The sequence below is a fragment of the Planococcus glaciei genome, from assembly GCF_900099655.1.
GTDB classification, from domain to species: domain Bacteria; phylum Bacillota; class Bacilli; order Bacillales_A; family Planococcaceae; genus Planococcus; species Planococcus glaciei.
Map to the genome: position 1 here is coordinate 173,015 of NZ_FNDC01000001.1, position 115,343 is coordinate 288,357.

General features: G+C 47.6%; 115 protein-coding genes and 1 riboswitch (1 of these 116 cut by a window edge). Of the genes, 37 read left to right on the top strand and 78 right to left on the bottom strand.

Translation table 11 applies throughout. The features are described from left to right. Positions 1-2: 2 nt before the first annotated feature. On the top strand, positions 3-212 hold the full coding sequence (locus BLQ32_RS00870) for a hypothetical protein (RefSeq protein ID WP_036804978.1): 210 nt from the start codon (positions 3-5) through the stop codon (positions 210-212). Between the two features lie 70 nt (positions 213-282). On the opposite strand, the gene BLQ32_RS00875 is transcribed toward BLQ32_RS00870, so the two are convergent. From BLQ32_RS00875 to ribE, 11 genes are all read right to left on the bottom strand, one after another. Further along, positions 283-462, bottom strand: a complete 180-nt coding sequence (locus tag BLQ32_RS00875) for a hypothetical protein (RefSeq protein WP_139150475.1) — start codon at positions 460-462, stop codon at positions 283-285. A 198-nt stretch (positions 463-660) separates the two neighbouring features. Further along, on the bottom strand, positions 661-1,848 hold the full coding sequence (locus tag BLQ32_RS00880) for a S1C family serine protease (RefSeq protein ID WP_074508735.1): 1,188 nt from the start codon (positions 1,846-1,848) through the stop codon (positions 661-663). A gap of 15 nt (positions 1,849-1,863) precedes the next feature. Continuing rightward, on the bottom strand, positions 1,864-2,727 hold the full coding sequence (locus tag BLQ32_RS00885; protein ID WP_175557049.1) for a peptidylprolyl isomerase: 864 nt from the start codon (positions 2,725-2,727) through the stop codon (positions 1,864-1,866). A 142-nt stretch (positions 2,728-2,869) separates the two neighbouring features. Next, positions 2,870-4,297 (bottom strand): sensor histidine kinase, encoded by a 1,428-nt coding sequence (locus BLQ32_RS00890; RefSeq protein ID WP_074508737.1) that lies wholly within the window; start codon positions 4,295-4,297, stop codon positions 2,870-2,872. After that, the gene (locus BLQ32_RS00895) at positions 4,278-4,958 is read right to left on the bottom strand and encodes a response regulator transcription factor (RefSeq protein WP_074508738.1); all 681 of its coding nucleotides are present in this window, start codon (positions 4,956-4,958) and stop codon (positions 4,278-4,280) included. Before BLQ32_RS00895 ends, BLQ32_RS00890 begins: the two co-directional genes overlap by 20 nt. 756 nt (positions 4,959-5,714) lie before the next feature. Continuing rightward, entirely contained in the window at positions 5,715-6,728 is a 1,014-nt protein-coding gene (locus BLQ32_RS00905; protein ID WP_036804990.1) for a GTPase, read from the bottom strand. Between the two features lie 64 nt (positions 6,729-6,792). After that, on the bottom strand, positions 6,793-8,613 hold the full coding sequence (locus tag BLQ32_RS00910; RefSeq protein WP_074508740.1) for an LTA synthase family protein: 1,821 nt from the start codon (positions 8,611-8,613) through the stop codon (positions 6,793-6,795). 91 nt (positions 8,614-8,704) lie between these two features. After that, positions 8,705-9,247: a histidine phosphatase family protein gene (locus BLQ32_RS00915; RefSeq protein ID WP_074508741.1), complete on the bottom strand. Its 543-nt coding sequence runs from the start codon at positions 9,245-9,247 to the stop codon at positions 8,705-8,707. 249 nt (positions 9,248-9,496) lie between these two features. After that, entirely contained in the window at positions 9,497-9,961 is a 465-nt protein-coding gene (gene ribH, locus BLQ32_RS00920; protein ID WP_074508742.1) for a 6,7-dimethyl-8-ribityllumazine synthase, read from the bottom strand. Positions 9,962-9,975: 14 nt separating this feature from the next. Beyond that, on the bottom strand, positions 9,976-11,169 hold the full coding sequence (locus tag BLQ32_RS00925) for a bifunctional 3,4-dihydroxy-2-butanone-4-phosphate synthase/GTP cyclohydrolase II (protein ID WP_074508743.1): 1,194 nt from the start codon (positions 11,167-11,169) through the stop codon (positions 9,976-9,978). A gap of 13 nt (positions 11,170-11,182) precedes the next feature. After that, positions 11,183-11,812, bottom strand: a complete 630-nt coding sequence (gene ribE / locus BLQ32_RS00930) for a riboflavin synthase (RefSeq protein ID WP_074508744.1) — start codon at positions 11,810-11,812, stop codon at positions 11,183-11,185. Positions 11,813-12,638: 826 nt separating this feature from the next. Between ribE and BLQ32_RS00935 the strand changes: the two genes are divergently transcribed. After that, positions 12,639-12,962 (top strand): CHY zinc finger protein, encoded by a 324-nt coding sequence (locus BLQ32_RS00935; RefSeq protein WP_036805009.1) that lies wholly within the window; start codon positions 12,639-12,641, stop codon positions 12,960-12,962. Positions 12,963-13,027: 65 nt separating this feature from the next. Here BLQ32_RS00935 and BLQ32_RS00940 read toward each other — a convergent pair whose 3' ends face one another. The 12 genes from BLQ32_RS00940 to msrA all read right to left on the bottom strand — a co-directional run bounded on the left by BLQ32_RS00940 (position 13,028) and on the right by msrA (position 21,110). After that, entirely contained in the window at positions 13,028-13,525 is a 498-nt protein-coding gene (locus BLQ32_RS00940; protein ID WP_074508745.1) for a GNAT family N-acetyltransferase, read from the bottom strand. 70 nt (positions 13,526-13,595) lie between these two features. Continuing rightward, positions 13,596-14,072, bottom strand: a complete 477-nt coding sequence (locus tag BLQ32_RS00945; RefSeq protein WP_074508746.1) for an NUDIX hydrolase — start codon at positions 14,070-14,072, stop codon at positions 13,596-13,598. A gap of 10 nt (positions 14,073-14,082) precedes the next feature. Next, positions 14,083-14,907, bottom strand: a complete 825-nt coding sequence (locus tag BLQ32_RS00950; RefSeq protein ID WP_036805018.1) for a metallophosphoesterase — start codon at positions 14,905-14,907, stop codon at positions 14,083-14,085. Positions 14,908-14,919: 12 nt separating this feature from the next. Beyond that, on the bottom strand, positions 14,920-15,624 hold the full coding sequence (locus BLQ32_RS00955; protein ID WP_036805020.1) for a CBS domain-containing protein: 705 nt from the start codon (positions 15,622-15,624) through the stop codon (positions 14,920-14,922). Further along, positions 15,617-16,021 (bottom strand): VOC family protein, encoded by a 405-nt coding sequence (locus BLQ32_RS00960; protein WP_036805023.1) that lies wholly within the window; start codon positions 16,019-16,021, stop codon positions 15,617-15,619. The genes BLQ32_RS00955 and BLQ32_RS00960 overlap by 8 nt, the downstream gene beginning before the upstream one ends. Positions 16,022-16,140: 119 nt before the next feature. After that, a complete protein-coding gene (locus BLQ32_RS00965) occupies positions 16,141-16,926 on the bottom strand; it encodes an ABC transporter permease (RefSeq protein WP_036805026.1) in 786 nt (261 codons plus the stop codon). Continuing rightward, on the bottom strand, positions 16,923-17,804 hold the full coding sequence (locus BLQ32_RS00970) for an ABC transporter ATP-binding protein (protein ID WP_074508747.1): 882 nt from the start codon (positions 17,802-17,804) through the stop codon (positions 16,923-16,925). Before BLQ32_RS00970 ends, BLQ32_RS00965 begins: the two co-directional genes overlap by 4 nt. Further along, positions 17,801-17,995, bottom strand: a complete 195-nt coding sequence (locus tag BLQ32_RS00975; protein ID WP_036805031.1) for a PLD nuclease N-terminal domain-containing protein — start codon at positions 17,993-17,995, stop codon at positions 17,801-17,803. Before BLQ32_RS00975 ends, BLQ32_RS00970 begins: the two co-directional genes overlap by 4 nt. Before the next feature lie 20 nt (positions 17,996-18,015). After that, on the bottom strand, positions 18,016-19,107 hold the full coding sequence (locus BLQ32_RS00980; RefSeq protein ID WP_074508748.1) for a DUF1648 domain-containing protein: 1,092 nt from the start codon (positions 19,105-19,107) through the stop codon (positions 18,016-18,018). After that, positions 19,104-19,493, bottom strand: a complete 390-nt coding sequence (locus tag BLQ32_RS00985) for a GntR family transcriptional regulator (RefSeq protein ID WP_053165096.1) — start codon at positions 19,491-19,493, stop codon at positions 19,104-19,106. The genes BLQ32_RS00980 and BLQ32_RS00985 overlap by 4 nt, the downstream gene beginning before the upstream one ends. 132 nt (positions 19,494-19,625) lie before the next feature. Continuing rightward, the gene (locus BLQ32_RS00990) at positions 19,626-20,321 is read right to left on the bottom strand and encodes an MgtC/SapB family protein (RefSeq protein WP_074508749.1); all 696 of its coding nucleotides are present in this window, start codon (positions 20,319-20,321) and stop codon (positions 19,626-19,628) included. A 111-nt stretch (positions 20,322-20,432) separates the two neighbouring features. Beyond that, positions 20,433-21,110 carry a peptide-methionine (S)-S-oxide reductase MsrA gene (msrA, locus tag BLQ32_RS00995; RefSeq protein ID WP_053165092.1) on the bottom strand — a complete coding sequence of 226 codons (678 nt, stop codon included), beginning with the start codon at positions 21,108-21,110 and terminating at the stop codon, positions 20,433-20,435. Positions 21,111-21,260: 150 nt separating this feature from the next. On the opposite strand from msrA, the gene BLQ32_RS01000 reads away from it, so the two are divergent. Then, complete coding sequence (locus BLQ32_RS01000; protein ID WP_074508750.1) at positions 21,261-21,842, top strand: protein-L-isoaspartate(D-aspartate) O-methyltransferase; 582 nt, start codon at positions 21,261-21,263, stop codon at positions 21,840-21,842. Between the two features lie 38 nt (positions 21,843-21,880). Here BLQ32_RS01000 and BLQ32_RS01005 read toward each other — a convergent pair whose 3' ends face one another. The 7 genes from BLQ32_RS01005 to BLQ32_RS01040 form a co-directional block, all read right to left on the bottom strand. Continuing rightward, positions 21,881-22,663 (bottom strand): cytochrome c oxidase assembly protein, encoded by a 783-nt coding sequence (locus BLQ32_RS01005; RefSeq protein ID WP_074508751.1) that lies wholly within the window; start codon positions 22,661-22,663, stop codon positions 21,881-21,883. Beyond that, complete coding sequence (locus tag BLQ32_RS01010) at positions 22,664-23,164, bottom strand: DUF2243 domain-containing protein (protein ID WP_083335235.1); 501 nt, start codon at positions 23,162-23,164, stop codon at positions 22,664-22,666. A gap of 221 nt (positions 23,165-23,385) precedes the next feature. After that, positions 23,386-24,072, bottom strand: a complete 687-nt coding sequence (locus BLQ32_RS01015; protein WP_074508752.1) for a Na-translocating system protein MpsC family protein — start codon at positions 24,070-24,072, stop codon at positions 23,386-23,388. A 238-nt stretch (positions 24,073-24,310) separates the two neighbouring features. Beyond that, complete coding sequence (locus BLQ32_RS01025; RefSeq protein ID WP_036805056.1) at positions 24,311-24,505, bottom strand: hypothetical protein; 195 nt, start codon at positions 24,503-24,505, stop codon at positions 24,311-24,313. Between the two features lie 270 nt (positions 24,506-24,775). Beyond that, a complete protein-coding gene (locus BLQ32_RS01030; protein ID WP_074508754.1) occupies positions 24,776-24,982 on the bottom strand; it encodes a heavy-metal-associated domain-containing protein in 207 nt (68 codons plus the stop codon). Positions 24,983-25,061: 79 nt separating this feature from the next. Further along, positions 25,062-27,170: a type IA DNA topoisomerase gene (locus BLQ32_RS01035; RefSeq protein WP_074508755.1), complete on the bottom strand. Its 2,109-nt coding sequence runs from the start codon at positions 27,168-27,170 to the stop codon at positions 25,062-25,064. A gap of 91 nt (positions 27,171-27,261) precedes the next feature. Next, a complete protein-coding gene (locus tag BLQ32_RS01040) occupies positions 27,262-27,942 on the bottom strand; it encodes a hypothetical protein (RefSeq protein ID WP_074508756.1) in 681 nt (226 codons plus the stop codon). A gap of 218 nt (positions 27,943-28,160) precedes the next feature. On the opposite strand from BLQ32_RS01040, the gene BLQ32_RS01045 reads away from it, so the two are divergent. Further along, complete coding sequence (locus tag BLQ32_RS01045; protein WP_074509089.1) at positions 28,161-28,847, top strand: oxidoreductase; 687 nt, start codon at positions 28,161-28,163, stop codon at positions 28,845-28,847. A 38-nt stretch (positions 28,848-28,885) separates the two neighbouring features. Here BLQ32_RS01045 and BLQ32_RS01050 read toward each other — a convergent pair whose 3' ends face one another. The 3 genes from BLQ32_RS01050 to BLQ32_RS01060 form a co-directional block, all read right to left on the bottom strand. Next, a complete protein-coding gene (locus BLQ32_RS01050) occupies positions 28,886-30,271 on the bottom strand; it encodes a M20/M25/M40 family metallo-hydrolase (protein WP_074509090.1) in 1,386 nt (461 codons plus the stop codon). Between the two features lie 403 nt (positions 30,272-30,674). After that, a complete protein-coding gene (locus BLQ32_RS01055) occupies positions 30,675-31,124 on the bottom strand; it encodes an OsmC family protein (RefSeq protein ID WP_074508757.1) in 450 nt (149 codons plus the stop codon). A 30-nt stretch (positions 31,125-31,154) separates the two neighbouring features. After that, positions 31,155-32,099 carry a carbohydrate kinase family protein gene (locus tag BLQ32_RS01060; RefSeq protein ID WP_074508758.1) on the bottom strand — a complete coding sequence of 315 codons (945 nt, stop codon included), beginning with the start codon at positions 32,097-32,099 and terminating at the stop codon, positions 31,155-31,157. A gap of 143 nt (positions 32,100-32,242) precedes the next feature. On the opposite strand from BLQ32_RS01060, the gene BLQ32_RS01065 reads away from it, so the two are divergent. Beyond that, positions 32,243-32,806 (top strand): GNAT family N-acetyltransferase, encoded by a 564-nt coding sequence (locus BLQ32_RS01065; RefSeq protein WP_036805073.1) that lies wholly within the window; start codon positions 32,243-32,245, stop codon positions 32,804-32,806. 59 nt (positions 32,807-32,865) lie between these two features. Here BLQ32_RS01065 and BLQ32_RS01070 read toward each other — a convergent pair whose 3' ends face one another. Next, entirely contained in the window at positions 32,866-33,666 is an 801-nt protein-coding gene (locus BLQ32_RS01070) for a carbon-nitrogen family hydrolase (protein WP_036805109.1), read from the bottom strand. Between the two features lie 87 nt (positions 33,667-33,753). Between BLQ32_RS01070 and BLQ32_RS01075 the strand changes: the two genes are divergently transcribed. Further along, a complete protein-coding gene (locus BLQ32_RS01075) occupies positions 33,754-34,917 on the top strand; it encodes a pyridoxal phosphate-dependent aminotransferase (protein ID WP_036805112.1) in 1,164 nt (387 codons plus the stop codon). 112 nt (positions 34,918-35,029) lie between these two features. Here BLQ32_RS01075 and BLQ32_RS01080 read toward each other — a convergent pair whose 3' ends face one another. Next, complete coding sequence (locus tag BLQ32_RS01080) at positions 35,030-37,405, bottom strand: purple acid phosphatase family protein (protein WP_074508759.1); 2,376 nt, start codon at positions 37,403-37,405, stop codon at positions 35,030-35,032. 293 nt (positions 37,406-37,698) lie between these two features. Then, on the bottom strand, positions 37,699-38,232 hold the full coding sequence (gene lepB / locus BLQ32_RS01085; protein ID WP_074508760.1) for a signal peptidase I: 534 nt from the start codon (positions 38,230-38,232) through the stop codon (positions 37,699-37,701). Between the two features lie 132 nt (positions 38,233-38,364). Between lepB and BLQ32_RS01090 the strand changes: the two genes are divergently transcribed. Genes BLQ32_RS01090 through BLQ32_RS01100 form a run of 3 tightly spaced genes read left to right on the top strand, consistent with a single transcriptional unit; the run spans position 38,365 to position 40,872 of the window. After that, positions 38,365-39,267, top strand: a complete 903-nt coding sequence (locus tag BLQ32_RS01090) for an acetamidase/formamidase family protein (RefSeq protein WP_053165074.1) — start codon at positions 38,365-38,367, stop codon at positions 39,265-39,267. 11 nt (positions 39,268-39,278) lie between these two features. Continuing rightward, positions 39,279-39,803: a GNAT family N-acetyltransferase gene (locus BLQ32_RS01095; protein WP_074508761.1), complete on the top strand. Its 525-nt coding sequence runs from the start codon at positions 39,279-39,281 to the stop codon at positions 39,801-39,803. A gap of 49 nt (positions 39,804-39,852) precedes the next feature. Next, complete coding sequence (locus BLQ32_RS01100) at positions 39,853-40,872, top strand: SEC-C metal-binding domain-containing protein (protein WP_053165072.1); 1,020 nt, start codon at positions 39,853-39,855, stop codon at positions 40,870-40,872. A 49-nt stretch (positions 40,873-40,921) separates the two neighbouring features. Here BLQ32_RS01100 and BLQ32_RS01105 read toward each other — a convergent pair whose 3' ends face one another. Together BLQ32_RS01105 and BLQ32_RS01110 are read right to left on the bottom strand one after the other, a co-directional pair. Further along, on the bottom strand, positions 40,922-41,125 hold the full coding sequence (locus tag BLQ32_RS01105; protein WP_074508762.1) for a hypothetical protein: 204 nt from the start codon (positions 41,123-41,125) through the stop codon (positions 40,922-40,924). Between the two features lie 195 nt (positions 41,126-41,320). After that, positions 41,321-41,803: an acyl-CoA thioesterase gene (locus tag BLQ32_RS01110; RefSeq protein WP_036805129.1), complete on the bottom strand. Its 483-nt coding sequence runs from the start codon at positions 41,801-41,803 to the stop codon at positions 41,321-41,323. 91 nt (positions 41,804-41,894) lie between these two features. On the opposite strand from BLQ32_RS01110, the gene BLQ32_RS01115 reads away from it, so the two are divergent. Continuing rightward, on the top strand, positions 41,895-42,698 hold the full coding sequence (locus BLQ32_RS01115) for an AAC(3) family N-acetyltransferase (RefSeq protein ID WP_074508763.1): 804 nt from the start codon (positions 41,895-41,897) through the stop codon (positions 42,696-42,698). Between the two features lie 36 nt (positions 42,699-42,734). On the opposite strand, the gene BLQ32_RS01120 is transcribed toward BLQ32_RS01115, so the two are convergent. From BLQ32_RS01120 to adh, 4 genes are all read right to left on the bottom strand, one after another. Then, positions 42,735-43,322, bottom strand: coding sequence for a Fic/DOC family protein (locus BLQ32_RS01120; RefSeq protein WP_074508764.1), 588 nt, complete (start codon positions 43,320-43,322; stop codon positions 42,735-42,737). After that, a complete protein-coding gene (locus tag BLQ32_RS01125; RefSeq protein ID WP_224074868.1) occupies positions 43,315-43,509 on the bottom strand; it encodes a hypothetical protein in 195 nt (64 codons plus the stop codon). Before BLQ32_RS01125 ends, BLQ32_RS01120 begins: the two co-directional genes overlap by 8 nt. A 613-nt stretch (positions 43,510-44,122) precedes the next feature. After that, positions 44,123-44,485 carry a DUF779 domain-containing protein gene (locus tag BLQ32_RS01130; protein ID WP_036805137.1) on the bottom strand — a complete coding sequence of 121 codons (363 nt, stop codon included), beginning with the start codon at positions 44,483-44,485 and terminating at the stop codon, positions 44,123-44,125. Positions 44,486-44,584: 99 nt separating this feature from the next. After that, positions 44,585-46,108 (bottom strand): aldehyde dehydrogenase, encoded by a 1,524-nt coding sequence (adh, locus tag BLQ32_RS01135; protein ID WP_074508765.1) that lies wholly within the window; start codon positions 46,106-46,108, stop codon positions 44,585-44,587. 228 nt (positions 46,109-46,336) lie between these two features. On the opposite strand from adh, the gene rluF reads away from it, so the two are divergent. Continuing rightward, positions 46,337-47,044, top strand: a complete 708-nt coding sequence (rluF, locus tag BLQ32_RS01140) for a 23S rRNA pseudouridine(2604) synthase RluF (protein ID WP_074508766.1) — start codon at positions 46,337-46,339, stop codon at positions 47,042-47,044. A gap of 11 nt (positions 47,045-47,055) precedes the next feature. Beyond that, positions 47,056-47,772: a DUF6904 family protein gene (locus tag BLQ32_RS01145; protein ID WP_074508767.1), complete on the top strand. Its 717-nt coding sequence runs from the start codon at positions 47,056-47,058 to the stop codon at positions 47,770-47,772. A 132-nt stretch (positions 47,773-47,904) separates the two neighbouring features. Here BLQ32_RS01145 and BLQ32_RS01150 read toward each other — a convergent pair whose 3' ends face one another. Then, positions 47,905-48,204, bottom strand: a complete 300-nt coding sequence (locus BLQ32_RS01150; protein WP_074508768.1) for a cupin domain-containing protein — start codon at positions 48,202-48,204, stop codon at positions 47,905-47,907. Between the two features lie 174 nt (positions 48,205-48,378). Between BLQ32_RS01150 and BLQ32_RS01155 the strand changes: the two genes are divergently transcribed. Continuing rightward, entirely contained in the window at positions 48,379-48,792 is a 414-nt protein-coding gene (locus BLQ32_RS01155) for a hypothetical protein (RefSeq protein ID WP_074508769.1), read from the top strand. A gap of 111 nt (positions 48,793-48,903) precedes the next feature. On the opposite strand, the gene BLQ32_RS01160 is transcribed toward BLQ32_RS01155, so the two are convergent. From BLQ32_RS01160 to BLQ32_RS01175, 4 genes are all read right to left on the bottom strand, one after another. After that, positions 48,904-49,626 (bottom strand): amino acid ABC transporter ATP-binding protein, encoded by a 723-nt coding sequence (locus BLQ32_RS01160; protein WP_036805155.1) that lies wholly within the window; start codon positions 49,624-49,626, stop codon positions 48,904-48,906. Positions 49,627-49,639: 13 nt separating this feature from the next. Then, on the bottom strand, positions 49,640-50,305 hold the full coding sequence (locus tag BLQ32_RS01165) for an amino acid ABC transporter permease (RefSeq protein WP_036805157.1): 666 nt from the start codon (positions 50,303-50,305) through the stop codon (positions 49,640-49,642). A gap of 20 nt (positions 50,306-50,325) precedes the next feature. Continuing rightward, entirely contained in the window at positions 50,326-51,162 is an 837-nt protein-coding gene (locus tag BLQ32_RS01170; protein ID WP_074508770.1) for a transporter substrate-binding domain-containing protein, read from the bottom strand. A 66-nt stretch (positions 51,163-51,228) separates the two neighbouring features. After that, the gene (locus BLQ32_RS01175; protein ID WP_074508771.1) at positions 51,229-52,071 is read right to left on the bottom strand and encodes a MurR/RpiR family transcriptional regulator; all 843 of its coding nucleotides are present in this window, start codon (positions 52,069-52,071) and stop codon (positions 51,229-51,231) included. Between the two features lie 474 nt (positions 52,072-52,545). Between BLQ32_RS01175 and BLQ32_RS01180 the strand changes: the two genes are divergently transcribed. From BLQ32_RS01180 to BLQ32_RS01195, 4 genes are read left to right on the top strand one after another with little or no spacing between them, the layout of a single operon-like run. After that, the gene (locus BLQ32_RS01180; RefSeq protein WP_074508772.1) at positions 52,546-53,298 is read left to right on the top strand and encodes a carotenoid biosynthesis protein; all 753 of its coding nucleotides are present in this window, start codon (positions 52,546-52,548) and stop codon (positions 53,296-53,298) included. After that, complete coding sequence (locus BLQ32_RS01185; protein ID WP_074508773.1) at positions 53,295-53,969, top strand: lysophospholipid acyltransferase family protein; 675 nt, start codon at positions 53,295-53,297, stop codon at positions 53,967-53,969. Before BLQ32_RS01180 ends, BLQ32_RS01185 begins: the two co-directional genes overlap by 4 nt. 1 nt (position 53,970) lies before the next feature. Then, a complete protein-coding gene (locus BLQ32_RS01190; RefSeq protein WP_074508774.1) occupies positions 53,971-55,071 on the top strand; it encodes a glycosyltransferase family 2 protein in 1,101 nt (366 codons plus the stop codon). Continuing rightward, positions 55,068-56,546 carry a phytoene desaturase family protein gene (locus BLQ32_RS01195; protein ID WP_074508775.1) on the top strand — a complete coding sequence of 493 codons (1,479 nt, stop codon included), beginning with the start codon at positions 55,068-55,070 and terminating at the stop codon, positions 56,544-56,546. Before BLQ32_RS01190 ends, BLQ32_RS01195 begins: the two co-directional genes overlap by 4 nt. Positions 56,547-56,633: 87 nt before the next feature. Here the strand turns inward: BLQ32_RS01195 and BLQ32_RS01200 are convergent, their stop codons facing one another. From BLQ32_RS01200 to BLQ32_RS01275, 16 genes are all read right to left on the bottom strand, one after another. Further along, a complete protein-coding gene (locus tag BLQ32_RS01200; RefSeq protein ID WP_074508776.1) occupies positions 56,634-57,467 on the bottom strand; it encodes a phytoene/squalene synthase family protein in 834 nt (277 codons plus the stop codon). Next, a complete protein-coding gene (locus BLQ32_RS01205) occupies positions 57,464-58,924 on the bottom strand; it encodes a phytoene desaturase family protein (protein WP_074508777.1) in 1,461 nt (486 codons plus the stop codon). The genes BLQ32_RS01200 and BLQ32_RS01205 overlap by 4 nt, the downstream gene beginning before the upstream one ends. After that, complete coding sequence (locus BLQ32_RS01210; protein ID WP_074508778.1) at positions 58,921-60,447, bottom strand: phytoene desaturase family protein; 1,527 nt, start codon at positions 60,445-60,447, stop codon at positions 58,921-58,923. The genes BLQ32_RS01205 and BLQ32_RS01210 overlap by 4 nt, the downstream gene beginning before the upstream one ends. Positions 60,448-60,877: 430 nt before the next feature. Beyond that, positions 60,878-61,447: a 3D domain-containing protein gene (locus BLQ32_RS01215; RefSeq protein ID WP_074508779.1), complete on the bottom strand. Its 570-nt coding sequence runs from the start codon at positions 61,445-61,447 to the stop codon at positions 60,878-60,880. A 270-nt stretch (positions 61,448-61,717) separates the two neighbouring features. After that, entirely contained in the window at positions 61,718-63,163 is a 1,446-nt protein-coding gene (locus BLQ32_RS01220; protein ID WP_074508780.1) for a DEAD/DEAH box helicase, read from the bottom strand. A 405-nt stretch (positions 63,164-63,568) separates the two neighbouring features. After that, positions 63,569-65,449, bottom strand: a complete 1,881-nt coding sequence (locus tag BLQ32_RS01225; protein WP_074508781.1) for an alpha-E domain-containing protein — start codon at positions 65,447-65,449, stop codon at positions 63,569-63,571. Beyond that, positions 65,449-66,906: a circularly permuted type 2 ATP-grasp protein gene (locus BLQ32_RS01230; protein WP_036805247.1), complete on the bottom strand. Its 1,458-nt coding sequence runs from the start codon at positions 66,904-66,906 to the stop codon at positions 65,449-65,451. The genes BLQ32_RS01225 and BLQ32_RS01230 overlap by 1 nt, the downstream gene beginning before the upstream one ends. Before the next feature lie 112 nt (positions 66,907-67,018). Further along, positions 67,019-67,648, bottom strand: a complete 630-nt coding sequence (locus BLQ32_RS01235) for a hypothetical protein (RefSeq protein ID WP_074508782.1) — start codon at positions 67,646-67,648, stop codon at positions 67,019-67,021. A gap of 132 nt (positions 67,649-67,780) precedes the next feature. Next, positions 67,781-68,686: an HD domain-containing phosphohydrolase gene (locus tag BLQ32_RS01240; protein ID WP_074508783.1), complete on the bottom strand. Its 906-nt coding sequence runs from the start codon at positions 68,684-68,686 to the stop codon at positions 67,781-67,783. 88 nt (positions 68,687-68,774) lie between these two features. Continuing rightward, on the bottom strand, positions 68,775-69,209 hold the full coding sequence (locus BLQ32_RS01245; protein ID WP_074508784.1) for a hypothetical protein: 435 nt from the start codon (positions 69,207-69,209) through the stop codon (positions 68,775-68,777). Positions 69,210-69,454: 245 nt separating this feature from the next. Continuing rightward, positions 69,455-70,942, bottom strand: a complete 1,488-nt coding sequence (locus tag BLQ32_RS01250; RefSeq protein ID WP_074508785.1) for a glutamate synthase subunit beta — start codon at positions 70,940-70,942, stop codon at positions 69,455-69,457. 69 nt (positions 70,943-71,011) lie between these two features. Further along, positions 71,012-75,604 carry a glutamate synthase large subunit gene (gene gltB / locus BLQ32_RS01255; protein WP_074508786.1) on the bottom strand — a complete coding sequence of 1,531 codons (4,593 nt, stop codon included), beginning with the start codon at positions 75,602-75,604 and terminating at the stop codon, positions 71,012-71,014. 249 nt (positions 75,605-75,853) lie between these two features. Next, positions 75,854-77,626, bottom strand: a complete 1,773-nt coding sequence (recQ, locus tag BLQ32_RS01260) for a DNA helicase RecQ (protein WP_074508787.1) — start codon at positions 77,624-77,626, stop codon at positions 75,854-75,856. A gap of 113 nt (positions 77,627-77,739) precedes the next feature. Next, positions 77,740-78,237 (bottom strand): DUF4334 domain-containing protein, encoded by a 498-nt coding sequence (locus BLQ32_RS01265; RefSeq protein WP_074508788.1) that lies wholly within the window; start codon positions 78,235-78,237, stop codon positions 77,740-77,742. Positions 78,238-78,250: 13 nt separating this feature from the next. Further along, the gene (locus BLQ32_RS01270) at positions 78,251-79,036 is read right to left on the bottom strand and encodes an SDR family oxidoreductase (protein ID WP_036805276.1); all 786 of its coding nucleotides are present in this window, start codon (positions 79,034-79,036) and stop codon (positions 78,251-78,253) included. 435 nt (positions 79,037-79,471) lie between these two features. After that, complete coding sequence (locus tag BLQ32_RS01275; RefSeq protein WP_036805279.1) at positions 79,472-79,828, bottom strand: helix-turn-helix domain-containing protein; 357 nt, start codon at positions 79,826-79,828, stop codon at positions 79,472-79,474. A gap of 405 nt (positions 79,829-80,233) precedes the next feature. On the opposite strand from BLQ32_RS01275, the gene BLQ32_RS01280 reads away from it, so the two are divergent. Further along, positions 80,234-81,730 (top strand): peptide MFS transporter, encoded by a 1,497-nt coding sequence (locus tag BLQ32_RS01280; RefSeq protein ID WP_074508789.1) that lies wholly within the window; start codon positions 80,234-80,236, stop codon positions 81,728-81,730. 141 nt (positions 81,731-81,871) lie between these two features. Here the strand turns inward: BLQ32_RS01280 and BLQ32_RS01285 are convergent, their stop codons facing one another. Continuing rightward, positions 81,872-82,513, bottom strand: coding sequence for a pentapeptide repeat-containing protein (locus BLQ32_RS01285; protein WP_074508790.1), 642 nt, complete (start codon positions 82,511-82,513; stop codon positions 81,872-81,874). A gap of 73 nt (positions 82,514-82,586) precedes the next feature. Next, complete coding sequence (locus tag BLQ32_RS01290; RefSeq protein WP_074508791.1) at positions 82,587-83,276, bottom strand: universal stress protein; 690 nt, start codon at positions 83,274-83,276, stop codon at positions 82,587-82,589. Positions 83,277-83,587: 311 nt separating this feature from the next. Here BLQ32_RS01290 and BLQ32_RS01295 point away from each other — a divergent pair, with 311 nt between their 5' ends. From BLQ32_RS01295 to BLQ32_RS01340, 10 genes are all read left to right on the top strand, one after another. Continuing rightward, positions 83,588-85,987 carry a Na+/H+ antiporter subunit A gene (locus BLQ32_RS01295; protein ID WP_074508792.1) on the top strand — a complete coding sequence of 800 codons (2,400 nt, stop codon included), beginning with the start codon at positions 83,588-83,590 and terminating at the stop codon, positions 85,985-85,987. Beyond that, the gene (locus BLQ32_RS01300) at positions 85,977-86,399 is read left to right on the top strand and encodes a Na(+)/H(+) antiporter subunit B (protein WP_053165023.1); all 423 of its coding nucleotides are present in this window, start codon (positions 85,977-85,979) and stop codon (positions 86,397-86,399) included. Before BLQ32_RS01295 ends, BLQ32_RS01300 begins: the two co-directional genes overlap by 11 nt. Before the next feature lie 3 nt (positions 86,400-86,402). Then, positions 86,403-86,741: a Na(+)/H(+) antiporter subunit C gene (locus BLQ32_RS01305; protein WP_036805303.1), complete on the top strand. Its 339-nt coding sequence runs from the start codon at positions 86,403-86,405 to the stop codon at positions 86,739-86,741. Beyond that, a complete protein-coding gene (locus tag BLQ32_RS01310; RefSeq protein ID WP_074508793.1) occupies positions 86,734-88,221 on the top strand; it encodes a Na+/H+ antiporter subunit D in 1,488 nt (495 codons plus the stop codon). The genes BLQ32_RS01305 and BLQ32_RS01310 overlap by 8 nt, the downstream gene beginning before the upstream one ends. Positions 88,222-88,270: 49 nt before the next feature. Continuing rightward, positions 88,271-88,756 (top strand): Na+/H+ antiporter subunit E, encoded by a 486-nt coding sequence (locus tag BLQ32_RS01315; protein WP_036805335.1) that lies wholly within the window; start codon positions 88,271-88,273, stop codon positions 88,754-88,756. Continuing rightward, on the top strand, positions 88,753-89,037 hold the full coding sequence (locus tag BLQ32_RS01320; protein ID WP_036805308.1) for a Na(+)/H(+) antiporter subunit F1: 285 nt from the start codon (positions 88,753-88,755) through the stop codon (positions 89,035-89,037). The genes BLQ32_RS01315 and BLQ32_RS01320 overlap by 4 nt, the downstream gene beginning before the upstream one ends. Then, positions 89,015-89,380 (top strand): Na+/H+ antiporter subunit G, encoded by a 366-nt coding sequence (locus BLQ32_RS01325; RefSeq protein ID WP_074508794.1) that lies wholly within the window; start codon positions 89,015-89,017, stop codon positions 89,378-89,380. Before BLQ32_RS01320 ends, BLQ32_RS01325 begins: the two co-directional genes overlap by 23 nt. Positions 89,381-89,480: 100 nt before the next feature. Next, positions 89,481-90,176, top strand: coding sequence for a DUF1538 domain-containing protein (locus BLQ32_RS01330; protein ID WP_074508795.1), 696 nt, complete (start codon positions 89,481-89,483; stop codon positions 90,174-90,176). Beyond that, on the top strand, positions 90,173-90,916 hold the full coding sequence (locus tag BLQ32_RS01335; protein WP_074508796.1) for a DUF1538 domain-containing protein: 744 nt from the start codon (positions 90,173-90,175) through the stop codon (positions 90,914-90,916). The genes BLQ32_RS01330 and BLQ32_RS01335 overlap by 4 nt, the downstream gene beginning before the upstream one ends. Beyond that, positions 90,900-91,601, top strand: a complete 702-nt coding sequence (locus tag BLQ32_RS01340) for a P-II family nitrogen regulator (protein ID WP_074508797.1) — start codon at positions 90,900-90,902, stop codon at positions 91,599-91,601. The genes BLQ32_RS01335 and BLQ32_RS01340 overlap by 17 nt, the downstream gene beginning before the upstream one ends. A gap of 137 nt (positions 91,602-91,738) precedes the next feature. Here BLQ32_RS01340 and BLQ32_RS01345 read toward each other — a convergent pair whose 3' ends face one another. Further along, the gene (locus tag BLQ32_RS01345; RefSeq protein WP_074508798.1) at positions 91,739-93,352 is read right to left on the bottom strand and encodes a catalase; all 1,614 of its coding nucleotides are present in this window, start codon (positions 93,350-93,352) and stop codon (positions 91,739-91,741) included. A gap of 175 nt (positions 93,353-93,527) precedes the next feature. Here BLQ32_RS01345 and BLQ32_RS01350 point away from each other — a divergent pair, with 175 nt between their 5' ends. Further along, entirely contained in the window at positions 93,528-94,715 is a 1,188-nt protein-coding gene (locus tag BLQ32_RS01350; protein ID WP_074508799.1) for a CDP-glycerol glycerophosphotransferase family protein, read from the top strand. A 150-nt stretch (positions 94,716-94,865) separates the two neighbouring features. Next, complete coding sequence (locus BLQ32_RS01355) at positions 94,866-95,576, top strand: alanyl-tRNA editing protein (protein WP_074508800.1); 711 nt, start codon at positions 94,866-94,868, stop codon at positions 95,574-95,576. Between the two features lie 36 nt (positions 95,577-95,612). Here the strand turns inward: BLQ32_RS01355 and BLQ32_RS01360 are convergent, their stop codons facing one another. After that, positions 95,613-96,368: an exodeoxyribonuclease III gene (locus tag BLQ32_RS01360; RefSeq protein WP_074508801.1), complete on the bottom strand. Its 756-nt coding sequence runs from the start codon at positions 96,366-96,368 to the stop codon at positions 95,613-95,615. A 208-nt stretch (positions 96,369-96,576) separates the two neighbouring features. Between BLQ32_RS01360 and BLQ32_RS01365 the strand changes: the two genes are divergently transcribed. Together BLQ32_RS01365 and BLQ32_RS01370 are read left to right on the top strand one after the other, a co-directional pair. Next, entirely contained in the window at positions 96,577-97,854 is a 1,278-nt protein-coding gene (locus BLQ32_RS01365) for an MFS transporter (RefSeq protein WP_074508802.1), read from the top strand. Between the two features lie 261 nt (positions 97,855-98,115). Next, positions 98,116-99,114, top strand: a complete 999-nt coding sequence (locus BLQ32_RS01370) for a nuclease-related domain-containing protein (RefSeq protein ID WP_175557051.1) — start codon at positions 98,116-98,118, stop codon at positions 99,112-99,114. 76 nt (positions 99,115-99,190) lie between these two features. Here the strand turns inward: BLQ32_RS01370 and BLQ32_RS01375 are convergent, their stop codons facing one another. The 7 genes from BLQ32_RS01375 to BLQ32_RS01405 form a co-directional block, all read right to left on the bottom strand. Next, entirely contained in the window at positions 99,191-100,033 is an 843-nt protein-coding gene (locus tag BLQ32_RS01375; RefSeq protein ID WP_074508804.1) for a YkuS family protein, read from the bottom strand. A 90-nt stretch (positions 100,034-100,123) separates the two neighbouring features. Next, entirely contained in the window at positions 100,124-100,612 is a 489-nt protein-coding gene (thiW, locus tag BLQ32_RS01380) for an energy coupling factor transporter S component ThiW (RefSeq protein WP_036805369.1), read from the bottom strand. Continuing rightward, complete coding sequence (gene thiE, locus BLQ32_RS01385) at positions 100,609-101,265, bottom strand: thiamine phosphate synthase (protein ID WP_280513345.1); 657 nt, start codon at positions 101,263-101,265, stop codon at positions 100,609-100,611. The genes thiW and thiE overlap by 4 nt, the downstream gene beginning before the upstream one ends. Continuing rightward, on the bottom strand, positions 101,246-102,085 hold the full coding sequence (gene thiD, locus BLQ32_RS01390; protein ID WP_053165004.1) for a bifunctional hydroxymethylpyrimidine kinase/phosphomethylpyrimidine kinase: 840 nt from the start codon (positions 102,083-102,085) through the stop codon (positions 101,246-101,248). The genes thiE and thiD overlap by 20 nt, the downstream gene beginning before the upstream one ends. After that, positions 102,082-102,873 (bottom strand): hydroxyethylthiazole kinase, encoded by a 792-nt coding sequence (thiM, locus tag BLQ32_RS01395; RefSeq protein WP_074508805.1) that lies wholly within the window; start codon positions 102,871-102,873, stop codon positions 102,082-102,084. Before thiM ends, thiD begins: the two co-directional genes overlap by 4 nt. A 1-nt stretch (position 102,874) precedes the next feature. Beyond that, entirely contained in the window at positions 102,875-103,558 is a 684-nt protein-coding gene (gene tenA / locus BLQ32_RS01400; RefSeq protein WP_074509091.1) for a thiaminase II, read from the bottom strand. Positions 103,559-103,691: 133 nt separating this feature from the next. After that, positions 103,692-103,795: riboswitch (TPP riboswitch) on the bottom strand. Between the two features lie 34 nt (positions 103,796-103,829). Further along, positions 103,830-104,960, bottom strand: coding sequence for an ABC transporter ATP-binding protein (locus BLQ32_RS01405; RefSeq protein WP_074508806.1), 1,131 nt, complete (start codon positions 104,958-104,960; stop codon positions 103,830-103,832). Positions 104,961-105,296: 336 nt separating this feature from the next. On the opposite strand from BLQ32_RS01405, the gene BLQ32_RS01410 reads away from it, so the two are divergent. The 3 genes from BLQ32_RS01410 to BLQ32_RS01420 are packed head-to-tail and all read left to right on the top strand — an operon-like array spanning position 105,297 to position 108,473. After that, the gene (locus BLQ32_RS01410; RefSeq protein WP_053165001.1) at positions 105,297-106,619 is read left to right on the top strand and encodes an ABC transporter substrate-binding protein; all 1,323 of its coding nucleotides are present in this window, start codon (positions 105,297-105,299) and stop codon (positions 106,617-106,619) included. 15 nt (positions 106,620-106,634) lie between these two features. Next, entirely contained in the window at positions 106,635-107,546 is a 912-nt protein-coding gene (locus tag BLQ32_RS01415) for a carbohydrate ABC transporter permease (RefSeq protein WP_036805387.1), read from the top strand. Further along, positions 107,547-108,473: a carbohydrate ABC transporter permease gene (locus BLQ32_RS01420; RefSeq protein WP_115650557.1), complete on the top strand. Its 927-nt coding sequence runs from the start codon at positions 107,547-107,549 to the stop codon at positions 108,471-108,473. A 240-nt stretch (positions 108,474-108,713) separates the two neighbouring features. Here BLQ32_RS01420 and rlmN read toward each other — a convergent pair whose 3' ends face one another. After that, entirely contained in the window at positions 108,714-109,784 is a 1,071-nt protein-coding gene (rlmN, locus tag BLQ32_RS01425; RefSeq protein ID WP_036805390.1) for a dual-specificity RNA methyltransferase RlmN, read from the bottom strand. A gap of 158 nt (positions 109,785-109,942) precedes the next feature. Between rlmN and BLQ32_RS01430 the strand changes: the two genes are divergently transcribed. Further along, a complete protein-coding gene (locus tag BLQ32_RS01430) occupies positions 109,943-110,413 on the top strand; it encodes a VOC family protein (protein WP_036805393.1) in 471 nt (156 codons plus the stop codon). A gap of 192 nt (positions 110,414-110,605) precedes the next feature. Here the strand turns inward: BLQ32_RS01430 and BLQ32_RS01435 are convergent, their stop codons facing one another. The 3 genes from BLQ32_RS01435 to BLQ32_RS01445 form a co-directional block, all read right to left on the bottom strand. Beyond that, positions 110,606-112,120 (bottom strand): succinyl-CoA:acetate CoA-transferase ScpC, encoded by a 1,515-nt coding sequence (locus tag BLQ32_RS01435; protein WP_036805396.1) that lies wholly within the window; start codon positions 112,118-112,120, stop codon positions 110,606-110,608. 243 nt (positions 112,121-112,363) lie between these two features. Beyond that, complete coding sequence (locus tag BLQ32_RS01440; RefSeq protein ID WP_074508807.1) at positions 112,364-113,008, bottom strand: LytTR family DNA-binding domain-containing protein; 645 nt, start codon at positions 113,006-113,008, stop codon at positions 112,364-112,366. Between the two features lie 120 nt (positions 113,009-113,128). Continuing rightward, positions 113,129-114,622 carry a succinyl-CoA:acetate CoA-transferase ScpC gene (locus BLQ32_RS01445; protein WP_074508808.1) on the bottom strand — a complete coding sequence of 498 codons (1,494 nt, stop codon included), beginning with the start codon at positions 114,620-114,622 and terminating at the stop codon, positions 113,129-113,131. 406 nt (positions 114,623-115,028) lie between these two features. Here BLQ32_RS01445 and BLQ32_RS01450 point away from each other — a divergent pair, with 406 nt between their 5' ends. Then, positions 115,029-115,343, top strand: partial view of an MFS transporter gene (locus BLQ32_RS01450; protein ID WP_074508809.1) — the start only. 921 nt of this gene lie beyond the right edge of the window; 315 of the gene's 1,236 nt are visible here — the first part of the coding sequence; the start codon lies at positions 115,029-115,031; its stop codon lies beyond the right edge, outside the window.

The following is a 115,343-nucleotide window of genomic DNA, read 5'->3' on the forward strand; positions in this document are numbered from 1 at the left end:
ATATGAGCGACAATAAAGAGCCGAAAGAAAAAGAATACATGAAAGCCAGCAAGGAATCGCTAAAGCATCCCCCTAACAATAAGGAAGGGCTGCAGGAGCCGAGAACAACCGGCTACAAGCCGCTTCAGATCGGCATCGTCATTTTTGCGATTCTTGTACTCATCGTTGTCATTATCGGAATCAGCAATGGCATGTGGGGCCTCTTCAACTGATTGCCATCCGGCAGTCAGTTTTCTTTTTGACGGAAAACCTGCAAAAACACCTGGACTAGCAAACTATTTGCTAGTCCTTTTCAGGGCGTGCCTGCAAAGAATTTGCCAACCAGAAAAGAAGGATAAATGCCAATACTGTAAACAAATTAAATTTTATATCTTCCACAATTGTGTAGAGGATGATAAATCCCAAAAACATAGCAGCACTGCTCACATTATAATTTTGAAGAAGCTTTTGCTTAAAATCCACTGACTGCAGCCCCATTTTCTCAGATTATTCTTTCTATCTTACTCTTTCCAGCGCTGGTTCGCCATCTTATTCCAGATTTTTCTTTTATAGGCCCAAGTCCTGTCAACTAATCATTGTCCCTATAGCCCTTCTCGATGATTTCAGCATACATTTTTATCAAAAAAAAGCTTTTCGCTTGAGAGCGAAAAGCCTTTTCTTTTATAAACTTTCAGTCAGTTCGATTTTAGCATCCACCAGTTTTCCTCCGCGGTACACTTTCACGTTCAAAGTATCACCAACCTCAGCTTCCGTATAAAGGTGCTGGCGAAGTTCCAAGACAGAGTTTACCGCTTTCCCGTCTAATTCAACGATTACATCATATGGCTGTATGCCGGCTTTTTCCGCCCCGGAACCTGGCGCCACTTCACTCACTACGACACCTTCCGTTACATCTTCAGGCAACCCCAGCTGGCTATTGCGGTATTGCTGCGGCACCGAAGACAAGTCCATGATGCTCACTCCGATTGACGGCCGCTCCACTTCCCCTTTTGCTTCCAAATCTTGAATGATCGGAATGGCTGAGTTGATTGGAATGGCCAACCCGATGCCTTCTACTGCATCCTGGGCAATTTTCATCGAGTTGATGCCGATCACTTGCCCTTGGCTGTTGATCAGCGCACCGCCGCTGTTGCCCGGGTTGATCGCTGCATCTGTTTGAAGAACTTCAGCTTGCCAGTCTTCCGTGCCGTCTCCGTTGACATCAATCGGAACAAGCCGCTCGGTTCCTGATACGACACCTGTTGTGACCGATCCGGAAAATTGAAGCCCAAGCGGGTTGCCGATGGCAATCACCGGCTCTCCGGCTTTCAATACAGAAGAATCGCCAAATTCAGCGATTGTGGAAATGCTGCTGCTGTCGACTTTCAATACAGCCAAGTCTGTCCAGACATCAGTTCCCAGAACTTCTGCGTCCAGCTCTGTTTCATCAGCCAAGGTAACTTTCACTCTTTCTGCACCTTCCACTACATGGTTATTGGTCACAATATAGGCAGATCCGCCATCTTTTTTATAGATGACACCAGACCCCGTACCCGCTTCCTGCGCTTCTGCTCCAGCAGCCGGCATGAACGGATTTTGCTGGGCAGTTTTTAGGTTGGTCACCCCGACTACTGCCGCTGAAGTGGCATCCACAATTTCTGTGACATCTGTCGTGACGATGTCTGAAACATTTTGTATGCCGCTTGCAGTCTCTACGGTTCTCGGCTGATTTTCTGCTGCTGTGCCCACATCCGCAAATTGCGGAATGGCAACTCCAACAAGCAACGCTCCCGCGATCAATCCTGAAAAGCTTGAAGCAAAATAGCCTGTCCGTTTTTTCTTTGGTTCACTTGAATTGTAATATCCCATAGTTAATCGCTCTCCTTAATTTAATTTATTTTCGATTTCGTATGATGCTTGCTTTTCCGACAGCCACGCAGCATATTCGGTATTCAAAGCTTCATCGAACAAAGTTTCCTTGATTTGTTCTTTGCTGTTTTGCAGTGTCGCTTCCTGTGCTTCAGTTTTGTCCGTCACTTTGATGATGTGGAAGCCGTATTCCGTTTCCACCGGTTCACTGATTTCATCGGTTTTCATCGCAAAAGCTGCTTCCTCGAATTCGGGAGCCATTTCGCCTGTGCCAAATGCCCCGAGGTCGCCCCCGCTTTCTGCGGTGGCCGTATCGGTTGAGTACTCTTTTGCCAGTTCAGCAAAATCTCCGCCGTCTGCCAGCTTCGCCGCCACTTCATCTGCTTTTTCCTTCGTCTCTACTAAAATATGGCTCGCTTCGACTTGTGCCGGCTGTGCCAGGCTTTCTTTGTTTTCTTCAAAATAGCTTTTGATCTCCTCATCCGTGATGTCAATGTTTGGTCCCAGCAGCTTTTCGATTTTCACTTGCGTTTCGATATCTGCCGCTAAATCTTCCATCGTCATACCGGTCGCTTTCACTGCTGTTTCCAAAGCTTCAGAACTGCCGTATGCTTCTTCGTATACAGCCATTTCGGCATCAAGCTCTTCCTGGCTCACTTTAATATCCGCCTTCTCCAGCTCCTGTTTAACGATTTCATTTGCAATCATCGAATCGAGCGTCTCGGCCCCTGTAGCTTTCACCATTTCCCCGTACAGGGCATCCCGTTCAATCGCTTTTCCATTTACCGTTGCCACCGCATCGCTCGGGGCAAAACTTGCCGCCAAAAATACCGCTGAGGCAATCACTGCTCCAATTGCTATATATACCGCTTTTTTCATCTTCAACCCTCTTCCTTCATCTCGTTAATCAAATCTTAGCAAGCAAATATGAATAAACTATGACCAAACCGTTAATAGAGATGTAAACTTTGGACAAAAGAAAAAACCTGAAAGCAAAATGCTTTCAGGTTCCACCACTCTTTTATTCTTCTGCTGGCTCTTCCAACTTCCCTTTATGCGGCAAGCGGATGGTGAATTTCGTGCCTTTGCCTGTTTCGCTTTCCACCCGGACGTCTCCGTCGTGCAAAGCGATCAATTGTTTGACGATGGACAGGCCAAGGCCGAATTGGCCGCTTCCCCGCGACAGATCCGCTTTGTAAAAGCGCCGCCAGATCAAATCGATTTCTTCCACGTCGATTCCGCTCCCCGTATCCTGCACTTCAATGACCATGTATTGCGGTTCTTCAAAAGCTTTCAATACAATCCGGCCATTCTCGGTAAACTGGATGCTGTTTTTCACAATATTGGTAAGCACTTGTATGAGCCGGTCCATATCTCCGTAGATCACCTGACCCGGTTCGGTTTCGATTTCAATGACATCGCCTTTTTCAGCCGCCTGCATCTGCAGCTGTTCCTGGATGATTTCCAGAAGTTCATCGGCTTCAATTTCTTCTTTCGCCAAAGTTACTTGATTGGAACGGATTTTCTCGTAATCCAAGTTTTCGTTGACAAGGCGCATCAGCCGCTTTGTTTCATCACTCACCAAACGGATGCCTTTTTCCCGCTGGTCTTCTGCAATCATGTTATTGCGCAGTCCTTCGATAACGCCTGCAATCGTGGTCAGCGGTGTCCGCATTTCATGGGAAACGTCCGCCATGAATTGGCGGCGCCTGTTTTCCAGGCGGTCGATTTCCTCACTCGACTGTTGCAATTTATTGGCCATTTTATTGAAATCCTTTGCCAAATCGCCAAATTCGTCAAATTGGGATTCCGGCAAATTGACTGCATAGTTCCCTTCACTGATCATGGCTGCGGCTTTTTGCATACGCTGAAGCCGGCTGACGTGCAGCTTCGACAGCAGCAGGCTTAACAGCAGTGCCACAGCCAAAGCAATCAGGATTGTCGTCAGCAGCGATTTATTGAGTTCTGAAATCATTTCGCTCGTGCCGCTGATGGGGGAGGCCAGCAGCACCCCGCCAATCAAGCGGCCATTTTCCACATAAGGCAGCGCGACAAACGTAACGGTGTATTCAAAACGTTCGACATCCCGGTTAACGACCAGCGTATCGCCTTGTTCAATAACGTTCCATTCTTCCTGCGTCAGTACGACTGGCGGGAAATTGCCGGAGGAAGGATAAAGAATCCGGCTTTGCTGGTCAAAAACAATGAAATTGATGTTTTGGGCGTCCAAAATCGACATATACGACTGCAACCCTGCCCCGGGCCGCGGGCTTTCCAATTCTTCCAGAATCTTCTGCCCGTAGCTTTCCAGCTCTTGCGCTTTTTCTTCATAAGCAAAGTCTTCCACATACCGGACAAACAACAAACTCAAAATCAAAAAAGCGATCAGCAGAATGCTCAAATGGCTGGCAATCAGTTGATAGAAATACTTAACCCGTGTGTTCTTCAAACTTGTACCCTACTCCCCAAACGGTGTGGAACAGCTCATCCCCGCCGGCTATTTTCTTGCGCAGCCGCTTGATATGGACGTCGACGGTCCGTTCGTCGCCGTAGAATTGATAGCCCCAAACCTGTTCAAGCAATTGTTCACGGCTGAATACCTGCTTTGGATGCTGAAGGAAAAAGACGAGCAGGTCAAATTCTTTGGGCGTCAGGCTTTGAACCGCTTCACCGTCTTTCTGGATTTCCCGGGTTTCTTTGTTTACGATAAAATGCCTGGTTTGAATCATATCCGACACTGGCTCCGCTTTTCGGGCTCTCCGCATGACGGCTTTGATGCGGGCCATCAAGGTCAGCGGACTGAACGGTTTGGTGACGTAATCATCGGCGCCCATTTCAAAACCGATGACTTGGTCGGATTCGCTGTCTTTTGCCGTCAGCATAATAATCGGTACAGAACTGCCTTCTTCGCGTATTTTCCGGCAAAGCGCGATGCCGTCCATGCCGGGCAGCATCCAATCAAGGATCAGCAAATCATAATCGCTTTGCTGGTACTTCTTATATCCTTCCAGTCCATCGGCTGCAAAATCGCCGGTGATGCCTTCTTTTGAGAAAAATAATTCGAGCATGGAACTTACACTTGGATTGTCTTCCACCACCAGTATTTTCATGCTTCCCCTCCGTCTCTTGTTTCTATAAAAATAAATCACAATTTCCCCAGACGCAAGCGATAGCGAAAAGTTTAGGTGCTCCCGCCAATGCAAAGAGCGATCGGTCAAAACAAAAACCGCTCTTTATAAGAGCGGTTAGCATGTTGAGAAAGATATAGAAAAAATTCCCCTTAGAATATCTCCGATATTCCGCAAACCAGCTGCGCTTGCCGCGGGCGAGCGCCAAGCCTCCTCAGCCGCTGCGCGTCTTGCGGGGTCTCGGCTGTCTCGCTTTCCCGCAGGCAAGACATTAGCCGAAGCCTGCGAGGCTAAGTCTTTGCGACGAAGCGCATAGCGCTGCAGGAGCAGTAGGGTTTTCTCCGCTGGTTTGCTCCATATCGACAGTGAACCATGAATAAAAAGCATCCATACTCATCCACTTTTACTGATAAAAGCAATTCTTTATTAATAGAGTGAACGGAATGAAGCTAAAAGTGGCGAGGGAAAACATTGTGCTCCTGTTTCTGCATCGCTTCGCTAGCTTCGAAACATGAAAGAGCGTTGCATCGCTGCGCTAGATTCGTCGCAAACAAGGCTGCCTTGCAGCCTTGTTTCCTGCGGGAGCAGCACGAGCTGAAGACACTGGACTGAGCGCAGCGAAGGAAGCGGCTGAAGCCGTGCCCGCGGAAAGCGTCCACTTGGAGCGAAATGGCCTAGAGAATGGAATGTTTCTCCACAGCCTAACCGCTCTTTATAAGAGCGGTCTTCCATCGTTCCTTACGCTTTTTTCTCACGCGCCCGGTATTTTTCAAATAAATCGCCGATCATATCGTAATCAATGGCCATATTGTTTTCATAAGCGTATTTCACGCCGTAGCCGAGTGCCAATGTCATGGCCGAAGCAACCGTTCCGCCAATCACCGACCCTGCACCAGGAATGAATTTCAATGCCTGGCGGTAAAGGGTATGGCCGATGGTCTGAGTTGCCGTTACCACAATCATGTCTTTAGCCGCTTTTTTGCTAAGCGGCTTATCGTACAGTTTTGAAAGCTTAATAATCATTCCCACCTGAAGGGAAGTCAGCGGAATGACGTCAGACCCTGGAATCGGAGATGCTCCGATTACCCCTGCCGAAACGCCTGCGCCGATGATCCAGCGATTGGCTGCGGATGATTTTTCTTTCATGCTTTTGGCGAAGAGCAGGTCTTTCCCCTTCTTTTCGAGCAAAAAAAGAATTTCCTTCTTCAGATTCTCCAGGTTTTCGCCGGTCTTCGAAGATATAGGAATGACTTTGTATTTGTTTTTTGTATGGTCTTTCACAAACTGGACGATCGACGGAATATTTTCTGCCGCATCAATTTTATTCAACACAATGAGAATGTCTTTGTTGTGCTTTTCAATTGCCGTGAATTTTTCTTTCTCGCTTTCCGAGAACACGGTTCCGGCAGCATTTAGGAAAAACAGCACAACGTCTGAATTCTGGACAAACTCAAGCGTCTTTTTCGGGTTTTCATCGTTCGGGTCGTTCAAACCGGGAGTGTCCATAAATTTGATGTTTTCCAGTCCGCGAATGTTGTAAGGATCGACGCTGATTGTTTCTCCAGGCATCGGGTTCGTGCTGGCAATATCTTCACCGATGATTTTGTTCACGGTTGACGATTTGCCGGCATTCACTTCCCCGATCAGCGAGATAAGCAAATCCTGTTCAAGCATGTCGTTCACTTTTTTCATTTCATTTTCAAACATGGCGTCCATCATTTGGCTGACTTCTTGTTCAAACTCTTTTACCATTCGGCGGTCCCCCTTTTGATCTTTACTGACTATTATAACGAATTCAACCAGTTCTGTGTATTTTTCAGTCCTGGATATACGGTTTCAGCAAAGCATCTCCGTACTCCAAAATTTTCTGTACATCGCGGGTGTGTTTTTTTGTTTCACTGTTTTTCTTCCGTTTATCCATTGTTTTTATATCCAACAGCATATCCGGAAGCTTGGCGCCAGGCGCTTTGTACAGCTGCTCCGATTGAATGAATGAGCCCCCCGGCAAATAATAGCGCATGCCCAGCAGGTTTTTCTCGTATTGGAATAAGTTATGCCCCATCAGCGGTTTTTCGTGTTCAATTCCAAGAAGCGCAAGGGCCGTCGGCATAATATCCACCTGCCCGCCCAAGCGGCTCATTTCGACTGCTTCAAAAAGTCCGCCGCCCGTAAACAGGAGTGGAATCGTGTAGCGCTCTTTCATGGAGTAGGAGTGTCCAAGGAAATCTTTAAGAAGCACATCATCTTCATAAGAAAGCGGTGAACCATGAATGCCGGAATGGTCACCGAATATGACAATCAAGGATTCATCGAACAAGCCTTGTTCTTTTAGTTTCTTGATGAAGGCGCCTACCTGCTCATCCGCATAACGGATTGACTGCAAGTAATGGCCGACGTGCGTGCCTTCGTATTCCATCGGCAAATCCAGATATTGCATGTCTTCCGGCAGGACGAATGGCGTATGGCTTGTCATCATGACAATGTTCGAATAGATGCGCTCGTACTCATCGAGTTGGCGCGGCAATTCACCCAAAGCAAAGTCCATCAGCACTTCGTCCGCCGGCCCGTACCCGACCTGTTTTATTTCCGGAATTTGTTCATTTGAAAAAATTTCATCAAATCCGAGAACCGGATACAGCACATCGCGGTTCCAAAACTCGATATCATCCGCGTGGTAAGTTGCCGAACCATAGCCATGCCCTTTCAGGGTTTGCGCAAGCGAAGGAACCGGGCTGCCGTTCAACTTGTTGACGATCGGCACCATGCCTTCTGTATACAGCCCGGTATTGGTGATCCACTCGGCATCCGAAGTCGTACCTGCTCCAATTTGCTGAAACACGTTGGAGAAATAAGCACTTTCCTCCAACAAAGCGTTAATGTTCGGAGTGATTTCCTGGCCATTCAGCGATCGGCCTACGACAAAATTCTGCATGGACTCCACTTGGACCATGAACAAGTGGCGGCCTTGTGCCAACCCAAACGTATCGTGGTTGTTTACCGGCACATATTCATTGCCTTTGAGCGCTTCCAGTTCTTTAGCGGATAAACTTGTGGAAGAGGCATGCGCAGTTTCATTTACCTGCTGATACATCTGCACCAGCTGGGACTGGGCATACCCATTTTCTTTTGCAAAATAGGAGACGTCGATGATCGGCTGTTGAATTGCGTAAACAATGGTGACGGCGCTGACAACTGCCAAGCCGAGTGCAGCATATTTCAACTTAGGTGCACTCGGCGCCTCTTTCCATTTTCTTGCAATTAAAGCAAGCAGCACGACGTCCAGGAAAAACAGGAAATCCGCTGGATGGATCAGCAGCAAAATCGTCGTGCCCACTGTGCTGGATTGGGTCGCCTGCTGCAAATCGTAATAGGACGGAATGGTCGTATAATAACGGCTGTATAAAGTCACGGCAAAGAAAATTCCCGAAACCAGAAAGCTGTAAATCCAAGCCGCCAGCCATATCCGTTTTTTGAAACTCAGCAGCACGAGTGCCAAAAGAAGAGCCCACACCGGAAATTCAACAAATGCAATATGCCAAACGGATTTGGTATCAAAAATCAGGATGCGAAAGGCACTCACTTTTAATAGTAGAAGAAAAAAGATCAATAAATAAGGCACTGCCTTTGATTTGTTCATATGGTCCACCCCCTTTAGCTGACAAATGACCAGGTGCAACAGAGCTAGAAGTTCGTTTGCCCACTGACGTTGAAGCAGCTTCTTCTACCTTTTAATTTTTCTGTTGTTCCCATATTCTGTTGGCTTGAAATGCAGTCCCTTCAATTTCCACTTGATAAATATCGGGATTCGAAAAATTCTTCCACTCTTCGTATCCGTAAGATTCGTCAATGTTTTTCAGCATCAATCCGAGCAGGTTGCCGTGCGTTACTAAAATGGTCCGGTCGGCAGCGGAAGCCAATGCGGCCATTCCTCTTTCCGTTGCTTCCATTCCGGATTCGCCGCCTGAGAGCTTCATGTCCAAATCCTGAAAAGACTCTTTCAGCCGCTCCATCCAGTCAGGCAAATTGGCTGTGCTTAATACCCGCTCCGCAAGCCGGTCCTCGATTTCAATCCCGAGGCCAAGATTGTCCGCAACCGGCTCAATGGATCTGATGGCCCGTGTAAACGGGCTGGAAATAATGTGCGTGATTCCTTTATCCTGAAAGAATTCGGCAAGTTGCCGCGCCTGTTCTTCACCTGCATCTGTCAATAAAGCTCCCGGTTCTTGCCCGGTTGCGCTGCAATGCCTGACTAAATAAATCGTTTTTTTCATTTTCTATACTCCTCATTTCCTCCGCCGGACTATTCTTAATTCCATTATAAGTCTTTATAAAAAATTCGTCTGTTTTAGACCATTCGGCATAGTAAATTATCCAGCTCGCGGCAACCCATTTCTTCTTGCTAATGTGTCAAAGATTGTTTTATGTATTTGGCCAACGATTATTTTATATAACCCCATTCCCTTTTCACAGGCTTTTATGCCCAATAAAAAAACCCGAAGCACTCAGCTTCGGGTTCTGCCTTACAATTTCTTCATCAAATTGGCCATTTCAATTGCGCCGGCTGCAGATTCCCAGCCTTTGTTGCCCGCTTTTGTTCCTGCGCGTTCAATGGCCTGCTCAATAGAATCCGTCGTCAACACGCCGAAAATAACCGGAATATTTGCCTGGTCGCTTGCTCTGGAAACGCCTTTGGCCACTTCGCTGCAAACGTAATCGAAATGAGGCGTCGCGCCTCTGATCACAGTTCCAAGGGTAATAACTGCATCGTAATTGCCGCTTGTCGCCATTTTCTTGGCAACCAGCGGAATTTCAAAAGCTCCGGGCACCCAGGCAATGGAAACATCCGTATCCTTTACGCCATGGCGCTTTAAGGCGTCTTCTGCACCACTCAACAATTTGCTGGTGATAAATTCGTTAAAGCGTCCGACAACAATGCCGATGCGCAGTCCTTCGCCGTTTAAATATCCTTCAAAATGAGTTGTCATAATCCGGGTCTCCTTTAGAAATTCAGCAAATGGCCGAGTTTCGATTTTTTGGTTTTCATATAGTCTTCGTTGTCTTTAGTCGTCTGCATTTCAATCGGCAGGCGTTCAACCACTTCAAGGCCGTAACCGCCGATGCCGGCAATTTTTCTGGGATTATTCGTCAATAGCTTCATTTTCACGATTCCGAGATCCCGCAAAATTTGCGCGCCGATTCCGTAATCGCGCAAATCATCCGCAAACCCGAGCTTCTGATTGGCTTCCACCGTGTCATAGCCTTGTGCCTGCAATTCGTAGGCTTTCAGCTTATTGATCAGGCCGATGCCGCGCCCTTCCTGGCGCATGTATAGCAGGACACCCGATTCCGAGGAACCGATTTGTTCCAATGCAGCATGAAGCTGCGGCCCGCAATCGCATTTATGGGAACCGAATACGTCCCCTGTCAAACATTCGGAATGGACGCGCACCAGAACCGGTTGTTCCGGATCGATGTCCCCTTTGACAAACGCCACATGGTCCTGTCCGGTCAGCACTTCGGTATAGCCGATCGTCCGGAATTCCCCGTATGCTGTTGGAAGCACAACTTCCACTTCCCGTTTGATCAATTTTTCATTTTTGCGTTTGTAGGCGATTAGATCCTGGATGGTCAATATGCCCAGTCCGAGGCGTTCCGCCACTTTCTGAAGATCATCCACACGGGCCATCGTGCCATCCGGATTCATGATTTCGCAGATGACGCCAGCCGGCGCGGATCCGGCCAGTTTCGCTAAATCCACCGCCGCTTCCGTATGGCCGGCACGGCGCAATACGCCGCCCTTTTTGGCGATCAGCGGGAAAACATGGCCGGGGCGTTTGAAATCCGCCGCTTTGGATTCTGGATCGAGCATACTCAAAATCGTGTGCGAACGTTCAAACGCACTGATGCCTGTAGTGGTGTCCCGATGGTCGACGCTAATGGTAAACGCTGTTCCGTATTCATCCGTATTGTTATCGGTCATTAATCCGATTTTCAGCTGTTTGGCAATTGTTTCTTCCACCGGCACGCAAATCAATCCGCGGCCTTCAGTGGCCATCAAATTAATGATTTCCGGCGTGGCATGCTCTGCCAAAGCGATAAAATCCCCTTCGTTTTCCCGGTTTTCATCGTCAATGACGATGACAGCTTTTCCGTCTTTTAAATCCCGAACCGCTTCTTCTACCGTGTAGAACATTTTACCGCCTCCATCAAAATCCGTTTTCAGCCAGCCAGCTCCGAGTCATTTTCGGCTGCGCTGTCTGAATCCGTTCTGTGTATTTTGCTAGTAAATCACATTCGATATTCACGCGTGCACCAATCCCTTTTTCTCCTAATAGAGAATCTTCCTGTGTGGTGGGGATCAATGAGATGGTAATGGTCTTGTTTCCAAGATCGAAGATCGTCAGCGATGTTCCGTCTACTGCGACAGATCCCTTAAGCATCATATACTTCATGAGTTCCGGCTCCACTTCAATCACTTTCGTCAAGGCATTCGACTCTTTTTTGACCGAGCGGATGACACCGGTGCCGTCGATATGTCCGCTGACAAAATGGCCGCCAAAACGCCCGTTGGCAGGCATCGCCCGTTCCAGATTCACACGGGAACCGCTTTTCAGTTCCGACATGGTGGAGGTTTTGACCGTTTCAGGAATGACATCGACGGTAAATGTATTGTGCGTAAAAGTCGAAACCGTCAGGCAGACGCCATTGATCGAAATGCTGTCTCCCCGCTTCACGTCTTCCAAAACGAGTGAACAGGCAATTGTCAGTTCCATGGCCTGTGGCTTGGCGCGGAGAGAAGCCACACGGCCCACTTCTTCCACTATTCCAGTAAACACTTGCAATCACGCTCCTTTGCCATGTTTTAAGACTTTTTTGTCCCAAAACTTTATTCAGTTGTGTCGAGCTCTGAATGCTTTCAATTTAGAAATTAAGCATTCTTCGGCATATTTGCCGAAAAGGCCATGCAAAATATGGATTCTTTCCACCAAGGGGCAAACGGGTGGTAAGGAAAGGGTAAGTCTGAGGAATATTGAGTACACAAAAACCAATGCACGTTTTTATTGGATCTGCTCTGAAAGCCGGCTTCAAAAGGAGGATCTTTTTCCGCAACAGCATAGACTTCACCAATTTTTTAAAAAAGTGCATAACAAAAAAAGCGTCAATTCTTCTCCCATCCAGACTTTCACTGTCGGTGCCGGATTTACACCAGCTCCACCGTCTATGAAATGTGCAGGCGCATGGTCAGCCCCGACAAGCGCTGTAGGGCTTGAAGGTCACGGCGTTTTTTGCCGTGGCCAGCAAGACCGAAGCGACCTCGAGGGGCTATGCGCCGGAACTGAACACTGAAATGTGCAGGCAATCGCGCAAGACCCGACAGGCATAAGGCGAGCCATCTGCGCGGCGCTTCTTGCCGCAAAGATGGATTGACTTATGACCCCGAGGGTCTGATTGCCGGAACTGGACACTGAAATGTGCATGCCCACGTTCACTCAGCTGCTTCTATTCACAGATCGGGTCACGGACTTACAGTTTCCTGCTCACCGCCGGTAAGGAATTTCACCTTGCCCCGAAGAATTGATTCGATTATTCGTCCGTTTAATAGTAACATAAACAGATGAATAGTCAGTAAATTTCTCTTAAAATGTTATAGGAGGTTAATAAATGTCACATTCTTTTCCAGTAAAAGGAATCGATGTGGACGATGAAACTCGCTGCGCCCACTACCATTCCGAAATTGACCGCATCGCCATCAAATTTTTCTGCTGCGGCATTTATTACCCTTGCTTCGAATGCCACCAAGCAGCCGGATGCGGACAGCCTAAAGTATGGCCAAAAGAAAAATTCAATGAAAAAGCTGTTCTCTGTGGTGCATGCGGCCACGAACTGAAAATACAGGAATACCTGGACTGTGCATCGTCATGTCCGGCTTGCCAGGCACGTTTTAATCCCGGATGCAGCCTGCACAAGCATTTGTATTTTGAATGAGCTTGCAGTACGAAAGCGAATAAACTTCAAAAACCTATAATTCACTCCAAACAAAAAAGAGAACATCAGCTGTTCTCTTTTTTCGTATCCACGCTTAAACACATGACAATCTGTTCGCCTTTTGAGCGCATCAGGCGGCGGCCAGTGTCCTCAAATCCTGCTTTCCGGTAGACTCGCTGCGCTGGCAGATTTCGTGCATTCACACCAAGCACCACTTCATTGAACTCGGGAAATTCTTTTTGGACAAAGCCCGGCAGCGCATAAATCGAACCGGTGGCAATGCCGCGCCCCTGGTATTTCGGATTGACCGAATAGCCCCGAAGCAGCAATGCTTTCGGATTATTGGAATACAATTTCCGGTCATCCGATTCGTCCAGCTCAAAAAAGCCGGCCACTTCGTCCCGTGCTTTTATGATAATCAGATGCTTATCGGGATTTTGGGCATCCCGCTCAATAATGTCTTGCGGCAAGCCCGTAAATTCCAATTGGTCTGACGGCAGACTATATTCGATTGTCACCTTCGAGGTATAAGGATGAAGCGTGACTTCTTTCTTTTTTATCACTTCGAACGCCTCCTTGCAAAATAGCCGCCGCGCTGATTCCTAGGCGGCAGCAACAAACCTGAGCCTTCTTTTAGTCTTTGTTGTCCACCATGATCAAGTGTTCAGTCCCGGAAGGCAGAATGTTCAAGGCTTCCCGCAAAAATTCCGGGTAGAGATTCACTTTCTGGACTTCCTCAAGAGGTACCCATTGATAAGTCAGATGATCGCCTTCCGGACCAAAAAATGGTTCGGAACGGTAATGCTGCTCGCCGCCCTTGCTTTTCACTGCGTAGTAAAAACCCAGTTCGTGGTAGGCTTTTTCGCTGTACGTGAAAAAGTTTTCCGTTACCCACAGCAGACGTTCTGTTTCCGCTTCTGCATCCAATTCCTCTTTGATCTCGCGCACCAGACACGTTTTCGAGTCTTCCAGCATTTGCGCCCGGCCTCCTGGCAGCGCCCAGTGGGATTCATGCGTCTGCTTGTGCAACAAAACATGCCCGTTTTCAATCCATACTGCCGCCACCCGGTAATTGAACACCTGGTTCTCCATTTTGAATGTTGTATCCATTTTGCACCCCTTATTCTTTTTCCAGCGTAACAGACACAATCTCCGGCAAATTAAAAATCCTCAACGGGAATCCGCTGTTCCCGAGCCCTCGGCTGAGCACAAGCTGCGTTTCGCCTTCTTCAAACACCCCTTCGGTCATGGTCGGAAACCAGCCCTGTCCGGGAGCAATCAATCCGCCAAGCCCTGGTATGCGAAGCTGTCCTCCATGGGCATGGCCGGAAAACACGACGTCAATGCCCTCATCTACGTATGTAGTGAACATTTCCGGCCGGTGAGCCAACAGCAGCGTAAATTCGTCTTTTAAATCAGCTTCATCCAGTGCTTCACGTGTAAACTCTTCTTCGGTCAGATTCACATCCATCAACGGATCGTTGATTCCAGCTATTTGTATCGATTCTCCTTCGAGTTCCCATTGCATGGCATCGTTCATCAAAACAATAACGCCTCGTTCTTCAAGCGCCGCCGTTATTTCTTCAAGTTTGTTTACGGACACTTCATGGTTTCCGATCACAAAATAAACTTCCGTCATTTCCACTAAAGCATCAACCAAATCCAAACTCACTTCCAAATCGTATCGGTCGCTGTCAATCAAGTCTCCTGTCACAAAAATGGCATCCGGTTTTTCCGCTTCCACTTTCTCAATCAATGAAGACTGCCCTTTCCCAAATTCGGCATTATGCAAATCCGAAATTTGGACAATTTTCTTTCCATCAAATGCTTCGGGCAATTCTGTGGAAGCCACTGTATAGTCCGTAGTGACCACCCATTTGTTGTTCACCCACACAAATCCCCATACAAAAAATACGAGGACCAAAAATACCACTAACTTTTTCATCTATTGCTACCTCTATTCGATCTTAATCAAATCAATAGGCGTGATAATGCCTGTCAACTTTTCTTCTTTTTTGCCATTCCGCGTAATGAGCAGCGCTTCTAACCGGCTGCCTTCCATCACGGAACGCTTGAATATTTCTTCCGCTTCATAAACAGATGTATTGGAGGCGATAAAACGATGGTTTTCTCCAGCACGTTCATATTTCAGGATATCGCCCATCGTGGTTATTTCCCGGGAAATAATTTTTTCATCCACCGTTTGGACAAGCCATCTTGCTATGCCGGCAGACGTAATGAGGCCGATAAATTCTTCGTTCAAGTAAATGGGGAATTGCAGGAAGTTCCGCCCCCTTACGATGCGCAATACTTTTGCCAGGCTGTCCTCCGCTTCAAACGTATGGACGGTCCTTGCAAACATGGCACCTGCTGTTACGGGCTGCGACAGCAAATGCTCAATGCGCTCTATCAATTCTACAACTTCAAGATGCGGTTCTGCAATTACATACTCCGTAGAAGTCCGGTGATGGACGATGGCATTTCGAAGATCAGCGAACTCCCGCAAATCCTCTTCGTATTTTCTCACCGTGGCATTTTCTTTTGTCGCTAAATCAATCGACTTGAAAAAAGTGATATAGCTTGCCCCTCCATTAATCTCTTTCAGCTTTTTTTCAATTTTATTGAATGCCACAATAAAGCGTGCAGAGTTTTTCTCAGCCAAGCGCTCCCTCTCCTTTATCAGCGGTGATTTCAATTTTCAGCCGGTCCGGGTCTTCCATAAAGACGGCATAATGATCCGGTCCGCCGGCAAAAGGATGGCGGTCTTCATATAAAATAGGGATGCCTTTTTCTTTCATTGCCAAAGTCAGGCGGTCCACTTCAGCACGCGAGTCCGCGCGGAATGCCAAATGATTTAACCCCGTCATTTTGCGGTGATAAGGAATGTCACGGAACGGCTCCTCCGTCTGGACAAAAACCAGGTACGCAGCACCGCTTCTGTAGCTGAAACCGAGTGGCCAGTTCTGATACTCAGCATATCCGAGCTCTGGAAGCAAAACACTGTAAAATTCCCTCGACCGTTGTAAGTTTGAGACGTTGATTTCTATATGGTGAAGCATATTCATCAACTCCTTTTTTTCAGTTTAACAGAACGGAACGGAAAAATTCACGGCTCAGAAGATGCTGGAAACGGACAGACAGAAAAACCGCAGCTTTAGAAGCTGCGGCAATGAAACATCTATACTTTTGTTTTCGAAGCATTGGCTTTCGACGACCGGATTCCGGCCAGTATCATAGCAAAAATCAGCAGAATCCCGATGCCTGCGGTCCACCAGAAATCTTCCGGCTTCGGTCCATCGAGCAGCCACTGGGCAGCATATCCCGGAATTTTCAATGGAGAAACAGTCCAGTACGTTCCAAGCAAGCCGTCAATCAGCTGAAAAACAAAGATAAGCAGCAGCGACCCAGCCGCCGCCAATCCGGCGTTCGGCAGCACAGCGCTCATCAACAGCACCAGGCTCACAATCAGCAAAATCCAAAGGCTGTACGTTGCCCCGAATTTCAGGAATTTCGTGAAGTCGACCCTTTCAAATAATAAGAATGTATAATAGTAGGCCGCCAACAAGCCGGACCAGACACTCAGCATGCCGACTGCACTTGCCAGTATCCACTTGCTTAAAAAGTAAGACCGGTAAGACAACGGACGGACGTACAGCAATGTGGCGGTGCCGTTTTTCCGCTCTCCTGCCACTGAACCCATATACGCCAGCACCAAAACCAGTATGCCGATCAACTGGTATTGGCCCATCACTGCAACCAGAATTTCTTCCGGTTCAGGAGGCGGGATTTCAATAACAGCGCCATCCGGCAAATTTCCAACAGAATCAAGAATCTGCGGCATAAAGTAATTGGTCACAGGTTCAATGATTCCAAAGAGAATAAATACAATAGGGATCCAAAAAACCTTATAATTCCGGAAATTCTCCCGCCATTCCTTCTTCAGCAACACGTTGAATTGTGTCATTCTGCACCCGCCACCTTCAGGAAGATTTCTTCAAGCGTAGCTTGTTGCCGTTCGATTCCGGATACAGCGGTGGCATCTTTGGAAAGCACCGACAATACTTCTTCCATCCGAGGTCCAGCTTCGCCAAGCGGCAACAGCACCGAAGTTCCTTCCACACGGGCGTTCCAGTTATGCTGTTCCACAAAATGGGCAGCAGAACGGACATCCTGAAAACGGATGCGGATGTTCGGTTCAGCATAGCGCGCTTTTACTTCTTCGAGCGAACCCTGTTCCACCAGCTGGCCGCGCCGCAGGAACAATACTTGATCCGTCATTTCTTCGGCGTCGTTTAAAATATGAGTGGAATACAAAATGGTCGTATCATGCTGCAAGGATTTCAGCAAATTCATGATCTCCCTGCGCCCTGTCGGATCCAAAGCGGATACCGGTTCATCCAGCAACAGCAGTTTCGGGCGGTGAACAATTGCCTGAGCCAGTCCAAGACGCTGTTTCATGCCTCCTGAAAAAGTGCCTGTTTTCTTGTTTAGCGCAGAACCGAGCCCTACAAATTGGAGCGTTTCGATCGATCGGCTTCTGGCTTCTCTGGCAGCAATACCGCTAAGTCTGGCAGCCATCTCTAAAAATTCAAGAGCCGTCAACCATGGGAAAAGCTGGGGGTGCTGCGGCAAAAAGCCGATGCCGGAATGATTTTTCCAATCGGCCGTTCCGCTTGTCTGCTTCAATAATCCGGCAAGTATCGACAAAGTCGTCGTTTTGCCTGCGCCGTTCGGTCCGATCAAGGCCGTCGAAGTCCCCTCTTCCAATGAAAAAGAAAGATTGCTGACCGCGACTTCCGAACCATAACGTTTCGTCAGCTTGTCCACTTCCAGGATGTTCAATAATTCCGCCTCCCAATCACCAAATACAGAATGGGCCCCAGGATATTGACAAAGACAATCAATATGGCCCATAGCCATTTTGGTCCATTCGGATTCGGGTTTTTTACCAAGTCCACCAATGTAAAAATCATTAAGCCGAGCTGAATGGCAATAATCGGCAAGAGCAACAGCACTAATGTGGTTTGATCCATTCTCTTTCCTCCTCTTTTGTTTACAGCAGAAAAGCAATCAGCAGCAGAACCGCAACCGGAAACAGAAGGTACAGCCAGCTTTTCGGATTGCCAAAATTAATGGTCCAACCGATGCCAAACCGTTTTTCCACCATTACCGAAGGATCTTCTTTATTGACATAAAAAATTCCGGCTTTCCAGTATAAGTCGTTATCTGCATCAATGATCCCCGGTTCCGTACTTTCTTCTGCACGCGAACCGCTTTTGATCACCTTAAAGGCATATAAAGCGGTTCCTCCTAATACGGCAATCAGAAAAGCGATAATTAACGCCATATACCAAACTCCATTGCCGATTTCCGAGTGAACGAATGATAATTGCAGGCTTCCCAATAATAACGTGACAGATATCGTTGAAATAAATAAGAGCCAGCTGCCGTATTTGCGGGAAGCGAGTTCCCTTTCGCGCGACTGATTTTTTTGGCTGGCCCCAATTTTAGAGCCGCTTGTTTTTCTTGCATGGTTCATGACTAAAAACATGATTTGCATAATAAGCAATACCAGCATAATTGAAATGCTGGTGAAAACGGTTTTTTCAGTAAACTGGTCTGGCCCGCTTGGCCCCCAATGAACCGGAATTTGTCCGGGCAAACTGCTGTAATGGGTTAATGTGTACACGATTAATCCGATGGTAATCATCATCGGAAGAACAAACGCGAGACCGGAAACCATCTCCAAGTCCTGCCGGAACTGCAGATCCACCACTATTTTCTCTTTTTTTCCAACGATCCAGCCTTGTTGCTGTTTTTCTTTTTTCACTTTCAAGTGATTGATGAGGTATAGTGCCATACTGAATAAGATAATGGCCAATTGCAGGCCAACGCCCCATAATGCAATTGTTTCTTCTGAAAAATTCTTGCTGCTGAATACAATGCCGTAGAGCAGAGCAACCGCTCCACCCGCTAGCCAAACAAAGAGTGCGTAGCTTTTCTTCAGCTTTTTTAATTCCACTTTCTGCGAATACTCCAACGGCACATATATTCCGAACACTTCTGTTTTCTTCACAAAAAAAGGGATAAAAGCTTGGGTGCCAATAATGAATACCATAATAGCTAGCATCAGAATAACGGTCATTTTGCTCCCTCCTGAATATTGCGGATCGTTCTTTCTATCATTTTCTCCATTTCTTCTTTCTCCAGTTGCAGACATATTGCCTCAGCCAATATTGGCCGCAATTCCTGTTCAATACGCTGTTTTTCTTCTTCAGTCGCCTTGCGTAGGGCATTTGAGTGAATAAATACCCCTTTTTTCGGAATGATTTCAATCATCTTTTTCTCTTCTAAATAATGGTAAGCTTTATTGACGGTATGCATATTCATGCCCAGGTCTGCTGCAAATGCCCTCCCGGAAGGAAGCGGTGAACCTGGGGGCAATTGTCCATTTGCCACTCCTTCCATAATTTGATTCGCCAATTGCAAATAAATTGGAACAGCTGACTGCGGTTCAATTTCAATAAACATTTTTTCACCTCTTGTTCTATTTACTGTAGAACAGTTGTTATACTCATAATATAACAGACTATTTTTTTAGTCAATAACTATACATAAAAAAAGGCCAGACAACAAAATGTCCAGACCTTGTGCATCCTTAGCTTATATAGTCACTTTGTAAACGCCCTTATGCTGCTGAAGCTTTTTCACCAGCTCGATTTCATTTTCTATATTGCCGTCTTTTACCGCAAAAATATAAGCCGAAACCCTTTTATCCGTATGGGACTCGAGATGTTCAATGTGAAAATCGAGAATCTCCACATTGCTTTCTTTAAAAAGCTGCTGGATGGATGCAAAACTGTCTTCCCGGTCTTCTGCAACAAGTGAAATTTCTTTTCGGCTATGGGATGGAAGAAACTTCGCTTCCAGTTTCCCAAGAATCGACAATGCGACCAGCACAATTACGGTCGTTAAAACGGCGACAAAATACATGCCGATTCCGACGACAAGCCCTAAACCGGATGCAACCCAGACAGAAGCTGCAGTCGTCAACCCTTTGACTGAACCGCGATGCACAATGATGGTACCCGCCCCCAAAAAGCCAATGCCGCTGATGACATAAGACGGAATGCGGGCAGGATCAAACCGGATGGCATCGCTGTTCCGTTCCAAAAACGCATCAAACCCAGTGACCGACAAAATCATCATCAAGCACGATCCAGTTCCAACGAGCAAATGCGTCCGGAGCCCCGCCGGCTGCTGCTGCGCTTCCCGTTCGATTCCAATCAACCCGCTCAGGAAAGCCGCTGCAAGCAGCCGGATCACAATGCTCAAATAATCGCCCGGCAGAAAATCCATCACTTTTCCTCCTGACCTCTTCCCTCTCTTATACTAAAGTTTACCCAAATATATTTTTATCATTCTCAAAAATAGCTGCTATCAAAAAAGAACCTCATGACTTATGAGGTTCTACCATTTAAGCGACATAAACGTTTCCGCCAGTATTTTACGGCTGGCATCTTCAATCGGCCAGCCGAGAATTTCCTGCCTCAGTCCATCTCTTGTCCCGAAGCCTTTGACAAAACCGTTCAGACGGGCTGCAAACGCCGAATCGAGGAGAAGTTCCGGCTCTGGATAAACGGCTTCCAACTGGGCCAATGCTTTCGGATAACGCTTTAAGTAATATTTTTGATGGCGTTCTTCTGCAAGCGTAAATTCGGTATAAGCATCGATTTCCGTCTCAATGCCTTCTCCAAGTTCCGCTTCCATTTCTTTTTTCACCCGGCTGATTGTTTCCGCTTGCCCCTCATTGTGGTAGCGCAGCAAGGAAATATACTGCCTTCCTTTGTATTCATCCCGGTTCGGATAATGGTTTCTCCAAAACTGTTTGAGCACTTCTTCGTAACTGATAAGGGCTGGATCAAAATCAATCTGGACTGTCTCGGTATGGTCGCCCATTTTACGGTAAGTAGGATGGGGTGTGGTGCCTCCTGAAAAGCCGACCCTTGTGCGAAGAATACCCGGCAGGCTTCCAAAGCGCGCTTCTGGCCCCCAGAAACAGCCCATCCCAAAAGTCGCCGTTTCCATGTTCTGCTGCCAATTCTCCATTCCTTTTTCCAACTCCACAATGGTACGTTGCTGCTCCATCTCAGTTCCCTCCAATTTACTATCAGTAAAACACACTAAAGAAAACATGAAAAGCTTGAACGCTTTGGCGGCTGAAATAGTAGGAAAATCGCACAGTTTTTATTAAAATGAAGGCAAGAATACAGACATGAGCGAAAGTGGGTGGCGGCTATGAAAAGCCGAAAAAGAGAAATCATTGCTTACTTCCGGGAATTGGACCGGCGCTTTTTCATGGATTCGCATAAAGAATTGGCGGGTCTGGATGAAGCTCTTCCCATCGGTTTTGACCAAACCATTTCCCAGCCTTCTCTTGTCCTCGAGATGACGCTTGCCCTGGATCTTCAGCCGGATTCAAAAGTACTTGAAATCGGGACAGGCTCCGGTTTTCAAACCGCGCTGCTGGCTGAGTTTTCGGAAGAAGTGTATACAGTTGAACGCATCAAGGAGCTTCACGGCCGTGCCAAAGAACGCTTGAAAGAAGCGGGATTCAAAAATATCCGCTTCCAGCTCGATGACGGCAGCATGGGATGGCAGGAATTTGCCCCGTACGACCGCATCATGGTGACTGCCGCAGCTTCAACGGTACCGGCTGAACTGTTGGATCAGTTGAATGTAAACGGGAAACTGCTGATTCCTGTTGGAACGCCGGCCATGCAGGAACTGACCTTGCTCGAAAAAGATGCAGACGGCAAGGTGACTTCCACTGTTTTGAATTACGTGAGGTTTGTCCCGCTGAAAGGAAAATATGAATAAAAAGCTGTGCGTCTCCGTGGGCAGAGACGCACAGCTTTTTATCCGTTTTTCTGCGCCGTTAAGCGCGGACGGGCAAAGACAAACCATTGATAGCAAAAGATGGTGATCAGCAGGGCATCAATCACATCTCCGCCGTAATACATCAGCATACCGCCCGCTTCCGCCTCACTTTTAGGCACTGTTTGCGGCGGACTCGCGTAAATCAATTTCGACAAAATCCCGTGTGCAGCAAGGGCTGCCACCAAGACGACCGCACGCAGCGGAAAACTGGCTTTATGTGCGACGGGATCCATATAAATAATGGACGCGGTAAATAAATAGCCGGCTGCCAACAAATGAAAATGGACGAGGCCATACAACAAAATGTGTTCATGCATCAAAACGAACAAGTCCGTCCTGTACAACAGGAATAAGCCGCCGGTATTTAAAGTGGCAGCTGTAAGGGGATGGCTCAATAAATACACAGGCCAGCTTTTCAGGAACCGCGTCACTTTCCTTGCAGAAGCAACTGAAAGCGACCTGAGCAAAAGTGTCATGGGCGACGCCAGCACCAAAAGCAGCGGCGCAAGCATGCCGATCAGCAGATGAGTTGACATATGTGCAATAAAGTTGTGGTGTGCCTGATTAGCCAATGGCCCTATCAAACTCACACCGATAGAGAAAACTCCCGAAATCCAAAAGACGGACCTGTATGCCGGCCATCTTTTAAACTTGTTCCGGGATCGAATGGCCGCATGAATGTAAATGATGACAGCCATCAACAAAAGCAGAACGATTCCAAATTCTGAAGCTGATATTTCCGATTGCACCCCATGCTCCATCTAACTGCCCGTTCTTTCTGCCGGCTGCCGGGTTTTCCAAAGCAAAACAGCACCCAGAAGCAGCAATAGGACCGCAATGGCATTCCATGCCAGGTCATAAGGCAAAATGTCGACATCATAGCGGATTTGATGCAGTTTCAGCAATTTGTGCTGAATCGTTCCGTCGTAAAGCTGAAAAGCTCCGGCGCCAATAAGCATGCCGCCGATCCATCGCTGCGGCCAGAAGGCGTTTCTTCTTCTCAAGTCAGCAAAAAGGAAGAGCGAGGCAATCGTTGCGAACCAGCTGAATGCATGAAACAAGCCGTCGGATACCAAACCAACATCACTTGTCGACAAATCGTAGAAATGGTGCCAGTGCAATAGCTGGTGAAACACCGCTTCATCAACAAAAGCCGCTGTTCCTACACCGAACAGCACGCCTGACCATAAATTGCGTCCCGACAACACTCTCCGGTTCTTCCCATTGGCATAAGCTCTTGCATTTTCCGTATTCGTGAACATAGACAGCGGCCTCCTTTATGCACCCATAATTTTCATGATAAAAATCCTCATTAAGGCTTGTTGTGTTGAGTCAAGATACCCCTATTCCCAAAAGTCAAAACCCTTTTAACTCCTTAACGCTGAGCAACACTCCATAAAACATAAGGCAAGAGAAAAGCGGTTCAAATAAAAGAGGCCGAAAACTCTTTGGTGGTAAGCAAAGAATTTCCGGCCTGATTTTTCTATGACTTTTCCGGCTGCAGAATCAATATAATAAACCCTTTGTCTTCATCAAAATTCCAATCGAGAAACACTTCGCGAATGTTTTGACCTAGCTCCAGCTGCTCCAGCATTTTTCGCTCCAGCGGCCGTTTAACCAGCTTCAGTTCTTCAAAAAAACCGGCCCGGATCAGTTCTATTTCAATATGGATGAATATCCCTGACCTTTCAATAAGAACCGTCCGGTCGTTTAATGAATAGATTTCAAAGGAATCCGGGACTTTCTGTACTTTTTCACACACTTCTTCCACTGCTTTTAAGAATTTTTGATTTTTGATTTCTTTTGGGCAGCCCTTGAGCGCAATTCCCGATGGCCGTTCAAAAATCCCCAGAATCAATCCGGTCTGCTCTTCAAGGTTCCAATCCGCATAGATTTCAGTCACCTGAAAGTTTCCGATTTTAAATAGTTCCAAAGTGATTTCGGCTCGCAAATCGTTCATCAGGATATCGCGGGTTTCCAGGATGCGCCTTGTTTCGTTTTGTTTTAAGAGGATTTTTTCCGTCGGCGCTAAAAATCCGCGAAGGTGAATCACTAGGTAAGGGTCAGCAACGGTTACGTAAACCGACGACGGCCCTTTTCCGAAGTACTCCCGCAGCAAAGTGGAAATATAGCTGCCGACCTCTTTTTCTATCATTTTTTCTCTTGCCATGACTATCTGCTCCTTCGTTCCGGGAAGAAATACTCTTTTTTTATTGGGGGATGGGAGTGGGGCGAATAGAATCCATTGCCAGCACAAAAAACCACCTGCTGTGCAGGCTTTTTTGTACAAGGTTCTATTTTTTTAACTGTTCTTTCTTCATTCACTTTAGCTTTCCTTTTCTTTGCATCCCTTGAGAAAAGCTCCTCTTTCTGTTTTTGAACCATTCGTATTTGCTTTCTTGCACTAGTCAGTCAATTGCCATCTGTACGGTGCGGCAATGCGGGCATTTCAAGTACTCACTTTTTTCTTCAAGACGTCCGATATAAGCAAGCGAATCGGTGAATTCTCTTTTTTCGACCGGCGTCTTCATAAAGCCGCATCGATCTCCTGCATATTGTCTCTGATGGATCCGTTTACGCTTATGATCGATGAAGTATTGCATGAAAACCAGCTCCTCTTCTAGCAAAAAAACGAAAAAAAGCCGAAAAGAATCGCGAGGATTCTTTTCGGCTTTGTTTGCAGCTCTATTGTCTGAAACATGACGCCAAAATATGAAAGTAGGAAATGATTTTTAGGTTGTTTTAACTGTTTGAAATGCCAGGCATTCCACTATAAGCAAATTTACGTCACAAATCGGAAACGCTATTGTTTTCCGAGTATACTCATTTTACATTACTTCTTCAGCACCGTAAAGGAATTCCCTTCCTATTTGCTATTCGATATGAAAGCCTTCCAACTGCATTCTTTTAATAATTTGATCTTCATCCACTTGGTTTTCATCATAGGTAATCTTGATTCCGCCTTCTTCCACATCAACAAGCGCCCGCTCAATTTCATCCATTTTCAACAGCAGGCCTTCAATCTCCTGGATGGAGCTTTCTGAAGTTGCCTCTTTTACATGAATCGTCATAACCGCCATGTTCACTCATCCTTTCAAATTCGGTTTCTTTTGTCTATACCCGTTAACCGGGCAGATAAAAGAAATTTCTTTGCGGATGTTAAAATTCCATCTTCAGTTTTCCTTCTTCAAGCACCAGTTTGGCACTGAACTTCTTGCCGTTTTTGGACACAAACCCTTTGATGACCGGCGTTTTCCCTCTCGTGCACAAATACTCGATTTGTTTGGCAGTCAACCGTTTTTTTAGGAAGACAGCCGGAAATGACTGTTTGCAGCCGTTGTCAAATTCGGTGCAGCTATAAAATCCTTTGCGTGAAACAATTTTGCCTTTTTTGCATCTCGGGCATACGGCAATTTCGTCTTTGGCATCAAGTGTCGGCATTTGGTCGGGCAGCCCGTTTTTCTGCATTTGCGCCGGCACTTCTTCCAATAATTTATGGATGAATTTGCCGATGGTTGAAAGAAATACTTCCGGAGACCCTTCCCCTTTCCCTATTTTTTTCAAATAGGTTTCCCATTTCGCCGTCATCGAAGGGCTGGACAATAAATTCCCTTCAATGGACTGGCACAGGATCCGCCCTTTATCAGTGATCGAAACGATGTTTTTATTTACCGTAATGTACTCATGCCGTTTGATGGTTTCGATAATGCCGCTTCGTGTCGCTTCCGTCCCCAAGCCTTCGATTTCCTTCAGGATTTCCGTATCTTCCACGTCTTCGACAAACTTTCCGCATGTTTTCATCATCGCAATCAGCTGGCCTTCCGTATAAGGCTTTGGAGGAGTCGTCATTCCTTCTTTAATGGCTACATCCGCTTTCACCGGCTCCTGTTCCCGCAATTCAGGAAGTGACGGTTCCTGCTTCGTTTCTTTGGCAGTCGGAAACAATTCTTTCCAGCCCTGCTCCAGATCGGTCTTGCCCGTTGTAAAAAATGCCAGCCCCTTCACATCCGTCGTCACTTTGGTTTCAGCATAGCGGTAATCCCGGTGGAACATGGCAAGCGTCGTGCGCAGCACTTCTTCGTATAAATTGCGTTCATCCCGGGCGAGCCCTTCAAGTTTCCGGGCCGTCGGAATCGATTTTGTCGGGATGATGGCATAGTGTTCCTGGACTTTCGCGCTGTCGACAAAGCGTTTCTTCGGTGCTTTTGAAGCGATGGGAAATTCGGTGCCGATCAATTTCTGGTACTTCTCTACCTGGCCAGCCAAATAGCTGAATTCACCCGGTGTAATGTGCTGGGCATCCGTTCTCGGATAGCTGACCAGTTTTTTCTCATACAAGCCTTGCATAACGGACAGCACTTTTGCCGGACTGTACTTCCATTTCCGGTTGGCTGCCGCCTGCAATGTGGACAAGGAATGGAGCATGGGCGGCGGCACCCGCTTTTCAGTCGTTTTCAACTGAGCTACGACGCCGTCCGCTTTTTTGGTGATGTCGTGTTTCGCCAGTAATTCTTCCGCTTCCTTGCGCTCTTTGGCTTTGATTTTCGCTTTTCCTTTGTATTTGCCTTTTTCCGCCTGGAAAACGCCTTCGATTTCATAAAAGGGCTCTGGCACAAAGGCTTCGATTTCTTTTTCCCGCTGATAAATCAGAAAAACCGTCGGCGTCTGTACCCGGCCGATGGCGAAAACTTCCCGGATGCCTTTTTCCTGCAGCAGCAACGAATACAGCCGGGAACCGTTCATGCCGACCAGCCAGTCGCTGATTTGGCGTGCCCGGGCTTCCTGATACAGCAGCAAATCCTGGCGGTTGTCGCGCAGCTCCTGAAACCCTTTGCGCACTTCATCCACTTCAAGAGAATTGATCCACAGGCGCTGAATCCGTTTGCCTTTGGCTCCGGTCTGATAGTAGATGCTGTAAAAGATATTCGACCCTTCCCGGTCCACGTCGCAGGCATTGATGACGGTATCGGTCCCTTGAATGAGCTTTTTGATGATGCCGAACTGCTGCGCTTTCCCGCGCGCCACTTGGAATTGATACTGCTCCGGCAAAATCGGCAAAGCGTCCAGTTTCCATTTCCCCCATTTCGGATCATAGGCTTTCGGCTCTTTCAATTCCACAAGATGGCCGATGCCCCAGGTAATGTATGCACCTTCCGGAAAAATCGGATCCGGAGCCACTTCCATATACCCTTCGCGCTTGGTCGTTTTGAACGCTTCAGCATAGGCTTTTGCCTGGCTCGGCTTTTCAGCCACGATTACTGGTTTCATACGTTTCGTCCTTTCGTTCTTCCCTTTCTTCCATTGTACTCGTTCAGGGTGAAAAACATAATGATTTAATTGCGAACAAATGCTCGTTCTTTTACGCTCGTTCATCAACCAGCATGCCAGAAAACTTCTTTTTGATCGCTTCTTTGTCTCCAAAAATCAAAATCCGGTCGCCAAGCTGCAGTTTTTCCTCGAGCAATGATTTACGGAGGATAATGTTGCCTCTTTTAATGAACAGCAAATGGATATCATCACTTCTCAAAATCATTTTTTCGCAAGCCTGGTTGGTGTACTTGGAGTCTTCTCTGATTTCGACTTCCGCTACCATATCGTTTTCCTTTAACGACAAAGCTGTTTTAAGCGGCCAGTCTTCCAGATCGTATTCTTCATTCATTTCATGTTCGAATTTATTGGTTAAATACGCCGAAATGACTTTGTTTTTCAGAAACAGCCAAATAGCGAGAAACACAACGATTACAACGCCCAAAAGATTTGTCCGCAAATCGTTCGACAACACAGAGGCAATGGATGAAATCATGACAGCAAGTGAAAAATACCCAAATAAAATGACGGCTGCACTGATTCTTCTTCGAATCGGGTGATCGATGATCAGGGAAGACTCATCTGTTGTGAATCCGGTAGCGGTCAGCATGGAAATCACCTGATACCGGGCGATCGGTTTTTGGAGGCCGGTTGCTGCAAAAAGAACCACGGCAATTTCAATAACGAGCCACATAATGACAGAATACAATAAGACAAACAGGATTTCCGTCATAGTTGTTCCCCCGTTCTCAGCGTTACATATGATATTCCCCTTTCCTCTAAATTTTAAAATCTTCAGCAGAAAGAGATTCTAAGTAGTATAATAAAAAAAAGTTTTTTCTTGCTTTGCCAATAAAGTCCTTACGTGAAAACATTGCCGGTGCGTCCAAGGGGATGCCAGAGACAACTACACCGATTTTCTATAGAAAAGGATGAGGGCATACGATGACGATGAATAGCAAAACGGCTTTGCTTGCCGGAGCCAGCGGACTGGTCGGCAACGAATTATTGCATGTACTGCTGGAGAGCCCGAATTACGAAGAAGTAAAAGTTTTGGTCCGAAAACGGCTGGAAATCCAGCATCCGAAGCTTGAGCAGGTATTGGTGGACTTTAACCGCCTTGAAAATTATGACGAATATTTTCATGTGAACGACGTGTATTGCTGCCTGGGCACGACAATCACAAAAGCAGGCTCACAAGAAGCATTCCGAAAAGTAGATTACGAATACCCGATCAAAATGGCGCAGCTGGCCAAGAAGCGCAACGCCGAAAATTTCCTGATCATCTCGGCGCTTGGTGCAGACCCAAAATCAAAAGTATTTTACAGCCGGACAAAAGGCGAAGTGGAAAGCGAGCTGAAGAGTATGCACCTGCGGGCACTCCACATTTTCCAGCCTTCACTGCTTTTAGGCGACCGCAAGGAGTTCCGGTTTGGCGAAAAAATTGCCGCTATGCTGTCTCCTTTGTTAAGGCCGCTGCTATTCGGCAAGCTGAAAAAATACAAACCTGTCAGCGCCAGGCGTGTAGCCGTTGCCATGTATCAAGTCGGCCAGACAAATCACAGCGGCCATTTCACTTATCCTTCCAACCGGATTTTTGAACTGAGCCGCTCCAAAACTGCAGAACCAAAAAAATGACACCGGAGTCCGGTGTCATTTTTCGGTTTCAGTGGCCCCTATTTATTTTTTCCCGGCACGTCTTTCCGGATTACATCAAATAAACCGGCACCGATGATTTCAAGCGCAGACTGCATACGTTCGCCGGAAATATTGTCTTCAATTGTATCTTCCGGTGTGTGGTAAACTTTCTCGATATGGTAAACGAGCGGATCCCAGCTGTCGATTCCCATCCAGATGAACAAAGCTGCCGGAATGCCGGCGTTATGGAATGGCACGTGGTCGCTTGAGCCGAACTGCCCTGGCAGGATATCCGAATTCCCAAGGCGTGCACCCGCCGCTACAGTAGAATCTGTTACGATGTTTTTGCTGCCGTCAACCGTCATAGCGTACAGGTTTTTGGCCGGCTCGTACTTCGTAGCCACCATATCCGGATTGAATACAGCTTCTATTTCATCTCTTTCCGGCTGCGATAATTGGTCCACATAATATCTGGCTCCAAGCAAGCCTCTTTCTTCCGAACCGAACGCGATGAATTTCAAATCTTTATCGGTATTGTAGCCTTTATAAACTCGTGCCAATTCCAGCATCAGCCCGACGCCTGACGCATTGTCATTCGCTCCGGGAGCGCCGACGACGCTATCCATATGTGCAGTCAAAAGCACTTCTTTTGTATCCGCTGTCTTGGTTTTTGCTTTTTTCGTGCCGATGACATTGACCGACTGAAGATCGGTGTAGCGGACAGCTGTCAAATCAAGCGCAGCCGCACCTTTTTCAATCTGTTCTTTCAGCCATTCGCCCTGTACATACGCTGCTCCGTATACCGGTACATCGTAAGATTTGGTCAAGCTTGGGTTGAAGGTCGAACCGTAGTTGCCGCGGCTTCCCACTACACTTTGTAGGATAACGCCCGCAGCGCCTGCCTGGATGGCATTATCGACTTGTGTGCGGTAAGCGGCTGTCGTAGCTTCTCTCGTCAACAGCACGATTTTTCCTTTTGTGTCTGCCGGGAAATCCGTTGCCTTTAAGCCTCCTGCCACATAAATCGCCTCACCGGATACTGCTTCCTTACTTACTTTTCCGTTCGGCGCCGCCCCCATTTCCCAAGACGTCCCGTCTTCAAAAGCCACATCCGCAATATATTGGTCCGCTACCGGGAAATATTGATACTCCACGTCATAGCCGTAGCTTTTCAAGTTTCTGGCCACATAATCCGCCGCTTCTTTTTCCCCTTCAAGCCCGCCTGGCCGTGAACCGATTTCTTCCGATAAATAGCGCACATGCTCAATCGCCCGTTCCGCTTCTACGCGTTTCACGATTTTCTGGTCTTGCGCTGCATTGTTGGCAGCCGCAGCCGTTCCTGCTTCCGCTACAGGAAGCGCAAACGGCGAAGCGCTGAATACCAAAGCTCCGGCAAGCGCATAAGCAAGTATGGATTTTTTCATTTTAACGGGTGTGCTTTCATTGCGGTCCAATAATTTCTTCATCAGTTTCTGACACTCCTTTAGAAATTTTAGTTGTCGGCTGATTTTGTCGTGAACGCTTTAATCGTAAAAAATCGGCCACTTTTTCCGATCATTCTGCTCTTTCCTGCATTCTTTGCCTTTGACTGCACACTTGGTTACTTGCCAGCGGCCAAGAACACTGCCCCCTACACCTCCTATAACGTTTCGCGCCCCTAAGGGTTATTCATTTTCATCTTTGTAAAATCCTTCAAATAATTCAAAAATAGTGCTTAAGTTTCTAAATATTCAATCTATTAAAACTTTAGCACTACTCTTAAAGAAAATAATGACGGATAAAAAACCCCCGTTTCTGCTTTCAGCAAGGGGGTTCAACTTCTTTCTATTATTCGGCAGCAGAAATATTTGCCTGCAATTCAATTTCTACATTGCCTTTGATCGCCCGGCTGATCATGCAGGAGGATTCCGCTTTTTCAGCCAGCTTGCGGGCCAGGGAAAAGTCTTTTTCCGATGCTTCTTTATGAAGCACCAGTTTTGGCCGGTGGATGATTTTCTGGTACGTGATGACACCGTTCGTTACATCGACAATGCCTTCAGATTCCATCGTCAGTGCTGCTTTTTCAATCTTGCTGCGCTCCAGCATGGCGGCGAGTGTAATGATGTAGCAGGTTGCCGCAGCCCCCAGCAGCATTTCGTCCGGATTTGTCCCGACGCCAGGCCCGTCCATTTCCGGAGGAATCGAAATTTGGGTTTTTAAGTTGCCGGCTTCTATTTCCCCTACGTCGTTGCGAAGCCCCGGCCAGTCTGCCGTTAAATGAAAACTGTGTTTAGCCATTCACTTTCTCTCCTTTGCTCTCTGTACTCTTCAAGACAATCGTTCCAAATCTTCAAGTCTCGGCATCGCCGTAAGAGCACCGTGCTTGGTAGTGCAGAGTGCACCCAATTTATTGGCAAATAAAGCACAGTCCACCACTTCGGCTCGGGTTTTAGGCAATCCGTTCAGATGAATGTAGCGAAGCGTTCCGGCAACAAATGCATCTCCCGCACCGGTGGTATCCACCGGCTGGACCGGAACAACCGGCACATGAAAATTTTCTCCTTCAAACAACGCATGTGTCCCGTTTTCCCCGTCTGTTAAAAATACGAGCGGAATATCGAACTCCGACAAACGGGCGATGCCTTTTTCGACCGAATCGGTTTCCATCAAGAAAGCCAGTTCGTCCGTGGTCAGTTTCAAGATATCGACATCTGCCAGAAACTGAAAAACGGTATCCCGGCATTGTGCTTCGCTTCCCCACCGGAGCGGCCGAATGTTGACATCAAAGGAACAAAGAGCCCCTCCCTCTTTTGCCAGGCGGACAGCTTCAAGCGTTGTCTTCAACGCTTCCGGATGGAACATTGTGCCTGTGCACATATGAAAAACGCTGGCATCTTTAAATGCCTCTTCCACCAAATCCTGCGCGGTCACTTGAAGATCCGGCGTCTCGTTTTCATATTTGGCAAAAATCCGGTCATAGTCCGGAGTAAAGTGGACATAAACACCGCTCACCCGTTTTTCCGGGACAATAATGGAATAGCTTAAATCGACGCCTTCGTTTTCAAGTTCTTGCCGGACGAACGCTGAAGTGTCATCATCTCCTGTGATGGTGATGAACTTCGACGGCATTCCCAGCCGGCTTGCGCCTGCTGCTACATTGACGGTCGCGCCTCCCAAATGCCTGTTGAACTGATCATTCTCTGTGTTTACTGCAATATAATCGATAAAAGCATCACCGTAAGTCAGGATGTGCTTTGGGTTTTCCATAGAAATTGCCTCCCGGTTTTAACGCTCGCCAGCGAAAGGTTTTTAGCAGCAAATAATAATTTTTTTACTTTGGTAAAATCATGCTGCTATTTGCTTTCTCTATTATTTCAGGCATTGTTATAATTAAGCAAGTAAAAGGAGTGGAAACTATGGACCTCACGATACGGCAAGCTACCGCGAACGATGCAGAAGCGGTAGCGCCGCTCATCATTAATGCAATTGGCGACATCGCAGCCCATATGACGGCCGAGACGGAACCGGACGCCATTGTACAAAAAATCGAAGCGATGATCCGCGGGAAAAATACCCGGCACAGCCACCGCTTTACATGGGTGGCCGAAATGGATGGAACCGTTGCAGGGGCGCTCGTGCTTTACCACGGAAGTGCGGCCCGCGAACTGGACCAATATTTGATTGACTTGTTGAAAACCGAAGGCCACGAACGCACCATCGAGCCGGAAGCCCATCTTGACGAATGGTATATCGATACGGTTTCGGTAAACCCTGCTTGCCAGGGACAAAAAATCGGCACCCAGCTGTTGTCTTACGCCGACCAATTGGTCCGTCAAGCAGGTGGAGGCAAACTCTCCCTTAACGTCGATGTTGACAAAACAAATGCCATCCGTCTGTATGAGCGGCTTGGCTTCGCAATTACGGAACCGTGGACCATAATCGGCGAACCGTTCCATCATATGGTTAAAATAGTGGACTGATTGTCTTTGATTAAACAAAGTGCCGCTCCTGCTATGAAGCCAGGAGCGGCACTTTGTTTTTATTCTGCTGCCGGTTTTTGAAAACTGCTGTAAAGCGCTTCACGGCGGTCCGTGAACACAGGGATGCGCTTGCGCACTTCTTCCACTTCGCTCAAATCTATGTCCGCATAACCGATGCCTTCTTGCATGGCCATATCCAATCGGACTTCTCCCCAAGGGGCGATGACCATCGAACTGCCGCCGAATGCGTTTTTCGGATCACTGCCGACCCGGTTAACAGCCACAATAAAGCATTGGTTTTCAATCGCCCGGGCCTGGAGCAGGACTTTCCAATGGTCGATGCGGGCTGCCGGCCATTCCGCAGGAACGAAAATGACCTTTGCGCCGTTTAATGCCTGAGCCCGGATCCATTCAGGAAAACGGATATCGTAGCAAATCACGCCGCCGCAAACCACACCTTGCAATTCAAACGTGCCAAGCCCGGATCCTTCCTGGAGATGGATATGTTCATCCATCAAGCCGAACCGGTGGGCTTTGTCATACTCGGAGACAAGTTCTCCGTCTTTGTTCACCACATACATCGTATTGTAAAAACCATCTTCTTTTATGATGGATACAGAACCTCCGACAATATTCACTCCATGTTTTTTTGCAAATTCTTTCAGAAATCCAACTGTACGATGGGAACTGTCTGCCAAAGTCTCCAGTTCGGTCAATGCATAGCCGGTGTTCCACATTTCCGGCAGCACAATGGTCTCTGCGCCGTTTTGCGCCGCTTCTTCTAGATACTCTGTAACCTTCCGGAAATTCGTTTCCGGCTCGCCGAATGCGATATCCATTTGAACACAAGCAACTTTCATATCTTTCCCCTCCTGTAGACAAGTTTACCTAAACTCTATAAGATTTGGAGTAGATGTGCAATTATTTAGAAAATGAGGGACTCAATCATGGAATTTTCAAATCGACTGCAGCAGCTGCCGACGCAGTTTTTCTCAAAACTGGCCGCGAAAACAAGCCAAGCATTGGCAGAAGGACGGGATATTATCAACTTGGGCCAAGGCAATCCCGATCAGCCGACGCCAGAACATATCATTAAAGCGATGCAAGAAGCAGTGGCCGATCCCAAAAACCACAAATACTCGCCTTTCCGTGGAATCCCGGAAATGCGCCAAGCCGCTGCAGATTTCTATAAACGCGAATACGGTGTGGACATTGACCCCGATACGGAAGTGGCCGTCCTTGCCGGCACCAAAATCGGCCTGGTCGAACTGCCGCTTGTTTTTCTGAATCCGGGAGAGTTGATGCTGCTGCCGGATCCCGGCTACCCGGATTACCTGTCGGGCACCCCTTTAGCAGAAGCCCGATTTGAAACTTTTCCGTTGAAAGCAGAAAATGGCTTTTTGCCGGATTATGCAGAAATTCCCCATGAGGCAAAAGAACAAGCAAAACTGATGTACTTGAACTATCCGAACAATCCGACGGGGGCTGTCGCCACTCCACGCTTTTTTGAAGAAACAGTGGCATTCGCCAAAGAAAACGAACTGGCTGTTGTCCATGACTTCGCCTACGGTGCCGTTGGTTTTGATGGGATCAAGCCGCCAAGCTTCCTGCAAACCGACGGAGCGAAAGAGGTGGGCGTTGAAATGTATACCTTGTCGAAAACCTACAATATGGCGGGATGGCGCATCGGTTTTGCGGTAGGCAATCCGAAAATGATCGAGGGGTTGAATCTTATCCAGGACCATTTGTTTGCTGGCCTTTCCCCTGCCCTTCAACTCGCCGCTGTTGAGGCACTGACCGGTGATCAGCGCTGCGTCAATGAACTAGTCGGCATGTACGAAAGACGCCGCACCGTTCTGAAAGAGGAATGCGCGCGCATCGGCTGGAAGATTGAAGCCCCGAAAGGCTCTTTCTTCGCCTGGCTGCCGGTTCCTAAAGGCTTCACCAGTGTCGAATTCGCGGATTACCTGCTCGAGCACGCCAATATTTCAACAGCTGCCGGAAGCGGCTTTGGCGAAAGCGGTGAAGGTTATATCCGAGTCGGCTTGCTTGTGGACGAAGCACGGATTGCCGAAGCGATTTCACGGGTCGAGAAACTGAAGTTATTCTAATTCATGCTCCATTCAGTAGCGTTCATGGTTTCGCACCAATCGAAAAAGCTCAGCCGATGTTTTCGGCTGAGCTTTTTCAGTTATTTCTTCCTTGAAGATTGCAGCAAACTCTCTAGTCATTTTCTGGGTCCACTGCGATGACCATTTCCATATCCCAATACAAATCGGAGCTCTGGGCATCGTCCTGGTGCACTTCCGCGGATAGAACGTTTTTGCCTTCAACCAGGTTATCCAGAAGGCTTTGATCCAATTGGATTTTTTCCACCTCCCCTGGTTCCGCCAGTTTTTTATCTGTCACATCATATAAATGATCGTCATAGGAGATATCGCCTTCCGGCAGATTAAACCGGCCGATTTCTTTTCCGTTCAAATACAGGATGACGCTGTCGTCGACCGTAAATTCAATGTATCCCTGGTCTTTAACTGCAGACAGATCGGCTAGTTCAAACTCGGTCCGGAAATACGTGGTGGCATGCTTATCGTATTCTTCAGGGCCGAATTCAACGACCGTCTGGATCTCCCCGAACCCTTCATGCTCATCCCCTTCCGGATAACCCAGCGGAGCATTTCCAGTTTCCCAGCTGCTGTCGTCAAATTCCGGTCCGCTCCATTCCGTTCCTTGATCGGAACCATCATCCAAATAGGACCACTCGCTGTTTTTCTCAATCAATTTCTGCTCTTCGTGGTCCACGACGGAAAGCGTAAGTTGTTCTGTCTTAAATGTCTTGCCTCCGATTGCTACTTCCGCCCAAACTTTGACTTCACCCGGCTCTGCAGCATCGGCCAGCACCACTTTCCCGTCTTTTCCAACAGTCAGCTGGCCTTCGGGACTGCTCCGGTAATTGATTTGATCCGGCAGGATATCGTATTGCGTGCCTTCGACATTCGTCCCTTTCACATCAAGGTCCACTTCCGGATAAAACGATGTGGCTTGGGTCGGCAATACCGTTCCCGTTGCAGCCAGCGCTATTTTCTCCAGTGCCGGAATTTCAACGGCGATTGAAGGATCTTTGATGATTTTATAAGAGTCCACCGCTTCCATCGTATCTGTGCGATACGTCGTGAACTCGAGGCTTGTCGGGGTCACCTCTACATTCGTAAACGTTGTTTCTTCCAGCTGTGCCCGGACCGCTGAGTAAGGTTCTGTTTCCGGTTCAATGCCATAGTACTTGCTGCCGCTTGAAGAGTTGGCGGTAAAATAAACCGTACCTTCCGGGTTCACTGCGGCGCCGTCCTGCACCATCTGATTTTTCAACGGCTGCAATGCTTTCATCTGGTATGTGCGCACATAGGAATGGTCATGGCCCATCAGTACCGCATCAATGTCCATTTCATCGATAGCCGGCACCAGGCGCTCCCTCAGCTTAATGATGTTTTCCGAATCGGAATGGGCAGCTGCACTGTAAATGGAATGATGGAATACGACAAACTTCCATTTAAACTCCTTCCCAGCAGTAGCGGCAGCCGTTTCTTCCATAAACTGAATGTGTTCTTCCGCGTTTTCATTGTTGGAGTTCAAATTCATGATCAGCGTGTCGCCGTAAGTGAAATAGTAGTCGCCGCCTGAATTATCGTAATTTCCCAGTTCCGGATTTTGGTTCGGCACATTGAAATGAAATTCGTAATACTCGTTGTAGTCGTGATTGCCGACCGTCGTAGCGGTCGGATAACTCCGCAAAGCGTCCGGCGCAAAATAAGCGACAAACTCTTTTTCCGAACTACGGTAGTCGACCTGGTCGCCCGCCGACTGTATAAAACTCGTATCGGGGTATTTTTCAAGCGCTTTGTTCAATGTATGTTCCCAGCCCCGCCTGTCCTCATGCGGATCGCCGGAAGCGCCGATTTGCGGATCACCCATCAGCAGAAAGTTGTACGAATCCGTATTGCGTGTCTTAAAGCTGTAAGGTCCGCTCCAATTGCCCTTGCCGTCTCCCAGGCGGTAGGCATACTCGGAATCCGCTTCAATGCCGGTAATCACGGCTTCATGCGCTGTAAAACCGAACGATGCCTTGTCCAAGTTTGCCTGGACCGAAGCGGCACCTTCCGGAAATTCGGCCGGCATACCGTTTTCAGCCTTCGCGAACTCGATTACGCCGGGCGCATTTGTTTTAGGGGAATACCAGGAAAAGTTAAAGCTAGTTTCATCCGCTCCGGGGGCAAAGGCGATGGAGACTGCAGGGTAAACGTCTTTTTTCTTATATAAGGCCAGGAATTCTTCATCCCAGACATTTAAGGATGCATATAATTTATCCTGATAAGACTGCCGCTGCTTGTCTGCCAGTTTTTCAACGGGGCCGTATATCCCAAGTCCGGCTCTTTCCAGAAAGCCCTCGCTGCTCCACGTACTGAACGTCTCTTTTTCAGCCCCTCCACTCAGCGCAGCTGCAGCTTCTGCCTGCGGCGCTAAAGAAGGTAATGCGATTAAAAGCCCAAAGGCTGCCAAACAAATGGTTTTTGCTGCTTTCGAAGTTCCAGGTGTATTTGCCATATTCATCGCTCCCAGCTGTCGTTTCATCTGTTTTGCAACTAAAAATGCTTGGTTTTAGCATGAAAAATAAAGAGAACCAAAAAAGATTTCTGACTTTTCATATTATTATACATGATTTTTGTTGAATTGAAAGCGCGCACTAGGATTGTTGTACTACTATTTAGCTTCATAAATGTGACGAAAGCCGTTAATTATTTCATTTAACCGGGAGATATGAAAATAAACCCATTATTATTTATGCAAAATAAAAAAGCCTGGAATCACCAGGCTTTTACAGGACAATTGATTCTTATCTAGTTTACCGTTCCAATATGGTCCACTGGAGAAATCCGGAACTTCACTTCTCCGATTACCGTTTCTTCCAGAATAAAACCGATCATGCGTGAATCCACACTGTTCAAGCGATTGTCGCCTAACACGAAATAGCATTCCCCCGGAACGATAAATTCTCCAAAATCAGTGGTCAGCTGCGGATAGCCGTTCGTTTCAGCCCATTTGCGGTTTTCTTCAAGGTACGGTTCATCAACCGGTTCTCCATTTAAATACAGCTGGTCGTCTTTCATTTCGACCCGGTCTCCCGGAACGCCGATTACCCGTTTGATGTAATTTTTCTGGTCTGGCGCCACAAATACAATCATATCGAAGTTATCGATGCTGCTGATTTTGCTCAAGATGACTTTGTCGTCTTCTTCAAATGTGGGCATCATCGATTGTCCATGCACCGACACCGGTTCAAACAAAAACTGGCGGGACAGCAGAACAATGGCAGCCGTCAAAATGATGATTTTCATCCAGGCAATCAGATCGTTTATCGCATCTTCGTTCATGGCTATCCCTCTCTTACTATTTTTTCTCTTTTTATCATACTATAGCATCCTTCTGCATGCACTTTGCCTTTTGCTATTCGCCTTTTGTCTTGCTACAATTGTGTAAATATTATAAAAAAGGAGTCGAAACCTATGAAAACCTTGCCGACAAAAGACGTCATTTACAGTTTTTCCTCGCTGAATCCTCCTGTCATGCGCGCCAAAGCTGGAGAAACCGTAGTTATTGAAACCTATGATTGTTTCAAGAACCAGATCCAATCAGCAGACCAGGAAGTGGCGGCAATCGACTGGAACGAAATCAATCCGGCAACCGGACCGATTTTCATTGAAGGAGCAGACATTGGAGACCTGTTGAAAGTGACAATCGATGACCTGGAGATCGGAAATCAGGGCGTCATGGTGACAGGACCGGAACTCGGAGTGATGGGCCACCGCATGGAAGCGATGGAGTCAAAAATCATTCCGATCCAAAACGGCAAAGCCATATTCAGCGATAAACTGCATTTGCCGCTGAACCCGATGATCGGCGTAATCGGTGTTGCTCCTGAAGGCAAGCCGGTATCCTGCGGCACTCCGGGCCCTCACGGAGGCAATATGGATACCAAACTGATCACTAAAGGCGCGACGCTCTACTTTCCGGTTTTTGCAGAAGGTGCGCTTTTTGCCTTAGGTGATTTCCACGCCGCCATGGGCGACGGCGAAGTCAGTGTGTCGGGAATTGAAGTGCCGGGACGCGCCACTGTCACTTTCGATGTTATTAAAGGAACCCATTCCAAATTTCCGATTTTGCAGAACGCGGACGGCTTCGCTATCCTCGTTTCAGCTATGACGCTTGATGAAGCGGTCAAAATTGCTGTTGAAGAAACCATTGATTTGCTGCTGCCCCATACCGATATGACCGTGAGTGAAATGACGATGCTGATGAGTGCTGCAGGCGAAGCCCAAATCAGCCAGGTCGTCGATCCACTCGTTACGGTGCGCTTTTTTGTGCCGCAGCACGTGCTCGATTCTCTCAACATTCAACTATTCAACTGAGGAGGCCAATTATGTTTAAAGGACAAAAAGTTCGCTTGACCGCTATGCGAACCGAAGATTTGCAGGATTACCGGGAGTGGAATGCCCAAGCAAGCTTCGCCCGCAACTACAATTCCAGCCCCATCCGTGAGTTGTCCGAGAAACAGGCCACTGACTGGTTCAACGAACATTCGGACCAGGACTTCCGTTTTGCCATCCGTCCGCTTGGCCTCGACACCTTTATGGGCGTCTGTGCCATTGAGGATATCCAGTGGACGCACCGGGTCGGCTGGCTGTCCATTGCCCTCGGACCTGAATTCCAGGGGCACGGCTACGGCATCGACGCCATGCAGCTAATGATGTATTATGCCTGGAATGAATTAAATCTTCACCGGCTCCAGCTTACTGTGTTTGATTACAACCAGCCGGCAATTGCCATGTATGAAAAGCTGGACTTTCAAAAAGAAGGCGTTTTTCGGGAGTTTTTGCAGCGCGACGGCAAACGCCATGATATGTATTTATATGGAAAATTAGCGTCAGAATCGTCCGACTTTTGAGCGAAACGCCATTCTGTGTTACACTCAAGAAAAAATGTAGGTGATTAGAATGGTAGGAAGAAACGATCCGTGCCCATGCGGCAGCGGCAAGAAATACAAAAAATGTCACGGAAAAGAACAATCCGTGTCCATCAACGATCTAGTGAACGATGAACTTTTTAAAGTTCGCCAGCAATTCTTTTCAGAAAATCCAAACCAGGCTCAACTGCCGGCTTTCCGCGAGCTCCAGCAGGCATGGCAGCCCCGTTTAATGGAATCGATGGCAGAAAATGATGCGCAAGCATTCGTCATCGAAAACTTCTTGTTTATGCAAAAACCGGAGCTTTGGCAGGAATTTTTAGTGAAGCACATTGACCTTGCTCAACGCCCGACCACTAAAGAAGTTCTTGAAAACTGGAAAAATGTCCGGGTATTCCTTGGACAATACATCAAAGGTGATGAAGCAGCTGCTCAGTTTAAAGATGCTTTCACTGGAGACGTTTATAAAATGACAGACCAGCCGCCGACCGATATGCAGGACGGCCAAGGCTTGTTGGCTATTTTGCTTCCGGATGCACGCATCGGTGAAGACGGCGCCTTGTTCTTGAACGGCTACCTGACAGTTGTTGGAGAATTCAATCCATTCTTCGAGCAGCTAAAAGCCAAAATGGCATCTGCCAATGCAACAGATGGCACTCAGTATGTACATGAGCATTACCTCGAAGTGGTTGAAAGTATCGTTAAATATTCAACCGGCACAGTGGATGAAAGCATTGAGCTTTCGCCTGAGCACGAATCCGTAATGGCTGAACTGCGCAAACATATTGACCAAGCAGACTTTGACGCAGAAACTGTCGACAACGTCACGAGCATCTTGAACAGTTACCTGGTGAGCCAGCAGCCGACTGTCCAAAAACCGGAAGCACTCGTTGCCGGTTACTGGAGATTCCTGCAGGATCACGAACTGATTAAAGGGCCGATGCTTGCGCCGAAAGATTTAAGCGAAAAATTCAACGTTTCTTCCAGCACCATCTTGAAACGTTCGAAAGAATTCGGTTCTTATTTCGAAGAACTGCTAGCAAAAAATTAAAGCGTAAAAAAAAGCAGCCGCGAAGGCTGCTTTTTTTCTTTCTTTGAAATTATTGCCCTTCTCTTCTCCGGAACCGGATCAATATATAAGCCAGTATCCCGGCCACGGCCAGAAACAGGTAAAGCCGCCAAAAAGGGGGATTCAGCCAATTGGCTGCTGCAAAGCCGATGCCGTAATTTAAAAGGGTCAAAAACAATAAAATAATGCCCGCTGCAAAGAAAAACAAAGCCACTCCTTTTGAAAAGGTCTCCATTCCCTCAACTCCTTAAGCGGTTCAGAAAACAGCTTATCAACAGCTATTTTCTGAAAATAGCCATTTTAATAACGGTTTATGCACAAAATCAAAAAGTTATCCTTTTTTTCTGTGGACTAATGGCGATGAAGGCATTTATTCACATGTGGATAACTTTTTTACCATTTCTTATCCACAGCTTCAAAATCACTTTTCCTAATTCGTCCGCGGTGTTTTCACACGCATTTTCCGGTGTTCTCTCCGGGCAGGCGCCGTATTGAAAAACAGCTTTTCACCTTCAGATTCCGGAATGACCGGCGGCACCGGCGTCGGTTTTCCATCGTCGCCCATTGCGACCATCGTCAAAAATGACTCGGTCGTCAGTTTTTCTTCACCGGTCTGCAAATTCTGGGATTTAACGCGGACGTATACTTCCATTGAAGTGCGTCCTGTTGACGTAACATTGGCTTCCAGTTCCAGTACATCCCCCACATGGGCCGATGACAAAAAGTCAACCGAGTCAATCGAAGCTGTCACGACAACCTGGCGGCGCGAATGCTTCATCGCTGTAATGCCGGCAATCTCATCGATGTAAGCGAGCACCTTTCCTCCAAAAATCGAGTTCATATGGTTTGTATCCGGCGGCAGCACCAATTTCGTCTGGATCGTCCGGGATTCTTTCATCATTCTACCTTCCATTTATAACACTCCTTCATCTTAATGCTAACTCGCATAAACGAAATCAGCAAGCTTTCTGGCTATGGTATATTAACCATAAGGGGGAATACAAATGACTGAATTTCTGCATATTTTAAATACACCTGAATTCCAATCGAAAGATACATTAAAACAACAGCTTCATCAATTGGGCATTAAAGCCGGCGATGCCCTGATCGTCCATTCTTCATTAAAATCGATGGGCTGGATAGCGGGCGGCGCCCAGGCGGTAGTAGAGGCCTTATTGGAAACCGTTACCACCGAAGGTACACTAGTCATGCCTTCCCAATCAGCCGACAATTCCGATCCGGTTTACTGGATGAACCCGCCGATTCCGGAAAACTGGCATCAGCCTTTCCGCGACTACGCTCCGGCTTACGATCCGCATTTAAGCGAACTCCGGGGAATGGGGAAAATCGCGGAATGTTTTCACCGCCATCCTGAAACCATCCGCAGCCCGCACCCTGCCCATTCGTTTATCGCCAGCGGCAAACAGGCTACGTACTGGATGAGCGAACAACCGATTGATGATTCATTCGGCAAATCTTCGCCCCTTGCCAAAATGATGGAAAGCGATGTAAAAATTCTGTTGATCGGCACCGGTTTTGATTCGTGCACCGCGCTGCATTATGCAGAATTTGTCCAGGAAACACGGGCCACCTCCCCGCAAGGCGCTGCGGTGAAAATTAATGGCCAGCGCGTCTGGCAGACCTTTGACTGCGTTGATATGGATTCCGACCGGTTCCCGGAACTGGTAAAAGACTACAAGGGAGAAATTGCGTCCGGGACGCTCGGGCAGGCAGAAGTAAAACTCGTGGAAATGCGGCCTCTGGTCGAATTCGGCATCGAATGGCTGCAAAAACATCCGGCTCAATAGCATGAACAAAAGCCGGCCCTCTGGGGCCGGCTTTTGTTAAGAAAGGATTTCCTCCAATAATTTTTCTAGTCTTTCATTATTAGCATTAAATGAGTCCACAAAAGCATTGATGATTTCAGCAGGCTCTGGAATCCTTTCCCACTCCAGCTGGTAGCCGACGTTCAAAGACAATTGCCGGGCAAATTCACGCACCGTGCGCCCATTCCCTTCCCGAAAAGGATGCAGGGCATTCAATTCCGCTAGAAAATAAGCGAGCCGCGAAATGAATTTCTCTCGGGGCAAATCCTTCAGGTAGTTCTCTTTCGCCAATTCTTCAAAGATCTTGTACAGCTCCGGTTCAATAAACTTTGGATGGGCGAACGAAGAAGACCCTTTTGAGATCATCTCTTGCCGAAGTTCACCAGCAAATGGATAGACATCCTTCAGAATGCTGCGGTGTATATCCAAAAATGCTTCCCGATCGAGTGGATCGGCAGGCTTGTTGATCTTAAGCTCAGAAAGGCGGAAAAGTGTATACACCGTTTCCAGCTCTTTCAGCTTTTCCTCATCCATCAAGTTAAACTTGTTGATCAACACGTCCGAATCGGGATAACAATACATGGAAGAGTGCCGGTACTTAGACATTGAATTTCGTCTTAATGGCCCGGTGGAATTGTGCTTCCGTCTGTTCACCAGTCAAGACCGACCGAACAAAGTTCTGATCCTCATTTGTCACGTTAAACCCTTCAGTGGTAAGCGAATGTGACGCATAGGAAATCGCATGGTTGGCTTGTTCACGGGAAACCCGGTTCACTAATTTCGTCAAAATCATGACCACCTTTCATTCTACCATTATAGCATTTTTCGCCCCGGATTTCCATTGTGAACCCCGGATTAGAGCGGTTTTCGGGCTTAAAATCTCTATAAAAAAAAGAAAAACCGGATGCTTTTGCATCCGGTTCGAGCTTGTTGACAAAAGAACTTTTACCATGATAGCTGAATAAATATCCGCTTGTAGAAAAAATCCCGAATCCTCCGTTTCAGCCGGACGCATTCCGCGGGCTCGCGCCGAACTAACTCGGAACTTACGTCCCGAGTGGATTTCGGCACTTCGCTATCCCGCTGGAGTCGCCGGTTTCCATTCCGGATCCTAAACTTGGGGCTACCCAAAGTTGTCGCTTTCCTTCTTTAAACTAGATGATTGAACTTCATTCGGTTACGTGTTCACTTTTGGATGAAAGAGAGATGCCTCAACCGGTCCGGCCACGGAGACTCCTGTGGGACAGCGAAAGCTGAAGACCCCGCAGGAACGTTAGTGACGAGGAGGCTGAAGCTGAGCCCACGGAAAGCGAAGTGGCCGGTCCGGTTGGTTTTATGCATTTCTATTCATTTAACTTATACTTTGTCTACAGTATGAAACCGGATGCTTTTGCATCCGGTTCTCCTTATTTTTGCTGCTGCAATTCTTTTGTTTCTTCCGATGTGAATGCCCGCGATCTTGTTAAAAACCGCTTGCCTTCCACCCCTTCAAGAGAAAACATGCCGCCCCGCCCTTCAACGACGTCAATGATGAGCTGGGTATGGCTCCAGTAGTCAAATTGGTTTTTGTGCATATAGAATTTGCTGCCGCCGATTTCCCCGAGCAGCACATCCTGATCGCCCAAAAACAGGTCGCCTTCCGGATAGCACATAGGAGAGCTGCCGTCGCAGCAGCCGCCTGATTGATGGAACATAACCGGGCCATGCTTTTGTTTCAGCAGTTCAATCAGTTCGAGCGCCTCGTTCGTTGCGGTTACGCGTTCGACCATTTGTACCCCTTCTTTCTGGTAAAAAGAAACTTGGTTTTGCTGAAATGTGCTAAAGGTTTTGAGCAATCCTAATGAGGCAGTTACGCCATCAGGAGTGGATCAAAAGAATCCTTGTTTGTTATCGCTGTAGCTGACCAGCATGTTTTTCGTTTGCTGATAGTGGTCAAGCATCATTTTGTGGTTTTCACGGCCAATTCCCGACATTTTGTATCCGCCGAATGCCGCGTGTGCTGGATATTGGTGGTAGCAGTTCGTCCACACACGGCCAGCCTGGATGCCGCGTCCGAAACGGTAAGCGGTATTGGTGTCGCGCGTCCAGATTCCTGCGCCCAGTCCGTACAAAGTATCGTTGGCAAGTTCAAGTGCTTCTTCTTTCGTTTTGAACGTCGTCACGGATACCACCGGCCCGAAGATTTCCTCTTGGAAGATGCGCATTTTGTTGTCGCCTTTGAAAACAGTCGGCTTAATATAGTAGCCTTCTGCCAAGTCGCCTTCTAAAATATTGCGATCGCCGCCGATTAACACTTCAGCGCCTTCCTGCTTGCCGATATCCAGGTACGACATGATTTTCTCCATCTGTTCCTGGGAGGCTTGGGCACCCATCATCGTTTCAGGGTCAAGCGGGTTGCCAATCTTGATAGCGGCTACGCGTTTCAACGCGCGTTCCATGAATGCTTCGTAAATGTCTTCCTGGATCAATACACGTGATGGGCATGTACATACTTCACCTTGGTTTAAAGCGAACATGACAAAGCCTTCGATCGCTTTATCAAGGAAAGCGTCATCTTCGTCCATGATGTCCTTGAAGAAAATGTTCGGCGACTTGCCGCCAAGCTCTAAAGTTACCGGAATCAGGTTCTGGGAAGCATACTGCATAATCATCCGGCCTGTTGTCGTTTCACCGGTAAAGGCGATTTTGCTGATGCGCGGGCTGGAAGCAAGCGGTTTTCCGGCTTCGAGGCCGAATCCGTTTACGATATTCAATACGCCCGGCGGCAGCAGGTCGCCGACCAGTTCAGCCCAAACTAAAATGCTCGCTGGTGTCTGCTCAGCCGGTTTTAACACAACGCAGTTGCCGGCAGCTAAAGCTGGCGCGAGTTTCCAAGTAGCCATTAAAAGCGGGAAATTCCAAGGAATGATCTGTCCCACAACTCCAAGCGGTTCATGGAAATGGTAGGCTACTGTATCTTCATCGATTTGGCTGATTGAGCCTTCCTGTGCACGGACCACGCCGGCAAAATAACGGAAATGGTCAATCGCCAATGGCAAATCCGCATTTAAAGTTTCGCGGACCGCTTTTCCGTTGTCCCAAGTTTCCGCAACAGCCAGCATCTCCAGGTTCTCTTCCATACGGTCTGCAATTTTAAGCAGGATATTGGAACGTTCCGTAGTGGAAGTGGTGCCCCATGCTGTTTTGGCTGCATGTGCTGCATCCAGTGCCGCTTCTACGTCTTCTGCTGTCGAGCGGGCGATTTCCGTAAACTTCTTGCCGTTTACCGGCGACACATTATCAAAGTACTGGCCTTTGGCAGGTGCACGCCATTCGCCATTTATATAATTTTCATATCTTTCCTTAAATCTGCTTTTCGCGCCTTCTGTGTTTGGAGCTGAATACAATACCATTCTGTTTCCTCCCTTATCTTTTTTCGCCCCTTTGTATCCGCTTACATTTCATAGAACAAAAGATGCAGAACATCGAGACGGCTTCCCTTCTATATTGTCAAATTTATCGGAAAATTGCAACCTTTTATTTACAAACTCTTCTCCCTTCTGTTCTGCCGTTTTGTTTGAAGGCCCATAAGGGTATAATAGAAACAAGGAAAAGAAATATGTATTTGAAGGGATTTTTTTATGAGAATTAATAAGTTTTTAAGTGAAACAGGCATTACTTCAAGACGCGGAGCGGATAAATTCATTGAAGACGGACGCGTTACCATTAACGGCCAACCCGCTGAACTTGGCAGCAAAGTCCAGCCAGGCGATGAAGTGCGCGTCGACGGCAAAGTCATCGAACAGCCGGACCAGGAATACGTTTATATTGCCCTTAACAAACCCGTCGGCATTACCAGTACAACGGAACGCCACATCAAAGGAAATATCGTCGATTTTGTCAATCACCCGCTGCGGATTTTCCATGTCGGCCGCCTCGACAAAGATTCGGAAGGGTTGATTTTATTGACCAACGACGGCGACATTGTAAATGAAATCCTGCGGGCAGAAAACGAACATGAAAAAGAATACATTGTCCGTGTGGATATGCCGGTAACTGAGTCTTTTCTGAAGAAAATGGCAGAAGGCGTGGAAATTCTGGATACGAAAACCTTGCCTGCCATAACAGAGAAGTTGTCGAAGTACTCTTTCCGCATCGTTTTGCAGCAAGGCCTGAACCGCCAGATCCGCCGGATGTGCAGCGCGCTGGGCTATGAAGTGCGCGATTTGAAGCGGATCAGAATCATGAACATCCAGTTGGGAGATCTGCCCGTTGGCGAATGGCGGGACTTAACCGATAAAGAACGCAAGGATTTGTTTAAAGCGTTGGACTATAAACCGAAACGATAGGAGAATCCGGAATGCTTACAATGACAAATACTCCGAACCATACAGGCGTTAAAATCAGCGGCGATTACTTTGATTTGGATGAACTGAACCAGGCGATTTACCATGTAATCGGCGATGAGAATAAATACTACGACTATGTCGGCTCGCGCATGCGGATTCTTGGCATTTCCTACGAAATCCGCCATGCGGCGCAAGGAGACCGCAATGTGGAATCCGTTTTTAATGGATTGCATGACCATACCAAAAAACAGCACAGCTTTATTGCACCGGATAAAAACATTTATTTTTCCACTGAAGTGCTGTGGCCGGAAATCCTGTATGCCGCCATTGCATTGAAAGATTTTGTCCGGCTGCACCGCGAAGAAGCAAAATTCCCGGACTGGAACAGCCATCTGCATGTCATTGGCCGTTTTCAGTCATTGGTGCTCGACTGCCTGCACGGCCAAGTTCCCGAAGAAGAATATCAGGCAATCTTAAAAGCGTTCCAGCAAGCGGCTCCAGTGGAAGAATACGCTATTCAATACATCGACTTCTTAAATTTGAAATTTATCGGCATGCCGAAAAAACAGCGTGAAAAGAGCCTGGCTGCTGTGGCCCTGAAAATCGCCATGCAAGACAACGACTATCTAGCATTCCGCAGTCAGGTGCTGGAAGCTGCGAACCCCAATAAAGTGCCCATTCACGAAATCAGGCTCCAAGCGGAATACCCGGACGAAATTGAGTGGTAAACCTAAAAAAGGCTGTCCAATGAGTCGAATAACAGACTCCCTGGACAGCCTTTCGCTTTTAATAAATCCTGCTTATTCTACATTGCAGCTCCGCAAAAGAGTGGCTTCAGGCCATTATCTGGGCAGTTTTTTTCAGCGTTTGGTTTGAACAACCATTAAATCGCTTGCTTCGACAGCTGCCAGGCTATGCTTTTCAAGCGGAGCCATATACAAAATCTGCTGCGGAGACACTTCGACAGTTTTTCCTTCGACAGTAAAATTCACTTTTCCGCTTCTCGCGATAATGGCAACATCTGCATCCACTGCATGCTCCGGGACTGTCTCCCCTGGCTGCAGCTGGATATTAATGATTTTTGTTTTTTCCACGTTGAGTATAGGCTGAATATTTTTTGCTTTATCGTTCAAATGATAAGGAGCAGCAATCAATTCCATTTCCCCATCCCCTTTCTTTTGTTCTTCTCCTATACCCGCAGGCCTCCAAATCCAACCGTTCGCGTTACTGAAAGCTTCTCTTGGCGGTTTCCCCAGTTTCCGTTTAACAGCCACTTGCCAAAGGGTATGTTTCTTATAAGAAAACTTATTACTAGGGTCGGGAGTTGAATAGATATGGTGAAACGATTTATTCCATTTTTGCTCATTTTAAGCTTGGCGGCTTGCGGCGGTGAAAACGCAGAGCTTACGGAAGAAGGCCAGACCGAAGTCACAGCTCCGGAAGGCGAATTGGATCCAACCGCTCCAGAAGATGTCGATGAAGCGGAACCTACTACATTTACCGCGTTAACAAGCGGAGAGGTAGCAGAAGGGGATGCTGTCATTTTGGCCGGGACCGCGGAAGAATTGACCGACGATGGTGCTTTCCCTGCATTTATCCTAACGGATGGAGAACAGCAGGTATTTGTCCGCAATATGGCTGAAACGCCTGTCGAAGCCGGTGATGCAGTCACCGTCCACGGCATCTATGACGGCGTTGCAGAAGAAGACATGCCGCTTATTTCAGCTTCTGTTATTGAGGTGGACTAAAGGTTGAACGGCACATTAAAAGCCCAGCTCAGTTCTTGAGCCGGGCTTTTTGCATTGAAAAAGGAATCCGGTTTTCGCACCGGATTCCTTGCGTTGGACTGTTTATTAAAGTTACTGGACCAATTGGATAAATTGGCGCGTCCGTTCATTTTTCGGGTTTTCGAAAAAGGTTTTGGGATCGGCCGATTCGATGATGACGCCTTTGTCGAGCATAATAATGCGGTCGGCCACTTCTTTGGCGAACTTCATTTCATGCGTGACGACAACCATCGTCATGCCCTCTTCCGCCAGCTGCTTCATAACCTGCAGCACCTCCCCGACCAATTCCGGGTCGAGTGCCGATGTCGGTTCGTCAAACAACAGAACTTTCGGCTGCATCGCCAACGCACGGGCAATTGCTACACGCTGTTTTTGGCCGCCTGAAAGCTTACTCGGATAAACGTTCGCTTTTTCTGCCAGGCCTACTTTTTCAAGCAGTTCCATGCCGAGCTGTTTTGCTTTTTCCTTGTCCATCTTCTTTACCGTGACAGGGGCTTCGATCACGTTCTCCAAGGCTGTTTTGTGCGGGAAAAGATTAAAATGCTGGAACACCATTCCCACATCGGCGCGGACATCCGCTAGCTTGTCTTTTTTCGGATTGATGACTTTGCCGTCAATCGTAATTTTGCCGCTGTTCATTTCTTCTAAAAAGTTGAAACAGCGCAGGAGCGTACTTTTGCCCGATCCGCTGACACCGACAAGAACAACCACTTCCTGCGGTTTCACATGCAGATCGATGCCTTTTAGCACTTCCAAATCCCCGAAGGACTTATGGATGTTTTCTCCAATAATCATGATGTGTCCTCCTTTACGCTTTGTCTACATCCAGTCTGTTTTCATACCATCTGACAATATACGTGAAAATCATAACCAGAACTAGGTAATAGAAACCGACCACTATAAATGTCTCGAATTGCTTAAATGAACTTGCCGCTGAACGGTTGGCCACAGAAAACAGCTCCGCTACCCCAATCATCCAGACAAGAGACGAGTCTTTCAGCGTGATGATAAACTGGTTGCCAAGCGGCGGGATGGAACGGCGCAGGGCCTGCGGAAAAACAATTCTCCGCATCGCCTGGTTGTTCGTCATGCCAAGAGCCCGGCTTGCTTCTGTCTGTCCATAATCAATCCCTTGGATGGCACCACGGAAAATTTCGGCAATATAAGCCCCGTTATGCACCCCAAGCGCAATCGCACCTGCCCAGAAGTTATCCAAAACGATGATCTGGGTGATCCCGAAATACAGGAACATGATTTGAACCAATAACGGAGTTCCCCGAATAATCGTGATGTACAGATTGGCGATGCCTTGCAGGATCTTGGATTTCGATATTTTCATCAGTGCAAAGACCAAGCCCAGCACTGTACCAAGAACAATCGAAATCGCTGTTAGTTCAAGCGTAATGATGACGGCTTCCAAAAAGCCTGGATACGTCGTTTTAAAAATATCAAATATCGTCTGAATGGTCTCCATGCCTATTCCCCTCTCTCAGTTTAGCGCAGAACTTCAATTCCTTCTGTTTCCACTTCGAGAAGGTTCGTGCCGAACCATTTTTCAGAGATTTCCGCGTATGTTCCATTCTCGATGATTGCATCCAATGCTTTGTTGATTTCTTCTAATAGCGCTTTGTCTTCGGGACGCACGGCAATTGCCGCTTCTTCAATCCATAAGTTTTCGCCGATATCCTTGATTTTCAATCCGGCTTTCTGTGCTTCGAATCCGACAACGTCAGCAGTAATAACCGCATCTACACGCCCTGGCTCCAATTCCTGCAAAGCGACAACATCACTGTTGTAGTATTCGATGTCATCCGTGAATTCTTTAGCGGCTGGTTCATATGTCGTTTGGGCAACAATCCCGATTTTTTTGCCTTCAAGGTCTGACGGTTCCTTGATTTCGGTATTGCCTTCAGCCACCCAGATCTTGCCGCCTGACAAGTAGTAAGGATCTGAGAACGCAACCGTTTTTGCACGTTCATCCGTAATAGCCATCGATCCGATAACGGCGTCATATTTCTTGCCGATCAACCCTTGAATGATTGTTTCGAATGGATTTGTTACCGGGTTGTGCTCCAATCCCATTTCTTCTGCCAATGCAGCACCAATTTCGATATCAAAACCAGTCTGCTTTCCGCCTTCTTCATAATTGAACGGTTTATAAAGTCCGCTGGCTGCTGTGGTGAATTTGCCTTCTTCCAATAGGCCGAGCTCATTTCCTCCGCCTTCAGTGCTTGATCCTTCCGAACCGGATGAGTCTTCTGATCCTCCGCAAGCTACCAATAACAATCCTGCTGAAAAAATTACACTTAAAAATGATAATTTCTTTTTCATCTTATTCTCCCCTTTTCGTTGTTTATAAATGACCAAAGCGCCGAAGCGTTTCGGGACTTACCTGTTTTAATAAAAGATGTTCTTGTCGTTGTATACAGCTTCAAGCCTTGCCAGGTTTTCTTTTACCTTGGCGTGTTCTTTTACGTAAACGAAGCGCATCACAGAGGTCAGCAATGCATGGACTGCTGTATAAGAATCAATATTCAAATTGGTGCTTACATCGACAGTCAGTGAGATATCCGCAAAATTGACAGCGGGCGATTTGGAAGAATCGGTCAATAGCACAACGCCTGCTCCCCGGTCTTTGGCAGATTGCACGGTTTCCACAACCATTTTTGTGTAGCGTGGGAACACAAAGGCTATCAAAATATCTCCCGGCTCAAGTTTAGCCAGCTGGCTGTAGTAATGCCGGTCTGATGGAAAAATCATTTCCGTGGATCCGACCGTCATATCCAGCCACCCTGCGAACCAATGTGCCAATCCATAATCGAAAAAATCGCTTGTTACATAAATCCGATTAGCCGAACTGATCAAATCGACTGCCTGAAGCAGCACATCTTCCTTCATCGACTGCTTAAGCTTAACGATGCTTGCGATTTCCGCATCAAACAGATTTTCCAGAAAGGACTGGTCAGCATTTGGCGGACGGGCTTCCTGTTCGCTCTGTTCAAGCCGGTCTTCTGCAAGTTTTCGCTGAACCACTTGCTGGAATTCCGCATACCCTTTGTATCCCAGTTTCTGTGTCCAGCGAATCACTGTGGATTCACTGACGTTCACTCTTCTTCCAACTTCAAGTGCGGAGGAGAATGCCAGAAAAATAGGCTCACGAAAAAATAAATCACCGACTTTCTTTTGGCCGGAACTAAAATGTTCATAAGATTCCGACACACTACGCAGTAAATCCTGCATTACATCCCCTCCAAAACAAGAACTTACTCAAATACTTATAAAAAGTGTAACCTTTTGCAGGAAAACCTGCAACACTTCTCTGAATATTCTTTGAATCTTTTTTCTTATGGATAATTTTACATTTAATGGTTTTCTATTGGTTTGTTATCTTATGTACTACGCCGAAAATCTTTTTTGGTTTAAATTGTCCTATGAAAACATGCCGCCAAAAGAAAATTAGGTTTTTAAACAGAAGGAGGGTGGAAAAATCGAATGCAAAAAAATGCAGGATATACTTCATAGTTAATTTTCAGAAAATATTCCCTCGCTTCATTTGCTTTAAACACAGTTCTCCACTATTTCGGAAAAATAATAGGAATGTCCGTCTTCTGGAACGAATATAGGGTAACAAAGGGTATGGATAGATTTTAAGAAGAACTATGAGTAGAATAAAAATATAATATTCATATAAGAATAGTATTGGAGTGGAGACGTATGGTTTGGGATACACGCATTTTCCGGCTTTTCATTGTTTGGTATTGCATCGGCATCATTTTGCTCAGTTTTGACTTGCTTCCGCCATGGCTTGAATGGGCAAACGCATTCTTCCTAATGCTCGCAGGCACGCTCGGCTTCCTTTATTTCTTGCGGAAGTTCGGCAAAACTGCCGGCAGCATTCTTGGCATTGTCATTTTTGTGGTGACTTTTATTGTGGAAGGGGCAGGAGCCAGTGTGGATTTCTTGTTTGGTTCCTATGATTATACGGAACGTTTCGCCCCAAACCTTTTCGGCGTGCCGATTGCAATCGGTTTTGCCTGGCTGATGGTCATGGCAACCACCCATGTCCTGGCTTTATCCATTTTCCCTCAAGGCGGATGGAAATATGCCGCTGCCGGCGGGTTGGGCGCGGTCATTATGGATTTGATCATCGATCCTGTCGCTTATTTATTGAAAGGCTATTGGATCTGGAAAGACAGCGGGTTTTATTATGATATCCCTTGGACAAATTTTACCGGCTGGTTTATCCTCGCATTTATTCTTCACCTGTTGATCGACAGGCTGATGAAAAGACAGCCCGGCACGAAAAGCTACGGCCTGCTTGAAAAGCGGATGGTTCTTCTGTACATACTGATTACTGCAATGTTCGTGCTCTTAGCTGTACTCGGCGGCTTATGGCTGGCAGCTGTCCTTACCACACTGCTTTCCGCCTTGTTCGTTGCACTGGCACAGAAAAGGAGGCCTCTATGATCAAAGCGAAAAAAATGCCGCTGTTTGAAAATGCCTTTGAGCTGTATTTGAACCCGTTGATCCGCCGCTCTTTTGCCAATGTGCTCGGCAAAGATATTATTCATCCCCCGTCCCAGCCGGTTCTTTTTATCGCGAATCACAGTTCCTGGTGGGACGGCCTGCTGTTCTTTTTCCTGAACCGCAGTGTATGGCGCCACGATGTCCATATGATGATGGATGAAAAAGGGCTGAAACGCTATGGTTTTTTCCGTTACCTTGGGGCTTTTTCCATCAATCGCAGCAAGCCAAAAGATATTTTGGCTTCTCTGCAATATGCGGAGCAATTGCTGCTAAGCGGCAAAACCGTCATCCTTTTTCCACAAGGCGAAGAATTTCATCAGGAAATCCGGCCGCTCGGCTTTAGCACCGGCATCGCTTACTTAATGGAACATTGTCCGGATGTTCCGGCCATCCCTGTTTCTTTTTATTATTCGTTCCGGCACGAACGCAAACCGGAAGTATGGGTGCAGCAAGGCAACCCTTTCTACTACAAAGAGATTCCGGGTTCGGCAAGAAAAGAGAAAACCGGCTCCATTGAACAAGCCATTACAGAACAGCTTAATCAGCTGAAAAGCGAGGTAGTTTCTGAAAATACTGCTGCATTCCGAAAATTTACAGGAAGGAGGAAATGACATGTTCTTTCTGATTGCCGCACTATCCGCTTTTCTTCTCTGGATTGTTTTTAATAGCTTTTTTCTTCCTTCGCTTCCGAAAACCTTCACACTGCCAAATTCACCGTTAGTATCCGTACTGATTCCGATGCGCAATGAAGAACGCAATGTCGAAACACTGACGTCGGCGTTAAAAGCCGCTGTTTACCCGAATCTGGAATTTATCATATTGAATGACCAGTCTACCGACCGCACAGGCGTCTTGCTGGAACAAATGACTGCCGGCGATTCCCGGTTTACTGTTATTGGCGGAAAAGAATTGCCGCCTGATTGGGTGGGGAAAGTTCATGCCTGCCATCAATTGCAGCAGCACGCCAAAGGCGACTACCTGCTGTTCATCGATGCAGATATCCGCTTTTCCCCTGAAGCAATCGGCCAGGCGCTGGCGCTGATGAACGAGCGCCAGGCAAAACTGCTGTCGGGTTTCCCGGCTTTTGACGTTCCGCCTTTTTTAAGCAAACTGCTGGTCCCCATGCAGCATTTTGTGGTGCTGTTCCATTTGCCGCTTGTCTTAGCAAACTATGCAAACTTTCCGGCAGCCACTGCAGCCAACGGCATGTGGATGATGTTCGAGCGGAAGAGCTATGACGCGGTCGGCGGCCATGCCGCAGTGCGGAATTCTCTCGTCGAAGACGTCCATATTGCCCGGCGCTTTAAAGCTTCGGGACACAAGATGCTGCTCGCCAACATCACCAAATCCGTACAATGCCGCATGTACGACACCAACCATGACGTATGGGAAGGATTCCTGAAAAACAGCTATACCGGAATCGGCCGCTCGCCTGTATTTGCTGTCGCATTGGCGTTGTTCTACAGCTTTTTCTACATCCTGCCGCTGTTTCTCGCGCTATACGGGATAAGCACGAACAAGCTGCTGTTCACTGTTCCATACGTTCTGGCTGTCGTGCAGCAAGCGTACGTCATGGCACGCACACGCCAGCACCTGTATCTGGCTCTTTTAATCCCTCTCCAAGCGGCAGCAATGATTGCCGTTTTGCTTCAGTCCATGTGGAAAAGCTGGCGAAAAAAACCGTATACGTGGAAAGGCAGGCAATATTCATGAAAAAAGTGATCATTATTGGCGGCGGACTCGGCGGTTTATCGGCAGCCGTCACTTTGGCGCATGCCGGGTTCCAGGTCCGTCTTTTTGAAAAAAACCAACATTTAGGCGGTAAATTAATGCCGGTGAAGCTCGGCTCCCATTCTTTCGATTTCGGGCCTAATACCATTACCATGCCGGAAGTATTTAAAGGGATCATCGAACAAACAGGTGAACGTCCAGAAGATTACTTTGAGTTCCTTCCACTGAAAAGCCATACACGAAATCATTTTCCCGATGGCACACAGCTTGATTTTTCTTCCGATCCGGAAGAAATGGCGAATGAAATCACAAAGCTTTCGCCAAAGGATGCAGCCAACTACCCTGCTTTCCTGAAAGAAGCGGAGCGGCTGTACGGCATGTCCGAGCGCTATTTTTTCCCTGCCACATTCCAGTCATGGAAAGATTATTTGTCGCCGTCGCTTGGCTTGGCACTTCTTCGCGCCAGGCCCACTGAAACGCTGCATCATTTTTTCAGCCGCTACTTTTCAGACCGCCGCATTGTTCAGGCACTTGACCGCTACGCCACTTATATCGGTTCGTCGCCTTTTAAAGCTCCGGCTACCTTTTCCATGATCGCCCATCTTGAACTTGGCCAAGGCGTTTATTACACCAAAGGCGGCAACGTCCGCATTGCTGATGCTTTTGCAGCCCTGGCCCAAAAACACGGAGCTTTGCTGCAGACAGAAGCTGAAGTCGAAAAGATCCTTGTCCAAAAAGGCAAAGCGGCCGGCGTCGAGCTGGCGGACGGGCAAACGTTTGAAGCCGATTTGGTCATCTTGAACGGCGACTTGTTGTCTGCGTACCCGAAGCTGGTTGAAGAAAAACACCGGCCGTCTTTTACAGATGCCAAAATCAGCCGTTTTGAACCGTCAATTTCAGCATTTGTCATCACTGCCGGACTGAACACTCATCTTGCGGGCTTAAAACACCACAATATCTTTTTTTCAGGCAACTACCGGCAGGAATTTGATGACTTGTTCGACACGCAAAGCTACAGCCAGGAACCGACCGTCTATATCAGCAACTCCTCTTATACGGATTCAACCGTTTCGCCTGAAGGAAGCAACCTGTTCATCCTGGTCAACGCCCCGGCACTCGGCGCCGACGGGAAGCTGCAAATTGATCCCGAACAGTACAAAGAGCGGATTTATGATTTTCTTGAAACTTATGGCATCGACATCCGCAGCCATCTGGCAGAAGAACAGATATTTACTCCCTTATTCTTGAAAGAGGCCTTCAGCGCCTACCGGGGGGCTTTATACGGGCCTTCTTCTCATCGCAAAGCCGATGCGTTCCTGCGACCGGCAAATGCCAGTTCCGACATCGAGAACCTTTACTTTATCGGCGGGAGCACCCACCCCGGCGGCGGCTCTCCGATCGTCACCATGGGCGGACAGAATCTCGCCAAACGCATCATCAAAAAGTACACAAGCTAAAAAAAGGATTCAGTGCCGGTTGGCGCTGAATCCTTTTTGTATCGTGCTTATCCAGTTTCTATGCTTAAAGAAGCACGCAAGTTTTTCTTACAAACAGGCAAGTATCGCCTGTTTTGATTGATCGGAAACATAATGCTTTTCCCGAAACACCATGTATTCTTTGTCACGGATAGCCGACAGGATTTCCCGGTAAACGAGTCCAGCCCCTTTAACTGCCATGCGCGACTGGAGCGGATACTCGTGGATGGTTTCAAATGAATGCCGGTAGTAGCGCTCTGCTTCTCCAGCAAGTTCTTCCCATACGGAAACAAAAGCACCGTTCACATCGCCTTGCTGCAAATCTATTTCTGTCAGCCCATGCTTTTGCATGATTTCCTTTGGCAGATAAATGCGGCCGATTTTCAAGTCCTGCCCAATATCGCGAAGGATATTGGTGATTTGCATCGCATACCCAAGCGACACGGCCCCTTCCTGCAGAACGGCCGTCTTGCCAGGAGCCAGGATTGGCAGCAGCATGAGTCCGACGCAGCTCGCCACATGATAACAATAGTCCATTAAATCATCGAGGGTTTCGTACCGGCTGATCACCAAATCCATCTCTTGCCCTTTAATCAAACTATGGAAAGCTTCTTCATCCATTTGAAAGTTTTCAAAAACGTCGGCGAGCGCCACCCACATGGCATTGTCCCGGCCATAAAAGCCAGCAAGAAATTGCTGGAAAGAACGTTTAAACTCTTCAAGTTCCAGGGCCGGATTGGTTCCTTCATCCACTATGTCATCGACTGTCCGGCAAAACGCATACACCGCCCATACCGCTTTTCTTTTCTCTTTTGGCAACAGTGAAAACGCCTTGTAAAAGCTTTTGGAATTGGCAGCAATAATTTCTTCGCAGCGATTGTAAGCTTCCCTTATCTCGATCATAATGAACCGCTCCCTTCACTCATGAACTCCCGTTCTACTTCTTCTGCCAGCAATTTGGCTCCCTGCATGACAATTGGAATGCCTCCGCCCGGATGGACCGAAGCTCCGACAGCGTACAATCCACGGGTTTTATAAGGCTTGACCTGGGGACGGAAAACGCCGGACTGGAACAATGTCGGGCCGATGCCGAAGCTTCCGCCTTTGAACAGCCCGAATGCTTCCGCTTCAGAAGGCGTGCGAACTTCCATCCACTCCGTCGCTTCTCTTAATCCCGGAAAAGCCAATTGCTCTGCTCTGTCTATCACTGCATCGATCCATTCCTTCTCTGAAGCCCAATCGACATCTGAACCTGAAGGCACCGGAATCAGGACATACAGGACGCCTTTTCCTTCCGGAGCAAGCGAAGAGTCGATTTTAGAGGGGTGGAATGTATAGAACGCCGGATCTTCCGGCAATTTCTTTTCTCTGAAAACATTTTTCATATGGTCTGAATAGCTGGCGCCGATGAAAAACTGATGCACATTGACGTCTTCGTACACTTTGTCGAGCCCAAAATAAAGCAGGACACACCCTGAAGAAGGGGTAAATTCTTTCTTTTTTGCAGCTGGCAGAACGCCGTCAATTGATGGAAAGTCTCCATTATAAATTACGCCGTCGAACGGCTGAAATCCTGCCTCGGTTTCAATTCCTTTTGCAGCATCCCCTTCGATCCGGATTTTTTTTATCGGCGTCGAGGTATGGATGGCTGCATTCGGGCGGCTCCGAAGCTCTTGTTCAAGGAGCGGAATCAAGCTGCCGTAGCCGCCTTTTAAATAATGTACGCCGTGTTCATGTTCACTGAATGGCACGAGCGAATAAATAGCCGGAGCATTGAACGGGTCTCCCCCGATGTACAGTGCCTGCAGCGTATAGGCCAGCTGCAGCCTTTCATCCCTGAAATAATTGGACATCAATTTTTTTACTGACTGCTGCGGTTTCAGTTTCAGTAATTTTTTCACATTGCCTGGCGTCCAGAAATCCGCTTTGTTTACAAAGGAATGTTCCAGGAACGCAGGTGCGCCAATTTCAAATCGCTCTTTCCCTTCCGCCATGAAACGCCGGAACCCTTCCTCTTCTCCCGGAAAGACCTGTTCCACTTCTTTCATTTGGCGGTCGAAATCAGGATATTTCGTATAGACCTTGCCGTCCGGGAAACGGATGGTATAGAGCGGGTCGCATAGCAGCAATTCGTAGCGGCTTTCCTCTATGCCTGCTTCTTCGAGCAGTTTTTGAAACATTTTCGGCAAAAGAACAATGGTCGGGCCTTCATCAATGCGAAATCCATCCCGTTCGACAAAGGTCAGACGGCCGCCGAGTTTCGGCTCTTTCTCAAAAATGGTCACCTCATGGCCTTGGCGGGTCAGGAAAAGCGCGCTCATCAGACCGCCAACTCCGCCCCCTATAATGGCATATTTCATTGGGATCCCTCCCATGCCGGAAGCGGGGAAATCGGAACCGCTTTTTTCCCGTACTGCTCAAAAATGCCGTTTGCCGTAATTCGCGCCGATTCCAGAATGGTTGGAAGCCCGCTCCCCGGATGCGTTCCACCTCCCACAAGCCAGCAATTGTCCAGTTCTTCGAATTTATTGTGGGGGCGGAAAATCATCATTTGCGATAATTGATGCCCCAGATTGAAGGTCGCTCCTTTGTAGACAGAATAATCGTGTTCCCAACCAAACGGTGTCAACAATTTTTCTTCCACGATATGGTTTCGCAGCCCTTTAAATTCAGTTTTCTCTTCGATGATATCCAGTACGAGGTCACGGAATGCTTCTTGTTCCTGTTCCCAGCCGACTTCACTGAAATTGTTCGGCACAGGTGCCAGAATATATAAAGCGGACTTGCCTTCAGGCGCCAAAGTCGGGTCAGTGACGCTGGCGTTTTGGATGTAGATGGACGGATCTGCCGATAAAATGCGGGAATTGGTGATTTCTTCGACGTTTTTCTTGTAATCCTTTGAAAACACAATGGTATGGTGTGACAAATCGTATTTCTTATCGAGGCCAAGATACATCATGAACGTCGAACAGGAGTATTTCTTTTTCTCCAATTTCTCAGGGGTGTACTTTTTCAAGATGCCCGGTTCCACTAAATGGGTCATGACATGGGCGAAGTCTCCGTTGATGATCACTTCATCCGCCAGTTCCGTTTTTCCGTTTTCCAGTTCCACGCCTTTGACGGCACGGTTTTCAATCACCAGTTTTTTAACGCCGTTGCCGGTATGGATGCGGCCGCCAAGTTCCTTAACGACTTTAGCCATGGCCTGTGACAATTGGTTAACCCCTCCTATAGGATGGTAGATGCCGTATGCATGCTCCATATAAGAGAGAATTGTAAAAGCTCCCGGGCATTCCCAAGGAGACATGCCCAAATATTTCGATTGGAAGGCAAACGCCATTTTCAGGCGCTCATCTTTGAAATAGCGCGATAGCACTTCATAAAGCGTTTTATTGACTTCAAGTTCCGGCAATGCTTTGATCACTTTCGGCTGCATCATGTGGATCAAACGGTCCATGCGTGATTGCAGCAAAGGCGTCAGCGCTTCCAGCTTTTTCCCGGTCTCTTTCATAAAACGGACGTATCCTTCTCCGCTTCCTTCAAAGTTTTCATCAATCTGTTTTTTCATTTCATCAAAATTATGGGTCATCACCAGATTTTGATCCTCAAAAATCAATTCGTACATCGGATCCAGTTTTACGGCATCCATGTAATCTTTTAAATTCCGCCCTGCAATTTCAAACAGTTCCTCGACTAAATGAATCATGCTCAGGAAAGTCGGACCGGTATCGAAGACAAACTCCCCAAGCCGCAATTCTGCATTGCGCCCTCCTACTCGATCATGTTTTTCATAGACATCCACTTCATATCCTTGGCTTGCCAATAACATTGCAGCGGCTAAGCCGCCAGGACCTGCGCCAATAACAATCATTCTTTTTTCCATGACTTAACCTCCGTTCAGCCTAACTTCTAAAAAAGTTAGACATTTCTTATACATATTATATATAACAGCTCTCATATAAACCAGTGATAAGGATTTTAAAGAATTTAGAATTGCCACTTATTCATTTTCCTATGACGTGATAATCAGGTTAAGCGGGAGTTTCTGCAGACGCTATTGCAGCGTAGAAAATCCATATGAACCGGAAGATGGGGCAGAAGCGATCAAAATGGAAAAAGGTTGGCTATTCGCTATTTAAATTAGACTACACATGAAAAATTTCCCTCTTCCCTTCTTCTTTAAACGCTTGGCATACTCCTTTAAAATGGACGATAAACTTGCTCCTCCCTTTCATCCCTTATGAAAGCAGCCCAGTAAAAAGGCAAACAAAAACCCGGCAAGCAGGTTTTTTTGCTTGCCGGGTTTCAAGTATTTATTTCAGGATTTTAATTTTGACGTTTTTTCTGCCCCATTTAAGCGCAGCGCTTTTTGTTGGGATGAAAACATCGATTTTGTTGCCTTTAATCGCTCCGCCAGTGTCGCCGGCGACTGCATAGCCGTAGCCTTCAACATGGACTTTGGTGCCTAATTTGATGACTCTCGGATCCACGGCAATCACTTTCAAGCCGGGGTTTTTCTTTAGGTTAATGCCAGTTCTCGTAATTCCGGAACATCCTTTGCATGAAGCCGTATAAGCGGATGCAGAAACGGTGAATTCCTTAACCACTGATCCGGAAGTTGAACGTGATGGTGTTTTCGCTTTTGCTTTTGCTGGTTTAGCAGCTGAGCCGGTGACTTTTAATTTTTGTTTCGGTTTGATGACATCGGATTTCAATTTATTCCAAGATTTCAGGTTGCTGATGGATACTTTGTGCATTTTAGAAATTTTATATAGGGTATCTCCACTTTTAACTGTGTATGTACTTGCTGCTGCCGAACTCTCAAGTGATGTGCTAAGGAATAAAGCTAGTGCAAAACTTAGAATGATCAATAGTTTTTTCAAGCTGTTCTCTCCCTTTGTTTGTGTTTTATTAGCTTAAACCAAAATAGCACGGGAATATTACAGACATGTAACAATAAAGGACAGGTTTCATTACAATTTGACTCTTTTTCGTGACATAAGTACTCAAAGATGAATTAGGAGCTAATTCAATGTATTCATGCAATAGGGATATTAGTTATATAATATGTAGGATATTTCCTTTTTACGCCTTACTTTCTGCTAAAAAATATAGAAAAACGGATGCTTTCAACAAGCATCCGTTTTCAAAAATCATTTATTTGCTTTATGCACTTTTAAGGTTTTGCCTTTTACAGTTTTGTCTTTCATCGCCTTCAACACCATTGGCCCTTTGCCGTTCAGGATGTCAATATACGTTACTGTATCCTGAATTTTAATAATTCCAATGTCTTCTGCCGTTACACCCGGAATGCTCGTGAGCGTGCCGACAAAATCGAATGCCCGCAATTTCTTCTTTTTGCCGCCGTTGAAATACAGCTTTAAGATATCTTTGTTCACTTGCTCGTTCTTGTTCTTTTTCAGCGCCGGACGGCTTTCCATCTTTTCCTGGAAGGCCGGTTTTGCTAAGCCGATCTCTTCGGCTGACGGTGCACTCCGCTCCGGAATTTCAAAACCGATATAAGCTTCGATTTCTGCCAGGAATTTGTCTTCGTAAGGTGTGGCAAATGTGATGGCTTTCCCTTTTTTGCCGGCGCGTCCGGTTCTGCCGGCACGGTGCACGTAGCTTTCCTTTTCGAGCGGTACATCGAAATTGACCACGTGAGTGATGCTGTCGATGTCGATTCCACGGGCCGCTACATCTGTCGCCACCAAATAGCGGAACTCGCCGCGCTTAAACTCATTCATGACGGCGAAACGGTCTTCCTGCATCATGCCGCCATGCAATTTATCGCAAGTGTAATCGTGCTTTTCAAGCTGCTCCACCACAAAGTCGACATTGTCTTTCGTGCGGCAGAAAATAATGCAGCTGTCCGGGTTTTCTACAATCGTCATATCCCGCAGCAATGCGAATTTCTTTTTTTCTTCCACCCGGTAAAGCGAATGCTCAATCCGGTCCGTCAAGGTTTCAGTGGAAGCAATTTCAATATGTTCAGGATTGTTCATGTATTTGCGCTGAAGATTCTCCACGTTCTCCGGCAGCGTCGCCGAAAACAGCATGGTCGTCCGCTCAGCAGGTAGCTTGTTGATAATGGCCTCCACTTGTTCAATAAAGCCCATATTGAGCATTTCGTCCGCTTCATCCAGCACCAAGTATTCAATCCGGCTCAAGTTCAGCGTACCCCGTTCGATATGGTCCATTACACGCCCAGGGGTCCCAACGACCACGTGGCATTTCTGTTTCAATTCTGCCTGCTGGTAAGCAAAAGGCTGTTTGCCATAGACTGCTGCCGCTTTGATGCGCTTGAAGCGTCCGATATTGGTAATGTCTTCTTTTACCTGATCGGCCAGTTCCCGCGTCGGCGTTAAAATAAGCGCCTGCGGTTTGTTCTCTTCCCAGTCGACCAATTCACAGATGGGAATACCGAAAGCTGCGGTTTTCCCGCTGCCTGTCTGCGACTTTACCGCAACGTCAGTCTTTGAAAGTGCAGACGGAATGACTTTTTCCTGCACTTCTGTCGGCTTCGTATACCCCAATCCTTCCAGTGCCCGCAGTATCGGTTCACTAATCTTGTAATCTTCAAATCGTTTTTCGTTCATGTGTTTGTTTGCTCCTTCTCCGCTCAAAAATATATAGGTTGCTCTATTATGGCACGAAATGCCCGCTTGCTTCCATTAAACAATTATTAAGTTTTATTTCAGAAAAGTGGAAGCGCCTGATCAGCTCCGACAGGCGTAAGGCGAAACACGCAGCAAATCCTGATTTCCGAAGTGGATAGCTTTACGACCCCGAGGAGCTAGGCGCTGCAGCTGGACAAGAAAAGCGGAAATGGCTGTTTAGATTCGACCGGCATAAGACGCTCTGGCGGAGCGGCGTTTTTTGCCGCATAGCTCTAGAGTGGCTTATGGCCCGAGAATCTGGCCATTGCAGCTGGACAAGACAAGAAAACCAAAAATAACTGCTTAAACAAAAAATCAGCGGAAGCTTCTCCGCTGATTTTTTTGTTATTGATCCAACAAGCTGACGGATACTTTGACATCGAGCTCCTGGCTGCCGCCTCTGTATACGCCCTGCACCGGGCTGACGTCATTATAGTCACGGCCGACGCCGACCCGGATATGATGTTCAAGCGCTTCTACGTTGTTGGTCGGGTCAAGGCCTACCCAGCCGATTCCCGGAACCATCACTTCGACCCAGGCATGGCTCGCAGCGTCCCCAACCAAAGCAGAGTTCTCGCCAACGTACAAATAGCCGCTGACGTAGCGGGCGGGAATTTGGCTGCCGCGCAAAATCCCCAGCATGACGTGCGTGATGTCCTGGCAGACACCCTTCATCAAATCAAATGACTCTTCCGCTTTGGTCGAAACGGTGGTGGATTCCCCGTCATAGGTAAAACGGTCATGGAGATAGCCCATCACATCAATGGCAAACTGAACCGGATTGTCCATTTCGCCGATATCTTGCTTCACTTGCTCTACTTGTTCCGGCGACAGGTACGTATATGCGGTATTGCTCAAATAAGGCAAATACTGCTCGCTGAACAGTTTGGAATGGAAAATTGCATTCATTTCCGGTGAATATTCGATGCGGTGGATAAATGGGCTTTTTTGGATGCTGACAATCGACGTTGTCTTCACTTCCAGATGCTGATGATGTTCAGCGATAAAGAAAGTTTCCACATCGTTGCCCCAAATATCGATATGCTCTTTAGTCAGCGTCGCCGGCGTGATGTCGGCCCGGTAGGACAAGAGGCGCTGCGTTTCATCCGTTTTCGGTTTCAGGCGGATGGAGTTCATGCTTTGGTCGACAATCGTTTCGTACTTGAATATATTTGTATGCTCTACTTTATATTTCATCGTAGTAATTCCCTTCGTACTCATGGACTGAGATTGGGTTTGAGTTTGGGTGCCGGTTTGTTCAGATGCCGGATCGATCAAATAATAGGTTTTTGAAAATAACTGGCTGATTTCATTGCAGCCGTCCTGGAAATGATTTAAAAAGTCCATCATTTCGTCAGCGGTCAGATGGTCAATATCAACTTCGTTGAATTCGGTTCTTACTTGGTCAAGCTTAGCAAGAAGCTCCCAGGAATAGTGGGATACCTTCCCGCCTTCCAATTCCTCCACCGCTTCCCTCACATGATCCAGGCAATAGCGGATCGAACGGGGGAACGCTTTATCGGAAATCAGGAAACTAAGCACTTGGCGCGGATCCATTTTGGGAAGATGGGCTTTTAAATACGCCTCGTAGCCTTTCGTCATCCGCAAGGCAGCGAGCCAGTAATAATAGTCTTCCGTTTCTTCCTGCAATTGCTGCTCATACGTCCGCTCGCACACAACATTTAAAATGCGTGCTGTTTTCTCTGCCCGCTCCAGCCACTTGCCAATTTTGATAATCTGATATTCCACACCCCGCTGCATAGCGGATTCAATGATCCCTTGGGAAGTAAGGGAAGTCATTTTTACCAGCTCTAAAAAGCTGCGCATTTCATGGGTTGCACATTGCTGCGGATCGATATTCTGCAGCGCCAAATAACAGCTGTTCCATATTTGCCAGTACTCATCGGTGATATGGTCCCGGCTCACCCGTGCATTTTCCCGTATATAGCGGACACAGTTCGCCACTGAATTCAAGTTTTCATCGGCCATCACCAAGTAATGAATCAGCTTATCTTCATTGTAAGGAGAGAGGGAATGCAGCCCTTCCAGCTCCTGGGCGGAGGCACAGATTTCATATGTCAGCCTCCAATCGCTTTCCCGGATCAGATCTTCATCGGAAGCTTCAATCATCTGCAGGAGCTGCACATCCAATATGCGCGCATTGTTTTCCGCCCGTTCTGCGTTTCGGGACATCCAATACAAGGAATTGGCTACTCGACTCAGCATTAAAGAGCCCCCCTCTCTTCTTTTTCTTTATAAACCCATGTATCCTTGCCGCCGCCCCCTTGAGAAGAATTGACCACAAGTGAGCCTTGCTTCAACGCCACACGGGACAAGCCGCCCGGAAGGACGCGCGTTTCCGCTCCCCTCATAACAAATACCCGCAAATCCACATGGCACGGATAAAATTCCTCTCCTTGATAAGCCGGTGCCCTCGACAGTTTAATCGTCGGCTGCGCAATATACTGATGCGGCGTTTCGATGATTTTCTCCCTGAAAATTTCAATAAGTTCCTTAGAGGCATGCGGCCCAACAAGCATGTCATAGCCGCCGGATGCTCCGACATTTTTCACTACCAGCTCTTCCAGATGCTCAAGCACCCATTCCCGCTCATCGGAATTGTCGAGCAGATACGTCTTCACATTGTCGATAATGGGTTCTTCTTTCAGGTAGTAGCGGATCATATCAGGCACATACGCATAGATTGCCTTGTCGTCTGCCACTCCGTTCCCAATGCCGTTCAATATTGCGACGTTTCCGTTGCGATAAGCCTCTACAAGGCCTGGCACGCCAAGCGCTGAATCTTCCCGGAAAGCTTCCGGATCCAAGAAGTCGTCGTCGATGCGGCGATAAATAATATCTACCCGCTTAAGCCCACGGATAGACTTCATGTACACAATATTTTTCCGGACGACAAGGTCCCGCCCTTCGACTAAATCGATGCCCATTTGCTGGGCCAGGAATACATGGTCATAATAAGCGGAATTGTACATGCCCGGCGTCAACAGCACGGCAAACGGCTTCTCTCCTGTAGATTTGGGTGCATGGTCCAAAATGGCTTTATGTAGGTGGGACAATTGATGTTCGAGCGCATGGACCGAATGATTGGTGAAAAATTCAGGATACACTTGCCGCATCACATAGCGGTTTTGATACACATAGGACATTCCGGAAGGGTTGCGCAAATTGTCTTCGAGCACATGATACTTGCCATTTTCATCACGGATCAAATCGATGCCAGCCAGAAAAATATGGTTTTTCAGCGGAACATCAATTCCTTGTACTTGTTTCGCATAGTAATATGGGTTTTCTTCAACCAGTCTTCGGGGAACCACGCCGTCATCAAGAATTTTTTGCTCGTGGTAAACATCGTCCAAAAAACGGTTGAGGGCTTCTGTCCGTTGAACCATTCCTTTTTCAATAGTTTTCCATTCATCCGGCGAAATGATAATCGGCACAAAATCAAAAGGCATGGTTCTTTCGGTGCCGACGTTATTGTTGTAGACGGTGAATGTGATGCCTTGGCGCAAAAATGAAAGCTGGGCCGTTTCATGTTTTTCCTTTAATTCGTCTTTTGAAAACCCATTGAGCAGTTCATAGAACTTCCGGTAATGGGGTTTCGGCAAACCCTCTGCTGTAAACATTTCATCAAAAAAAGGTTTTACATTATATGACTCAAACATGGTAACCCTCCCTCTTTTAAATAGAATTTTCTGTTAATTTTCGAGTTACAAAAAAGCTATAGCTCTTTCGTAAAGGAGCGATAGCTTTTCCATGTTTTTATTTTAACCTTTTTCACTTATCAAATGTTGAATTTTTAGAAGATTTCGAGCCACTGGAATCTTTTTCGGCTAAATCTTTTTTCAGCGATTCTGTGTATTCCGTGCTGCCGCCGTAAATGCCGCCTGACGGAGTAGAATCGATTGCAGAACTTCCGCTTGTAGCGCCAGTTGCACCCGCACCCCCCGTTGTAGATCCAGGAGTTGTAGATCCTACAGAACCTGCTGAACCGCCGGCTGTTCCTGAGGTACCGCTGCCGGTTAGGTCAGAGCTCGATAAGCCTGAAGTGCTTGTAGTTGAAGTGGAAGAAGTCTTATCTGAAGAACCGCCCACTTCGTCTTGAAGCGTCTTGTTGGCTTTATCCAACATATCTTTCTCTTTATCCATCATTTTCTGCTGGCTTTCGATTGCGCTTTTAACTGACTCTACAGCTTTATTGACGCTTGGCTTCACTTTATCCACCATGCCGCCTGATTGCTCGTTAAAACGCTCCAATCCTTTTTTCACGTTTTCTTTAAGGTTACCGGCTTGAGTGGTAGTGGTTCCATCCGACTCCACTTTTTTCTGGGTCATTGCCGCACCAATCGCAGCCCCGATTCCCAATAGCACTAATTTGCTGAACACACCGCCTGAACGTCTGGCCATAGTTATCCACTCCTTTTAATTTTAAAAATATACTGTCTTCTTAGTATTTACTGCTTTAGTCAGTTTTAAACCTTTAAAGAAAAATAAAAGACACCTTTTGTCATAGAAGGTGTCTTTACAGTCCGATTCAGTTTAATTGATTTTGCCTTCTTCGATCATTACCTGTTCAAATGCCTCTACAACTTCCGGATCGTACTGGATGCCGGCCAGCCGTTTAATTTCATCCACTGCGTACTGCGCCGTAAAAGCTTTGCGGTAGGCCCGGTCTTCCGTCATAGCATCAAATGTATCGCAAACACCGATAATTTTCGCTTCCACCAAAATTTCATCGCCTTTTAAACCAAATGGATACCCTCGGCCATTTACCCGTTCATGATGCTGTTCTACAATATCCGCCAAATCTGCATACGCAGTCTTGCGCAGCATTGCTGCACCGTCACCCGGATGCTTTTTCACCAATTCAAACTCCTCATCCGTCAATTTATCCGGCTTTTTCAGCACTTCTTCCGGAATGTTGATTTTTCCGATGTCGTGGAGGATGGATGCTAAAAACAGATTATGTATCCGGTCTCTCCCTAATGCCATTTTCGTTGCAGTTTTAACGGCATATTTCGAAACACGCGAACTATGTTTGAATGTATAACGGTCTTTACGTTCTACTTCTTCCCCTATTTTACGCAATTCACTTATAACATTACTCATTGAATGAAAAACAGGGTATGTGGAAACTGAAAGAAATGTTACATCTGTTTTAGCTGTTAGATAAATAGCTTCATCCAAATCTTGTGCAGAGAATAAATCATCTTCGCGCAAATTCACTTTAGAGTCATTTATTTCGATTTCAACTTCGCCTTTCAATATATAAAAGAATTCTTGAACACTAGCATCTTCCCCCGGAAACAAGGCAATTAGTTTATCTTTCAAAACGGTTTGTTTCATCATTTCAATGCCACCGCCATGGCCAAGAAGACTAAGAGTAGTAGAACCGTTTTTTACAGTTTCAAGATATCCATCTTTTAAAATCTTTAAGCCTTTCACAGTTCCACTTCCTTTTAAAAACTATGGGAGTATAGGCATTTCCTATACTCCCAATAGTACTCTTCCACTCTATTTTTCACAACCAATTTTACCAGTCAATCACCACTAAAGGATCAATCAAAGCATACCGATCTGCAAATTGGCATAAGATCCATTCCACTTCCACAGTGATACCAGCTGCAGTCGCTTTTTCAACGCCTTTACTTGTCATTTTCTGTGTTTTTTCATCTAACTTGCTGATTAATTTATCTAATTTCTCATTGTATTTTGATGTCAATGCCGCTTGTTTTTCAGCATCTTGCTCATTTGCGAAATCCGCTTGGTATTTTCCATAAATTTCGTCTGCCTTTACTTGGGCTTTCGCAATTTCTGTATAAATCTCGTTATTGACTTGTTCAATATCAGCTAATGCTCGCGCTATTTCCGGGCTCATTGCAGCTTTCTCTGCGGCAAATACTGGCGTACCGGCCATTACTACAAAAAGAACAAATAACATTACAGCAATCAAACTCTTTTTAAACATTTTCTTTCCTCCGCTCACTCTTTATTGTGACGAACAGGACAGATTTTAAAGTCAATAAAGGCTCCCCTATTGCCTTCATTGCGTAAAATCATCAAAAATCTGTCAGTTCACCCACCTTAGTATATATGAACTAGGCATAAAGAACAATGACAATCGGTATTTTTCTGCACATTTAGAAGTTATTTACTTTTAATCACTTTTTTACATACAAAAAGAACCAGGGCAAGTGCCTGGTTCTCATTTTTTTATGGCAATACCGTTGTCCCCATGAGGAAGCGATCGCATTCCCGGGCAGCTTCGCGTCCTTCGTTGATAGCCCAAACAATCAGGCTTTGTCCGCGGCGCATATCTCCCGCCGCAAATACGCCTTCTACATTGGTCGTATATTTGCCGTATTCAGCTTTTACCGTTGAATTCGCTTCTGTTTCTACATTCAGTTTTTGGATCAAGCCTTGATCTGGTCCGCTGAATCCGATGGCAAGCAGCACCAAGTCCGCTTTCCAGACTTTTTCCGTACCTGGAATTTCCTCGCGGATGCGGGTGCCGTCTTCGCCAATTCTCAGTTTCACGTTAACAGTATGCACTTCTTTCACATTGCCTTCTGCATCGCCGACAAACTTCTTCGTCATGACGGCGTACGCTCTTGGGTCATCTCCGAAGGCAGCGGCCGCTTCTTTTTGCCCGTATTCCACGCGGTGAACGCGCGGATATTGCGGCCACGGGTTGCCTACTTCGTCGCGGATGGCTCCTTTTTTATCATAGACATCGAATTGGACAAGGCTTTTGCAATTATGCCGAACGGAAGTCGCTAAGCAATCCGTTCCGGTGTCTCCGCCGCCAATGACGATGACATCCTTGCCTTCTGCTGAGATGTAATTGCCGTCTTCCAGATTGGAATCGAGCAAGCTCTTTGTATTGCTGTGCAGAAAATCCATTGCGTAGTGGATGCCTTTCAGCTCCCGCCCTTCTACTTGAAGATTGCGGTGAATGGTAGCACCCGCACACATGATGACCGCGTCAAAATCGGAGCGCAATGCCGATACCGGATAATCTTTTCCGACTTCGGTATTGGTAATGAACGTGATGCCTTCCTGTTCCAGAATCCGGACGCGGCGCATGACCACGTCATAAGACAGTTTCATTTCCGGGATGCCATAAGTCAACAGTCCGCCGACCCGGTCACTGCGTTCAAACACCGTGACCAAATGGCCGGCTTTATTCAACTGCGCAGCTGCTGCAAGTCCGGCAGGGCCCGACCCGATGACGGCCACTTTTTTGCCGGTTCGTGTTTTTGGCGGTTCCGGTACGACCCAGCCTTCCGCAAAGCCGCGTTCGATGATGGAACGCTCCACTGTACGGATAGCGACAGGCGGTTCGTTGATGCCCAACACACACGCTCCTTCACAAGGAGCCGGGCACGCCATTCCGGTAAACTCCGGAAAATTATTCATCACATGTTCGCGGTGCAGCGCTTCTTTCCATTGGCCGCGGTAAACCAGATCGTTCCATTCCGGTATTAGGTGGTAAACCGGGCATCCGGTCGTGACACCGCTGATTTCCATTCCGGACTGGCAAGTCGGCACGCCGCAATCCATACAGCGCGCACCTTGCTTTCTTACTTCTTCATCCGATAGCGGAATCGTGTAATCGGACCAGTCTTTTGTCCGCTCCGCCGGATTGCGTTCTTTCAATGTCTGTCGGCTGTATTCCATAAATCCAGTCGATTTCCCCATTGTATCCCTCCTATTCGCTTATCCCGTTTCAACGGCTAGTGCAACGTTTCACTGATTGAAGGTTGCTGGTTACTTCCCTGCTCCGGCCATTTTGCTTTCTTCAAAAGCGGCCATTTCGGCATCAAACTTGGACATGCCGCTGTTTTGCAGGTTATTGATGCGCTCATTGATCTTCAAGTAAGCTTTCGGAATGACCCGTACAAATTTAGCAGAGTAAATTTCCCAATTTGCCAGAAGGCGCTTGCCGTTCTTACTATTTGTATAGCCGACGTGCTTGGCAATCATTTCACGCAGTTCTTCAATTTCGGCCGGGTCTGCCATAGGCTGCAGATGAACCATTTCAGCGTTGCAGCGGTTTCCGAAGGTGCCATCTTCATCAAGCACATAGGCGATTCCGCCGGACATTCCAGCTGCAAAGTTTTTGCCCGTTTTCCCGAGAATCGCGACACGGCCGCCGGTCATGTATTCGCAGCCATGGTCGCCGACTCCTTCAACGACAATGTTCGCTCCGCTGTTGCGGACAGCAAAACGCTCGCCTGCCAACCCGTAAATATAGGCTTCACCAGCAGAAGCGCCGTAGAACGCGACATTGCCGATAATAATATTGTTTTCCGGCAGGAAGGTTGAATCGCCTGCCGGGTAAGTGATGATTTTTCCGCCGGATAAACCTTTGCCGACGAAGTCATTGGCATCGCCGACCAATTTCATGGTCATTCCTTTTGGCGTAAACGCTCCAAACGCCTGGCCGGCTGATCCTTTAAAATTCAAATTGATCGTATCTTCCGGCAATCCTTCTGCGCCGTACTTTTTGGAAATGGCACTTCCGACAATGGTCCCTGTTGCCCGGTGGATATTGCGGATCGCCGTAGTGACTTCAACCCGTTCTCCGGTTTCAATCGCTTTTTCACAGCGCGGCAACAATTCCTGGCAATCCAGGGTTTTTTCCAGCTCATGGTTTTGCTTAACCGTGGCATAGCGGCCTACTTTTTCAGGCAGGTCCGGCTGGTACAGCAGCGCCGATAAATCGATGCCTTCCGCCTTCCAATGGTCGATCGCTTTATTGGCTTCGAGCACATCGGTCCGGCCAATCATTTCGTTAATTGTACGGAAGCCGAGTTCCGCCATCAATTCACGTGCTTCTCTCGCGATAAAGCGCATGAAGTTGGCTACATGTTCCGGGTCTCCCATATATTTTTTGCGGAGTTCTGGATTTTGCGTCGCAATGCCGACCGGACATGTATCCAAATGGCAGACGCGCATCATGACGCATCCCAAAACAACCAGCGGCGCGGTTGAAAAGCCGTATTCTTCTGCTCCCAGAAGTGCGGCAACCACGACATCACGGCCGGTCATCATTTTGCCATCAGTCTCGACGACGATGCGGTCACGCAAACCGTTCAGCATCAAAGTCTGGTGGGTTTCGGCAAGCCCGATTTCCCAAGGAAGCCCGGTATGCTTCAGGCTGGTCTTCGGCGCTGCGCCCGTCCCGCCGTCATAGCCGCTGATCAGGACAAGATCCGCACGCCCTTTTGCTACGCCTGCTGCTATCGTTCCTACGCCGACAGCGGAAACAAGTTTTACGCTGATGCGTGCCGTCGGGTTGGCGTTTTTCAAATTGAAAATCAGTTCCGCTAAATCTTCGATCGAATAGATATCGTGATGCGGCGGCGGGGAAATCAATTCCACGCCGGGTGTAGATCCGCGCACTTCTGCGACCCACGGGTAGACTTTTTTGCCCGGCAAATGGCCGCCTTCTCCAGGTTTTGCGCCTTGTGCAACTTTAATCTGGATTTCATCGGCATTGACCAAGTAATGGCTCGTGACGCCGAAGCGGCCGGATGCCACTTGCTTGATCGCACTCCGGCGATTGTCGCCGTTTTTATCAGGGATAAAGCGGGCCACTTGTTCGCCGCCTTCTCCTGAATTGCTTCGGCCGCCAATCCGGTTCATGGCAATCGCCAAGGCTTCATGCGCTTCCTGGCTGATCGAACCAAAGCTCATGGCACCCGTTTTAAAACGGGCACAAATCTCTTCAATCGATTCCACTTCTTCAATCGGCACAGGTGTCCGTTTTTTGAACGCCATCAAACCGCGGAGCGACTGGACGTTCGACGTTTCCTTCGTGAGGAGATTGGTATATTTTTTAAACGCTTCGTAATTATTCGTCCGGCAGGCATGCTGCAAAGTGTGGATTGTCGACGGGTTGTACTGATGGGTTTCCCCGTTCGCCCGGTACTGGTATTCATCGCCCGGCTGCAGGAAAGTGTCCCCCGCCACCCGTTCCGGATAAGCCTGTTCGTGCCGCATCAGTACTTCTTTTGCAATGATATCGAGGCCGATGCCGCCGAGGCGCGAAGAAGTCCGCGTGAAATAACGGTCGATGACATCCATGTGAATGCCGACAGCTTCAAAAATCTGTGCTCCGCGGTAACTTTGGATGGTGGAAATCCCCATTTTCGACAGCACTTTGATAATCCCGTCCGTCACGGCATTGACATAGTTTGCTTCGGCTTCCTCAAACGGGATGCCGGTAATGTCGTCTATCGCAATCAATTCGTTGATCGACCGGAACGCCAGATAAGGGTTGATCCCTTCCGCACCGTAGCCGAGCAGCATGGCAAAGTGATGGACTTCGCGGGCTTCCGCCGTTTCAATCAGAAGGCTCATTTTGATGCGGGTGCCTTGGCGGATCAAATGGTGGTGAAGGCCGGACACAGCCAATAAAGCCGGGATGGCTGCATATTCCTTATTGACGCCTCTATCAGATAGGATTAGCAGCGTGGCTCCTGCTTTAAACGCTTCGTCCGCTTTTATGAACAGAGCTTCCAATTCCTGTTCCATCGCTTGCGGGCCTCCCGCTTTCGGGAACAGAATCGGAAGCGTCACTACTTTAAACCCTTCAATCTTCTGCTGGCGCAATTTCTCCAATTGCAGGTTCGTCAAAATAGGGGTCTCCAGCCGGATGTGGCGGCTGCTTTCAGGACCAGGCCGCACCAGATTGCCTTCTGCCCCGATGGTCGTGCGGGCCGCTGTGATAATATGTTCCCGAATGGCATCGATCGGCGGATTGGTGACTTGGGCAAATAACTGCTTGAAATAATTGTACAAAAGCTGCGGTTTTTTCGATAAAACCGCCAACGGAGAATCATAGCCCATAGAACCGACCGGATCTTTTCCGTCTGTCGAGAGCGGCTTGACGATTTTTTGCAATTCTTCCGTCGTATAGCCGAAAGCCAGCTGCTGTTCCAGCAACACCGACGCAAGGTCAGCGTTTTGGTTGGCTGCCATTTCCGGTTCCGGAAGGTCTTCTAGGTCCATCATATTGTTTTCAATCCAATCGCGGTACGGCTGCTCCGCGGCGATCTCCAGCTTGATTTCTTCGTCGGGAATAATTTTTCCGGCTTCCAGGTCAACCAACAGCATTTTCCCTGGGTGCAATCGTTCTTTGTAAATGATGTCATCCGCAAAGATATCGAGTGCCCCGACTTCGGAACCGAGCACGATCATGCCGCTTTTCGTCACGTAGTAACGGGCAGGCCGCAAACCGTTGCGATCCAGGCACGCCGCAATTTGCTTGCCGTCCGTAAAAACGAGCGCCGCCGGTCCATCCCATGGCTCCATCAGAGTGCTGTGGTATTCGTAAAAATCCTTTTTCTCCTGCTTGATTGTCGGATCGTTCACCCAAGGCTCGGGCACCATCATCATAGCGGTATGGGCAAGAGATCTTCCAGACAAATGCAAAAATTCAAAGCAGTTATCGAACATGGAGGAATCGCTTCCGGTTTCGTCGATGACCGGCAAGACTTTCTTCAGGTCTTCATCATTGAAATATGGCGAAGTGCAAAGTTCCTGCCGCGCGCGCATCCAGTTGACATTCCCTCTTAAGGTGTTGAACTCACCGTTATGGATCGAATAGCGGTTCGGATGGGATCGCTGCCAGCTGGGGAATGTATTGGTACTGAACCGGGAGTGGACAAGCGCAAGCGCTGATTTAAATTCCGGATGATTAAGATCAATGTAAAACGAATCCAGCTGCTCCGGAATCAGCATGCCTTTGTAAACAATCGTGCTAGATGACAGACTGCTGAAATACACATCTTTATATTTTTCTTCCAAGCCCATTTCCTGTTCAATCCGTTTGCGGATGATATACAGGCGGCGTTCCAAATCCATACGGTCCGTCAAATCTTCTGAAGCGCCGATAAATACTTGGCGGATGACCGGTTTTGTTTTAGATGCCACTTTACCGACGAATGAATCATTGACTGGAACCGGGCGCCAACCTAAACAGTTTTGCCCTTCTTCTTTTACAATCCGGCGAATAATTTCCTTGATTTCCATACGCAGGTCGTAATCTTTCGGCATAAACAGCATGCCGATTCCATATTTTCCTTCATCCGGTAAAGTGATACCTTCTTTGTCGCATTGTTTCTGAAAAAAGCGGTGCGGGATTTGAGTCAGGATTCCTGCTCCGTCTCCCGTGCTCGTATCGGAAGATTGGCCGCCCCGATGTTCCAGGTTGCAAAGAATATTTACGGCGTTCTGAACAATGGCATGTGATTTTTCACCATTTATATTGGCAATCATTCCAATTCCGCAAGCTTCGTGCTCCTGGTCCGGTTGGTATAAGCCTTGCTGTCGCGGGTATTCTTTCATTTTCATAAAAATGCCTCCCTCTATTACACATAACTACTGTAATGTCAGAATATTTTAACACAATCTACGCATATATATACAGTTTTTTTTCGTAAAAAAATGCATTTTTTATTTGAAAAACACTTAAAATTTATTGAAAACGCTTACATACCAATACTATACCAATTCTACCTCTCCAATATTCTGATGAATATATATACATAAATGCAAATAAAAAAGCCCTACTCCATGTAGGGCTTTTCCGGTTTTACACTCCTATTTTACCGTTTCTCCAGAAGAACGAATGGCTTCAAGAAACGCTTCTCCATATTTTTCGAGTTTATTCGCGCCGACGCCGTTCACTTCCAGGAAATCTTCTGCAGTACGAGGGCGCCGAGCGCACATATCCTGCAAAGTTTTATCTGAGAAGATGACAAACGGCGGAACCCCGCCTTGATCGGCAAGTTCCTTCCGGATTTTGCGCAGTTCTTCAAACAAGGGGTCATTTTCCGCAATGCGCTTGGTGACAACTGCTCCTTTTCGCATCACTTTCCGTTTGCCGAGCAGGACATCCCTGCCGCCGTCCGGCACGTAAATGGTCGGATACGCCCCTTGTTCTACGGCGAGCAGTTCCTGTGAAATCATGAATTCGATCAAGTTAGATACTTCTTTAGCCGACTGGTGTTTTAAAATGCCATACGTCGACAGTTTATCGAAACCGAAATCCAGGATTTTTTTATTGCGCGAGCCTGTCAGCACCTGTGCTGTCATCATCTTCCCGAATTTCTGCCCCATCCGCACCACGCAAGACAGCACCATTTGCACATCTTTCGTCACGTCCTGGCTTTCCCGCTCGTCGTTGCAGCTGCCGCAATGTCCGCAAGGTTCAGCCTGCAGGTCTCCGAAGTAATGAATGATAAATTGCTGCAGGCAATTTTCAGTATGGCAATAATCGACCATCGCCTGCAGTTTCACCAGTTCACCCGGAATCCGGCTCGGGTCCTGTGCCTGATCGATTAAAAAGCGCTGGGTTTGCACGTCCTGGGATGCATACAACACGATGCACTCACTCGGCAATCCATCACGGCCTGCACGCCCGGCTTCCTGATAGTAGCTTTCCATGTTTTTCGGCAGCTGGTAATGGATCACGTAGCGGATATTGGATTTGTTGATGCCCATTCCGAAAGCATTGGTCGCCACCATCACGTTTACTTCATCGTTCAAAAATTGTTCCTGTCCGGCTTTCCGCTCCGCATCCGGCATTCCGGCATGGTATCTGGCCGCTTTTACACCTTTTTTAACCAGCATATCGTAAACCGAATCCACGGTTTTGCGGGTAGCGGCGTAAATGATGCCTGCCTCTTTATCGTTTTTCTTTACATACTCTTTTACAAACCGCTCACGGTCCTGTCCTTGGACTACGGAAAAAGTTAAATTTGCCCGTTCAAAACCCGTCATGACCGTGTGCTGTTCTTCAATGTCCAAAATACGGCAAATGTCTTCGCGCACTTGTGGTGTCGCAGTTGCAGTTAAAGCCAGCACCGTCGGGTTATTCGGGAATAATCCCGCCATCCGGCTGATCAATCGGTAGCTTGGCCGGAAATCGTGGCCCCATTGCGAAATACAGTGGGCTTCATCCACTGCGATCAAGGGGACATGCACGCCCTGCAGTTCGTTTAAAAACATTTCTGAATCCAGGCGTTCCGGCGCAATATACAGGAGCTTTACGGCTCCGCGCTGAACGTCGTATAAAGTTTCCCGCACTTCATCGAAGCCGAGGGAACTGTTGATATAAGCTGCTGGAATCCCCGCAGCCAATAATGCATCCACCTGGTCCTTCATCAAGGAAATCAATGGGGATATGACAATCGTCGTCCCTTCCATCACCAATGCGGGAATTTGATAGCACATCGATTTCCCGCCGCCCGTCGGCATGACACAAATCGAATTATGGCCCTCGAAAACTTGCGTAATGGCTTGCTCCTGGCCGGTCCGGAACGACTCATAACCGAAATACGACTGCAATAATTTTCTTGCTTCTTCCAACAAAATTAAACACTCCCAAAACTCGTCTCGTAATGAGTAGCTTATCATATTTCAGGCCAAATTTTCGCTTTCCGAATTCGCTGATACTGGCAAAACAAAAAAACTGTTCTAAAAGCCTAAGCTTTCGGAACAGTTTCCACTTTTTCCAGTATGAAAAAATAAGGTTTCTTATCGCCTTTATGATCCATCATGCCCAACAGCACCCTTTGGTCCACTTTCCGGAAATGGTCGATAATCGGCAAATGGTCATAAACCATAGCGGCGCTGGACTTCCCACGATGCTCTACCCGGCGCATCCTTGCTTTGCCGCCTTTCGCTTTTACCAGTTTCCGCATATCCATAATGGGCACGGGATCTACAGCAAACACGTTGCCGTTCAGCCCTTTAAACAATAACGGATCGACATTTTCAGCATCGTGAAATGCTTTGCCGTACCAGTTCAGTTTCTTCAAGACGCCATCAAGCGGATGCCCCGTCCGGAATTCATGCCCTTCCCATGTGCCAAGCAATTCTTCAAGAGCCACTGCCTCCAATTTATCAAAAATCCAGCAGGCTGTATGCGTATCCGTTTCCCCTTGCTTTCTGGCGGCCCAGAATTCCGCTGCAGCATCCATCTCGGTCACTCCTTTAAATTTCCATATCCCAGAGTTTCGCTTCTTCTTCTTTCATCTGCTTTTCCGTTTCCGGCGGATAAACCGTCCGGTATTTATGGGAATCAAGCGGAATAGTTTCAATCATCTTCGCAATCATGTCCGCTGAATCAAATTGATTTTCAAGCGCTTGGTCCGCTTCCTGCATGTCTTCTTTTTTGGTGAAATGAATCCCTTCGTCGTACCATTTCCATTTTGCTTCTGCACTCCGGTCGTTAAAGCCTGTGTCGAAAGCGCCGGGATTAATGGTCGCTACCTGGACGCCAAACCCCTCCAGTTCTTTTTGCATGGTGGCTGCGATCCCCTCAATCGCATGCTTGGTAGCTGTATAAGGCCCGACGTAAGGCGTTGTGGTGATTCCTGCCATCGACGATATGAAAATGATTTTCCCTTTTCCTTTTTCGACAAATTTGCGCGCTGCAATCTGCGCCGTTTCAAGCGTGCTGAAAACGTTCACTTCAAACAGCTCACGGAAATTCATCATCGGCACTTCTGCAAGCGGGCCGCCTTCGTTGATGGCCGCATTGGCGACAAAGATATCAAAGTCATATTCCAGCATCTGGGCAAGATCCTGCGGATTCTTGATATCCATTTTAAACACTTCCAAGTCCACACCTTTTGCCTTTGCTTCCTCCCTTAAAGAAGTTACTTGCGGTGCAGTCTCCACCGGCGCAATCACCCGGTGCCCTTTTTCAGCCAGCCCGAGTGCAGCGCCTTTCCCTAATCCGCTGCCAGCTCCTGTAATAAATATTGTCTTCTCCATCCATTCAACCTCCCGGTTCTTGATTGTCTACTTTCTGTGTTCCCCGACGCTAAAGAGATAAACACCTTCCCTGCCCCCTTCTCTTTAAGACAATCGGCATTCATAAGGCAGTAATTTTAAGTTTCTACTATAGAATAGCTTCCCTCCCGCAAATAAAAAAACCGGCAAAAACGCCGCCTTATCCCCTGCATGAAACGGCAAAGAGCCCTACGCTTTGCTGCATTTCTATAGAATGCTTGTTTGGCCTTGTCTGTTTACCCAGAAGTTCCACAGAATTTTTTGCCAGTTTGATCCATACCCAACCTTTTTACCTAACCACGTCTTAAAAAAAAATTTGGATTAAATACTAAGACCTTCAAAACTTACACAATTAATAGAAAAAAGCCCATTCCTAATAAAAATGGGCTTTTTTCTGAAGTTTTTTTAAAATAATGTTTAAGAATTGACTGCTCCATAACTTCCCATACGGCGTTTGACCTGGATATATGACGCTGCTTCAGCTATTTCATTTTTATTTAACGGCTTATTATCAAGCACTAAATTATAATCACTTATAGTAGAGTCGTCTTGCAAATCCAGGTCAATGACTTTCTCAGTCCGATCCAATAGACGATCAACTGAAACGTCGAAAAAATCAGCAAGCATTGAAAGATGGCTAACAGAAATCTGCTTTTTCCCACTTTCATATGCCCATACTGTACTTTTTGCAAATCCGACTTCTTCAGCTAATTGTTCCGGGGATAGTGATCTTTCTTCTCGCAAGTCTTTAATTTTTTTCCCTAGATCCTTCATGTATGTTCCTGCTCCTTCTATGAGTTAATTTCTAACTATTTCAAATATACTGTATGTTGAAACATAGTTCAATATATTTCTATAACATTTCGAAAGATTTTTGAAAATTTCAGTAACATTTTCGACATAATTCGATCCTAACGTGTGTAAACACTGTTGATTTCACAATTTCTTTTTCCTTTCGCCGCCACAAACCCTTATAGGTCCTGATTTCCCGAAAAAATGAGCGATTATTTAAATTATTCAATTTAAAAAGCTATTTTAATAAAGTTTTAACTCACACTTCTTTTGCATGCCGAAAATATTTTTCACTTTTAGAGCCTATTTTACTAATTGTTAAATTTATTTTGATTTTCAATAATAAAAAAAGTATTATAGTAACATACATTAAAAGGGGGTAGTAAGATGTCTGACAAATTCAGTCGACAAGACATCGTAAACAGTGTTCCGCAAAAAGGTTTTTTCGGGCACCCTAAAGGGCTGTTTACATTATTCTTTACAGAGTTTTGGGAGCGCTTCTCATATTATGGAATGAGAGCCATCCTTGTTTACTATATGTACTACGAACTGTCCCAAGGCGGACTCGGGCTTGATCAAACTATTGCCCTTTCCATCATGTCCATTTACGGTTCACTCGTATACATGTCAGGCATTATTGGCGGATGGCTAGCCGATAGAGTCTTCGGTACTTCAAAAGCCGTATTCTACGGCGGTATTTTAATTATGGCTGGTCATATAGCGCTTGCTATTCCAGGAAGCCTGCCGCTATTCTTCGTTTCCATGGTACTGATCGTTCTGGGTACCGGATTATTGAAACCAAACGTTTCTAGTGTTGTCGGGGAAATTTACGCAGAAACCGACAACCGCCGCGATGCCGGTTTCAGTATTTTCTACATGGGCATCAACTTGGGTGCATTTATTGCTCCTTTAATCGTTGGTACTGTCGGTATGGACATCAACTTCCACCTCGGCTTCAGTATTGCCGCTGTCGGTATGTTCTTAGGGCTAGTGCTGTTTGTCGCAACAAAAAAGAAAAATCTTGGGCTTGCAGGGACAATCGTCCACAACCCGTTGTCGCCAGCTGAAAAATCACGCACACTTAAAATCTTTTCAATCAGCGCAGTTGTCATCGCTGCAGCGGTTTACTTCGGACTCCAATATGGTTTCCTGACGTTCGATAGTTTCATCGCAATTGTCGGAATCTTCGGCTTGGTCATTCCAACAGCTTATTTCATTGTGATGTACCGCAGCAAGAAAACAACCGAAGTGGAACGTTCACGCATCTTGGCTTACATTCCACTGTTTATCGCATCGGTCATGTTCTGGGCAATCCAGGAGCAAGGGTCGACCATCCTTGCAGCTTATGCCGATACACGGACCGATTTGGAATTTGCAGGAATCACCATCTCTCCTGCCTGGTTCCAGTCACTTAATCCATTGTTCATCATCACATTGGCGCCAGTTTTTGCATGGCTTTGGGTGCGCTTAGGCAGCCGCCAGCCATCCATTCCGCAAAAGTTCTCACTGGGTCTATTGTTTGCCGGGATTTCCTTCCTGGTCATCCTTCTGCCAGCTTACTTCGGCGGAACAGATGCGTTAGTAAACCCTTTATGGCTTGTTCTAAGTTACTTGATCGTTGTATTGGGTGAACTTTGCTTATCGCCTGTCGGTTTATCCGCAACGACAAAACTGGCGCCTGCTGCCTTCTCTGCGCAAACAATGAGCCTTTGGTTCTTGTCAAACGCAGCTGCACAGGCAATCAACGCACAGCTCGTGAAATTCTACACAGTCGAAAACGAAATGATGTATTTTGGACTTATCGGTGGAGCTTCCATCGTCTTAAGTATCGTCTTGTTCCTTTTCGCACCAACTATCCAGCGCTTTATGAAAGGCGTACGCTAATAAATAAAAGGACTGCCGAAAACTCTCGGCAGTCCTTTTGTTTTTGCTCTACAAGCCACCGCAGAGCCAACCGCTGGACAACATCGTGAAATTGAAAGGCCCGGAAGCAAAATGCTTCCGGGCCTTTTCCTATCTGTTTCATTAAGCTTCTTTGATCACTAACCCCATCTGCCGCGCAAATGCCAGGGCCTGCTCGGTCGATACTTGGCATCCGGCAAGTTTTTCTGTTGTCACTTGAATGTTCTCAAATGAATTGCTGCTCAAGTCGACGCCATTCAGGCTGGTCTCTACGAAATTCACATCATTCATGTCGCATTTGTGGAATTCCGTTCCTTTCAGCTCGGCTTCGTAAAAATCTGCGTAGCGCAGCGATGACGTTTCAAAGCGGGCGGTGTTGCACAAGGAGAAGCCGAACGTCGCGTAATTCAAGACACAGTCCTTGAACAGGGTATGGCGGATGCCCGCTTCGGCAAAGTTGGTGCCGACCAGTTTCGAATTATGGAACTCGGTCCGGTGGAAGACAGAACGGCTGAAATCAGCATTCGATAAATCACAATTCACAAACAGCACATCCACAAATTCGCTCCGCGGCCAAACGGCTTCTAAAAAGTTCACGTTTTCAAAAATTACGCGGTCGACATGAAGCGCTTCTTCCGTGCCGTAATCGATGGTTTCTTGTGTAATTTTGCAGTTGCTTATGTATTGGTCATCAAGGGACTCCAGGAATGATGCCGTTTCGAGATTGTCCGGAATGACAGGTGCTGAACGCTTCGCTTTTTTCATTTTTTTATTTCTCCTTCTATATATAGGTAACGGCCGCTTCCTTGTTAGAAGCAGCCGCCAGTGGAGCATCCGATTATTTACTTACCAATTCTTTGTTCAGGCAAGATTCGATGACCCGCGGCTCTGTAAGCCGGTCATCTGTCACTTCTGCCTGATATAACTTATTATCATGCATGAATTTGAAAATCCCATTGTTGAAATCGGTTCCGATGTCTTTAAAGAAGATGCCTTCGTACTGGCATTCTTTCGTCTGGGAAAAGCTGATTTTGTAAGTTTCCCCGTCCCGGACCAGATAACAGCGGACGCCTTTTTCGAACTCTTCGTGGTCATCGCCCTTGATGCTCCGTTCAACTGAAACCACATGGAAATCGACAAACGGAATTTCCCGCAGCAGCGTGTTCATGAACGAACCTTTTGTAATCTCTTCCCAACGGCTTCTTGCTGTTTGGCCGACAATGATTTGTGTAATATTTAAGTTATGGGCCACTTCCGCAATGACTTTTGCAGAGGGGCGTTTCTCATTATCGCGGATAATGAACTCTTCTGCACCATATTCTTCAGCCAGCTCTTTCCACCGCTCGACAAAAGCAGATTTTTCCGCATCGAATTCATCGAATGGAAGAGCATCTACCGTTAAAATATACAGAGGGCAATCCAGCATGTTTGCGAGTTTGTTGCCCCGGTTGATCAGGCGCTCACCGTTCGGTCCGTAAAATACACAAACCAATATGCTTTCATCCATCCGTCCTCTAATTTTTTTCATTGTATTTACCCCTCCAGGGATTGTTATTCATAAGCCGTCATTTCAAAACTATGAAATTATACTGCGAATTCCTATAAAAATCAAGAGATGATGATTTTCCATTTCGCACGGCCCTCCGTTTGATTGCTTAGTTTAGACCATAGCGGACTTCACAAGTGAAAGCAAGCCCTTTTTCCTGTATAATTTAATGCGTGTGCTTATAATCAAAATTGTTACGGAATCATAAACAAAGAAGGAATTTTCCGAATTCTTTTCTTTTTTATTGCTATTCCCGTTTTTCTTTTTTCTATTCTGATTCAGGAGGTTTTGCTATGCACTTATTGATTTTCGCCATTTTGTTCCCTTTTCTTGCCGCAGCTCTCATTCCTTTAATACATAGGCGTCTCGGCCCTTTGAATATTGGCTGGCTCGTATTAGCGGTCCCGTTTATCTTGTTCGGGATTTTTGCCTGGCAGATTCCCGGCATATCGTCTGGAGATACAATTGCTGCCACGCTACATTGGATTCCTTCCCTCGGCATTAACTTTTCAATTTACTTGGATGGGCTCAGCCTGATTCTTGCTTTGCTGATTACCGGCATGGGAACCCTTGTTATTCTTTATTCCATCTATTATTTATCCCCAACTGATTCACTGCCGCATTTCTATGCTTATTTACTCCTGTTCATGGGAGCCATGCTTGGAGTCGTACTGTCAGACAATTTGCTTGTACTGTACGTATTCTGGGAACTAACAAGCATTTCCTCTTTCTTATTGATCGCTTTCTGGTTCCACCGGAAAAACTCACGCTACGGAGCACAAAAATCGTTATTGATCACCGTGTTTGGCGGATTTGGAATGCTTGCTGGATTTTTAATGCTGCATACGATGACCGGTACATTCAGCGTCCGTGAAATCGTGTCAACGATTGGCCAATATTCGGACCACGGACTATTTTACCCGGCGATGTTCCTGGTGCTCCTTGGAGCATTCACGAAATCCGCCCAATTCCCTTTCCACATCTGGCTGCCTGACGCCATGGAAGCTCCTACGCCGGTCAGCGCTTATTTGCACTCTGCCACTATGGTTAAAGCCGGGATTTATCTTGTCGCCCGTTTCACTCCGGTTTTCGGCGGTACGTCTGCCTGGTTCTGGACGGTGACGCTCGTCGGCCTCGTGACCTTATTCTGGGGTTCATTCTGTGCAGTTCGGCAAACCGACCTGAAAGCGCTGCTCGCTTATTCAACGGTCAGCCAGCTCGGTTTGATCATGAGCCTGTTCGGGATGGGCTCTGCAGCCCTTCATTTCGGTGACGGCGAAGCAGGTGCTGTATATGGCCTTGCGACATTTGCTGCCCTTTTCCATTTAGTGAACCATTCTACGTTTAAAGGCGCTTTGTTCATGGTTGTCGGCATTGTCGACCACCAAGTCGGAACACGGGATATCCGGCGCCTCGGCGGACTGATGGCGTTCCTGCCGATCACGTTCACGTTCGCTGTCATCGGCAGTTTTTCGATGGCAGGGCTTCCCCTGTTCAACGGATTTTTGAGCAAGGAAATGTTCTTCACTGCTTCCCTCAATGCCGCGGGCCTTCCCGCATTTTCTGCAGAAACCTGGGGTTGGCTGATTCCGGTCATTGCCTGGACGGCAAGCGTCCTGACGTTCGTTTACTGCATGATCATCGTGTTCAGAACCTTCTTTGGCAAGCACCAGCCGAAGAAATTGGATAAAAAACCGGTGGAGCCGCCGTTTGGTATGCTCGTTTCGCCTGCTATTTTGTCCATCCTGATTGTCGGTGTATTCTTTGTGCCAAACCTTTTGGGCGATCATTTACTGCGCCCTGCGCTAAACGGTGTACTGCCAGGCATCACTGGTGCCGCGCCTCATATTTCTGCTTGGCACGGCTTCAATACGGAGCTCTGGATGACCATCGGCATCATTGTCGTCGGCTTTCTACTATATAAATACTTGCGCATTTGGAAGAAAGTTTACGCAATTATTCCGGAAGGCTGGACTTTTAACGCCCTTTACAATAAATTCCTGGAGTCGCTTGAAGAAAATTCAAACCGGCTGACATCCAAGTATATGACGGGTTATTTGCCTCATTACTTTGCTTATATTTTCGGCTTTTTCATCTTAGCAGCCGGTGGGACGCTCCTGTTGACCGGTGCGCTGTCCATTGATTTCTCGACAGATACGCCAATTCCAAGCTACGAAGTGATCCTGGCAGTCGTGATGGCCATTGCGGCAATCGCTATATTGTTCGTCAAATCACGCCTGACGTCAGTGCTGCTGAACGGTGTGCTCGGCTATTCCATTGCGATTTTCTTCGTACTGTTCCGGGCGCCCGATTTGGCATTGACCCAGCTTGTTATTGAAACCGTGACGACGGCATTGTTCCTTTTATGCTTTTATTTCCTTCCCGAATGGAAACCGGAAGCAGCTTCCAAAAATCTTAAAATCCGGAACGCCGTGATTGCGGTTGCCGGGGGATTAACCGTCACTTTGATCGCTTTGTCGGTCCGCGCAGGCAATTTATACGATTCCATTTCAAGTTACTATGAAAATGCCTACGAACTGGCCGGCGGGAAAAATATCGTCAATGCCATTTTAGGAGATTTCCGAGGATTTGATACGATGCTTGAAACGCTCGTCCTTTTCATTGCCGGCATTGGAGTCTATACACTCATTCGGATTAAAGGCGGAAAGGAGACACGAAAAAATGAAGATTAATGACGTGATATTAAAAACCGTTTCCCAAGCAGGCGTGCTGATCATTTTAACTTTCGGCGTCTACCTTTTCCTATCCGGCCATAACCAGCCAGGCGGCGGATTTATCGGCGGCCTGGTTCTGGCTACAGCTTTCGTGCTGATGTTTTTGACTTTTGACTCAGAGACCGTCAACAAAGCCATTCCGTTTGATTTCAAAAAAATCTCGGCTCTTGGCGTCCTGCTCGCCTTTTCAAGCAGTGCGCTGCCCATGTTTTTCGGCCAGCCTTTTATGAGCCAGACGTTCGGCTATTTCGATCTGCCGATTTTCGGAAAGACTGAGCTGGCTACCGTAACCCTTTTTGAATCCGGAGTGGCTCTGACGGTAATCGGAGTAGTCGTAAATATTATTACTAGTATAAGTGAGGATGAATAGCGGATGGAAACGATAATTATATTCTTGGTCGGCATCCTTACCGCCGTGGCCATCTACCTGCTCTTATCCAAAAGTCTGATCCGCGTCATCCTCGGTACCGCCATCTTGTCGCATGCAGTGCACTTGCTGATTCTTGCGATGGGCGGCTTAAAAGAAGGCACTGTCCCGTTGCTCGGCGAAGAAGCAGAAAGTTATGTTGACGCGTTGCCGCAGGCACTGATCTTGACAGCCATCGTCATCAGTTTCGCTGTTACAGCTTTCATTCTTGTTTTGGCCTACCGTGCTTATCAAGAACTCGGCACAGATGACCTAGATGAAATGAGAGGTGTGAACGATGAATAACATCATATTGCTTCCTGTTTTAATTCCCGTTATGGTCGGAATTTTGCTGATCTTTTTGCGTTCTTACGGCCGGACACAGGCGTGGTTCAGCATTTTCACAATGGCAGCCACGGCCGGCATTTCTTATTATCTGCTGGAGAAAGTGCAAAGCGACGGCATCCAGCGGCTCGATTTCGGAGGATGGGCACCGCCTTTCGGCATCTCGTTTGTCGCCGATTCGTTTTCTCTGCTGCTGGTGCTGACGGCCAGCATCGTCACGTTTGTCTGCCTGATGTATGCCTTGTTTTCTACGAACAAGTTGCTGCAGACAATGTATTACTACCCTTCTGTCCTGTTTTTGATCGCCGGCGTAAACGGTTCTTTTTTGACCGGCGACTTGTTCAACTTATTTGTCTGCTTTGAAGTCATGCTCTTGTCTTCTTATGTGCTGCTGACACTGGGCGGCGCCAAAAGGCAGCTTCGCGAAGCCATCAAATACGTAGTCATCAACATCGTTTCTTCCTGGTTCTTTTTGGTCGCCTTGGCGTACCTTTACGGTGCTGTCGGAACATTGAACATGGCTCACTTGTCGGTTCGCGTAGCTGAAGCGGGACAAGGGCCGCTCCTTACGACCATCAGCATCGTGTTCATGATTGTCTTCAGCCTCAAAGCCGGACTTCTTCTTTACTTCTGGCTTCCGGGTTCTTACAGCACACCCCCTGTCGTGACTTCCGCCCTTTTCGGCGCTTTGCTGACAAAAGTCGGCATATACGCTCTGTTCCGGGTATTTTCGCTGATCTTTAACCAGCAGCCTGAAATCACCCATGCCATCATCGGAGTTATGGCCGGCTTAACGCTGATCGGCGGCAGCATCGGGGCCATCGCTTATAACGATATCCGAAAAATCGCCGCTTACAATGTGGTCATCGCTGTCGGATTTATCCTGGTCGGCCTTGCCATTTCCACACCGAATGCAATAGAAGGCGCCATCTATTATTTAATCCATGACATGGTTGTAAAAGCGCTTCTCTTCTTGCTTGTCGGCACCGTCATTGCACTTACCGGCACTGCCCAGCTTCATCAGATGAGCGGTTTGATGAAAAACTACCCGCTGCTCGGCTGGTCTTTCTTTATCACGATGCTGTCGCTTGCCGGCGTTCCGCCGCTCAGCGGGTTTATCGGAAAAGTCCTCGTTTCCGAAGGCGCGATTGAAAGCGGCGCCTATATCTTATTGGCCTTATCGCTCCTCTCCAGTTTGTTTGTGCTGTATTCGCTGCTCCGCATTTTCAAAAACAGTTTTTGGGGAGAAACCATTGTCGGCAAAGAAGATCAGGTGCCTTTAAACAGCCGCTTTCTCGTTCCTTGTTTAGTGCTTGTTCTTCTGACATTCGGAATCGGGCTTGGAACGGAAGGGTTGTCTGCTTATGTTACAGACGCAGCAGAAACGTTGCTGAATCCGGACATTTACGTGGATGCGGTGCTGGAAGGTGCCCGTCCATGACGCTTGATATTCTGCTACTAATCCGCAGTGGAGAAAGGACTGTTTGCTGATGCCTGCACAACTTCTGATCAATATCATGATTGCCCTCCTTTGGACCTTGCTGATGGATGAAGATGCCTTTTACTTGTCGACTTTTATTGGCGGCTACTTGATCGGCATCGGCATCCTGTTCATGATGCACCGCTTTTTCGGCGCCAAATTTTACTTGCTGAGAGTTTACTCCACCATTCGTTTATTATTTATTTTCATTTCAGAACTGGCCCAATCCAGTTTACTGATCATAAAACAGATACTGAGCCCTAAACTCAATATTAAACCGGGAATTTTCACTTACGAACACAGCATGGAAGGCGCTTATGAATTAACGACGCTTGCGCTTTTATTGACGCTGACTCCAGGGTCTGTCGTCATGGAAGTTTCCCCGGACGGGAAAGTCTTTTACATTCATGCCATGGATGTCGAAGAATCGAGAGACACGGTACTGCGTTCCATCAAGACATTCGAGAAAGCCATCATGGAGGTGACACGAGGATGATTGATACGATTTTAACGATTGCCCTATCCTTATTCTGCCTGGCCATTCTTCTGGCGCTTTACCGCATTATCTGGGGCCCGTCGATGCCGGACCGTGTGGTAGCACTGGATATGATCGGCGTAAATCTCATTTCGGGAGTGGCGGTATTTTCAGTGGCATTGAACACCCATGCATACTTGGAAGTTATCCTCATTGTCGGCATTCTCGCCTTCATCAGCACCATCGCCTTTGCCCGCTTTGTGGAGAGGGGGGATATCGTTGAGCATAAGAGAAATTATTGAATGGGCCGGCGTTATCCTGATTCTCCTCGGCTCCATTATGGCCGTGATCAGCGCTTTCGGCATACTGCGCCTGCCTGATGTCTATACGCGCTCACATGCAGCAACGAAAAGTTCGACGCTTGCGGTTCTGTTGTCGCTCAGCGGCACATTTATCTATTTTTGGGCGACAGAGAACTTCATCAGCGTCCGCCTCTTCCTCGGAATCACTTTCGTGTTTCTGACTGCACCGGTTTCAGGCCATTTGATTACGCGGGCCGCTTACCGGTCGAACGTCAAACTTGCTGATATTTCCACCGAAGATGCCTTAAAAGACGTCATCCATAAAAAAGATACAGAGGAATAAAAACAGGCCGGAATCATTTCCGGCCTGTTTTTTGCTATGTCACGTTTATGTTAAAAATGCTAAGGGAATAACAGGAAAAAACGCAGTGGAGGAGTTGTAGATGGAAAACGTCAAAGATACGTTCAAGGAAGTTGCCGCTGCTATCTTGCCCGTGACCATTGTCGTTATTATTTTGCAGGTTGCCTTGATGCGCCTTCCTCTCGAAGCTCTGCTTCAATTTTTAGTCGGCGTCGTCTTTGTCAGCATCGGGTTTTTCCTGTTTCTTCTCGGAGTGACCGCCGGGCTGTTGCCGGTGGGCGAGCTGATCGGCAAAAAGCTTCCCAAAACCAAAAAATCCTGGCTGATCATCGGCACCGGCTTTCTTCTCGGGCTGGCAGTCACCATCGCAGAACCGGATGTCCGGGTTCTCGCCAAACAAATCGACCAAGTATCCGCGGGCGAAATCAGTTCAGGCATCCTGGTGATGGCAGTGGCACTCGGTTTGGCTATTTTTGTAGCTGCCGCTATGGTCCGCACGATTTTCAGCATCCCCATCCATTACATGCTGATTGGCGGCTATGTATTGGTCTTCGCTTTGTCCATGTTTGTCCCTGATACTTTTGTCTCCATTTCATTTGATGCCGGCGGTGTAACGACTGGACCGATGGCAGTGCCTTTCATATTGGCCCTTGGCGTCGGTGTCGCTTCCGTTCTGCGCACTCCATCTGCATCTTCCAGTGAAGGCTTTGGATTGATTGGCCTTGCTTCCATCGGCCCTATTTTGGCAATCATGCTTCTGGGGGTGCTTTTCCAATGAAGCTTCATGTGTTCGACGGCTTTTTGGATATCCTCACGGAAGTCGGTATGGCACTCGTTCCCCTCTTTATCTTCTTTGCTCTATTCCAGGTTTTCATGCTTAAATTGCCCAGGCAACGGGTATTTCAAATACTACTCGGATTTATTCTGACATTTTTTGGACTCTCTTTTTTTCTGCAAGGCGTCCATGTCGGATTTTTTCCGATCGGCCAAATGATGGGTGAATCGCTCGGTGAAATGCCTTATCCATGGATCATCATCCCGATCGGCTTTGTTCTCGGGTTTGTCGCCACGTTTGCAGAACCGGCCGTCAGCATCATGATTGATGAAGTCGATCGCGTGACCGGCGGCTATATTTCCGCAAAATTGATGCTGTATACCGTTTCAACTGGAGTGGGCATTTCCGTCGCCTTGTCGATGGTGCGCATCCTTTTTGGAATCCCGCTCTGGTACTTCATTATTCCGGGATACTTGCTCGCATTTGTGCTCGTGTTTTTTTCACAGGCTATCTTTATTGCCATTGCGTTCGATTCGGGAGGCGTCTCCACGGGCCCGATGACGGTAACTTTCATTTCGGCTATGGCGGTTGGCGTGGCTTCGGTTACCGAGGGGAGAGATCCTTTAGTGGATGGATTCGGCCTGATCGCTCTCGTCGCCCTTACGCCAATCCTGGCAGTGCTGATATTGGGACTGATTTTCACAAGAAAAGGTGGGGCTGAAAACGATGAATCTGAATCATAGACTGATGATTGCCATAGTTAAACGGGGCCATTCCCGCCCGGTCATTGCCGCCGCCAAGGAGGCAGGCGCGGACGGAGCCACCATTCTTTACGGAGAAGGGATTGGCCGCAACGAGAAGCCGACTTTTTTCGGCCTGCCGGCAACCCATGAAAAAGACATCGTCTTCATCGCCATTGACGGCAGCCTCGAAGACGCCGTCGCCGAAGCGGTTTCCCGTGTAGGAAAGCTCGGCATTCCAGGTTATGGCCTCGGTTTCACTTTGCATTTGAATAAATTGCTGGGTGTCCGGCATCTCTCAAACCGCGTGAACCATGTTAGAGCCAAGAAAGGTGGACAAGCGATGGAGTCGTCTCCTGAACACTTTCAACTGATTGTAACCATTGTAAACAGCGGGGATTCGGAAAAAGTGGTGGCTGCTGCTGCAAAAGCCGGTGCAGAAGGCGGAACCATCCTCAGCGGGAGAGGAACCGGCGTCAATGAACAGCGCAAATTTCTCAACTTTACGATAGAACCGGAAAAAGATGTGGTCCTCACGCTCGTACCCGAAAGCTATACCGGGGCGATTGTGGAAAGCATCCAGAATGCCATCGACCTCTATGCTCCCGGGAGAGGCATTGCATTTTTGATTGATGTGGAAAAAGTTTTTGGCGTTAACCACTCTTCTCTCGACCGGTACCATAAATGAAAGAACGCTGGAACCGTAAAAGGTTTCAGCGTTCTTTCATTTCCCGGGAAATAGTTTCTTAAAAAGAACAGCTTTTTTGCTGTAAAGACTTAAAACCCGGTAAACCGCTGTCGCGGCTTGCCGGGTTTTGCTATTTCTTAATATGGTTCTGCTTCGTGCCCTTTTGCAGCTGCGCCTTGTGCTACTTTGTTGGCTGCCGGCTTGCCGTAAACTTTAGGCTCTCCAGCTTTCATTTCTTCATTCGCTTTGATCTTCTGTTCCATGTTTTCACGGACACGGCGGCCGTAGTCTTCATCCGCCTGCGTGAAGTGGTGAATCATTTCTTCCTGGATTCGTGGATCGCATACCGATAATGCATCGCCCAGGTTGTTGATCAATTCTTCACGTTCCCAATCTTCAAAGCTGCGGTATGTTTCCCCAGCCTGTCCGTAATTGTTCGTACGGTCAATCGGCTGGCTGACCACTTTGTCGTTATAAGCCGGTTCATGAGGCGGTGCCACTTTTTCCGCTTCTTTCACGCCGCCGAGAACGGATGGCTCGTAGTTGATGTGCGGATTCGGCACATGTTCTGACGGACGGTCCATCATGCCGCCGTACTGGTTCGTTGCGACACGTTTTTTCGGTGCGTTGACTGGCAGTTGCAGATAGTTCGCCCCTACCCGGTAGCGCTGCGTATCGGAATACGAGAACGTACGCCCTTGCAGCATTTTGTCATCCGAGAAGTCAAGTCCGTCTACAAGTACCCCCGTACCGAATGCAGCCTGCTCGATTTCAGCATGGTAGTTTTCCGGATTGCGGTTCAAGACCATTTTACCGACAGGAAGGAACGGGAATTGATCCTGCGGCCATAATTTGGTGTCATCCAATGGATCGAAATCAAGTTCCGCATGCTCATCATCGCTCATGATCTGAACGAACAATTCCCATTCCGGGTAATCGCCGCGTTCAATCGATTCAAACAAGTCCTGCGTGGCGTGTCCGGTGTTTTCCGCCTGGATTTCATTGGCTTCCGCCTGCGTCAAATTGCGGATGCCCTGTTTTGGCTCCCAATGGTATTTGACAAGAACTGCTTCGCCTTTGTCGTTGACCCATTTGTACGTGTTTACGCCGGATCCCTGCATATGGCGGTAAGTTGCCGGGATGCCCCATGGCGAGAACAGGAACGTAATCATATGCGTTGCTTCCGGAGAGCGGGCTACAAAGTCAAACATGCGCTCAGGATTCGGCACGTTTGAAACCGGATCGTTTTTAAAGGCGTGGATCATATCCGGGAACTTCATGGCATCGCGGATAAAGAATATTTTTAAGTTGTTGCCGACCAAATCCCAGTTGCCGTCTTCCGTGTACATTTTCACTGCAAACCCACGCGGATCGCGAGCCGTTTCAGAAGAATGCCGTGACCCTGCTACGGTTGAAAAGCGAACCATAAGCGGCGTCTGTTTGCCGGCGCCCGAGAATACTTTCGCACGTGTGAATTTTTCTACCGGCTCATCGCCGACTTTGCCGTATGTTTCAAAATATCCAAACGCACCCGCACCGCGCGCGTGAACAATTCGTTCAGGAATTTCTTCACGGTCAAAATGCGAAATCTTTTCGATAAAATGGTAGTTTTCCAAAGTGGCTGGCCCGCGATTTCCGACCGTCCGTATATTCTGGTTGTCTTTGACTGGATGCCCTTGGCGGGTCGTTAAGGTTTCTTCGCTTTCGCCTGTGCCCATTTTGTTCTTGAAGTCTTCATTTTTTTCAGTCATGAAAATCCTCCTCCACAATAGTCTATCAACCTATAATCTTCCCATTTCCAGAAAAAATTAAACATTTGAACATGGCAAAAAACGAACGGATTCCAGTGTTTTTCTTCTTGATAGACAAAACTCCTGAAATGTGAAAAACTTGAAGAAGGATTTTATTGAGAAAGCAGGGCTGGAAATGAGTGTAACACTGAAAGAAAAAGGGAAATTAGACCCTTTGAAAGTATTTATTAAAGTAACGGCCGCTTTTCTGGTATCGGTCTTTTCAAGAAAGAACGAACAGAAGAAAATTGCCTTGGTCGGCGGAAATCTTGGCGAAAAATACGAAGACAATGCAGCGATTTTCCATACATACTTGCACAATCACCATGCAGACCAGGTAACTGCGTACTGGATGTATGATCCGAAGACAAGCTATGCAACGGATGGACAAATACCTAATGCCGTGCCGCTTGGAAGCTTCCGGAACTATCTGCTGTTCTTTCAAGCGGATTACACGTTCCATGGGCATTCGCTGATGTACGACATCGCCCCTTCCGTCGATAAGTTTTTATTCCTTAACCGGAAGACAATCATTACCCACGTCAGCCACGGCATCGAAGGATTCAAAAAAATTCTGATCCAAAAAGAAGATGTGCCGCTTTTGAAACGGACCAATTACTTTAACTGCGCGTCTGTATACGAGAAAGATTTAAAGCTGAACGAATGGAAAATTCCCGCACACAAATTGATTGTGACGGGACTGCCCCGTTTTGACCGCTACGCCCATATCAAACCGGCCAAGGAAATGAAAAACATCCTAATGATGATGACTTGGCGTGAATGGCTGTTTGATTTAAGCGAAGAAGAATTTATGCAAAGCGCTTATTTCAGAAACACGTACGGGTTGATCAGCCATTCCGGCATCCGTGAACTGATTCAGCAGAACGGCTTGAAAATGCAGATTACGCTGCATCCTTTCATGAAGAAGTTCAAAAAGCATTTCGTCGGCTTGGCAGACCCGGCAAGCGGCATCGAGTTCCTGTCGTCGACAAACCCGTCCATTTCACAGGCGATTGTCGACAATGATATGCTGCTGACCGACATCACAAGCGTATCGTGGGACTTTTTGTATTTGAACAAACCGATCATTTTCAATATGTTTGACCGTGACGAGTACCTGGCCCAGCGCGGCACTTATTTGAGCCTGGAAACGGATTTATACGGCTACAAAGCCGATACCATCGAGGAAGTTTATGCTTACCTGAAGAAAATTGTCGAAGAAGGCATTACGACGAACGAATGGTTCCCGAAAGCCACTGACTACATCGATTATTTTGACCATCAGAATTGCCAGCGCCTGGCGAAAAGAGTTTTAGGCGTATAAGAAGCATCAAGCGATACGTGGAACTGCCTTTCCGATGGCAGCTCCACGTATTTTTTGCCCTTTTAACTAAATTGAATTTTCAATCAACTGATAATCTGGTATGCTGGAATGGCTTTATTCGCTTTAATTCTTAAACAAAGGGTGGATGGCATGGCAAAAGAATTATTTTTGGAAGACAGCTATTTAAAGGCCTGCAAAGCAGAAATAACGGAGATAGACGGAGATAGAGTCATCCTTGACCAGACAGTCTTCTACCCGGCCAGCGGCGGACAGGAAACCGATACCGGCCTGCTGATCCAGGACGGCCAGGAAGTGGCGGTAACGAACGTGAAAAAAGAAAACGGCGACATCATCCACACCGTCAGCGCCCCTGAAAAACTGAAAGTTGGACCGGTGACTGCTCAAGTGGACTGGGAACGGAGATACCCGTTGATGAAGCACCATACGCTGCTTCATGTCATTTCTGCCGTGTTCCACCAGGAGCACGAGTCGCTGTGCACCGGCAACCAGATCTATCCCGACAAAGCGCGGATCGACCTGACCGGCATCACTGAGCTCACGCCTGAAGAAATCAATGCACTTATTGCAAAAGCTAATGAGGAACTGGCGCGCAACCATCCTGTCACCATCCGGACGTTGCCGCGGGAAGAAGCAGAAAACATTTCGGGCATGATCAAAACCATCGTCAACTTGATCCCGGAAGCGGTCCGAGACATCCGGCTCGTCAAAATCGGCGACATCGACGAACAAGCCTGCGGCGGCACCCATGTGAAAGCGACCGGTGAAGTCGGATCGTTTGTGCTCGAGAAAACTAAAAACAAAGGAAAAGGCGTTACCCGGCTCGAAGTCCGGGCCGTTTAAATGAAAACCATCCCTCACGTTATGTAAGGGATGGTTTTATAAGGCAACGGTCAGTTCAACCGGGCAATGGTCCGATCCCCAGACGTCCCGATGAATTTTCGCACCTTTAAGCATGGGAGCCAGGCCTTCAGAAGCGATGAAATAATCAATTCGCCATCCGACGTTCTTTTCGCGGCAATTCGAGCGGTACGACCACCAGGAATAGCTGCCGGCCTGTTCCGGATAAAAATAGCGGAACGTGTCGACAAATCCGCTGTCGAGGAAATTTGTCAGTTTGCCTCTTTCTTGCGGAGTGAAGCCGGAATTTTTCAAGTTGGCCCGCGGATTTTTCAAGTCGATTTCCTGATGGGCCACATTCAAGTCGCCGCACAGAATTACCGGCTTTTTCCGGTCGAGTTCTTTTATATAGGAAAGAATGGCGTCTTCCCATTCCAGGCGGTAATCAAGCCGCAGCAAGCCGTGCTGGGAATTCGGCGTGTAGACAGTCACCACGAAATGCGTGTCGTATTCAAGCGTGATGATGCGCCCTTCTGTATCATGCTCTTCGATTCCAAGGCCGTAATAGACAGCCAGCGGCTTTTTCTTCGTAAAGACAGCAGTGCCCGAATAGCCTTTTTTCTGTGCGTAATTCCAATATGTATGGTATCCCGGAAGATCCATGTCAATCTGGCCTTCCTGCAGCTTTATTTCCTGCAGGCAGAACACATCGGCGTCCACAGCCTCAAAAAAATCCATAAACCCTTTTTTCATCACAGCCCGCAAGCCGTTGACATTCCACGAAATCAGCTTCAAAACACTTACCTTCTTTCATTCAGATACTCTCAGTTTATCGAAAGATCCAGCCTCTCTCAAACAAAGCGTTTTCCTCAAGAGAGGCGTTACAGTTAATTGCCATCCATAATAAAATTTTGTAAAATTTCAGTGAATTTGATAAATGGTGCATCATTTTCGCCTGCCTTCTTGTACAATGGATTTATCTGGTACTTAAGGGGAATGAGACATGAAAAAATTCACCAAGGAAGAGAAAAGCTGGGCGTTTTACGACTGGGGAAGTTCCGCTTATTCCATCATTATCACCACCGCTGTCTTTCCATTGTTCTATAAAAATGCGGCCACTGAGGCAGGCGTCAGCCTGTCGGATTCCACCGCTTATCTCGGCTATACCATTGCCATCTTCACGTTCATCCTAGCGCTGATCGGCCCTATTTTAGGGACGCTTGCCGATTACGAAGGCATGAAGCGAAAATTCTTTACAGCGTTTTTCCTGCTCGGCACCATTTCCACGGCGATGCTGGCGTTCATCCCAAGCGACAATTGGCTGATGCTGCTCGTGTGCTACACGTTTGCCGCGCTTGGCGCGACGGGTGCCAATGTGTTTTATGACGCCTTTATCGTAGATGTCACCACGGAAAAACGGATGAACAATGTCTCCGCATTCGGCTACGGCCTCGGCTATATCGGATCGACGATTCCCTTCATCCTGTCAATTGCCGTGATCCTTTTAGCAAGCAACGCCGTGATCCCGATTTCAACGATCAACGCAAGCCGCATCGCATTTCTGCTGACGGCCATCTGGTGGGTGGCGTTCTCACTGCCCCTGTTCCGCAATGTGCGTCAGCGCTATTTTATCGAGAAAGAACCGAATCCGGTGGCGCAAAGCTTCAAGCGCCTCAGCAAAACCATCCGGGAAATCCGCCAATACCGTGCACTGTTCCTGTTTTTGCTGGCTTATTTCTTCTATATCGACGGCGTCGGCACGATCATCTCGATGTCCACCGCTTACGGGACGGATCTTGGGCTGTCGTCGACCAGTCTGCTGATTGTCCTGTTTGTGACCCAAGTAGTGGCCGCGCCGTTCGCCATTTTGTACGGCCGCCTGTCGGAGCGCTTTACCGGCAAGAAAATGCTGTACGTCGGAATATGCGTGTATATTGTCGTCTGCATCTATGCCTTTTTCCTGGAAACGATCACCGATTTCTGGATTCTGGCAATGCTTGTCGCCACCAGCCAAGGCGGCATCCAGGCACTTAGCCGCTCGTATTTCGGGAAACTTGTACCCAAAGAAAACTCCAATGAATTTTTCGGTTTCTACAATATCTTCGGCAAATTTGCCGCAATTCTGGGACCGCTTCTGGTAGCTGTCACTTCGCAGATTACCGGGAATTCCAGCATGGGCGTCTTCAGCCTCGTCGTCTTATTTGTCATCGGCCTCGTGATTCTGTCGCGTGTCCCGGAACCGGTTCCGCATGCACCGGTCGATGAAGTCGCACCTGATTGATTGTTGGAAAAGCCGATCCGGCGCTTGCCGGGTCGGCTTTTTTTATGAGTTGGGCGTAACCCGGTGAAAGACGGGCATAAACTTGATGGAGTTGGACATATCTTATTCGCAGTTGGGCATAAAGCCGCCCGAGCTCCTAATGGGACTTGCCAATTCTCATTTTTGCGCCTTTTTCCGGTTCCAAATATTTATTATGGGAAGAAGTATAGCCACTCTCTTTCTTGCATGTTAAGGTTTTATTTAAAAAATGGAGGGATGGCTTTGATTTTGAAAACAAGAGGAGTTTCGCTCGAACGGGAGCGGCTCGAGGTGCTGCTCCGGCGGCTGCCGAAAACGCATGCTTTATACAAGGATGCAAAAGAAGATTACTACAACGATTCCGCCGGGATTGGCGGCGAACAGCGTTTCGATGATTATGTGGCTTCCAGCCGGTTGCCCTATCCCCATATTTTTCTTCATAATGTGTCATTGAGGTCTTTTCAGGCTTTCCAATTGGATTCGCTGATGATTACGCCGTGGTGCCTTTATATCTTCGAAGTCAAAAACATGAGCGGCCGCCTCCGCTTCCAGCAATCTCCCCTGCAGCTTATCCAGACCAAAGATGACGGCAGCATCATTGGCCGCAAAAGCCCCATCGAGCAGATCGACACCAACGAATGGCTGTTGGATGAATGGCTCCGAGCTTCCGGTGTCTCTTTGCCGATCCGCTCTGTGCTGGTCCTTTCCTATCCGAAACAAATACCCGAAAACGTCCCTGACACCCACACCATTCTGTTTTCCCACCAGTTGCCGATGTTCCTCAACAAACTCCGCAGTGAATCAGCAGTTACGGATCTTAGTGAAATGGCCAAGCTGGCGAATAAAATTCTGGCTGCGCATTCGGATTATGTACCCAAACCGATCTGCAGCAATCCGGCCTACCCGCTGCAGGCGATGATCCGCGGCGTATGGTGCGTGGCATGCGGGCGGATCGGCATGAAGCGGACTTACGGCACCTGGCTGTGTCCATTCTGCGGGGAATCCGATAAACATGCGCATGTCCAGGCCATTCAAGACTGGCACCGGCTGACCGGCGGGCCGATCACGAACCGGATGTGCCGGGAAGTGCTGCAGATTGAGGACCGCCATTTGGCTAAACGGCTTTTGCGTGATATGGACTTGAAGAAAAAGGGGACTTTTAAGGGTGCAAAATACGTTTTGGAGACGAGTTGCTCGTATATGCACCGTAGTTGCTCATATATGACTCAAAGTTGCTCGTAACACACCTGCAGACGCTCGTAAATGAAAACATAAAAAACCCAGCAGCCATTTCAGCGGCTGCCGGGTTTTTCAACGCTTATTTTTTGTTGTTTTTATTTGCTTCAGTGGAAACGATTGTAGCGCCGCCTGATGCATTTGTTGTTACATCTGCATCGCCAAGCTCTACTACTTCAATCGAGCCTTTTTCTTTAGAAGATTCTTTTTCCGCTTTTTTGATTTCTTTTTCAGCTTGCTTTTCAGCTTTTTCGTGCTCTTTTTGCGCCTTTTCTTCAGCTTTCGCTTCTTGTTTGACGACTTTTTCCTGCTTTTTCAGTTCTTTTGTTTCCTGCATTTCCTGGCGTTTCGCTTTCAAATTGTCCACTGGGCCTTTAACTTTTTCTTTGACGGTGCTTGTGACACCGCTTGTTTTTTCTTTAGCTTGCCCCAGCGTGCCTTTCGCTTTCTCGGTAACGCCGCTTGTCTTTTCTTTCACTTGGCCGACAGTGCCTTTGGCTTTTTCCGTAACGCCGCCAAGCTTTTCTTTCGTGTCGGAAGTTTTTTCTTTTACAACCGCCTGCATTTCTTTGCCGCTCTTCGGAGTCAATAAGAGACCGGCTGCTGCGCCGACAATGGCTCCAGTTGCTGCACCTTTAAGGAATGAACTGCCGGTGATTCCGCCGCTTGAAGGCGGTGCCGGGATTTTGCCGATGCGGACAAGGCGTTCTTCCACTTCATCGACGATTTCTTCCAACGTGCGGCCTTTTGCTTCAACAAGAGGAACATTCATGTGAAAATCCGTTAAGTCCTCTTTGTCTCTGACGACTACACAGTCATAATCCATCGCTTCTGTTTTATCACCCAACATTTCAGCTTCGTAGCCTCTTTTTTGCAATGCTTCTTTTACAGATGTAAATGGTTCTTCTACTGCAATTTTCACCATAATCTTGTCCACTCCTTTTTGAAATGTGTTTATCCCTGTATTTCCCCCTAATTCCTTACAACTAAACACATTGCGGAGAATGAAATATTTTTAATTTAACTGTAATTTAGAATGGTTGCGCAAAAGCTTCTGTACGACGACCGCTCCAAGTACAGCCCCTGACAGGCTGGAAATGAAAAAAGGCGGCAGGAAAAAGAAAGCGGCGAGGTCTGTGCCCATTAAAAAGCGGGCATAAGGAACGGCGACAAGCGATGCGATGATTCCCGTCCCCACCACTTCACCCGCAGCTGCAAACCACACTTTGCCGAATTTGGCATACATCACCCCGGTAATGAGCGCGCCGATCATCCCTCCCGGAAAAGCGAGAAGCGAACCGGTTCCTGTCAGCACCCGGACAATTGCCGTCAAAAAGGCAATCAGCAGTGCCGGTCCCGGCCCCAGGAGGACCGCTGCGATGACATTCATCGCGTGCTGAATCGGATAGGCGCGTGCGATGCCTGCCGGAAAAGAGACAAACGCTGACCCGGCGACACTGATCGCTACGAACATGGCAATCAGTACCATTTTTCTGGTGGTCATTTTTCAGCACCTGCCTTTATTGATTCGTTAAATCGCCTGATTTGAAGGGGAATATTTTTCGCATGGGCAATAGCTGAAATCACGGCCACTCCGTCCGCTCCTGCAGACCAGACCTGCCCCGCATTGTCCGGTGTGATGCCGCCGATGCCTATCACCGGGAGTCCGGGATAGCGGCTTTTTACAGCCATGATCCCGGAAATGCCCGCCGGACTTTTTGCATCCGCTTTGGATTGTGTGCCAAAAACCGGACCCATGCCGACATAGTCTGCCCCGCTAAGCAGGGCTTTTCCCGCTTCTTCCAACGAATGCACGGAGACGCCCAAAATCTTGTCGGGGCCTACTAAGCGCCTTGCTGCGTTTGCTTCCATGTCTTCCTGTCCAATGTGGATGCCGTCAGCATCAAGTGTACGTGCAAGCTCCACATCGTCGTTGACGATAAACGGCACGTTGTATGCGCGGCACAGCCGTTGGCATTCTGCCGCAAAATCCAGCAGCAACTCTCCAGTTAAGGCACCCGCTCCTTTTTCCCTTAATTGGAAACAGCTGATGCCTCCAATCAAAGCGGATTCCAGAACTTCCAGCGGATCCCGCCCCGCTGCATTCTGGCTGCCCATTATAAAATAAATTACCGGCTTACTGAATAACTTGGACATGTCTGGCGCCTCCATTTCTACGTACATATGCCTGGTAGGCTGCATGATTGGTCGGCCCATGTCCGGCGCCGATATGCAATTCTTCGCTGAGGGCTGCCTGGATAAACTGCTTCGCCGTGCAAATGGCGATTTCCACTGGCTGACCCTTAGCCAGTTCCGCCGTCAGCGCAGCAGCAAACGTGCAGCCGGTTCCATGAGTCTGGCTGGTGTTGATGCGCGGCGAACGAAACAGCCGCTCTTTTCCGTCCCGCGTGAGGTAATAGTCTTCTGCAATTTGCGGATTTGCTGCATGGCCGCCTTTAATGACAACCGATGCCGCGCCCAACAACAAAATCTTTTCGGCTGCCCGCTTCCTTGACGTTTCGTCAGAGATGGAAACACCGCTGATCACTTCCGCTTCCGGAAGATTCGGCGTCACCACTAAGGCAAGCGGCAGCAAATGCTGCTTCAAAGCCTCCACTGCTTCCTGCTGCAGGAGGCTTGCACCGCCTTTGGCAATCATGACCGGATCCACTACAAGGTTCTGCCAGCCATATTGCCGGATGGCGGAAGCGGCCTCTTTAATGGTTTCCGCATCAAACAGCATGCCGGTTTTCAATGCCGCAATTTGAAAATCCTCTCCGACGGCCCGCAGCTGTTCCCTCACTCCATATACCGGCACTGGATAAATGCCCGTAACGCCCAGTGTGTTCTGCGCAGTCACGGCTGTAATGACCGATGTAGAATAAACCCCCAGTTCCTGAAACGTCTTAATGTCCGCCTGGATGCCTGCCCCTCCTCCTGAATCGGATCCGGCAATGGTCAATGTTTGTAGCATCATCGCTTTAGCGCCCCTTCCTTTTCATGCATAAATTTATTCAGTTCCCCTTCGCCTATAGCTGCTAAATGATCTAAAAAGGCGCTTTGAAATGCACCTGGAAGTTCTGCCTGCCGGCTCGCGCGTTCTCCTGCGATGGCGTAATAGCGCATGGCAGCGGCTGTTGCTTCGAAATGTGCTTGGGGATGCACTGCCAGGAACGCTGCCACTACACCGCTGAGCAGGCAGCCGGTTCCTGTAATAGAAGACATCATTTCATGGCCGTATCGAATTTCGGCTAGCCGTTCACCGTCCGTGACAAAATCCGTTGCACCGGATACGGCAACAATCAGCCCCAGGCGCTTGGCTGCTGTTCGGGCCAGCTCTCCAATATCTGCATCCCCTTCACCGGCATCGACGCCTTTTGCCTGCCAGTCGGCGCCGGCAATGGCTGCCAGTTCGCCGGCGTTGCAGCGGATAACAGAGACGTTCACTTCCTCCAGAATTTTATTGACCGCGTTTTTCCGGAATTCCGTCGCTCCCGCTCCAACCGGGTCGAGCACGACCGGCGTCCCAAGCGCGTTCGCTGTTTTCCCGGCAAGCAGCATGCTGCTTAAACTTTGGCTGTTCAAGGTCCCGATATTCAGCGACACCGCATCCGCCAAAGCGGCCAGTTCAGCCGCTTCTTCCGGCGCTTCCCCCATAATGGGCGAGGCACCGAGCGCCAGCAGCCCGTTTGCCTGGAAATTCGAGACGACGTGATTGGTGATGCAATGGACAATCGGATTTTCTTTCCGCACTTTTTCCAGCATCTTAGACACCTGCCTGGCTATACGTGTTCACTGTCCAGGATTCTTTCCGCCATGCCTGCTCCCAGAAATTCCATTCGTAATAGCTGCTGCGCCGGAACCGGTCTTTCAGTTCTGTCCGGCGTTTTTCCGGCAGGCCGGATGCCAGTCTATCCATCCGGTCCATCTGTTCTTTGACCAACTCGCCGAACTCCGCGGAACCGTAAGTGCCGATCCAGCGGTCGTAAATCGGATGGTCGGGTTTGGCGTTTTTCAGCCGTTCGCCAATTTCGTGGTAAAGCCAGTAGCAAGGCAAAATGGAAGCGAGCACATCGGCCAAATCGCCTTCCACCGACCGGTACATATGGGAAACGTAGGCATACGCACTCGGCGACGGTTTAAAAGCTTCCCAATCCTCCTCCGTAACGCCAAGCAGTTCCATAAACGACTCGTGCAAAGCCAGTTCAGCGGCGCACGTGTGCTCAGAATGAAAAGCAAAGCGCTTTGTCGTCTCCAGATCGGTTGCTTTGACTGCCCCGATGGCCTGGATTTTTGCAAAGTGGCTTAAATAATAGGTGTCCTGCATGACGTAATGCCGAAATACATCCAGCGGCAGCGTGCCGTCCGCGATGCCTTTCACAAACGGATGATCAAAACTTGCCTGCCACAACGCGCTGCACTCAATACGAACTTCTTTACAAAATGCCATTTCTCCATCTCCTTTGATTTTCGGCTTCAGCACCTGGCTCATCTTGTTCTTTCAGGCACATCTGCCGTTTTGCCAAATAAAAAAACGCCGCTCTCCAGTAAAGGAAAGCGGCGTATGCAGTCGAATGAAAGAAGGCATGCGTTCGCCACTTCCCTCCGCTGGTATGATCCAGATCAGGTTCAAAGGGTCCGGGCTTATGCCCGTCTCAGCCGATATCCGGCTCCCCTAGTGGTGTTGATTATTCGGTTGTCAAAATCACTTTAACACAAATTTACGAAACTACAACAGGCTTTTCTGATTTTTCAGGCTTGATGCGCTCTCCGCTGACCGGATCAAAGAAATGGACGCGCGACATATCGAAGGCAAGACGCGCGGTCTGCCCCGGCTCGATGCGGTTGTCGGCATCGACGCGGGCGATGAATTCCTGTTCGCCGTAAACGGCATAAATAATCGTTTCAGCGCCGGTCAGTTCAGATACCGTAATCACCGCGTCAATATCGCTGTGCGGAATGCCAGTTAAATCTTCGTTGTTTACGTGGATATGTTCCGGCCGGATGCCAAGCGAAATCGGCGACCCGTCATAGCCTTGATTCTTCAGTACGCTCAGCGTCTCTGCAGGAATATCGATAACGCGGTCGCCCATGACAAATGCACCGCCTTCTAATTTCCCGTCAAAGAAGTTCATGGCCGGCGAGCCGATAAAGCCGCCGACAAAACGGTTGGCCGGAAAATCATATACTTCTTTCGGACTGCCGACCTGCTGGATCAAGCCGCTCTTCATGATGACAATGCGCGTCGCCATCGTCATCGCTTCGGTCTGGTCGTGCGTTACGTATATGGTGGTGGTTTTCAGGCGGTTGTGGAGCTTGGCAATTTCAGCACGCATTTGAACGCGGAGCTTGGCATCCAGGTTGGACAACGGCTCATCCATCAGGAACACTTTGGCGTCGCGCACAATCGCACGTCCCAAAGCTACACGCTGGCGCTGCCCGCCGGAAAGAGCTTTCGGTTTCCGGTCTAGGTATTCTTCCAGGCCGAGAATGGCGGCGGCTTCATTTACCCGTCTTTTGATTTCCTCTTTTTTGAATTTGCGGAGCTTTAATCCGAACGCCATATTTTCATAGACGGTCATGTGCGGATAAAGCGCATAGTTCTGGAACACCATCGCGATGTCGCGCTCTTTCGGCTGAACGTCATTCATCCGTTTGCCGTCGATGAAAAACTCGCCTTCTGTTATTTCTTCCAAGCCGGCAATCATGCGCAAAGTTGTGGATTTCCCGCAGCCTGAGGGGCCGACAAAGACAATAAATTCTTCGTTTTTAATATGAAGATTAAAATTGGTTACGGCAGTCGCACCATTATCATATGTCTTCCCTAAATTGTTGATCAGAATCTCTGCCATTATGCCACTCCCATTCTTTTTTACCTTAATTATAAACAGTTTTCTGTATATTACAAATCACAATATTGGAAAAAAACTGTCTATACCCGATTGCAAAATCCTTTAAACTCGGCACTTAGTCCTATTATCTGTATATTTAGATTACTCTTTGAAAAGAAGATGAAGTTGTTATATACTTCTACTAGACATGAGAAGATGGAAGATTTTGTGGTTCTTTTTCTAATAGAAAAAGAGGCATTTTTTCGCTGAAAAACAGGCAGAATTTATCCCTTACTTCGACTGTCGAAGATATTATTTGTACTTATTTTCAAACTACACCAAAAGGAGTGGAACAGGATGAACAAACTAAAGGTTTTTATTATTTTGATTGCCGGCTTGGCTTTGATTCTCAGCGGCTGTTCAGGTTTTCAGACGAACAACAGCGGCGGCGACGAAGCAGCAGTCAATGAAGACGGCAAAACTGTCGTCGATTTTTGGACGTTCTGGGGATCTGAAATCCGCCGTCCGATCATTGAACAAATCATCACGGACTTTAACGAATCACAGGACGAGATTGAAGTAAAACACACCTATCTGCCATTCGGCGATATCTGGACCAAGGAACTGGCAGCCATTGCTGCAGGCGATCCTCCTGATGTCGTCATCAACGACATTAACGCCACTGCGCTCCGCGGCCAGAAAAAACAGGCAATGAATTTGTCGAAGTTTTTGGAAGAAGACGATATTTCCAAGCGCTTCTATCCGGAACTGTGGGACGCGACTCTTTATGAAGGCGATTCATACGGCATTCCTTTCAATACCGATACACGTGTACTTTTCTATAACAAAGACGCCTTTAAAGAAGCGGGGCTGGATCCTGAAAAACCGCCGACTACCTGGGCAGAGCTGGAAGAATATGCAGCAAAACTCGACAAAAAAGCAGGCAGCAACTATGATCGGGTCGGATTTTATCCGTTATGGGGCATCGGGTATGACGTATGGCTTTTGAATGCCAACGGGCAAAGCTATTTTGACGATCAAGACAATTTCGAAGTGGATACAGCTAAAAACGAAGAAGTGCTGAACTGGCTTAAATCCTGGAAAGACAAATACGGCGAAGATGTCGTCAATTCCTACCAGGCCCAGATCGACAGCCAGCAAGGACATCCATTCTTCACGGGAGACTTGGCGATGATTGCACAGGCGCCGACCTTCTATACACAGATCCGCGACTATGCACCTGATTTGAATTTCGGCGTTATTGAACTTCCAGAATACGAAGAAGGCAATGGTAACACCAGCTGGGGCGGCGGTTTCGTCGCTGAAATTCCGGAAGGATCAAAGAATTCCGAGGCAGCTTGGGAATTTATCAAATATTTGACGGATGTGGAAGCGCAAGAATACTGGGCAGTGAAAAACTTTGACAATGTTGCCAATATCGAAGCGGCCGAAGCGGCAGCAAAATCGGACGAATTTACAGAAGACGGCACGATGGTTTATGAAAAAGCCGTTGAAAATATGGAGCATACTTTACTGACTCCGGTTCCGGTCATCGCTCCAGATTTCACCAGCCTGATTAATCCGAACATCGATGAATTCCTGCTCGGTTCGATGACAGCGAAAGAAGCGCTGGCGAAATCGCAGGCCGATGTCGAGAACTTAATCGAGAAAAACAAGTAACAAGGAGGTGTCACTTTGGGGAAAAAAAGATTGACCATGCGGCGCAAAGAAAGCATTTATGGCTATATTTTCGTGTTGCCATGGATCATCGGCTTTCTCGCTTTCACTGCGGGGCCTTTGGTATTTTCATTTGTGGCAAGTTTTACAAACTATAATATTACATCGCAGATGGACTTTGTCGGAGCAGAAAATTATCAAGGGCTTTTCACTGAGGACAGTCTTTTTTGGACCTCTCTTTGGAATACCTTGTACTTCGTTATCTTTTCTGTACCGCTAACCACAATCGGCGCTATTTTCCTCTCGGCGCTCCTGAATCAGGACATTCCCGGCATGCGCGTATTCCGGACGCTGTACTATTTGCCGGCTGTCCTGTCGGGCGTGGGCGTTTACATGTTATGGATGCAGCTGCTTGACCCGGGAACGGGGATGGTCAACCTGGTCCTTAGCTGGTTCGGCATCGACGGCCCCAACTGGCTGTTTGACCCGGACTGGACGAAGCCTTCCATCATCTTTATGAAACTCTGGAGCGTCGGCGGCTCAATGCTCCTGTACCTTGCGAGCATGCAGGGCGTTTCCAAATCGCTTTATGAAGCGGCTGAAATCGACGGCGCCAATACATGGAAAAAGTTTTTCCATATTACGATTCCGATGATTACGCCGGTTATTTTCTTTGATGTCGTGACCAGCCTGATCGGCGGCTTCCAAATATTCCAGGAAGCATACGTCATGTCCAATAACGGCGAAGGTGGACCGGCGAACTCCTTGCTGTTCTATAACTTGTACATGTGGAAGCAAGCCTTCACCAACTTCAATATGGGCTATGCCATGGCGATGTCATGGATTCTCTTTGTCATCGTATTCATCTTGACAATTTTCAACCTGAAACTCGCTCCCCGTTGGGTGCACTACGAAGGGGAGGAGAAGTAAATGGACAAACCGACGGATAATCTCGATTACTTAGACAAGGCAGACAACCTGAAAACCATTGAAACGGCAAATGAAAACCCAAGTTTCTTTGAGCACCGGGGCAACCGCAAAAACATTCTGGTGGTTTTCAATTTCGTTTTGCTCGCAATCGGCAGTTTGCTGATCCTCTCCCCGCTCTGGTGGATGTTCGCCACTTCCCTCAAAACGATGGCGGAAGTGATGAGTTTCCCGCCGTCGTTCTGGCCGGAGGATTGGCTGTTCTCAAACTACATCAAGACATGGGAAGCGGCGCCTTTTACCCGCTATACCATCAATACGCTGACCATCACGATTCTGGTCGTCATCGGCAATGTCCTATCCAACTCATTTATTGCCTATGGCTTTGCGAAAATTCCGTTCCGCGGAAAAAACATTCTGTTTGCCATCGTCCTGGCGACCATGATGATTCCCGGATTCGTTACCCTGATTCCGCAGTATGTGCTGTTTGCGAACCTCGGCTGGGTCAATACGTATTACCCGCTGATCGTGCCGGCGTTTTTCGGCAGTGCATTCAATATCTTCCTTCTGCGCCAGTTCTATATGACGATTCCGACCGAATTGATCGAAGCTGCGAAAATGGAAGGCGCCAACCATTTCTACATTTGGTGGAAAATCGGCTTGCCGCTCACCAAGCCGGCAATCGCCACTGTCGCCATCTTCTCGTTTAACGGCGCTTGGAACGACTTCCTGGGGCCGCTGCTGTATTTGAACGACGAGAACCTGTACACGCTTCAAATCGGCTTGCAGGTGTTTAAAGGGCAGCTCAGCACCCAATGGAATTACTTGATGGCCGGCTCGCTTCTTGTGTTGTTGCCAGTCATCCTGATTTTCTTCTTTTTCCAGAAATACTTTATCCAGGGCATCAACCTCCAGTCCGGAGGAAAATAAAGATCGCTTGGACGAAAACCCCATTGGCAACGATTGCCGATGGGGTTTTTTATTTTTCATAAGAGTTTCGGCTATTCCTGAATTTATGCGCGCCTGGAGGATTTTATGCGCGTTCAGCCAAATTTATGCGCTCTTAGAAAATTTTATGCGCGTTCAAAAAGATTTATGCGCGTTCACCAAAATTCGACACATAAAAAGGGCACCTCGTAGGAGGATGCCCTTTTTTCAACCAGCTTTCTCTTAAAGAGCAGCTGTTTTTTCTTTTTTGATTTGTTTGCTGCGGAGTTGGCCGCAAGCCGCGTCGATGTCCGCGCCTTGTTCCTGGCGCACGCCGCAGTTGATGCCTTTCTTTTTCAAAGCGTCGAAGAAAGCGCTGATTGCTTCCGGTGTGCTTTGCTGGTACTGGTCATGCTCGCTGACCGAGTTGTACGGAATCAAGTTGACGTATGACAAATGGCGCTTGTCTTCAAGCAATTTCGCCAATTGGTGCGCTTCTTCGACATGGTCGTTGACATCGCGCAGCAAGATGTATTCAAATGTGATGCGGCGGTTGGATTTTTCCAAATAGTAATCGATAGCCGCCATCAATTTTTCGATTGGGTAGGCTTTGTTGATTTTCATGATGCGTGAACGCAATTCGTTGTTCGGCGCGTGAATGGAAATTGCCAGGTTAACCTGCAACCCTTCGTCCGCATAATCGTAGATTTTCGGCACGATACCGCTTGTTGAAACGGTGATGTGGCGGGCTCCGATAGCCAAACCTTTTTGCGAGTTGACGACATTCAAGAAGCCCATCAAGTTCGTGTAGTTATCGAACGGTTCGCCGATTCCCATGACCACGATGTGGCTGACGCGCTCGTCTTTTTGCTGTGCATCAAAGTGAGCCTGTACTTGCATGATCTGCTCAACAATTTCGCCCGCATTTAAATCGCGGCTCTTTTTCAAAAGTCCGCTGGCGCAGAAACTGCAGCCGATGTTGCAGCCGACCTGTGTCGTTACACAAACCGAGTTGCCGTATTTAAAGCGCATCAAAACTGTTTCAATCAAGTTACCGTCCTGCAGGCGGAACAGGAATTTGATTGTGCCGTCAGCAGATTCCTGCTTGACCGCCTCTGTTAATGTGCGGATCGCAAAGTTCTCTTCCAAAAGCGCAATGACCTCTTTGCTGAGGTTGTTCATCTGGGAGAATTCAGTGACGCGTTTAATATATAGCCAATCCCATACTTGTTCAGCACGGAATTTCTTTTGTCCATTTTCTAAAAACCATTCTTTTAATTGATCAATCGTCAATCCATAGATGGAATTTTTCATTATTAGTACCCTCATTTCAGAATTTCACAATTGCTTATTATAATACTAAAAATTACCTTTGACAACAACTATTTTTGTTTATACAGAAAAATCTGTTTTTAATAACGGATTAAATCATCCGCTTATGGGTAAAACTGATATATAAAGGAGGCGATGAAATGGGCGAAATCACGCATGTCGGGCTTGCAGTCCCCGACTTGGACCAAGCGATCGACTGGTATTGCAAAGTGTTCGGCTTTTACGTGCTCGCAGGTCCTTTTGACTTTGACGCAGCAGAAGCGGAACCGGATAACATGACCCAGGATCTGCAAGGGGCCGAAGTCCAGAAAATGCGCAACGTGCATTTGATGTCGCTTGGCGGAATCGGCATTGAACTGTTTGAGTTTCAGGAACCCCTATTTAAAGGAGAAAGTGCATTTCCCCATAAGGGATTTTTCCATATCTGCCTGATTGTCGACAACCTGATTGAGACCATCGAACGGATTGTCCAGCATGGCGGCAAGCAGCGCAGCAAAATCTGGAAAATGTCAAAAACCAAACCGCATTACCTTGTTTATACCGAAGACCCGTTCGGCAACATTGTCGAACTCTATACCCGTAACACATCCGACATGTACGGCGGGCAGTAGGAAATGCGCAAGCGCCCATGTAGCTCCGCCAAGCGCTGGAAGCCTTTCGGGAATAGCGTTCCTTGCCATACCCGAAAAGGCAGAAGCGACTCGAGGGGCTGGGCGCTGGATAATAAAGAAAAGCGCAGCCACTCACGCAACCCTTAAAAAACCAGCCTTTCCGTCGATCCGGAAAGGCTGGTTTTTATCGGTTTACACCAATTGTTCTTTTTTCGGCAGCATCGAACCATGCTGAGCCAAGTTCGTGTGCCATGCAAAAGCTTTTTCCAGCACGTGCGGCGTTTGGCCGCCGCGCGTCAATGCTTCTGCGTAATACTCGCGAAGTGCATCGCGGTAAGAAGGATGGACACAGTTTTCAATGATGAGTCCGACACGCTCGCGAGGCGCCAGCCCGCGTAGGTCTGCATAGCCTTGTTCTGTTACGACAATGTCCACATCATGTTCCGTATGGTCTACGTGAGAGACGAACGGCACAATGCTTGAGACTTTGCCTTCTTTGGCAATCGATTTCGTTACAAAAATGGCAAGGCGTGCGTTGCGGGCAAAATCTCCGGAACCGCCGATGCCGTTCATCATTTTCGTACCGCACACATGCGTCGAGTTCACATTTCCGTAAATGTCGAACTCGAGTGCCGTGTTGATGGAAATCAAGCCGAGGCGGCGGATGATCTCCGGATGGTTCGAGATTTCCTGCGGGCGCAGGACAATTTTATCGCGGTATTTTTCAAAATTGCCGTAAACCTGCTTCATTTTCTCTTCAGAAAGCGTAATTGAACAGCAGGAAGCGAAATCCACTTTGCCGGCGTCCATCAAATCGAATACAGCGTCCTGCAATACTTCCGAATACACTTCCAAGTTTTTAAACTCCGAATCGATCATGCCATGCAGCACGGCATTTGCCACGGACCCGATGCCGGATTGAAGCGGCGCCAATTTTTCTGTCAATCGTTCTGCGCGGATTTCCGAACGCAGGAACTCAAGCAGATGGTCTGCCATCATTTTCGTTTCCTCATCCGGCTGGACGATTGTGGAAGCCGAATCTTTCTGCTCGGTAAATACGATGCCGCGGATTTTATCCAGCTCAACCGGGATGCCGATCGTGCCGATGCGGTCATCCGCTTTGGTCAACGGAATCGGCATGCGCTCGCCTTGTTTCCCGGTATCGTATATGTCATGGATCCCTTCAAACAATTCAGGCTGTGCCATATTGATTTCCACGATGATGTTTTTCGCATGTTTTGCAAAGATTGCGGAGTTTCCGACAGATGTCGTCGGAATGATCATGCCGTCTTCGGTTATCGAAAGCGCTTCCACGATTGCAAAGTCAATTGTTTCTGTAACATTGGTGCGAATCCATTCCGCTGTATGGGACAAATGATGGTCGACAAACAGCATTTCGCCTTCGTTGATTTTTTTGCGCATCGCCGGTTCTGCCTGGAACGGCAAGCGTTTGTTGACAATGCCTGCTTCTGCAAACAATTTGTCGATATCCGAGCCTAATGAAGCTCCTGTAAATACATTCACTTTAAAGCTTTCCGTTTCTGCCCGCTTTATTAAAGCAAAAGGAACCGCTTTTACGTCTCCCGCACGTGTAAATCCGCTAAGGCCCAACGTCATGCCGTCTTGAATCCACGAAGCCGCTTCTTCAGGCGTTACCACACGATTCACTAATTCAGCAGCTCTTACCCGTCCAAGTTTTTTCTCCATATCCATCACTCTCTTTCGAAGTTAATAAGCTAACCCACATTTGACACAAGATAAAGCGTTTTCATGAGCGACCGCTCAGTTTTAATCCGTTTTGTTTTATAGAAGGACTTCCTTTTTTCAGCGTCTGTTATTTTCTAATTATTAGATAACTTTATCTTAAAATGTGTCTAAAATGTGTTTTGCAGGGTAGAAGAGCGATAAAAATGGCTAAGGCAGATAATTTGGAGCCTGAAGCAGCACTTTCTAAAATCCGAGCAATTTCCGGAAATAACTTGAATAGGATTGGCTGACCGGGATGCGCGCGCCGTTATTCATTGCCAGCACAAAAGTCGAATGTGTATCCGGGTAAATCTCTTCTATATGGTGGACATTCACGATAAACGAGCGGTGGCAGCGGATGAACAAGTCCCTCGGCAGCATGTATTCAAATTCCTGCAGCGAGTTTTTATTCGTCCCCCAAAAATCATCCGCATAGACATAGGTCTTGCGGTCTTTCACTTCCAAGTATTTTACGTCGCTGAACGGAATCGGCTTCCAGCCATCGGCGCTTTTCACGGTGACGACGGACTTGCCGTCTGTAAATGCCGGATAAATCGCCATCACCACTCCTTCGAGCTGTCCGTCCTGCTCGAACGGCACCGCCATGCCGTGGTAAGGCACGCCAAAAATCTCCTTGTCAATAAACTCCGAAGCTTTCTGTTTTGTTTCCAGCGCTTTATAAGCGATGGTTCCTTCTTTTACCGGATCGCCAATTTGAATCTTCAAATCGATCCGCTTGCTTGGCCTGTAATAGATATATTCCTTCGTATTCGATACCGCAATTGAGATTTCATCAGAAAACAATTCTCCAATGACATTTAACAGCGAATCAAGTGTAAGCCTCTCCATAATCGGCCTCCTGTCTTTTATCAATGCTTAAATTATAGCGCAGCCCCATGCCTGCTCCCAGCACAAATTAAAACAGCCGCCCTTTTTAGGGGCAGCTGTTCGATTTTCCGCCATATATCATTATAGCATCGTGCCGGTTTGCGCCAATTTCGCGTGCCATGAAAAAGCCTGTTCCAGCACATGAGGCGTTTGTCCGCCGCGCGCCAAAGCTTCCATATAATAAGCCCGCATTTTTTCTTTGTACATCGGATGCACACAGTTTTCGATGATCCGCGGTGCCCGCTCCCTTGGAGCAAGCCCCCGCAAGTCCGCATAGCCCTGTTCCGTCACTACGATATCGACGTCGTGTTCGGTGTGATCGATATGGGTCGCAAACGGGACGACGCTCGAGATTCTGCCGCCTTTGGCAATCGATTTGGTAACGAAAATCGAAAGGCGTGCATTGCGGGCAAAATCTCCGGACCCGCCGATGCCGTTCATCATTTTTGTCCCCGATACATGGGTCGAATTGACGTTGCCGTAAATATCGAATTCGAGTGCCGTGTTGATGGAAATCAACCCAAGGCGGCGGATGATCTCCGGATGATTGGAAATCTCCTGCGGCCGCAGGATCAGCTTGTCTCGGTATTTTTCGAAATTGCCGTAGACCTGCTTCATTTTTTCCTCAGACAAGGTGATGGAAGAACTCGAAGCAAAACGGACTTTCCCTGCATCAATCAACTCGAATACCGCATCCTGAAGCACTTCCGAGTACACTTCCAAGTCGTCAAACTCTGAATCGAGCAAGCCGTGAAGAACCGCATTGGCCACGGTTCCGATGCCCGACTGCAGCGGAGCCAGGCGTTTCGTCAACCTTCCTGCCCGGACTTCGGAACGGAGGAAATTCAGCAAATGCTCTGCCATCTGCTCGGTCTCTTCGTCCGCCGAGGCAATCGTGGAAGGGGAATCCGGCTGATGCGTAAAAACGATGCCCCGCACCTTCTCCAAATCCACTGGAATCCCTGGAACGCCAATGCGGTCATCCACGTGAGTCAGCGGAATCGGCAGGCGCTCGCCTTGTTTGCCGGTGTCGTAAATATCGTGTATCCCTTCAAACAACGCCGGCTGTGCCGTATTGATTTCCACAATGACGTTTTTCGCATACTGCACAAAAAGAGCCGAGTTTCCGACCGACGTAGTGGGGATGATCAATCCGTCTTCCGTTATGCCCAGCGCTTCAATAATAGCGAAGTCGATCGGTTCGATGACGCCAGCTTTGATCCATTCCGCCGTCTGGGACAAGTGATGGTCGACAAACAGCATTTCGCCTTCGTTAATTTTCCGGCGCATCACCGGGTCAGCCTGAAACGGCAGGCGCTTGCCCACGATACCCGCTTCTGCAAATAAACGATCGATGTCCGAACCCAAAGAAGCCCCGGTAAACACATTCACTTTCAAGCTTTCCGTTTCAGCCCGCTTGATCAATGCAAGCGGCACCGCTTTGGCGTCCCCCGCTCGTGTAAATCCGCTGAGCCCCAATGTCATGCCGTCCTGAATCCAAGATGCCGCCAGCTCTGCGTCAATAATCCGTTCCTGCAATTGTATGGCTTTAATACGTTCTATAGTATGTCCCATCACAGTCACCTTTCGTGGCTCAATTGTCTTCTGTTCCTGCCTTAATTATACCTTACCTTTATAGGGTCTTAATAAACCCCTGCTCCCTGCTTCTGCTATATTAAGCTTTTTATTCACAGCGCTGTAACAAAACCAAATAAGATTCTTTCCTCTGTAAGCGTTCCATTTGCTATTCAGAAGTGATATTCAGATAATTTTCAAATGCAAAAATGAATAAAAAAGGCTTTGTATCAGCTTTTATAAATAATGAGAATATTTATATAACAAAATAATAAATTGTTATTAATTAGTGATATTTTTATGAGCAAAACACATTGACTTTAAGGGTTTTTCATCATAATATATGAAAGTTGTCAAAACGAGTAGAGTTTGTACAATAATTTCAATTGAATCGAGGCACCATTTAATGTCTTCACTTCAACACAAGAAAATCAGCATATTAATGATTACAATGTTTATTGCGATAACAAGTTTTGGAATTACCGGTCCGGTGATTCCGGCTTATCTGGAATCGATCAACCAAGGCGGGATGGCTTCAGGAATGATCATTGCGATCTTCGCCGGTGCACAACTTCTGTTTGCCCCGCTTGGCGGCAAATGGACCGACCAATTTGGCCGCCGCAAAATGATCATCATCGGTCTGATGCTGATCACTGCCGGCGGCTTTTTATTTTATTCAACCGACGTCTTATGGATTTTGTATGCGGCGCGGGTCATCGGC

Coding starts and splice junctions, on each gene's coding strand:
- BLQ32_RS00870 (WP_036804978.1), top strand. CDS start 3: ATGAGCGACAATAAAGAGCCGAAAGAAAAAGAATACATGAAAGCCAGC.
- BLQ32_RS00880 (WP_074508735.1), bottom strand. CDS start 1,848: ATGGGATATTACAATTCAAGTGAACCAAAGAAAAAACGGACAGGCTAT.
- BLQ32_RS00885 (WP_175557049.1), bottom strand. CDS start 2,727: ATGAAAAAAGCGGTATATATAGCAATTGGAGCAGTGATTGCCTCAGCG.
- BLQ32_RS00895 (WP_074508738.1), bottom strand. CDS start 4,958: ATGAAAATACTGGTGGTGGAAGACAATCCAAGTGTAAGTTCCATGCTC.
- BLQ32_RS00905 (WP_036804990.1), bottom strand. CDS start 6,728: ATGGTAAAAGAGTTTGAACAAGAAGTCAGCCAAATGATGGACGCCATG.
- BLQ32_RS00910 (WP_074508740.1), bottom strand. CDS start 8,613: ATGAACAAATCAAAGGCAGTGCCTTATTTATTGATCTTTTTTCTTCTA.
- BLQ32_RS00915 (WP_074508741.1), bottom strand. CDS start 9,247: ATGAAAAAAACGATTTATTTAGTCAGGCATTGCAGCGCAACCGGGCAA.
- ribH (WP_074508742.1), bottom strand. CDS start 9,961: ATGACAACTCATTTTGAAGGATATTTAAACGGCGAAGGACTGCGCATC.
- BLQ32_RS00925 (WP_074508743.1), bottom strand. CDS start 11,169: ATGTTCTACACGGTAGAAGAAGCGGTTCGGGATTTAAAAGACGGAAAA.
- BLQ32_RS00935 (WP_036805009.1), top strand. CDS start 12,639: ATGTCACATTCTTTTCCAGTAAAAGGAATCGATGTGGACGATGAAACT.
- BLQ32_RS00945 (WP_074508746.1), bottom strand. CDS start 14,072: ATGGATACAACATTCAAAATGGAGAACCAGGTGTTCAATTACCGGGTG.
- BLQ32_RS00950 (WP_036805018.1), bottom strand. CDS start 14,907: ATGAAAAAGTTAGTGGTATTTTTGGTCCTCGTATTTTTTGTATGGGGA.
- BLQ32_RS00960 (WP_036805023.1), bottom strand. CDS start 16,021: ATGCTTCACCATATAGAAATCAACGTCTCAAACTTACAACGGTCGAGG.
- BLQ32_RS00965 (WP_036805026.1), bottom strand. CDS start 16,926: ATGACACAATTCAACGTGTTGCTGAAGAAGGAATGGCGGGAGAATTTC.
- BLQ32_RS00975 (WP_036805031.1), bottom strand. CDS start 17,995: ATGGATCAAACCACATTAGTGCTGTTGCTCTTGCCGATTATTGCCATT.
- BLQ32_RS00980 (WP_074508748.1), bottom strand. CDS start 19,107: ATGACCGTTATTCTGATGCTAGCTATTATGGTATTCATTATTGGCACC.
- BLQ32_RS00985 (WP_053165096.1), bottom strand. CDS start 19,493: ATGTTTATTGAAATTGAACCGCAGTCAGCTGTTCCAATTTATTTGCAA.
- BLQ32_RS00990 (WP_074508749.1), bottom strand. CDS start 20,321: ATGGATTTTCTGCCGGGCGATTATTTGAGCATTGTGATCCGGCTGCTT.
- msrA (WP_053165092.1), bottom strand. CDS start 21,110: ATGGAGCAGCAACGTACCATTGTGGAGTTGGAAAAAGGAATGGAGAAT.
- BLQ32_RS01000 (WP_074508750.1), top strand. CDS start 21,261: ATGAAAAGCCGAAAAAGAGAAATCATTGCTTACTTCCGGGAATTGGAC.
- BLQ32_RS01005 (WP_074508751.1), bottom strand. CDS start 22,663: ATGGAGCATGGGGTGCAATCGGAAATATCAGCTTCAGAATTTGGAATC.
- BLQ32_RS01010 (WP_083335235.1), bottom strand. CDS start 23,164: ATGTTCACGAATACGGAAAATGCAAGAGCTTATGCCAATGGGAAGAAC.
- BLQ32_RS01015 (WP_074508752.1), bottom strand. CDS start 24,072: ATGGCAAGAGAAAAAATGATAGAAAAAGAGGTCGGCAGCTATATTTCC.
- BLQ32_RS01025 (WP_036805056.1), bottom strand. CDS start 24,505: ATGCAATACTTCATCGATCATAAGCGTAAACGGATCCATCAGAGACAA.
- BLQ32_RS01030 (WP_074508754.1), bottom strand. CDS start 24,982: ATGGCGGTTATGACGATTCATGTAAAAGAGGCAACTTCAGAAAGCTCC.
- BLQ32_RS01035 (WP_074508755.1), bottom strand. CDS start 27,170: ATGAAACCAGTAATCGTGGCTGAAAAGCCGAGCCAGGCAAAAGCCTAT.
- BLQ32_RS01040 (WP_074508756.1), bottom strand. CDS start 27,942: ATGACGGAAATCCTGTTTGTCTTATTGTATTCTGTCATTATGTGGCTC.
- BLQ32_RS01045 (WP_074509089.1), top strand. CDS start 28,161: ATGAATAGCAAAACGGCTTTGCTTGCCGGAGCCAGCGGACTGGTCGGC.
- BLQ32_RS01050 (WP_074509090.1), bottom strand. CDS start 30,271: ATGAAAAAATCCATACTTGCTTATGCGCTTGCCGGAGCTTTGGTATTC.
- BLQ32_RS01055 (WP_074508757.1), bottom strand. CDS start 31,124: ATGGCTAAACACAGTTTTCATTTAACGGCAGACTGGCCGGGGCTTCGC.
- BLQ32_RS01065 (WP_036805073.1), top strand. CDS start 32,243: ATGGACCTCACGATACGGCAAGCTACCGCGAACGATGCAGAAGCGGTA.
- BLQ32_RS01070 (WP_036805109.1), bottom strand. CDS start 33,666: ATGAAAGTTGCTTGTGTTCAAATGGATATCGCATTCGGCGAGCCGGAA.
- BLQ32_RS01075 (WP_036805112.1), top strand. CDS start 33,754: ATGGAATTTTCAAATCGACTGCAGCAGCTGCCGACGCAGTTTTTCTCA.
- BLQ32_RS01080 (WP_074508759.1), bottom strand. CDS start 37,405: ATGGCAAATACACCTGGAACTTCGAAAGCAGCAAAAACCATTTGTTTG.
- lepB (WP_074508760.1), bottom strand. CDS start 38,232: ATGAACGAAGATGCGATAAACGATCTGATTGCCTGGATGAAAATCATC.
- BLQ32_RS01090 (WP_053165074.1), top strand. CDS start 38,365: ATGAAAACCTTGCCGACAAAAGACGTCATTTACAGTTTTTCCTCGCTG.
- BLQ32_RS01095 (WP_074508761.1), top strand. CDS start 39,279: ATGTTTAAAGGACAAAAAGTTCGCTTGACCGCTATGCGAACCGAAGAT.
- BLQ32_RS01100 (WP_053165072.1), top strand. CDS start 39,853: ATGGTAGGAAGAAACGATCCGTGCCCATGCGGCAGCGGCAAGAAATAC.
- BLQ32_RS01105 (WP_074508762.1), bottom strand. CDS start 41,125: ATGGAGACCTTTTCAAAAGGAGTGGCTTTGTTTTTCTTTGCAGCGGGC.
- BLQ32_RS01110 (WP_036805129.1), bottom strand. CDS start 41,803: ATGGAAGGTAGAATGATGAAAGAATCCCGGACGATCCAGACGAAATTG.
- BLQ32_RS01115 (WP_074508763.1), top strand. CDS start 41,895: ATGACTGAATTTCTGCATATTTTAAATACACCTGAATTCCAATCGAAA.
- BLQ32_RS01120 (WP_074508764.1), bottom strand. CDS start 43,322: ATGTCTAAGTACCGGCACTCTTCCATGTATTGTTATCCCGATTCGGAC.
- BLQ32_RS01125 (WP_224074868.1), bottom strand. CDS start 43,509: ATGATTTTGACGAAATTAGTGAACCGGGTTTCCCGTGAACAAGCCAAC.
- BLQ32_RS01130 (WP_036805137.1), bottom strand. CDS start 44,485: ATGGTCGAACGCGTAACCGCAACGAACGAGGCGCTCGAACTGATTGAA.
- adh (WP_074508765.1), bottom strand. CDS start 46,108: ATGGTATTGTATTCAGCTCCAAACACAGAAGGCGCGAAAAGCAGATTT.
- rluF (WP_074508766.1), top strand. CDS start 46,337: ATGAGAATTAATAAGTTTTTAAGTGAAACAGGCATTACTTCAAGACGC.
- BLQ32_RS01145 (WP_074508767.1), top strand. CDS start 47,056: ATGCTTACAATGACAAATACTCCGAACCATACAGGCGTTAAAATCAGC.
- BLQ32_RS01150 (WP_074508768.1), bottom strand. CDS start 48,204: ATGGAATTGATTGCTGCTCCTTATCATTTGAACGATAAAGCAAAAAAT.
- BLQ32_RS01155 (WP_074508769.1), top strand. CDS start 48,379: ATGGTGAAACGATTTATTCCATTTTTGCTCATTTTAAGCTTGGCGGCT.
- BLQ32_RS01160 (WP_036805155.1), bottom strand. CDS start 49,626: ATGATTATTGGAGAAAACATCCATAAGTCCTTCGGGGATTTGGAAGTG.
- BLQ32_RS01165 (WP_036805157.1), bottom strand. CDS start 50,305: ATGGAGACCATTCAGACGATATTTGATATTTTTAAAACGACGTATCCA.
- BLQ32_RS01170 (WP_074508770.1), bottom strand. CDS start 51,162: ATGAAAAAGAAATTATCATTTTTAAGTGTAATTTTTTCAGCAGGATTG.
- BLQ32_RS01175 (WP_074508771.1), bottom strand. CDS start 52,071: ATGCAGGATTTACTGCGTAGTGTGTCGGAATCTTATGAACATTTTAGT.
- BLQ32_RS01180 (WP_074508772.1), top strand. CDS start 52,546: ATGGTTTGGGATACACGCATTTTCCGGCTTTTCATTGTTTGGTATTGC.
- BLQ32_RS01185 (WP_074508773.1), top strand. CDS start 53,295: ATGATCAAAGCGAAAAAAATGCCGCTGTTTGAAAATGCCTTTGAGCTG.
- BLQ32_RS01190 (WP_074508774.1), top strand. CDS start 53,971: ATGTTCTTTCTGATTGCCGCACTATCCGCTTTTCTTCTCTGGATTGTT.
- BLQ32_RS01195 (WP_074508775.1), top strand. CDS start 55,068: ATGAAAAAAGTGATCATTATTGGCGGCGGACTCGGCGGTTTATCGGCA.
- BLQ32_RS01200 (WP_074508776.1), bottom strand. CDS start 57,467: ATGATCGAGATAAGGGAAGCTTACAATCGCTGCGAAGAAATTATTGCT.
- BLQ32_RS01205 (WP_074508777.1), bottom strand. CDS start 58,924: ATGAAATATGCCATTATAGGGGGCGGAGTTGGCGGTCTGATGAGCGCG.
- BLQ32_RS01210 (WP_074508778.1), bottom strand. CDS start 60,447: ATGGAAAAAAGAATGATTGTTATTGGCGCAGGTCCTGGCGGCTTAGCC.
- BLQ32_RS01220 (WP_074508780.1), bottom strand. CDS start 63,163: ATGAACGAAAAACGATTTGAAGATTACAAGATTAGTGAACCGATACTG.
- BLQ32_RS01225 (WP_074508781.1), bottom strand. CDS start 65,449: ATGCTGAGTCGAGTAGCCAATTCCTTGTATTGGATGTCCCGAAACGCA.
- BLQ32_RS01230 (WP_036805247.1), bottom strand. CDS start 66,906: ATGTTTGAGTCATATAATGTAAAACCTTTTTTTGATGAAATGTTTACA.
- BLQ32_RS01235 (WP_074508782.1), bottom strand. CDS start 67,648: ATGGCCAGACGTTCAGGCGGTGTGTTCAGCAAATTAGTGCTATTGGGA.
- BLQ32_RS01245 (WP_074508784.1), bottom strand. CDS start 69,209: ATGTTTAAAAAGAGTTTGATTGCTGTAATGTTATTTGTTCTTTTTGTA.
- BLQ32_RS01250 (WP_074508785.1), bottom strand. CDS start 70,942: ATGGGGAAATCGACTGGATTTATGGAATACAGCCGACAGACATTGAAA.
- gltB (WP_074508786.1), bottom strand. CDS start 75,604: ATGAAAATGAAAGAATACCCGCGACAGCAAGGCTTATACCAACCGGAC.
- BLQ32_RS01265 (WP_074508788.1), bottom strand. CDS start 78,237: ATGGATGCTGCAGCGGAATTCTGGGCCGCCAGAAAGCAAGGGGAAACG.
- BLQ32_RS01270 (WP_036805276.1), bottom strand. CDS start 79,036: ATGGAGAAGACAATATTTATTACAGGAGCTGGCAGCGGATTAGGGAAA.
- BLQ32_RS01275 (WP_036805279.1), bottom strand. CDS start 79,828: ATGAAGGATCTAGGGAAAAAAATTAAAGACTTGCGAGAAGAAAGATCA.
- BLQ32_RS01280 (WP_074508789.1), top strand. CDS start 80,234: ATGTCTGACAAATTCAGTCGACAAGACATCGTAAACAGTGTTCCGCAA.
- BLQ32_RS01285 (WP_074508790.1), bottom strand. CDS start 82,513: ATGAAAAAAGCGAAGCGTTCAGCACCTGTCATTCCGGACAATCTCGAA.
- BLQ32_RS01290 (WP_074508791.1), bottom strand. CDS start 83,276: ATGAAAAAAATTAGAGGACGGATGGATGAAAGCATATTGGTTTGTGTA.
- BLQ32_RS01295 (WP_074508792.1), top strand. CDS start 83,588: ATGCACTTATTGATTTTCGCCATTTTGTTCCCTTTTCTTGCCGCAGCT.
- BLQ32_RS01300 (WP_053165023.1), top strand. CDS start 85,977: ATGAAGATTAATGACGTGATATTAAAAACCGTTTCCCAAGCAGGCGTG.
- BLQ32_RS01305 (WP_036805303.1), top strand. CDS start 86,403: ATGGAAACGATAATTATATTCTTGGTCGGCATCCTTACCGCCGTGGCC.
- BLQ32_RS01310 (WP_074508793.1), top strand. CDS start 86,734: ATGAATAACATCATATTGCTTCCTGTTTTAATTCCCGTTATGGTCGGA.
- BLQ32_RS01315 (WP_036805335.1), top strand. CDS start 88,271: ATGCCTGCACAACTTCTGATCAATATCATGATTGCCCTCCTTTGGACC.
- BLQ32_RS01320 (WP_036805308.1), top strand. CDS start 88,753: ATGATTGATACGATTTTAACGATTGCCCTATCCTTATTCTGCCTGGCC.
- BLQ32_RS01330 (WP_074508795.1), top strand. CDS start 89,481: ATGGAAAACGTCAAAGATACGTTCAAGGAAGTTGCCGCTGCTATCTTG.
- BLQ32_RS01335 (WP_074508796.1), top strand. CDS start 90,173: ATGAAGCTTCATGTGTTCGACGGCTTTTTGGATATCCTCACGGAAGTC.
- BLQ32_RS01340 (WP_074508797.1), top strand. CDS start 90,900: ATGAATCTGAATCATAGACTGATGATTGCCATAGTTAAACGGGGCCAT.
- BLQ32_RS01345 (WP_074508798.1), bottom strand. CDS start 93,352: ATGACTGAAAAAAATGAAGACTTCAAGAACAAAATGGGCACAGGCGAA.
- BLQ32_RS01350 (WP_074508799.1), top strand. CDS start 93,528: ATGAGTGTAACACTGAAAGAAAAAGGGAAATTAGACCCTTTGAAAGTA.
- BLQ32_RS01355 (WP_074508800.1), top strand. CDS start 94,866: ATGGCAAAAGAATTATTTTTGGAAGACAGCTATTTAAAGGCCTGCAAA.
- BLQ32_RS01365 (WP_074508802.1), top strand. CDS start 96,577: ATGAAAAAATTCACCAAGGAAGAGAAAAGCTGGGCGTTTTACGACTGG.
- BLQ32_RS01375 (WP_074508804.1), bottom strand. CDS start 100,033: ATGGTGAAAATTGCAGTAGAAGAACCATTTACATCTGTAAAAGAAGCA.
- thiW (WP_036805369.1), bottom strand. CDS start 100,612: ATGACCACCAGAAAAATGGTACTGATTGCCATGTTCGTAGCGATCAGT.
- thiE (WP_280513345.1), bottom strand. CDS start 101,265: ATGTCCAAGTTATTCAGTAAGCCGGTAATTTATTTTATAATGGGCAGC.
- thiD (WP_053165004.1), bottom strand. CDS start 102,085: ATGATGCTACAAACATTGACCATTGCCGGATCCGATTCAGGAGGAGGG.
- thiM (WP_074508805.1), bottom strand. CDS start 102,873: ATGCTGGAAAAAGTGCGGAAAGAAAATCCGATTGTCCATTGCATCACC.
- tenA (WP_074509091.1), bottom strand. CDS start 103,558: ATGGCATTTTGTAAAGAAGTTCGTATTGAGTGCAGCGCGTTGTGGCAG.
- BLQ32_RS01405 (WP_074508806.1), bottom strand. CDS start 104,960: ATGGCAGAGATTCTGATCAACAATTTAGGGAAGACATATGATAATGGT.
- BLQ32_RS01410 (WP_053165001.1), top strand. CDS start 105,297: ATGAACAAACTAAAGGTTTTTATTATTTTGATTGCCGGCTTGGCTTTG.
- BLQ32_RS01420 (WP_115650557.1), top strand. CDS start 107,547: ATGGACAAACCGACGGATAATCTCGATTACTTAGACAAGGCAGACAAC.
- rlmN (WP_036805390.1), bottom strand. CDS start 109,784: ATGAAAAATTCCATCTATGGATTGACGATTGATCAATTAAAAGAATGG.
- BLQ32_RS01430 (WP_036805393.1), top strand. CDS start 109,943: ATGGGCGAAATCACGCATGTCGGGCTTGCAGTCCCCGACTTGGACCAA.
- BLQ32_RS01435 (WP_036805396.1), bottom strand. CDS start 112,120: ATGGAGAAAAAACTTGGACGGGTAAGAGCTGCTGAATTAGTGAATCGT.
- BLQ32_RS01440 (WP_074508807.1), bottom strand. CDS start 113,008: ATGGAGAGGCTTACACTTGATTCGCTGTTAAATGTCATTGGAGAATTG.
- BLQ32_RS01445 (WP_074508808.1), bottom strand. CDS start 114,622: ATGGGACATACTATAGAACGTATTAAAGCCATACAATTGCAGGAACGG.